This is a genomic window from Mobiluncus curtisii ATCC 43063 (assembly GCF_000196535.1).
Lineage (GTDB): Bacteria > Actinomycetota > Actinomycetes > Actinomycetales > Actinomycetaceae > Mobiluncus > Mobiluncus curtisii.
In genome coordinates this window covers 345,510-460,403 of record NC_014246.1, presented here as the reverse complement: position 1 = coordinate 460,403, position 114,894 = coordinate 345,510, and the positions used below count along the sequence as shown (strand labels likewise).

Here is a 114,894-nt window from a genome sequence, read left to right as displayed (position 1 = left end):
AGCCACGATTACCCTGCAAAACTACGTGCGTCTCTATCCGAAAGGCTCTCGTGCCGGCATGACCGGTACCGCTGAGACTGAGGCTGCTGAATTTAATGACGTTTACAAGATGGGTGTGGTGCCCATCCCCACGCACAAACCCATGATTCGTGAGGACAAAGACGACCTGGTGTATAAAACTGCCGAAGCGAAATTTAACGCGGTCGTCGAGGACATCGAAGAAAACTATCACCGCGGTCAGCCCGTACTGGTCGGTACCACCTCGGTAGAGAAATCTGAATACCTCTCTCACCTGCTGAACCAGCGGAAGATTCCGCACCAGGTCCTCAATGCAAAACAGCACGAACGTGAAGCTGCGGTCGTAGCGATGGCGGGGCGGAAAGGTCAGGTTACGGTCGCGACCAACATGGCTGGGCGCGGTACCGATATTATGCTGGGCGGTAACGCCGAGTTCCTGGCGGTACAAACTTTGAAAGATCGTGGTTTGGATCCGGAAGAAAACTCTGAGGAATACGAAGCTGCTTGGCCCCAGGCTCTGCAAGAAGCTAAAGCCAAGGTGGCTCAGGAACACGACGAAGTCGTGGAACTGGGTGGGCTTTATGTCTTGGGTACGGAACGCCATGAATCACGCCGTATCGACAACCAGCTGCGCGGTCGTGCGGGGCGTCAAGGTGACCCCGGTCGTTCCCGTTTCTATCTGTCGATGGAAGACGAATTGATGCGTTTTGCTAACCAGGGCTGGCTGGGCAACATGATGCGTTCGGGACTGCCCGAAGATATCCCGCTGGAGTTTAAGATGGTTTCCGGCGCGATTCGTTCAGCGCAAACCCAGGTGGAGGGACGCAATGCGGAAATCCGCAAGAACGTTTTGAAGTATGACGATGTGATGACTGAGCAGCGCGAGACCATCTATGGAGAGCGGGGACGAGTGCTGCGCGGGGAGGACCTTTCGGCTACGGTTGACTCCTTTATTGAGGGCACGATTGCCGATGCGGTTGCGCAGGCCACGGACCTTCCCGACGTCAGCGATTGGGATTTGAAGACCCTGTGGGCGGGGCTAAAGAATCTGTATCCAGTGTCACTTTCGGTGGAAGACTTGGAAAACGCCGTGGGCGGTAAATCCGCTCTGACCACTGATTTCATTACGGAACAGTTAGTTGACGATGCTAAGCTGCAATATGAGCTAGCCGCTAAGTCTTTGGCAGAAAATCCCATCGCTCAGGCGCAGTTGGGTGATGAACCCATGAAAGAACTGGAGCGTCGGGTCTTGCTTTCGGTGGTCGACCGGCTCTGGCGCGAGCATCTGTACGAAATGGATTACTTGAAAGAAGGTATCGGTCTGCGGGCGATGGGGCAGCGCAACCCCCTGGTGGAATATAAGACCGAGGGTTACCTCATGTTCAGCGCGATGACGGGACGCATTAAGGAAGAAACCGTCCAGAACGTGTTCGGGTATGTCAAGGCTTTTGTTGACGCCATGCAGCGCGCTGAAACTGCAGCACAGGAAACTGATGAGAACGGCGAAAGTCCCGCGGAGACAACGGAAGAAGCCACGCCGGATAATGATGCGCCTATCTCTAAGAGCGCGGCAAAAAAGAAAGCCCGTAACTTTAAGAAATCCGGGCGCAGAGCCGGTCTGAAATCGGTATCAGCTAATCGCACGGTGATGGGAGATACCGGTCACCAGGCGATGAATACTCAGATTTCATACTCCAGCGATGGCTCTGTGGAAGAAGCCCCGCAGGGTAACCGGGCGCAGCGTCGTGCAGCAAAACGGCGGGGCTGAGCCACTTTAGTTAGCCCAGGCGAATCGCGGCAATCATCCACTGTTCGCCATGATTTTCTAAGGTTAGCGCGGCGGCGCGAGTTCGCTGTCCATCATTGAGCACGATAACCGCCTCGTGAGTCGTGGCAGAGGTCGCCCGGCTGTGAGCACTGAGCACTCTGACCGGTGAAACTCGGCGTGTTTTTCCGGTCAGTCCGGGCTGTGGCTTTTGTTTAGAAACGATAGCGTTGCGTCGCTGTTCGAGGTAACGATACGCCTGCGGTGATGCCCAGCGAGTCATTTGGGATAACGGGCGAGTGCCCTCGATGATTTCCAGGCCGCATCGAGCCATCTGCGCAGCCCAGACGCGCGGAGAATGTTGGACGTCCTCAACTGGAGATCTCCGGACGGATTTTGTGGGGAGCTCGCGAGCCGGAACGGTACCGGGGTGCTCGGTTGCTTCCGCTTGGTGATACGTCGTCAAAATTTGTGCTGTCTGACCTCTTTGGGCGTAAGTCGCCCGGACTAAACTCCGTACGGATGATTTAGCGACCTGACGGCGTTTCCAGGCAGGTCCCAGCACCGGTTGGGGGCGTGGGTTTGTCGCTATCGTGGCGGTGCGCTGCAGGTCATCTGAGGCAGGTCCCTGGCGCTTGACCTCCTGTTGGAATCCCCGTTCAGTTTCCAGCAGCAGATTTACGGTGACGCGGGTGGTGGTCGGCGGGGTGGGGACGTCAGAAGGGCGGGTCCTGGAGAGCCCGATCTGGGGTGTGGCATCGTCGGGAGGAAGAGTCACCGGGGGAGTGGTGTTAGCTTCCGTCATGTTAGGTTCAAGAAGTGCGGTTTTCATAGTTTTTCCTTTTTGTAGTGGTTTCAGTTTGGTTATCGTATATTTGGTGATGTTTGATTCATTATCATAGGGTGCTGTTTGTTAGTTTGTCAATATCTGACGCTTTAGGATAGTTTTGCCGCATTTCTGATACCTTGTAGTACGCTTTGCTGTTGTAGCCAAAGTGGGTGAGCTAGACTGGGGAGCGTGGAGCATGACGAATTTCTGGATGACCTTGCAGCTGATTTTGCGGCGAAACTGCGGGCGCAGCGCCAAGTTGAAGCGACTGAGTTAGCGGCAGCAGACGCTACGGAGGTGACGCTTTCCGGTCGTTTACTAGCTAGTGTGGACGCTGCGGTAGAGATTCAGCTCATCAACGGAGAATCGCTGCGTGGAAAAGTTGCCGAAGCTGCCGCAAGTTGGCTGATTTTACGTTTGTTACGCATGGATATATTCATTTGGCAGCGGGCTATCGAAGTTGTTTCTGGCTTGGGACCTGCGCCGCAATGGCCGACCTTGGTGGAATCAAGAATCCCCGGCACGGTGAAGCTGCGGGAGTTTGCTGCTACCCGCCGCGAAATTCAATTCACTACCCGAAACCAAACTTTGAAGGGATATATCGAACGGGTTGGTGCGGATTTCGTGGATGTTGTCGATCATGGACGCCGTGAGGCTATTGCTCTCGCAGCGTTGCTCTATGTTTCCTGCCCCCGTTGAGGGATGCTGCTGAAAATAAATTTTTAGCCCGCGTGTATAGCCTGAGAACTGGTTAAACGCGCGGGCTACGATGAAAAGGGGGTTACTCCACCAAGGCTGCGCCGGAAGCAATTTTTTCCTCGCTTTGGGCATATTGTCCTTTAATGTATTCCTCCATTGCAGACTCCTCAATGCGCCAGAGACCGCGCCCGCCAATCTGGATTGCTTTGAGTTCCCCGTTATTTATGAGGTTGCGTACTGCGCCCTGAGAAACCTTTAACATGTCAGCAACGTCAGCAATAGTGAAAAAATTATATCCCATGTACTCATGGTATATCAAATACCATAAAACCACGACAAAACTAGTCCTATGCTTCTATATTTTAATGGTATAAAGCCTATGAGGAGATTTCAGGGAGGTCTCGTATGCCCATCGGTTCGGAAATATCAAGTAAATCTCAATACTTGAATCGGCGTACCGTACTGGGGGTAGCCCTGATGATACTAGCTGTAATCCTGGTCATTGTGACAGTGCGTGTGACCAGCCACTTGGAGGGTTACCTGGTGGCAAAAACAACCCTCGTTGCGGGGCATACCGTGCAGTCTGGTGATATTGAGGTTATTTCCGCTAATCCAGGTAGAGCAGCGGGTCAGTACCTGCGCGAAGGCGAGATGCAAGAAGGCAGCGTGGTCGTCCAAACTATTGCCGGAGGACAACTGATTCCCAAAGCATCGCTGAGCCAAACTGAGCCCTTCCGCAAACGGATTGTTCTCAATCTCGCCGCACCCCTGCCAAGCAGCGTAAAGAAGGGTGATTACCTCGAAATCTGGAAACTCCCGGATGAAAAATCTGCCAGCACTTTCGAGTCGGATGCTCCGCTGGAAAATGCTCAAAAATTAGCAGATAAAGCCGTGTTTCTGGCTGAGAAGAAGTCAGAAACAGCTCTCGGTTCGAAAAACCAAATGAATGTGGAAATAAGCGTACCGGAGGAAGATTTGTCACCTATCCTCGCTGCTGTCGGTACGAAAACCCCCTTGATGGCGATACCGGTGGCATCATGAGTTTTATTGGGGTAGCGACCTGCCTGCATCCGGATTTGGAAGCGGACATCATCCGCACCATTGAATCAGATTCTCTGCCCCTGCAAGTCATCCGGCGTTGCCGGGATGCCACGGAGCTGCTATCGATAGCCAAGGCGCATTTGGTACAACTGGTAGCGGTGGATACCGAGATGCTAGAACTGGAAGGAGCCACCGTCCAGGAACTCACCGCTGAAAACGTTGCGGTTATTGCCTTTGCCCCGCTGGAAGACGTGGATCAGTTGAACAGCTGCGGAGGGATTTCAGTTTTAGCTAAAGCGGATCCGCGGGTGGAAGAACTTGAACAGAGCGAGGCGGCACGTCTGCTGAGCCAGATGATGTCTATTCTGATGCCTCCGCCACCTCCCAATCCGCGTGAGGAATTCAGCAACGATAATGCGGAAATGGCAGGCTCAATAGGGCAAATAATCGCTTTTTGGGGTCCGGTGGGGGCGCCCGGAAAGTCTACATTGGCTTTGAATATTGCTTCGCGTTTACGTAACTATGGTCGAGTACTACTGGTCGATGCCGATACCGTGGAGTCATCCCTGGTGCAGATGCTGGGGATAGCCTTGGACACCTCTGGGGTGGTGACTGGATGTCGTTTAGCGGAACAAGGAAAGCTAAAGCCCGAAAGCTTTCCACAGCTGGTGAATCGCGTGGGTTTCGGGGTTGACTTGTTAACCGGGTTGACCAAAGCGGAACGTTGGCGTGAAGTTGGACAGCACGCGTTGTCAGCACTTTTAGAGATGGCTCGGATTAACTATCGCTGGATTCTGGTGGATTTGGCGAGCGGGACCGACGACCAGTCAGATTTGCTGGCAGCAATGGGACCAACCCGTTACGGGGCTACCCTGGGAGCTCTTGACGTTGCTGACCTGGTGGTGGAGGTCGGTCTGGCTGATCCGGTGGGCATTCGCCGGCTGCTGGTTAATCACAATTGGGCTCGTGAACAGGAACTGTGGAACTGCCCTACCTTGGCAGTAGTGAATCGCGGACGGGCCTCCGTAGGCGGAGCAAACTGGCGCAATTCCATAGTTAACGTGGTAGCAGCTTCAGTTCCGAACCTACCGGTGGCAGTGGTGCGGGAAGCTGGAGAAGATTTTGACCGTGCTCTGATAGCTGCTTGTGACGTGATGACAGTAAATCCGCGTGCTGGGGTACTGGAAGACTTAGAAAGGGTGCAAAACGAAATCTTTAAACAACTTGGTTTGCTGCCCCGACGCGGTTCGAGACGAAACAGACCGGGGGAAAACAAACTGTGGAAGTTTAAACGCGGTGAACAGAAAGAATATAAAAAATGAGTAGCGTGCCCCAACAACTGAAAAACATTCGTGCCTACATCGCGCTTAGCCCGGCATGTCTGCAGGGCAAAACTTGGGAAGGCTCGCCGGTCACCGTTGTGGATGAGGCGTGGTGCGTGGCTGCCGGTTTTCCTGCCCCCGGTGAGTTGCGTGGGGAGGATCGGGAAGTGGCGGAGGATGAGGCTTTACACGCCGCGGCGTTGAAATCTTTGGATGCGCAAGTCGACAGTCCCCGTCCCCTCCGGGTAGTAGCCGTGGCGGAGGTCGCCGGTACTGACCTGCAATCCTGCCCCTCGAAATGCGGTGGATCATATATCTTGACTCGACCGGTTCAGTATTCTGAAGTGGTGTCTTATCATGTAGATGAACCGGCGGCTATCGCAGAAGTAGCGAAACTGGTACAACTGCGCGCAGGGCAGGCAGAGGGCGCGACCGAGGCGGGAGAGCCCTCCCCAGAACTGGAGTTTCCAGAATTACTGTGGTTCGATGGTTCCGAGCTTGAGATTCTGCGTGAATTCCTGGGTTTGAGCTAAAACGTATCCAAACCGTTGATTTGGAGGTAGGAGCCAATCTTGCGGGTCCCGCCCGGTTTTAGCTCTGTGGTATTTCCGCTCTGGTAGTTTCGCACTTGCACCTGGAGGGGAATTTCCCCCTGCAGTTCGCTGACATGCGAGATGATTCCCACGCAGCGTCCCCCGTCTTGCTGCAGATGATGCAGCGCGGACATGACCGCCTCTCGAGTGTCGTTGTCCAGAGATCCGAAACCTTCATCAATGAAAATATTTTCCAGGGTGATGCCGCCCCTTTCCCTTTGGACGACCTCGGAGAGAGCCATGGCGATAGCGAGTGAACAATAAAATTTTTCTCCACCGGACAGAGATTTTGGCGGGACTACCTGGTCTTCAGCGCCGTTGTACATCTCAATGCCCAGTCCGTGATATTTCTGGTTGCGATCCGCTTCATACTGGTCGTTGTGTCGGATTTGGTAGTATCCTCCGGAAACGTCAGAAATCAACTGGTTAGCTACGAAAATCACCTGTCCCAGCCGTTTACTCAAGTAGTAAGCGCTTAAAGTAGTTTTCTTTGCATTATCCCCATTGAGCACTTGCGATAAGCGTTCATATCCGGCAATCTCTGAGACTTTTGTGTCCCATTCCTGTTTAGTTTGTGCGTACTTTTCCTGTAGTCTGCACAAATTCTCGTGAGATCTGTCCATAGCTGCTGTTCTTTGGGTGAGGGAGCGATACTCCTGTTCACCGGTAGCGACGGCAGCCCGCAGGCTCTCCAGGTCGGGAATAGTGGCGGCAGCTTTGTCTCGATACGCATCGGTATCCAGTTTCGCGCGCAAATCAGCGACTGCTTTGTGGTGAGAAGTGACTGTTTCTTGGTCAGTCTCAAGTTGTTGGCGAGACTTGGCGTAGGTCTGTGCCTCGGCTACTGACTCGAAACCGTGATCGGTCAAAGATTTGCACAGCGCGGCGTGGGAGATAATCCATTCTTGGCGAATTGCTAGCCAGGAATCATAAAACTTGGAGAGCTGTTTGACCGTGTCCAGACTGAGCTGGTTCGTCTCTAACAAGTCTTTCGGGTCAGAATCTGGATTAAAAGCTGCCAATTCCGCTTGAATTTTGTCAGCAAGCTCCTGAATATCCGCGTGAAGATTTTTAATCTCCGTGCTTAATCCGGCTTCTTGCTGAATGAGAATTTCACGTTCGGTTTGATTGCGTTCTCGTGATTCTTCCAGTGCGGCGATTGTCTCCTCCAACTGGGGTACTTGCTCGCTCGCTGCGGTAGCTGCGGCTAGAGCCTGCGTTGCCACAGCTAGGTCAGCAGCGAGGGACTCTACGTCCCGACCTTGGAGCTGATCCGTAGCTGTCTGCAATTTGGTGTTAATCTCGGTCTTTGTTTCGTTCCCGTGAGTCAGGCGGTCTTGGGCTTTTTTGGCGTCTCTGACAGCTGCTTCATAGTCTTGAAAAGTCGTCTGATTCGTCGTTTCGGCTGCGGGATGCGGGTGATTTCGGGAACCGCAGACCGGACAAGATTCCCCGTCTTTCAAGCGTGCGGCTAAGCGAGATGCCGCAGTACTGGACCATTTTCGTAACACTGATGCGGCGTTTTCTTGTGCCTGGTCGTAATGTGCTTGTAGAGAAGCTACGTTTTCCTGGGCAGCTTTGAGTTCCGTGGTTAACTTTTCAGCCGATTTTGCCCATTCGTGGAGTTCCTGGACGTTTGCGAGTTCTGTCTGCCGGCTGACCAACCCGTCTGCGAGCGATTTCTGTTCTCTCAAACTCTGGCGTTTTTGGTCCAACGTCGCTTTGGTAGTTTTAGCGTTGTCAGCCAGCTGATGCATTTGATTATGCAGAGACTCTAACTTCGATTCTTTGCTGTGGGCAGCGGTGGTCTTCTCACGCTGCAGGCTGAGATTGGCTTTTATGGTTTCTAGTTTCTTTTGGCTGGCGTTAACCTCCGCGCTAATCTCATCACGCAAGTCAGCCAAATGGGGGCTGAAGTCCGCGTCTTCCAGCCAGTTTTGTAAATCTGTGTCCGAAAGTGCGGATACTCGGTCTCTAAATCTGGCTAGATCTGTATCATTGTCTACCAGCTGTGCCAAAGTGTCCAGAATGTTGGCGCGTTGGTGACGAGCCGATTGATAAGGTTCCTGCGCTGCATCATCGGCGTCTATGACGGCGTTAGCGTGCAGAGCTTTCTGGTTGCGTTGATCCAGCTGTTCAATTTCGGTGGTCTTTGCAGTGAGCTGGCTGAGTTTGTCTGCCATCTGTCGCGCCTCCAGGATGACACGCTGCTCAGTTTCCGCTTTCGTAAGTTCCGTCTGTGCCGCAAGGTAATGCTCCTGAGCTTGTTCAGCGGCGTCTTTACTCTGAGCGGTCTCAGAACACAAAATTTTTGTGGCGCTAGCAAAGAGGGGCTGCCCGGCTCGATCCAGGGCGGAAATCGATTGTGCTGCTGCGTCTTTTGCTGCCGCAAATTCTTCCAGAGTGTCGTGCCAGGCGGTTTCGTTTTCGCCCGCAATTTCGATATTAGAGAGATCTGCGTACGCGGTAGTGAGAAGTTCGTCGAGACGCCTGGTGTACTCTGCGGTGGTTTCTTTCCCTTGAGAAGCGCGTTCCTTAGCGGCTTTTTCTAGAGCGATAAAGTTTGACGCCCCGAAAAGATTGGATAAAACCTCATGCCGCTGCCCCGCTCCGGCGGTCAGGAACTGTTGAATCTGACCTTGGGGAAGTATGACCGTCTGGAGAAAATGTGATTTCTCTAAACCGAGGATTTCCACTACCATCTTCGTTACGTCTTTGCCGGTCGCTATAGGCTCGGTAACTTTGGTGAAAACCGAGGTATCTGACACTTTCAGCTGGGCTATGGATGGAACGGGAGTCTTTCGACCTGGCTTCGTAAATGTCACCGTGCGTTGCAGCTCATAAAACTTGTCATGGGCGGAGAACACCAGCACGACCTCGGGGGGGTAGTCCTTATCCCAGTAGTAGGAGAGGATGCGATCCGTCGTGGATTCCCTCTCGCCGGCTACATCCCCATACAGAGCGTAGACAATCCCATCCAGGATGGTGGACTTTCCCGAACCGGTTTTGCCTGTAATTAAGAACAGTCCCGATTCCGCCAGTGTGTCCAGATCCAGGGTGGTGCGCTCATAAAAACTTCCTACCCCTTCGAGAGTAAGTCTGTGGAATTTCATTTCGCGCTCCCCTCAAAAGTGTTTTCAAATAGTTTTCTCAGTAAGGCGAGGTCTTCCTCCGTATCGATGCCGCAGGTACGCAGGAACTCCGTGGCGATTTCTAGCTCGGAAAGCTCCCGGAATTCCGTGCCAGATGACAATGTCTCCGGGAGAGAATCCTGGCGATGGGTGAGGGTCAGCATCCGAGGGAAAACTGCTTTGAGTCGGTTGTAGGCGTTAGGTGGCAAGATGGTTTCGGTCAGGTTAATGCTGCAAAAGGCGTGATGCCAGCGTTGGTAGCGGGGGTCTGCCGGGTTCGTGAGATCCTCGATGCTGCCTTCCAATTGTTTTACTTCATAGGGTAGTTCCAAGGCTAACCGCTGGACCTCGACCTGATGATTCGGGTCAATCTGGACCAAAAGGGTGCCTTTCACGTTGTGCTCACTGACTCGATACGGGAGGGGAGAACCCGCATACCACGCCGCAACGTTGGTGCCTGACAACTGAAATGCCTGATGAATGTGCCCCAGGGCTAGATAGTCAATGCCCCGACCTCCTTTCAGACCACCGGCGAGATCGTCCAGTAGGGAAACCGGAATGGGAGAGAGATTCCCTAACGGTTCCATTTCCCTCACCGGTGACAGGAAGTCATGAGCCATCGCGAGAACCGGGACGTCTGTGTCTCTCCGGTGTAAGTCACGTGCGATACGGCGCAACGCTGCCGCAAAAAGTGCCTCCGGTTTCCCCGGAAACACCGGATCTGGGTCGTCCTCGCTGGGGGGTGGGTCTAACGCGTCATCGAGATGACGAACCCCGTCAGTATCGACCCACGTGGATAGTTCCGTGCGATCCTGGTACGGATACAGGTAGGGGATGGGATAGACCAGTGCGCCGAGTTCACCATCAGGTCGCGGAATTTCGATGGCGGTACCGACCTGGGCAGCTTTCGTCACGATATTGACTTCCGGCAGAGTGAATCCCTTGGCAAAACCGAGCCGGGAAGCTCCATCGTGATTACCCGCGATGAGAATGACTCGAGTCATTCTCCGGGCTTGATTCAGGAAGTCCGATAGCTTGTCCAAATCGGCGTCTCCTGGATTTGGCTTGTCCAATACATCGCCAGAAATCAGCACCGCATCGGGACGGTGGGCTGCAATTTGCGCCAGAATCTGTCCCAGGAAGTCGTCCTGGTAGGGGGCCAGGTCATAGTTCATAAAGTCCCGACCGAGATGCCAATCAGAGGTATGTATAAACTTCATGACTCCAGCTTAAGAGTAACCCCGCAAGCGAAAATTTAAGAGTTGTAAAGACCTCGCCAGTTAGTCTGTTTCTGAGCCAATATACTGTAAAACTTGGGAATGTAAACGTCCGTTGGTGACTACTGCCCCCGGTCCATTCACGCCATCCTCGCCGGTGAGGGACGTGAATTTACCGCCAGCTTCGGTCACGATGGGATAGAGAGCTCCCATATCCCACAGATTCAAGTCTGGTTCCGCCGCGACATCCACGGCACCTTCTGCCAGCAGCATATAAGACCAAAAATCACCGTAGGCTCGAGTCCGCCATACCTGTTGGGAGAGATTCATGAAGCCACGTAAACGATGCGCCTCAGCCCATTCCCCAATGAGAGAGTAGGAAAAAGAAGCCTGGTTTAGGTTAGAAATCCGCGAAACTCGCAGTTGACGCGCGGAGGTGCGTGACCGACCGGTCCACGCTCCACTGCCCGCTGCTGCCCACCATCTAAAACCTAGGGCGGGCGCGCTGACCACTCCCATCACCATTTTGCCGTCTTCCATCAGCCCAATTAGCGTCGCCCACACCGGAACTCCGCGCAGAAAATTCGAGGTGCCGTCAATCGGGTCGATGACCCATTTGCGGGATGCCAACCCCGTGCTGCCTTCTTCCTCACCGACGACGGCGTCCCGACTCCGGGAATGCGACAGATGCTTGCGGATGAGCTTTTCGGCAGCTTGATCCGCATCCGTTACCGGCGTTAAATCCGGTTTATCGCTGACTTTCAAATCAGGAGCCAAGAAACGCTTGGTGGTCAGGGCGTCTACCTGGTCTGCCATAATCAGGGCTAACTGTAAATCATCTTCCCAGCGACTACTCATGTTCTAAACATATCCCGTGTCGCGCTGCGAAACGGTCAACGGCGCGATTTTTCCATTAAGCTGAACTTATGCAAGCAACAGTTTGGTCGGCTCCCCGCGCGCGTGGTCCCGTTTTTGGTGCAGTGCGGTTGCCCGGTTCAAAGTCTTTGAGCGCCAGAGAATTGTTGCTCAGCGCCATCGGTGATGCTGAGGCTAATCTTACGGGAGTTCTGTTTGCTCGAGATACAGACCTGATGGTGCAAGCGCTACGCTCGTTGGGGGCAGTTATTGCGCCGTGGCCTCCAGTCGTGGACCAACCGGTACAAATTAAGCCTTTGCCACAACTGTGGACTGGTGCTCCTGCACAAGATGCTTCGGGCGGCCCCTCGGGTGGGGCTCCCATTACGGTGGATTGCGGTCTGGCTGGAACCGTCATGCGTTTTATTCCCGCCTTGGCGGTGGCATTGGGGCGTGCGGTGCGATTCGTGGCTGATTCCCAAGCTAATGCTCGACCGATGCGCCCCCTTTTGGATGCCCTGGTCCAGTTGGGTGCCCGCATTGAGTATGAGTCCCCGGATGGGGACGTGTTCCCCTATACGATTTATCCTCCAGCGGAACGCCTCGGCGCGGAAGTTACCGTAGATGCCACAGCCTCCTCGCAATTTATTTCGGCGCTGCTGCTGGCGGCACCACTGCTTCCCGACGGTTGTACCATTCGTTCCAAAACTGTGGCATTGCCCTCACTGCCACATATTGAGATGACCATGCAGTGTCTGTCGCAGCACGGGATTACGGTGGAACAAGGTTTATCCGATGATGGTAAGCCCTTTTGGAACGTGGTCTCAGAGCCGGTCTTTGGTCAGGATGTCTTTATTGAGCCAGATTTGTCCAATGCGGGACCATTCTTAGCTCTGGTGGGCATTGCCGGGGGGCGGATTTCTGTTCCGGCTTGGCCGGCGAAAACCATGCAGGCGGGGGCGGCGTGGCTGCAAATTTTGCCCTTAATGGGTCTGCGCGTGGAGTGGAACTGCGGGGTGCTGACGGTTTCCCGACCAGGACCGTTACAACCGCTAGACGCAGATTTGAGTGCCGTAGGGGAGTTGGTTCCCGCCGTGGCAGCCCTGGCAGCTTTTGCGGAGGGAACTTCTCACCTCCGAGGTCTGCATCACCTGCGAGGACATGAAACAGATCGTCTCGAGGCGCTGCGCGCCGAACTCACCGCAATCGGAATTTCTTGTGAAATCACCCCGGAGGACGACCTTGTGATTACCGGGAAACCCGTAACTCCCTCGTGGCGTGATACCCCGACGATTGATGCGGAGCCGCTGTTGCTGCACAGCTATCAGGATCATCGGTTAGCGACTTTTGGTGCGCTCCTCGGATTGTACTATCCGGTACAAATCGATGATATTGGTGCCACCACCAAAACCCTGCCTGATTTCACAACAATGTGGGAACGCCTGTTGGGAGCAGCCTCTTGAGCCGCCGCGACATTGGCACGGATGATCCACGAGTACACGTGCGTCCGGGAAAAGGCAGTCGCCCCCGTACCAAGAAACGTCCCAGCTTTGCACACGCTGTGCCCGGAATGGTTGTGGCAGTTGACCGGGGTCGGTTCACGGTAGCAATTAGCGCCAACTGTATGGTGCAAGCGGTGAAGGCGCGAGCGTTGGGACGCAAGGGTGTCATCGTGGGGGATTGGGTCGGATTGGAGGGGGATACCTCCGGCACTCCCGATACTTTGGCACGTATCGTCACCTTGGAGGAACGTCAAACTGTGCTGCGTCGCAGCTTTGACGAATCTGAGGTCGGGGCGCGCGAAAAACTCATCGTCGCCAACGCCACCCAGATGCTAATTGTGGTTGCCGCCCGTGACCCGGAACCGAAACGTGGCATGATTGACCGCGCCATAGTGTCGGCTTTGGACGCGAAAGTCACCCCACTGCTGGCGGTAACAAAAACAGATTTGGATTCCGTCCCGGCGCTGATTGCAGACTATGAAGCCGTCGGCATTAAAGTGTTTACCCTAAACAGGAACCTTTATGAAGCTACCGCTCCGGTGCCCTCGCCTGTCGAAACTCATCCCTCCCACCTGGCGCCCCGACCTTGTGCCCCACGGTTACAGGAACTTCACCAACAGTTGCAGGGTGAAGTCACTGTCCTGTTGGGACACTCCGGGGTCGGAAAATCTACCTTGGTGAATGCGCTGGTGCCGGGCGCAAATCGGGCGACCGGAGAAGTGAACGAAGTAACTGGCAAGGGGCGGCATACTTCGACCTCGGCGGTTGCTTTACCAATCGGTTCACAAGGGTGGCTCATCGACACTCCCGGAGTGCGTTCCTTTGGCTTGGCGCACGTCGATGCGGCGGGACTGTTGCGCGGATTTACAGAACTTTACGCGATAGCTCAGGACTGTCCGCGAGGCTGTGCACATGCCGCAGATGCCCCAGATTGTCTGTTGGATGAGCACCCGGAACTGGCGCTGCGTTTGGCGTCCTTCCGAAGCCTTTTGAGTGAGGTTCCTTCCGCTTACTGAAAAGGGAAAGTCCGTAAAACACCAAAGTTAACTCGAACTATCGTAAATCTTTGTCAAGGTCTGAAAAATAAGGTGAAATCTCTAGGCTAAAAGTCCTAAATTAGGAGCACCATGGAAAAACATTTCCAATGACCTTGAAAGGGAAAAATATAGTGGCCCAGACACAGTCGTCGAATAATTCACCCTCCGAAGAAGTCATCGCACAGCTTCACGCCCAATACCTTGCCGATAAAAATTCAGTTCCTCTCGAATGGCAATCGTATTTTCAACAGATGGAAAGCTTGGGATTGCTGCCGGGAGCAGCTGCCAGCGCCTGCTCCGAACTCACGCATAGCAACGAAATCACAAAACACAGTAAAGAATCCCGACCTGCCGGACTTGATGCCCAGCACTCCGACCGACCTCCGCTGCCACGTTCGGTGGTACACCCACCGACTTCTCCCTATGCCGCAATGGTGGCAAAGCAGCACTATGATGCGGCAAAGTCCGTCGTTAAGGGGGAGGATCATTCAGAACGGTTGAAGGGCATCTCCGCCGCAATTGTGAAAAATATGGATGCGTCGCTGTCCGTGCCGACAGCGACGTCTTACCGCCAGATTCCGGCGAAAGTGTTGATTGAGAACCGTGCCCAAATTAATGACCACCTGAAGCGGACCCGTGGCGGTAAAGTGTCCTTTACTCACTTGATTGGCTACGCCATCGTGGAAGCTCTGGTGGAAACTCCCGATGTCAATGTGCGTTATCGCCTGGAAGACGGTAAACCTTACGTTGACCATTTCGCTCACGTTGGTTTCGGGCTGGCAATTGACCTGCCCAAAGACGACGGTTCGCGACTGTTGGTCACGCCTGTCGTGCACAACGCCGACACCCTCTCTTTTGAAGAATTCGTCCGCGCTTACGAAGAACTCGTGAAAAAAGCTCGTGACGGCAAACTGGGAATGGAAGATTATTCCGGTTGCACGGTGACACTGACAAATCCGGGGACTCTGGGAACCCTCATGTCATCGCCTCGTTTGGTGCAGGGGCAAGGTTGCATCATCGGGGTGGGAGCGACAAATTATCCGGCAGAATGGGCCGGGGCTTCCGAAGAACAGTTGGCTCAAGCCGGGGTTGGCAAGATTATGCACATGTCCTCCACCTATGATCACCGAGTCATCCAGGGAGCTTTGTCCGGCACTTTCCTGGGAGTAATCGAAAAGAAGCTCAAAGGCGAGGATGGATTCTATGAGCGCGTCTTTGATTCCATGAAAGTTCCTTATGAGCCTTTCAGCTGGGCGCGTAACAACGAGTACACCGGAGAAGGGGAACTGTCCAAAGACACGCGGATTGCACGGTTTATTCACGCTTACCGTTCCCGCGGACACTTGATTGCGGATGTGGATCCCCTGGATTATCGGGTCCGTCGGCACCCAGATTTGAAACTCGATGCCTATGGGCTTTCCATCTGGGATTTGGATCTCTATTTCCCGGTGGGAAGACTGGGTGGCAAGCACAATGTCAGCATGAAGCTGCGCGACATTTTGACCCAAATGCGCGATACCTACACCCGTACCGCGGGCATTGAATATATGCATATCCAGGACCCCGAACAGCGCGCGTGGATGCAACAAGAAATTGAGCAACCTTATGAGCCGCCCAGCAAAGAAGTCCGTCACGCCATCATGAACCGCTTGAATGCGGCGCAGGCTTTTGAGGACTTTTTGCAGACCAAGTATGTGGGTCAAAAGCGCTTCAGCTTGGAAGGCGGTGAATCCCTGATTCCCCTGATGCTGAGAATCATGGACGATGCTGCCCATGATGGCTTGGCAGGGGTGACCATCGGGATGGCACACCGTGGACGGTTGAACATGCTGGTGAATGTGGCCGGCAAAACCAACAACCAGATTTTCGCCGAGTTCGAAGGCAACATGAACCCTGGTTCGGTGCAAGGTTCCGGGGACGTGAAATATCACTTGGGCACCGAGTCTATCTACGAGTCCTATGAAGGCAAGACCACCAGCGTCTATATTGCGGCTAACCCCTCCCACCTAGAGGCTGTAGACCCGGTGGTCCAGGGCATTGTTCGAGCGCAGCAGGATAAAGTCGGTATCGAAGGCGACTACGGTTACCTGCCCGTGCTGATTCACGGTGATGCGGCTTTCATCGGTCAGGGAGTCGTCTATGAGACTCTGAACATGAGTCAGCTTAAGGCTTACACCACTGGCGGGACGGTACACATCATTGTGAATAACCAAATTGGTTTCACGACTTCCCCGACCAATGCCCGTTCCACGAACTATTGCACGGATTTGGCTAAGGGCTTGCAAGTGCCAATTTTCCACGTGAACGCTGATGATCCAGAGATGGTCACGCGGGTGGCTGGTTTGGCTTACCGTTTCCAGCAAAAGTTCCACAAGGATGTCATTATTGACCTGATTTGTTACCGTCGCCGCGGACATAACGAGGGCGATGATCCGTCAATGACTCAGCCGGTGATGTACCACCTGATTGATTCCCATCCGACTACCCGCACGGTTTACATTAACAACCTGATTGGTCGTGGCGATCTCTCAGATGCGGAAGCCCAAGCGGCGGTAGAGGATTACCATCAGAAGCTGGAAAAGATTTTTGAAGAGACTAAGGAAAAGGGCTATACCCCGACGCGTCAGGGTGAACAGGGCGGAAATGACTGGGATTGGAACCTGCCCGCTGCGCAGACGGATCAGTCTGATGACATGATTGCTTGGACCTCAGCCATTCCGCAGTATGTAGTGGAAGCCATCGGGGATGCCCATGTGGATTACCCTGAAGGATTCAACATGCATCCCAAGATTAAAAAGCTCTACGAAAAGCGTCAGCGGATGTCTCGTGAAGGCAACATTGATTGGGGCTTTGGTGAGTTATTGGCGTTCGGGTCGATTCTGATGGAGGGCGCCCCCATCCGCATGTCCGGTGAAGACGCTCGTCGGGCGACTTTCGTGCAGCGTCATGCAGTTGCTCACGATTTCTCCACCGGTGAGGAATGGACCCCACTGGAATTCTTAAGCGACAAACAGGGCAAGTTCATGATTTATGACTCATCCTTGTCCGAGTACGCGCCGATGGGCTTTGAGTACGGCTATTCGGTGGAGCGCCCGGAAGCTCTCACCATCTGGGAAGCACAGTTCGGCGACTTCTCATTCGGCGGTCAAACTATGATTGACGAGTTCATCTGTTCGGCGCAACAGAAATGGCACCAGCACTCCTCGCTGGTGCTGTTGCTGCCCCACGGTTTTGAGGGACAGGGACCAGACCATTCCTCGGCGCGTATCGAACGTTGGTTGAGTCTGGCTGCCCAAGACAATATGTGGATTGTCCAGCCCTCCACTCCGGCTAACCATTTCCATATGTTGCGTGAGCAGGCTTATCGTCGACCGCGGACCCCGCTGGTGGTCTTTACCCCCAAGCAGCTGCTGCGTTTGAAAGCGGCGGTATCTTCGGTGCAAGATTTCACTACCGGTCGGTTCCAACGGGTCATTGTTGACCAGGGAAATCTGGATCCCAATGCGGTGACCCGCGTGCTGATCTGCACTGGTCGGCTGTATTACGACCTGGCAGCCGAACGTGCCAAGACCGGGGATAAAACCACCGCAATCGTGCGTTTGGAACAGTACTACCCGCTGCACGAGGATCTGAAGCCGATTTTGGCACAGTACCCCAACGCTGAACTGGTATGGGTACAGGACGAACCGGAGAATCAGGGCGTCTGGACCTTCCTAAAGATGCACCAGGATGCCTTCATCGGTGACCGTCCCATTCGCGTGGTGTCCCGCCCCGCGATGGCAGCCCCCTCCACCGGCTTGGCGTCTGTGCACAAGAAACAGGCCGCCGACCTGGTGTCGCGTGCTTTTGCCCGCTAAACAGCAATAACAGAGTTCCCCGGAAGAAACGAACGCTTCCGGGGAACCCTGTATTTCGAGCTGGATAAAAACGCTGCGGGTGCGGGAAGCTTTCACTTACCCGCACCCGCCGTTCAAGCTTTAAGCATTGGGGCGTTTGCCGTGATTAGCGGCACTCTTGGACCGCGCCCGACGCTTGCGACCGCGTTTCGACATAACAGCCTCCTTCTGAAGTTTGTAATCAACCTGCCCATTTTCACACATTCCCAGCCTTCCCGCAAACCCGCGGCTGCGGGGGAGCAGTGGAGGTGTCACGTAGCTATCCAATCTTACGAATCTCTATCATGATACGTTCCCGCAGTTCTACTGGGGCCTCGCACCGGCAAGACTGGCGCAGTAAGGTGATGTAACGCTCCACCCACAAGGATTCCTCGTGGCAATCCGGGCAGTGTCGCAGATGATCGTGGAAACGCTGCGCCAAGGGCAAGTCCATCTCGCCGTTCATGATTTCACGCATATTTTGCGTCACGGTTTCACAGTCGCAGTCGCACTCACTGTCACAGCCGCAGCCGGAGGAATCCGGCGTGCGGGAGGGAAAGTTTTCTTTAAAATTCATGACATTTGCACCTCAGCTTCCACACGCTCCCTCAGCATTTTCCGTAGTTTCGCTCGCCCGCGGTGCAGACGAGACATGACCGTCCCGGAGGGAATATCAAGGATTTCCGCGATTTCTTTGTAAGCCAGACCTTCCACGTCGGCCAGGTACACCGCTTCGCGATATTCATCAGGCAAAGCGTCGAGGGCATCGAGAATATCCTGGGTGCCCAAACGGTCCAAGGCCAGAGATTCCGCGGAACGAGATTCACGATTGGAGTCATCTTGAGACAGCTGGTAATCCGTAATCTCAGCCATAGTTTCCGTGCGGGGGCGACGCTGATCCTTGCGATAGGAATTAATGAAAGTGTTGGTCATGATGCGATAGAGCCACGCCAACAGATTCGTTCCCTCTTGAAAAGAATCGAAACTCCGAAAGGCTTTCAAGAAGGTTTCTTGGACCAGGTCCTCGGCGTCATGTGGATTTCGGGTCAGCCGCAGGGCACCGGAATAGAGCTGATTTAAAAACGGCATGACTTCCGTCTCGAAGCGCTGTTCCGTTATGGATCGCGTCTCGTGCGGGGGTGCAGAGTTTATTTTTTCGCTCATCGGTGCCCAGTCTAGCGCGCAGAGCGGAGGGGAGACAGATGGGGGTCGATTTATCGCGCCCCTGGCTCGAGCGGGTCTGGCGAGAGATTTTTCCAAAGTTCGTCCCACGCCTGTTATAACCATAACGGGTGGTTTTTATTCCGCGTCGCCCAATACGTTTCGAAAAGATGCAAACTGTTCTAAAAAATGAGGACAATAGTGTTATGAGGACTTTGCTGCGTTTTATCTCGCGTCCGCTGCTGGCGGCGGTGTTCATTCATGATGGACTCGACGCGTTGCTCAACCCCGACGACCACGTGGAACGTTTTCGAAAGATGGAGCCGACTTTAGAAAAGGTGGGGCTGCCTCCCATTTTGACTTCGGACGCGAAATTGTTGTCGCGCTTGGCTGGGGTTGCTACGGCGGTGACTGCGCTGGGTCTAGCCCTGGGGAAATCTCCCCGGATTTGTGCCCTCATTTTGGCAGTGGTAAACCTTCCCATCAGCGTGGTAAATAATCCAGTTTGGGCAGCGAAATCCACAGCGGAACGCAGGGACTACACGCGCGGCTTGGTCGCTGGCGGTTCGCTGGCGGGAGGCTTGGGAATGGTTCTGGCTGACGGTAACGGACAGCCTTCCCTGAAGGCTCGTCGCGAAATCGCCCGCGCCGCCAAGGCTGGCAAATAAGCACGGTGGTTAAACTGCAAGACACCTCGCGATTTCCTGTGTTTTCCTCCCGTACCTCGGTACACCAGTATCGATTCGATTGTCCCACCTCGGTTTTTGCTGAGGGTGCACCAGGGCGGTGGGTCAGTTGAGTCCTGTTGTGGCTGACTGGTTGTTGGTGGCAGTGGGACTGATTCTGACTTTGGTTACCGCATTTTTTGTTGCCACCGAGTTTGCTTTCCTAGCGGTCGACCCTGCCAGAGTTGCGGGGCGAGCGGCTAACGGAGACAAGCGGGCCGCCCTTGTGAAAAACTCAATCTCTAATCTGTCTACCCAGTTGTCCGGCACTCAGGTAGGCATTACCCTGTCCACAATCATGGTGGGTTACACCACTCAAAAAGCCATCGCAAACCTGGTGACACGCGGATTGGGACACACCGGGATGGCTTTGGCTGCCGCCACGGCGCTGGGGGCAGTAGTCGCCCTCATTCTCACAAACCTGTATTCCATGGTCTTTGGCGAGCTCATCCCCAAGAACCTGGCGCTGGCGGACCCCCTGAAAACTGCGGCTTTCGTGGTGCGTCCCCAGCGGGCGTTCACTTCTGTTTTCAAGCCGCTCATCGTGGTGCTGCGGTCTTCGGCAAACTTCGTGTTGAATCGGATGGGCGTGGAAGTCGTGGAAGAGCTCTCGGGCGCGCATTCAGCTCAGGAGCTCGTGGCAATGGTGCGCCAAAGCGCGGAGGAAGGGGTATTGGATTTATCTACCGCTTCCCTGTTCACCCGTTCGGTGCATATTTCTGGTCTGGCAGCGAAAGATGTGATGACCGACCGCGGTCGGGTGCACTATTTGTCTCAGAATGACTCGGCAGATGACCTCATCGAGAAAGCGCGGGAAACTGGGCACTCTCGTTTCCCCGTGGTCGGACCGAACGGTTTGGACGACATTCTGGGATTCGCCAATCTGCGTCGGGCAGTATCCGTTCCTTTTGAACGCCGCAGTGAAGTCGTGGTCACCTCGTCATCACTAATGTATGAAGTTCCCAGAGTCCCGGAAACGATGGGGCTGGCGGATTTGATGGTGCTGCTGCGCGACGCGGGCAGTCAAACGGCGGTAGTGGTCGATGAATACGGGGGTACTTCCGGCATCGTGACCCTGGAGGACGCGGTTGAAGAAATTGTGGGCGAAGTCGCGGATGAACACGATCAGCACGCTGCCGGGATTAATCATCCGGTGGAAGACGAGTGGTTGGTTCCAGGGCTGATACGTCCCGATGAACTGTTGATTCAAACCAAAGTGGAACTGCCCGATGAAGGTCCCTATGAAACCTTGGGGGGGCTGATTATGACTGAACTGGGACACGTTCCCTCGCAGGGGGAGACAGTCCTGGTCAACGGATACCTTTTACGCGTCGAGCAAATGGACGGTCGACGTATTGACCGGGTCCGTATCACCCGCAATCCGACCCCTGACGAGCAGGTAGATTCTGCGGAGGTGGCTCATGAATGATTGGGTCTCTTTAATCTTTATGGTGTTGCTTCTGGCTATCAATGCTTTCTTTGTGGGTGCAGAATTCGCGTTCACGGCTTCCCGGAAAGCTGAGATTGAGCCCCTGGTGAAACAGGGGAAACGCGGGGCAGCTTCCGCAATGATTGCGGTAGAAAATGTTTCCGAGATGCTGGCGGTTTGTCAGCTGGGAATTACGCTGGCATCTACCGGATTGGGAGTGGTGGCGGAACCGGCTATCGCGCATCTGTTGCTGCCGATAGCGTTGCGTCTGGGGCTGCCACCGGTCAGTGCCCATTCTTTTGCTATCCTTCTGGCTCTGCTGATTGTCTTGTATCTGCATGTGGTTGCCGGGGAGATGATTCCAAAATATACCTCGGTTTCCGCCCATACCCGCCTCATTTTGCTCTATTCCCCCCCGATGGTGGCGATGGAAAGGGCACTGCGTCCGGTTATTAGAGCAATGAACCGATTTGCGAACTCGGTGGTGAGGTTGTTTGGTTTGGAACCGCAACATGAGGTTGGGGTGAGTTTCACGGTCGAGGAAATGTCCTCAATCGTTGAAAAATCCCGCGAGGAAGGGGTTTTGGAGGACGACCTGGGTCTGCTTTCCGGGACGCTGGAATTTTCTGCCGAAGTGGTGTCCGGAGTGATGGTCGGTTTGGAACAATTGGTGATGTTGCCAGCGGATATCACGCCCGTAGAGGCGGAAAAAACCATGGCGCGTTCCGGGTTTTCGCGTATCCCGATTATTGATGAAACCGGAAACATTATCGGATACTTGCACATCAAAGATGTCATTGCGGTAGATAAAGGATTACGTGAGAACCCGTTGGAACCCTGGCGGATTCGCTCGTTAATTACCGTGACGCCGCAGATGGAAGTGGAGGATGCGCTGCGCGTGATGCAAAAGCAAGGCACGCACCTGGCGGGGGTGGTCAATCCGGAGAATCCGGAAACGGTGATTGGAGTGGTCTTTTTAGAGGATATTTTGGAAGAACTGGTGGGTGAAGTCCGGGATTTACTCTGAGCACGTGTAGCTACGGGCGGCACCATTGATACCAAAAATCCAAGATTCTTTCAGGTAATTTTAGGAAAAAGTCATTTCGTGTTAACAAATGTTACTAAAGTGAAAATTGATGAGCGCTTTTGATTGCAAATCGTTATCTAGTTGTTATAAACTTGAGTTCTAGTTGTTATCCAAAGTCGGAAGGTGACCCTTGGAAACCGAAAGGCCTCGCACCCGTCGGGAAGCACGTGAACTGCGTAATCGTACTCAGTCCGCGCGTATCAGTAAAGAAGCACAAATTTTTAACGCCCCGCGCTTGGTATTGCTGGGCGTAGTTTCGGCTATTACCGTGGTAGCTCCGCTATCTGGGATGGTTTCCCCCAATTTGTCCATCGCCTCGCCGAATTTTGAATTCAGCACCAATCAGACTTTGCTCTCCGTCGTAGCGAAAGCTAGTGGCGCTACTGATTATGACTCCGACTTAAACGCGGTCCCCGCCAGCTCGCGTTCTCGAGTGGTGGAAGCCTCCGCACTGGGACAGTGCGCGGCGCAGGGATCGGCGAACGGTGATGCTTCTGCCGCTCCGGAAGAAAAGCTTTTGCTGTGGCCGTTATCGGCGGGAAGCTATACGTTCACTTCCCCCTGGGGAATGCGAGTCAACCCGGTGACCGGGACGAGGTTGTTGCATGAGGGCGTTGACTTGTCGGCACCCACCGGCACGAATATCTATGCGGTAGCTGACGGAATTGTGATGGATGCAGGAATGCAGGGTTCCACTGGTGTAATTACCATCAAGCATGTTCAGGACGGAGAAGTGTACTATTCCCGTTATTTGCATATGTATAGCAATGGTATTTACGTGCACCAGGGCGACGAGGTTAAAGCTGGAGATGTCATCGCCGGGGTAGGTTCGACCGGACGCTCTACTGGACCGCACTTGCACTTTGAAATTCGTAACGCCGACAAGGAATCCGTCGAACCTATGGGCTGGATGAAGCGTCATGGCGCTAGGTTCATCAACCAGATTTGTTCCTAGAAGCACGCTTGATTTTGCGACCCGCAGCTGTCTTCCCCGTTTCACGCCGTCGACCCGTACTCTTGGCTCACCGCGGATCGGCAGTTTCTGCTAGCGCAGCTTTAGGGTGTCCGGTTCCGGAAAATTCACGAGCTGCCTTTGATTGGGCTGTTTCTTGCAGCGCGGTTTCCGGGTTGGAAACTGATATTCACGCCACTACCGACGGGGTTCCCGTTATTAGTCACGACCCGCTGTGGCACGCGGCGGACGGGGAAATCGCTATTGCCGAAGTTTCCTGGGCGGAGCTGTGCCGGCATCAGCTGCCTAACGGCGAGCAGCCTTTCAGCCTGGAAGAATTCCTGGATCGATACCCCAACATTTACTTGAACATTGATGCTAAAACCGACGCGGTCGTGCCCGGTGCACTCCGCGTCTTACAGGGGCGTCAGGATTTGGGGCGTCTCGCTCTAGCGTCCTTTTCTGCCCGGCGTGTTTGGAAAATGGCTCGATACCTGGGACCGGGGTGCGGATATTTGCCGGGAGCGCGGGATATTGCGCGACTTTTAGGGGGAGCCGCGGCTGGCTTGGTCCGACCCGTCCACCCGAAGATTCGCGGTATAGAAATTCCCTGGGAAACAATCTTTTCCTCGGAAGGGGAAAGCGGGGCAGCGCGGCGGCTCGAATCTGACACCCGTCGCGTAGTGTCGGGGTTGGCGGAGAAACGCTATTTAGAACGCCTTTACCGCTTCGGCATAGTCCCGCGTCTCTGCAGAGATTTTCACTGCGCGTTGGCGGTACCCGAAAGCGTTCCGGGGATGAGAATCGTGACCCCGCGGTTCGTGGCAGCAGCGCACGCTCTGGGCTGTCCCGTGTATGTGTGGACCGTGAATGATCTTGCCTCGTATCGACGCCTAGTTTCCCTTGGCGTTGATGGGATTTACACCGATATTGTTAGTACATTAGCCCAAAACGGGCATTGAGGAAGCTTCCTGCCAGCCGGCAAAAATTGTTGCAATATCAAGGGATACTTAATGAATTCTGAAATAAATATCGGAGAAAGCTAAAAATTACCTTGGAGCTGGAGAAAGTTACTGGTAGATTACTGATGTCAGCGGAATTCCAGAGAAAGGTTAGGCAATGGAACAGCAGCGCTCGGCAGTTCGTTTAGCCGCCGTGGTCGCTAAGCAGCGCCAAAGCAGTGATGCTCTGCAAGGTGCCCAGACCGTTGTCGATGAACACACTCAGTGGGTGTTGTCCCATCTTTCTAGTGGTGATCGCGACCTGATTAAATCCGTCACTGGCGAAGTCATTGAACCCGGTGCTGATTCCGCCTCTCTGTTTGCTTTAACCTTGGCTGAATCGCGAATTAATCAGGCTTCTGCCACAACTGCGCATTCCCAAAATCAACAGCTTCTGATGCGTCGTCCGCAACCTCTGAGCCAGCATGATCGCATTGCTACTTTCACCTCCATGCGTGCCATGCTGGGCAATGGCTCGGTGGGGCGAGCCTTGGATACCGAAGCCTAGCTCTCTCGTGTTCCCCGTGTTTCGTGTTGGGGATTTCGTGATTTGAGAGTTTTACGTAGGGTGTAGTCATGACGCATTTCCACGACAATCCAAAAACTTCTCAAAAGTCTCTGGTTGCCTTGATGGGACCGGCTTTCGTGGCCGCCGTCGCCTACGTGGATCCAGGCAACGTAGCCGCCAACATTACTGCCGGAGCACGCTATGGATACACACTGGTGTGGGTGCTGGTACTGGCTAACTTGATGGCCATGCTGGTGCAATATGAGAGTGCGAAATTTGGCATAGTAACCGGTCGGTCTCTCCCGCAGGTCCTCGGTGACCGTTTACGACGACCGGGGCGGATTGCCTTTTGGATTCAAGCTGAAATCGTGGCTGGTGCCACCGATTTGGCGGAAGTCATTGGTGGGGCTATTGCGCTTAACCTGTTGTTCGGGACCCCGTTGCTGGTAGGCGGATTGATAATCGGTGTGGTGTCTTTGGGGATGCTGTTTTTACAAAATACGTCCGGTCAGATTGTGTTTGAGCGGGTCATTATAGCTCTGCTCCTGGTCATTACTCTGGGATTCGTGGGAGGACTGGTGGTGGCTCCCCCCTCCTGGCAGGCTGCCGTAGCGGGACTGCGACCGACATTCCCCAATGCAGAATCAGTATTGGTAGCTGCCTCGATGCTGGGAGCCACGGTGATGCCCCACGCGATTTATCTGCATTCCTCATTGACCAAAGATCGTCACGGCTCAGAGCATCCGGATGATCAGAAGCGCAGGCTCATCCGGGCGACAAAACTGGATGTGTTCTGGGCGCTGCTGGTGGCTGGTTCGGTCAACATTGCCCTGGTGCTGCTGGCTGCCGCTGCATTGCGCGGTCCCGGAACCGGTCAGACAGACACCGACACTATCGAGGGTGCTTATCACGTCATAGCTATCGCCCTCGGCGGTGGGGTAGCAACGGTATTTGCGGTAGGGTTGCTGGCTTCAGGATTAGCTTCTACCTCGGTGGGGGCATATGCCGGGGCGGAAATTATGTCAGGTTTGCTCCACGTTCGCGTTCCATTACTGGCGCGGCGCGTGGTGACTTTGATACCGGGATTAGCTATTTTGGCGCTCGGCTTTAATCCCACTTGGGCACTGGTACTCAGCCAAGCTCTGCTGTCTCTGGGAATTCCTTTCGCATTGCTACCCCTGGTCATCTATACGTCAAAAAAGACCATCATGGGATCCTTTGCTGATCCCAAATGGTTGCTGGCTATTAACATCGTGGTCGCTGCCTTAATCGTCGCCCTGAACCTGGGACTTTTGGTGCTGTTAATGTTGGGTATGGGGGGCTAAAATTTACCTTCTGGAAACAAAGCGGTAAACTGTTGAAACTGATTACAGTATGCCCCGGTAGCTCAGTGGATAGAGTGTTTGCCTCCGGAGCAAAAGGTCATGGGTTCGAATCCCATCCGGGGCGCTGAATCTGGGGTGACGCATGTGCAAAACCGTAGTATCTCGAACTTTCTATCCCCTCATGAATTGCTAATTTTGCTGTGCTAATGGCGAAACGTTAGGCTTGAGGGGTGACTCCAGAAGAATTAACTCAGCGCATAATTGCGCAACTTAGCACTGCGGCGGCGGAAAATAATATCGTTTTGGCAGACGGCGTCTTGGCCGAAAAAATGCGTGTGGAGCGACCCAAGAACCGCGACCACGGAGATTGGGCGACTAATATCGCCTTGCAGCTGGGCAAATCTGTAGGCAAGAACCCCCGAGAACTGGCGGAAATCTTTGCTTCTGCCATTGCCCAGATTGACGGGGTGTCCTCAGCAGAAGTCGCCGGTCCGGGGTTCATCAATATCCGTTTGGAGGCCGGGGCGGCTGGTGCTTTGGTGGCTGACATCCTCGCCTCCGGTAACGATTACGGGCACGGTGAAGGTCTCAAAGGGGTTCATATCAACCTGGAATATGTTTCCGCTAACCCGACTGGACCGCTGCACATTGGCGGCGCGCGCTGGGCAGCAGTAGGGGATTCCTTAGCTCGCTTGTACAAATTCAGCGGGGCAAAAGTCACTCGTGAGTATTACTTTAATGACCACGGCAGCCAGATTGACCGCTTTGCCATTTCCCTGCTGGCAGCGGCTCGCGGTCAGGAAACCCCCGAAGACGGATACGGCGGGCAATACATCGCTGACATTGCTGCCAAGGTTCAAGCTGAAGCTAAAGCAGCGGGGGATCCAGACCCGGCGACCCTTGACGATGAAGCCGCCCAGGAATACTTCCGATCTCACGGCGTTGAGTTGATGTTCGACGAGATTAAAGAATCGCTGCGTGGCTTCCGCACCGAGTTCGATGTGTTCTTTCACGAGAATTCCCTTTATGAGACCGGGGCGGTCACCAAGGCATTGGATTACTTACGCGAACGTGGCGAGGTCATCGAAAAGGACGGCGCAACTTGGCTGCTGACGACCAAACACGGAGATGACAAAGACCGCGTGGTTATCAAGTCCGACGGCAACGCCTCTTATTTCGCCTCCGACGTGGCCTACTATCAGGATAAGCGTCGCCGCGGAGCGGATCGCGCCGTATTCCTGCTCGGCGCCGATCATCATGGCTATGTCGGGCGCATGATGGCAATGTGTGCTGCTTACGGTGATAAGCCCGGCGTGAACATGCAGATTATCATCGGACAGCTGGTGAACCTGTTTAAGGACGGTGAACCGGTGCGTATGAGTAAGCGTGCGGGAGACATCGTGACCCTGGAGGACTTCGTCGAAGCAGTCGGCGTTGATGCGGCTCGTTACGCTTTGGTGCGTTCCTCGATGGACACCCAGTTGGCTATCGACCTTGATGTGCTAGCTTCACATACCAACGAAAATCCGGTTTACTATGTCCAATATGCACATGCCCGCACCTCGAATGTGGCAAAGAACGCTGCTGCACATGGGGTTTCTTGTGCTGATGGCTTCGCGCCAGAGGAACTCCGAGACCCGGCAGACGCGGCACTTATCGGCGTCTTGGCACAATTCCCCTCCGTCGTGGCGACCGCTGCAGCTGAAAATGCCACGCATCTGGTGCCGCGGTACTTGGAAAACCTATCGGGGGCATACCACACTTGGTACGGTAAGCGCCGTGTTACACCCGCTGGTGATGAACCGGTGACTGCCGAACATGCAGCGCTGCTGGCGCTGAACAATGCTGTTGGTCAAGTCCTGCGCAACGGCTTGGATTTGTTGGGTGTGACCGCCCCCGAACGGATGTGAGTGGCACCGTTTTTCTCGACCCAGCTGCGCCACGTCAGGAAGGAACTCACGGTGGATTTGGCGGCTGGTAATCCAGCACGGTTACACCTGGCTCCTCTTGACCTGCACTACCGCAAGTTTTTAGACGACCACCCTGCTGATACAGTGAAGGGGTAAAGGAACGCCGAGAGGGAGATAACGATGGCGCAAAAACAAGACGTCAAAATTGGGTTGCTGGGTGCGGGTACGGTGGGGCTGCAGGTTGCGCGCATCTTGCACGACCAACAGCAGGAACTTGCGGCACGAGCGGGAGCGAACCTCGTGCTCAGCGCAGTGGCAGTGCGGGACACTAGCAAGGTTCGGGAGGGGCTGGACCAGAGTCTGTTGACCACCGATATTGACGCAGTTATCAACTCCGCAGACCTGGTCATCGAACTGATGGGAGGTCTGGAACCAGCGCGTAGTGCCATGTTGAAAGCCTTAGAAGCTGGTAAAACCGTGGTGACCGGCAACAAGGCAGTGCTCGCGCAGTACGGTCCGGAGCTTTATGAGACCGCTGCTCGCACCGACGCGAATTTGTATTTTGAAGCCGCGGTGGCGGGGGCGGTTCCGGTGGTTTATGGGCTGCGGGAATCCCTGACGGGGGATCGCATCAACAAAGTTTTAGGTATCGTCAACGGCACCACCAACTACATCCTTGATCAGATGACAACCCATGGCTGGTCATATGAACAGGCCCTGCATCAGGCTCAAGAGCTTGGCTATGCCGAGGCGGATCCCAGCGCGGACGTGGGCGGTCGTGATGCGGCAGCCAAGTGCGCCATCCTGGCGTCCCTCGCTTTCCACACCCGGGTGAATCTGGAAGATGTCCCCGTGAAAGGGATTACCGAGGTCAGTGCGCAAGACATTAAACAGGCTACAGAATCCGGCTACGCGGTGAAACTGCTGGCTCGCGCCGAAAGGGTCATCGTGGAGGGAGAGGAACAAATCGCCCTCGGGGTGGAGCCGACCCTGGTTCCCCAGAGCCACCCCCTAGCGAGTATCACTGGACCCTACAACGCCATAGTTCTAGAAACCGAGTTTGCCGGTCGGCTCATGTTCTACGGGGCGGGCGCGGGTGGCGCTCCCACTGCCTCCGCGGTATTGTCCGATGTAGTGGCAGGCGCTAATCACTTGGTTTCAGGAGGGCACGCTCCCCGCGAAAGTGTGTACGCGGCCCTACCAATCTGTGAACCGGGACGGGTAGAAACCCGCCGTCAGGTTCGTTTGGAGGTCGCCGACCGAATTGAGATGATGGCAGAGATTGCCAAAATCTATGCTGTGGGCGGAGTCTCCATCGCGTCTTTGACTCAGTCTCCGACCGAGACGGTTCCCACCGAAGCGACGTTAGTCATTTCAACCCACCGGGCACAGAATTCGCAGCATGATGGAATTACTGCCGCTTTGGCGAAATCACCAATAGTGCATAAAATCGCCTCAGAGATGTCCATCGAGTAAGACCAATAATAGCCTCGAGAATTTTCGTGCCTAAGCCGGCACCGTCGAGGGCAAAAACTGTTGAAGTTATCGAAACCACGATTAAGGAGCAACCAAACATGGCACAGATGTGGAGCGGTCTGCTGGAAGAATACCGGAATCGACTTCCCCTGGAACCCAGCGACCCCGTCGTGACTCTGTTTGAGGGCAATACTCCCTTGATTCGGGCGCGCCGGGTGGAACAGCGCATCGGTGCCCTGAGCGATAAAGCTGGTGTAGACACCACTGGTACCGAAGTTTATGTGAAATTTGAGGGCGCCAATCCCACCGGTTCATTCAAAGACCGGGGCATGACCATGGCCATGACAAAGGTGAAAGCAGCTGGTACGCAGATGGTCGCTTGCGCTTCCACCGGCAACACCTCCGCATCGGCGGCGGCTTACTCGGTCGCGGCAGGAGTGGGATGCGCAGTCATTTTGCCTGCTGGAAAGATTGCCCTGGGTAAGCTGGCGCAGGCGGTGATGCACGGAGCCAAGCTGATTGCCGTGGATGGAAACTTTGACGACTGCTTGCGAATCACCAGGGAGCTGACGGAAAAGTACCCGGTGGATTTGGTCAATTCGATAAATCCTTACCGTTTGCAAGGACAAAAAACTGCCGCTTTTGAAATCTGCGATGCCTTTGGTGATGCCCCGGATATTCACTGCCTGCCAGTGGGCAACGCCGGAAATATCAGCGCCTATTGGATGGGATATAACGAGTATTTCGGACGGAAAGTGGCATCCTCAATCGAGGATTCCGCCCAGAAACTGAAACCGCAAACCACCAAGCTGCCGCAAATGTGGGGGATTCAAGCCAACGGAGCCGCGCCTTTCGTGGCGGGACACCCCATTGAGAATCCGGAAACTATCGCCACCGCGATACGAATTGGCAACCCAGCGTCTTGGGACTACGCCACCGCAGCACGCGACGACTCCGGAGGCTTGATTACCGCCGTCAGCGATGCCGCCATCATGCAAGCGCAGTCCATTATTGCCGCGGAAGTCGGCGTGTTTTGTGAGCCTGCCAGCGCTGCCCCGGTAGCGGGTCTGTTGGCATTAGCTGAGCAGGGCAAAGTGCCTGGTGGGGTTCGCATTGTTTGCACTCTTACCGGCAACGGCTTGAAAGATACTGCCACCGCGATGGAAGCTAAAGGTAACATGACTCCGCCCGTAATTGCACCTAGCCTGCAGGCGGCAGTGCGGGAACTCGGTCTGTAATACCACTGTCCTCGCCCGGTCAGTGTCGTGCCCCCGACCCAGCGCAAAACCATCGAACCTAAGGAATTGCCATGAATTTTGTGCGTGACGAAGTAACGGTCAGTGTGCCTGCCTCCTCGGCTAATCTGGGACCGGGATTTGATGCTTTAGGAATTGCCCTCGAACTGCGCGATGAAATTAGGGTGCGAGCCACCACCGGGGCGACCCACGTCACCGTGGAAGGAGAAGGCGCCGGCAAAGTTCCTGAGGATGACACCAATATGGTGGTGCAGGCGCTGCGAGCTGGTCTGGAATCTGTGGGGGCTTCCCAAATCGGGATTGAAATGCATTGCGTGAATCGGGTCCCGCACGGTCGCGGTCTGGGTTCGTCCTCCGCAGCGCTAGTTTCCGGTCTGGCAGCCGCCGGAGCGTTGCTGGAGCCGGGAGCCTTGGACACCGAGGCGATTTTTCAGCTCGCCGTCCAGATGGAAGGTCATCCTGACAATGCTGCTCCAGCTGTCTACGGGGGAGCCGTCGTGGGCTGGATGGAACCCAGTGCGGGTCAGGTCACGCCGCGAGCCTACGCGCAACAATTTGAAGTTTCCCCACAAGTGCGTCTGACCGTGTTGATTCCAGAATTTGAACTAGCGACGTCGCAGGCTCGCGGGCTGCTGCCTGAATCAGTTCCGCATCGAGACGCGGCTTTTAACGCGGGGCGTGCCGCACTGCTGCCGTTAGCCTTGGCACAACACCCCGAATTGCTGTTTTTTGCCACCGAGGATCGGCTGCACCAGGAATATCGACGTGAAGGGATGCCTCAATCCTTAGAGATGGTTGATCGGCTGCGCGCCGCCGGCACTCCTGCCGCCATTAGCGGTGCCGGACCAACGGTAATAGTTTTCGACCATCTGGATCCCGCCACGCGCCAAGACCTCGAACATTTGGGCTGGAAACCGCGAGAATTGCCGGTGGCGCCGCAGGGAATCATCGTTAGATAACCTTCCTGAAACCACTCATCTCGGTACTTCGACCGGGTACCGGCACCCCCGCACTTGTGAACCAGACCCTACCCCGCCAAGAAAGGCATTGACGGGGTAGGGAGGGATTTGGAGATGAACGAAGTTTTAGCGTCTGAGGACGTAACGCACCTGGAATCCGGCTTTCGTGAACGCATCTTCCAGATCGGCGGTATTCACGGTGTTTACGCCCAAAAGTACAAAAGAGCTCTCCATCCCGGTGCGGTACACCGCGATATGGGTAATGTTGGTCTCCAACTCCTCAGTGACCCCAGCCAGGCGGCTCATCACTCCTGGCTGGTCATCAGCCTCAATGACCAGGCGGGTTCCGGGCTCTCGCGCCCCGTTAATGTCGATAAACGCATCGAGGACGTCTGATTCGGTAATCACCCCCACGACCTTGCCCTCATCCAGGACCGGCAGAATCTCAACTTTAGTATCGCGCATGAGGATGGCGGCTTCCTCCAGCATGGCGTCGGGCGCGATGGTGGGAGGATTCTTTCGCATGATTTTATAGATTTTCAGTTTGGACAACAGGTAGGCCACTTCGCCAAAAGACAGGGAAGTCGCGTCAGAGGGAAGAGCTCGGTTGAGGTCTAACTGTGACACTACGCCACACAGCTTGCCGTCACGCAATACCGGCAGTTTTGTGATGCCGTGTGTCTGCATCAGTTCGATAGCGTCCGGTACGGTGGCACCGGAATCAATCGTGAAGGGGTTGGCTGTCATTCTCCATTTTACAAACACGGTTATCCTCCCAGGTAGGCATGTTTAACTTCGTCGCTAGCCAGCAGTTCTGCGGCGTCGCCTTGCAACACAATCTTGCCGGTCTCCATCACGTAGGCGCGCGAGGCAATCTGCAAAGCCATGTTGGCATTTTGCTCTACTAATAAAATCGTAGTTCCCATTTCTTTAATCTTGACGATGATGTCAAAAATTTCTTGGACAAACAGTGGAGCCAAGCCCATCGACGGCTCGTCCAACAGTAGGACGCGCGGTTTTGCCATCAGACCGCGCCCCATGGCGAGCATCTGCTGTTCGCCCCCGCTAAGCGTCCCCGCTAGCTGATTTTTCCGGTCAGCCAAGACCGGGAAACGGTCAAACACCATTTTTAAATCCGCGGCGGTACCGCTCCGGTCTTTGCGCATATAGGCACCCAAATCAAGGTTTTCCATCACGGTCATGGTGGGGAACACCCGGCGACCTTCCGGAACATGTACCAGACCGTGTCGTACCCGCGAGCGTGGGGAGGACTTGGTAATTTCCTCGCCGTCTAGCCAAATCGAGCCTTCTAAAGGGCGTTCCAGACCGGAGGCGGTGCGTAACGTGGTGGTTTTGCCGGCTCCGTTAGCGCCAATCAGGGTGACGATTTCGCCTTCTTCCACGCGCAGGGAAATACCTTTCAGAGCTTGGATGCCACCGAAAGAAACTTTGAGGTCTTTAATCTCAAACATTTTCTACCTCCTGCCCCAGATAGGCTTCGATAACCTTCGGATTGTTACGAACTTCCTGTGGTGTACCCGAAGCGATGACCACGCCGTGATCGAGCACGTAGAGACGCTCGCAGATGGTCATCACCAGTGACATATCGTGCTCAATGAGCAGGATGGTGAGGTGATAGCGCTGGCGCAGTTTTGCAATCAACGCCGTGAGCTGGGCAGTCTCAGCTGGATTCATCCCCGCCGCCGGTTCGTCCAACAACAGCAGTTGTGGGTTAGTCGCCAGGGCACGAGCAATCTCGAGGTGACGCTGTTCCCCGTAGGAGAGGTTTCGAGCATGTTCACCAGCTTTTTCAGCGAGGTTCATCATTTCTAGCAGCTGCAGAGAGTCTTTGTGGACGCGTTGGCGCGACCGTGACCAGGACGGCAAATGTAAAAAGGACGCCAGGAGGGAATATTTTTCGCGCTGTTCCATTGCGAAAACCACGTTGTCCAGCACAGTCAGGTCCTTGAACAAGCGGATGTTTTGGAAGGTACGGGCGATGCCGCAGCGAGAAATCACAAAGGGCTTTTGACCGGCGATAGAGATCTCCCCACCCTTCGGGTCAGGGCGGAAAGTAACCGTGCCCGACGAGGGGGGATAAACTCCGGTCAGCAGGTTGAATACGGTGGTCTTGCCTGCCCCGTTGGGTCCAATCAGTCCAATTAGTTCTCCGGGCTGCAGATACATGTCAACGTCCGTGAGTGCAGCGAGACCGCCGAAGTGTCGCGTCAAACGGTGCACGTCCAAGATGGCATGAGCGCGTTGCGACGATTCTTCCTTCTCTTCCGAATTGGGCTCTAGGTGGGGTGTTTCTTTCTTCGCAGCAGAAGGGGCGGGCAGGGCGTTGCTACGTTTCGGTTCGCCCTTCCCGGTAGGCTTACGCAACAACCGACCAAAAACCTTAAAGTTCAGTTCCTTGGTGCCCAACAGTCCTTGCGGGCGGAACACCATGAGGATGACCAAAACCAAGGCGTAGAGAATCATCCGAATCTCCGGGAAGGGCTGGAGCAGGGTGGAGACTACCGCCAGCAAGATTGCCGCAATTATCGAGCCGGTCAGTGAGCCCAAGCCACCCAAGACCACTATCACCAGGATGTTTATAGACATCATGAAGTTGAACAAATCCGGCTTGACAAAGAAAAAGTTCCCGATGTACAAACCGCCGCCGACAGCTCCAAAGAAGGAACCAACCACGAAAGCCAAGGTCTTAATTCTTGTGGAGTAAACCCCGATGGATTCAGCAGCAATTTCATCCTCGCGGATTGCGATACAGGAGTGCCCGTGACGAGAGTCTAGGAAGTTACGAATCAACACGATAGTTCCGGCAGTGAGGATAAAGAGAATGTTCCAGTCCGTGAACTGCAGCTGAATGAACAGCCCGGCAGCCCCTCCGGAAAACTCCAGATTTAGCAGCAGCACACGAATGATTTCCGCCATACCCAGAGTGGCGATAGCCAAGTAGTCGCCCTTTAGACGCAGTGTTGGCAGACCAATGAGGAAACCGATACTGGCGGCAAAGATTCCGCCGACGAACAATCCCCAGAAGAAACCGCCGTAGGTGGGAATTGCGGTGACAATGAGCCCGGTGGAATAGGCTCCCACCGCCATGAATCCCGCATGTCCCAGGGAGAATTGCCCGGTGAACCCGGTGACCAGGTTCAACGACACCGCCAGGATAATGTTCACGCAGATGGTGACCATAGTGTTAAAGATGTAAGAGTCGATGACTCCCACCGTGATGAGGGCGTAACCCAACCCCCAGAGGACCGCGAGTATGATGGCTTGCGCAATGATACTTTTTATTCCTGGTTTCATGGCTTAGACCTTCTCCTGTACGTTCTTGCCGAGGATGCCGGCGGGTTTAAAGATGAGCACGATGATCAGCACCAGGAACACCGTGGCGTCACGGAATGTGGACAGCCCCAGAGAATTCACGATTGTCTCTAATAAGCCGACCAAGTAGCCGCCAACTAACGCGCCTGGAATCAACCCGATGCCACCTAACACAGCTGCCACAAAGGCTTTCAAGCCCGGCATAATGCCCATTAGCGGGGTGATGGAAGTGTAATACAGCCCCCACAGCACCCCGGCGGCACCAGCCAAAGCGGAACCGAGAGCAAAAGTGAAGGAAATCGTGTTATCGACGCTGATACCCATGAGTTTGGCGGCGTCTTGATCCTGACTGACCGCGCGCATGGCTTTCCCAATGCGAGTTTTCTTAATGATGAACTGCAGGACAACCATCAAAATCACGGAAACCACCACGATGATGATTTGAATCATGGACAGGTTCACCCCACCGAAGTGGTAGCTAGCTCCGAGCCAACCGGTTTGGGCGGGATAGGCGCGCGCCTCGGCTCCGACAAAGTACATGGTTACATACTCAATCAACAGAGACATACCAATGGCGGTAATCAGTACGGCAATCCGGGTCGAGTGGCGCAGCGGCTTGTATGCCAGACGCTCAATCAGCATCCCCAAGATTGCGCAGATAATCATTGCTGCCAGCAGGGATGTGAACGGGTCGAGGTGCAGCAGGACCATTCCCGCGAAACCGGCGTACGCCCCGACCATCAGGACGTCGCCGTGGGCGAAGTTAATGAGCTGAATGATGCCGTAGACCATGGTGTATCCCAATGCGATAAGCGCATAGATACTCCCCAGCGACAGGCCGTTAATCAGCTGTTGCAGTATCAAATCCATGAGGAACGTTCTTTCTTAAGGTCCGCTGGGCGAGAGCCCCAAATCCGGTGAGGAGTCGGGCAAACAGGGCACCTCGCCCGGCGGACATACCCGACTACTTCAGGGCGTAGGCCTCAGCGGAGTCCTGGACACCGTCCTTTAGGGAAACCACAACCGCCGTCTTAATCGGGTCATGGGTCTGGGGATCCATGTCGAAAGAACCGGTCACTCCAGCGAAGCCCTTGGCATGAGCCATCGCTTCGGCAATAGCTGGACCGTTCAGCTCTTTTGCTTCACCAATCGCCTGGGCTACGAAGTAAGCCGTGTCGTAGCCCAAGGCGTTGAATGAGGAAGGTTCCTCGCCGAACTTATCCTGGTAGGTCTTGATAAAGTTCTGGAGCTTAGTGTTGGAAGTATCTAGCGCTGAGTAGTGCGAAGTAAAGAAGACGTTGTTCAATGCCGAGGCGCCTGCCAGTTCCAGTAGGGTAGGGGAATCAAAGCCGTCGCCTCCCAGAATCTTGGCGTTGATACCCAGTTCGCGTGCCTGCTTGATGATGAGTCCGACTTCCTGGTAGTAGCCGGGGATATAGAGCACATCGAAATTCTTGCCCTTGATGTTGGTCAAGGTCGCCTTGAAATCGGTGTCGCCGGCCACGTAGCCTTCTTCGGCGACGACGGAACCACCAGATTTGGTGAAGTTTTCCTGAAAGTTCTTTGCCAGGCCTTTTGCATAGTCTGAAGAGGTGTCCCCCATGATGACTGCGGTCTTGGCGCCTAACTTTTCGGCGGCATATTTTGCCATCACACCGCCCTGATAGGAATCGGAGAAACAGGTGCGGAACGCGAATTCTTGGAGTTTGCCGCCGGTGACGGTCACATCATCCGCGGTGGCAGAACCGGAAATTACCGGAACTTTATTTTGGTTACCGGCGGGGATGACCGCTTTGAAAGAACCGGAGGTTGCCGGACCAATCATGGTCAGGACCTTGTCCTGGCTCATCAGTTTGGTGGCCAAAGTGGTGGCTTCGGCTGGCTCTGACTTGGAATCGTATTTCACGATTTCAATCTTTTTGCCTTTGACGCCGCCCTTGGCGTTGATTTCAGCAAACGCCAGTTCGATGCCGTCCACATTTTGTTTACCGTAGGTGGCGACTGCGCCGGAAAGTTCGTAGTTAACACCGATTTTTATCGTGTCACCAGTAGCGGCGTTGCCCCCTGCCACGGGTCCAGAGCTGGGTGAGGTGCAGGCCGTCATGCCGGTCAAGGTGAGTGCTGAAATTGCAGCAGCCGCAATTATGCGTTTCATCAGAATGCCTTTCTTTGAAAAATGAAATCTTTCGGGTGAGATAGAGAATCCAAATCCGCAAAGCATTGAATGTTAAAATAAAACACAAAGCGGCGGAAACTACATCCCTAGTGCCCCGGAATTGCGTTGCTGCGGTAGCTTCCGATACTCGATAGACCATTGTGTGGTCCGGGTGATGACGGGGTCACGCTGACGAGGTTGATACTCGTTTTGTTGAAACCTTAGCGTGGAGGTATGATTTTATCAACACGGCTCAGCCGCGGGTCCGTAGAAATCTTCCGGACCAACCCCGATTCGTATTCTTGAGTCGGTCTGCTTGCGAACCTTCGTAATTTGGAACGTTGCGCGAGTTTTTACCCATTACCTTTGAGATAAGGATACTTGTGAACGACAATCAACTGGCTGCTATGAAGCTTTCGGAACTGCGCGAACTGGCAAAGTCGCTAGAAATCAAAGGCATTTCGCAGGCTCGGAAACCGCAACTCATTGAAGCGATTATTGAAAAACAGCAATCTGGAGGTTCTGCCGGTACCTCCGCACTTGCAGAGACTGCTGCGCCGGAACAGACTCGTGTCGCTGAACATGACGGCGAGAAAGATGCTGCCATCTCCGCGAGCCAGGCACGTGCGGCGCGTCGTCATCGTCGGGCTTCTGCTCCGGCAGGAGAACCCGCCGTGGATGAAACTTCTGAAAAAGCTGCCACTCTTGACGTAAAGGCTGCGTTGGAACGTGATTTGGGAGCCACTCCCACGCGTCAACGCCGTAACCACGATGATGTCGATTCAGTCACCGAAAACAATCCTCAACTAGAGGCGGTAGCTCAGGGAGCTAGCGTGCGCCGTGAACAAACTCAAGAAGAGCGCAGCGAACACTATGATCGTCGTAATCGCAACGATCGTCGTGGTCGGAACCGTAACCGCAATCGCGGGCGCGATCGGGATGACAACGACAATACCAACAGCAGCGACGAGATTAGCCCTGAAGAATTGCTGCCCATTGCCGGTATCTTGGAAGTGAAAGAGAATCACGCCTTCGTGCGAACCTCCGGGTATCTGCCCGGTCCCAACGATGTTTACGTGACTTTGGGACAGGTGCGCCGGTGGGGGCTGCGTTCTGGCGACGCGATAGTGGGAGCCGTGCGCAAGCCTCGTGAAGGTGAAGAACGTCGCGTCAAGCACAACGCTTTGGTGCACCTGGAGTCCATTAACGGTCAGAGTCTCGAGGAAGCCTCGCAACGAATCGAGTTTTCCAAGCTCACCCCGCTGTATCCCGATGAGCAGTTACGTTTGGAAACGTCTTCGAAGGTGCTGGCTCCGCGGATTATTGACTTGATGGCTCCTATCGGGAAGGGGCAGCGCGGTTTGATTGTGTCCCCGCCAAAAGCTGGCAAGACCATCATCTTGCAACAGATTGCTAACGCGATTTCCATCAACAACCCGGAAGTTCACATCATGGTGGTCCTGGTGGACGAACGTCCGGAGGAAGTTACCGATATGCAACGCACGGTCAAGGGCGAGGTTATTGCCTCGACTTTCGACCGCCCGGCTTCGGAGCACACCACCGTGGCAGAACTCGCCATTGAGCGGGCTAAGCGCCTGGTGGAGTTGGGTGGCGATGTCGTGGTATTGCTGGATTCCATCACCCGTTTGGGGCGTGCTTATAACCTTGCCGCCCCGGCTTCGGGTCGGATTCTCTCCGGCGGTGTGGACGCGTCGGCGCTGTATCCGCCCAAGCGTTTTTTTGGGGCTGCCCGCAATGTTGAAAACGGCGGTTCCTTGACGATTATTGCTACAGCCTTGGTCGAAACCGGCTCCAAGATGGACGAAGTTATCTTTGAGGAATTCAAAGGTACCGGCAATATGGAGCTGCGTTTGTCTCGTGAACTGGCTGAAAAGCGTCTGTATCCGGCAGTGGATGTCAATGCTTCGGGCACTCGTCACGAAGAGGTGCTGTTCACGAAGGAGGAGCTGAGCGTGCTGTGGCGGTTGCGTCGTGTGCTGGCGTCTCTGGAACTGGAACAGGCCGCGGGAGTGGTACTCCAGAAGCTGAAGGATACCCAGAACAATGCCGAGTTTCTGATGGCAGTCGCCAAGACGACTCCCACGGAATAATTCTTTTATTTTTCACAAGGTTCCCCTCTTGCGTTTGTGCGGGAGGGGAACTTTTTTTGGTTGGGTAGTTGATAAAAGCAGCGATAATTGTGCGTACAAATGTTACTACTGTTACTAAAGTGAATCCTGAGATTATTGTAGAATTCAGTGAATTTTGTTTAGAATAGTTAAATCTGATGTAAACTGCCGATGGATGTGGCTAGGGTTAAAGAAGCTGTTAAGGGAGGCAGACTTTGAGTAACGCAGACCATTTTGGACCATGGCGGCGTCGCTTGGCGGTAGTGAGTGTAGCTGCGGCTATGACTCTGGGGATGGGAACAATTCCCCTGGCGGTGGGAGCCCCCAGCGCCAAATCTGACCGTATCGCCCAACTGGAAAGCGCTATCGCCCGCAACCGTGTGAAAGTCGATGCAGCCCAGTTACACTATGCCCAAACGGCAGAGGATTTCGCCGAGGCTACGGATGCGCTGAATGCTGCTACTTCCGAGGCAAGCGAAAGCGCGAAAAAAGCCCAGGCGGCAAAACGAGACGCCGACGCAGCGAAAGCGAAATTGGGTCGTCTTGCCGTGGCGATGTATCGCCAAAACGGCAATGGATTGTCGGATTTTGCAGCGATTACTGAATCAGATGCCTTCCGTAAAGCCGCTTTGAAAGAAGCTGCCACTGACGCTCTAGGCAATCAGGCGGACAGCCAAACTCAGGGATTGATGGCGTTGCAAAATGTCGCCGAGGTCTTGCGTGACAAGGCCGATCGCGCTGCCAAAGCCAAGAAAGATGCCGCTGTTAGCTTGGCTACTACCGAGAAAACTGCCCGTAACCAGGCCCAAGATGCTCTGGATGACCTCAAGAAACTGGAAACCCAACGGGAAAAAATCATCGTGGAGCTCGCGCGGGAACGCGACGTGACGATCGCGGAAGAAAAAGCCCGTCAGGAAAAAGTCGAGCAGGAACGCCAAGCTGCCTTAGCGGTCGCGGCGCAGCGCAAACGTCAAGAACAAGAAGCCTTGGCAGCTCAGCAAGCTGCTGCCCGAGCAGCTCAACAAGCGGCCGAGCAAAAAGCCCGTGAACAGGCAGCGAAAGCGGAAGCTGACCGCCAGGCGCGGCAGCGCGCGGCAGCTCCGGCAGCTCCGGCAACGCAACCTTCAAATCCGGCACCACCACCTGTTGCGGCTCCTCCGCAGCCAGCGCCACCGTCTCCTGCAGCCGCTCCGGCTCCGCGGGTCGTGAGCCCTCCCAGCCGGGCTGCCAGCGGAGGATACGGACCTGCCCTGTTGGAATGGGCCAAAACCAAGACTGGTCTCCCTTACGTTTGGGGTGGAACCGGACCGAATGGTTATGACTGCTCTGGACTGGTCTATGCGGGAATGAGAGAACTGGGTAAAGGCGTGCAACGTTCCGCGGCAGCCCAATACAACGCCTACGCCAATGTGCCCTTCAGCCAGAAACAGCCGGGAGATTTGGTGTTCTGGTCCAATAACGGGACCGGTAGCGGGGTCTACCACGTAGCGATTTACTCTGGTGGCAATACCATCCTGATGGCGCCCAAGCCAGGTAGCTCCGTGGGCACTTTCAACATCTATAATCAAAACAGGATTATGCCTTTCGTGGCGCGCCTCTAATATAGTAGAGTGCGCCCCATGAGTTCTCTGCCCCCATTTGTTAGCCCTGAGGGTGCCGAAACACGCCTGTGGGAGCGCGATGCCGGGGGAGCTTTGGGGGAAATCCAGCTCGCGGTGCGCCGGGTGCTGCAATCACTAGGTTCCCCTGACGATACTCTGCTGTGCCTGGCGCTTTCGGGTGGTCCTGATTCGCTGAGTTTAGCGGCGGCGCTGGTTCGCGTCGCCCTGCATCACCCGCATCCGTGGGACGTGAGTTGCTTCACGGTAGATCACGGCTGGCGACCTGAATCCGCCGCAGAATCACAAGCTGCCGTCCAGTGTGCCCGTGAGCTGGGGTTTTCTTCGGCGATGGTGTTGCGGGGCGAAAGCGGCGGGGGCGCAAACGGACCAGAGGGAGAGGCGCGCCTGTTGCGCTGGGGATTGTTGGCACGCGCCGCCGTCGCCGAGGCCAAAGCCCAGGGGAAGGACCACGCGGTTATTCTCACCGGACATACGCTGGATGACCAGGCAGAAACCGTCTTGTTACGTTTGGCGCGGGGATCTTCGTTACGTTCTATTGCGGCCATGAGAGAATTTGAGACCCTGGATTGCAAAACCGGTCTGCCCTTACGTTTTGCCTGGAGAGAGGCAGATTCCGGTGCTGTTGCCGCGGTGGATTTGAGCCTAGCGCGTCCGTTGCTGGGAATCCGGCGGGAACTCACCCAAGCCGCTTGTGAACAGGCCGGGCTCGTGGCTGTCAACGATCCGAGCAACCGAATGGAAGGTCCCGTGAAAACTGCCGCCGGCCAGCCGTTACCTCGTGCTGCTATCCGCGAGCAGGTCATGCCCGCGCTCGCGGCCGCGCTCGGACAAGACCCCGCTCCCGCACTGGCACGTCTGGCCGGTCAGGCCGCCGCGGACGACACCATACTGGGAATGCTCGCGGGAGAGGTCTTTTGGGAAGTGCTCAGCGATGAGCCCGGCGATTGGGAACCGGGGGACAGTGTGAAACTTGAACTCACAGTCATTGAGGGGTACAAATACCGCGACCTAATCCGCTATTCCGCCCCGGTTCTGCGCCGGGTGGTACGCCGAGCGAGCCTGTTAGCGGGGGCGAGGGCGGATTCCCTCACTGCAGCCCACCTGCGTGGCGTAGTGGACCTGATTCGTGACTGGCATGGACAAGGCCCGCTGACCCTGCCTGGAATTACGGTGACCCGGCGGGGAAACTTCCTGGAATTTAGTGCCAGCCAGAATCGCTCCGACTCAAAACAGCAACCAGAGTGAGCCAAATTCTGACGCATTTAGGCATTGCGGAGGGAAGGTCTAAAATGGACACAGTCCAGTGGAACACTTTTAGAATGGACCTGCGATTTGAGGGAGGCATGTGATGGACGCTGCAGACATGGGCGCAGACATGGAACGGGTCTTATTGACCGAGGAACAAATACAAAACAGGCTCACTCAAATGGCGGCGGTCATTGACAAAGACTACGAGGGTCACGAACTCCTGCTGGTGGGCGTGCTGCGTGGGGCGGTCATGGTGATGGCAGACTTAGCGCGGAAACTGCACTCGCCCATTCAGATGGACTGGATGGCAGTGTCTTCCTATGGCTCCGGGACGAAATCTTCCGGAGTGGTACGGATTTTGAAAGATTTGGACACAGACATCAAAGACCGCCACGTCCTGATTGTCGAGGACATTATTGATTCCGGTCTCACTCTGTCTTGGTTGGAGGCAAACCTGCGCACTCGCGGGTGTGCCTCGTTGAATATCGCGACGTTACTGCGTAAACCCGATGCTGCCAAAGCGGTGGTTAACCCGCGCTACGTCGGCTTCGATATTCCCAATGAATTCGTGGTTGGATACGGTCTGGATTATGCCGAGCACTATCGCAACTTGCCGTTCATCGGGCTGCTAGCGCCTCACGTTTACGAAAAGTAACGTTGCGGATACTTTGGGGAACCGCGTAGTCAGGATTTACGGTAATTCAGATCGCCGTGCTTCGTGTCTGCTCCCGGAGTGGCGCGGGTCGGGGCTGTAGAGCAGTCCAGAGTCTCTCGGTTCAGGGGGATTGGGTATATTTACGCGTATTTCTTTTGTTTTTTAAGAAAGTAAGTTCTCCTTTTGCGCCGATTTCTATCGCGTCTGCGAGTCAAGAACCAGACGCGATAGCAACTTTCAGGTGCTTCCCCTTTGACTGGTATAAAACTGCGGTAATGTAACCATTTTTGAGCTGTTTGGTAGGCTTAAGGGGTAGTACCGGATAACGGAAAAGTGAACATGGACAAGACAAATAAAACTCAAAAGAAAAAACAAATCTCCGGCGGCATCGCGGTCTTTGTAGTCATTGCCATCATTGTGGCTTTCATGGTTTTTTCTGCCCAAGGCGGTCCCAAGCGCATCACCACCGGCGAAGGGCTGACGCTGCTGCGGGGTAACACCGTCGAGAAAGTCGTGATTAACGATGGAACCCAAACCGTCAGTATGGAGTTGACCAAGTCCTACCAACGTCCGCGGGTTTACCTGCCGAAAGACGGTCCTTTCGGGTTGAAACCGAATGCTGACGCGGGCAAAAAAGTCTCTTTTTCTTATGTTCGCCCCCAAGCAGAAACTGTTGCGAACGCGGTCGCTGACGCGAAACCAAAGAAGGGCTTCGATTCTATCTATCCGGTGTCCTCCTGGTGGGAGTCCATGCTCACTTTGATGGTGCCGATGATTATCCTCTTTGTGGTATTTTTCTGGTTTGTTTCGCGCATGGGCGGGGGGATGGGTCCTCTCGGAATGGGTCGAGCCAAGCCTCGAACGTTCAACAAAGAAGACAAAACGAAAGTGACTTTTGCCGATGTGGCGGGGGTCAATGAAGCTGTAGAGGAATTGCAAGAAATCAAAGAGTTCCTGGCGGAGCCGGAAAAGTTTCACAAGCTCGGGGCGAAAATTCCCAAGGGAGTGCTGCTCTATGGTCCTCCCGGTACCGGTAAAACCCTGTTGGCGCGAGCTGTTGCGGGCGAAGCCGGGGTGCCGTTCTTTTCTATGAGCGGTTCAGAATTCGTCGAGATGTTTGTGGGGATGGGTGCCTCGCGAGTGCGAGATTTGTTCGAGCAAGCACGGGCAGCAGCTCCAGCCATCATTTTTGTAGACGAAATCGATGCGGTAGGGCGTCACCGCGGTACCGGTTTGGGCGGGGGTCACGATGAACGTGAACAGACCTTGAACCAACTGCTGGTAGAGATGGACGGATTTGATGAACGCACCAATGTCATCATGATTGCCGCCACAAACCGCGCTGACGTGCTCGATCCGGCGTTGCTGCGACCCGGTCGTTTTGACCGTCAAGTGGCAGTTGAAGCGCCAGATCTAAAGGGTCGCGAAGCGATTTTGGCGGTTCACGCCAAGAACAAGCCCTTGGACCCCGAGACGGACATGAAATCACTGGCTAAACGTTCCCCCGGTTTTACCGGCGCGGATTTGGCCAACGTGTTGAACGAAGCGGCTTTACTGGCGGCACGTCACAGTCGGGAAACCATCACAGCTCAGGATCTTGATGAAGCGGTAGACCGGGTCATTGCCGGACCTCAGAAGCATTCTCGAATCATGAACGACCACGACAAACTGGTCACTGCTTATCACGAGGGTGGTCACGCCTTGTGCGCCGCGGCCTCCAATTATTCCGACCCCGTGACGAAAGTGACGATTCTGCCGCGCGGACACGCCTTGGGCTACACCATGGTCATGCCCACCGAGGATCGCTATTCCGAGACCCGTAATCAGCTGTTGGACCAACTGGTTTACGCTATGGGCGGGCGAGTCGTGGAGGAAATCGTGTTCCAAGATCCCTCTACCGGGGCGTCTAACGACATTGAAAATGCCACCGCTATCGCCCGCAAGATGGTGACCCGCTGGGGCTTGTCGGCTGGTCTGGGAGCGGTTCGTTACGGCAGCTCTCACGACGAACCTTTTGTGGGCATGGATTACGGTAAAGCGCAAGAGTATTCCGATTCCACTGCCCATGCTATCGACGCGGAAGTACAGGATTTGATGGAAGCTGCCACGCGAGAAGCCTGGTCCATCATTACTGAAAACCGTGACATTTTGGATACGCTGGCACGCCGGTTGCTGGAGGAAGAAACTCTGGACGAAAAAGCCCTGGACGTCATCTTTAAAGATGTTAAGAAGGCACCGCGTCGTAAAGTCTGGCAGTCTTACGAAGGATTGACTGCTAATGACCGGGGACCCATTGAAATTCCAGAAGCTGTGAGGATTCGTAACGCCAAAGCCAACGACGAGTCCGGAGAAGGCTTCGCTTTGGACGGTGCCGACCGTCCCCTGGCGGATTCCGGTATCGGGGGGACCGTGCCTTTTGAGCAGGGAGAAGTGAACACTGCAGATAGCCCGACAGCCTCGGAACCAAACACCACGACCCCGGCTGATTTGGGTCTGCCGGTTCCTCCCGTGAGGAATGAACAAGAAGTGCGTATTCTTGATGACACCGACCCGCTGCCCTCGGTCGAAAAGAGTGGGGAACCTTTGCCGACATCACCCAGTGAGGAAGAAAAACAATGAACGCGAGCTACAACCCTGATGGGGTGACCCAGGCTGTACGGGATTTGTTGGTAGCAGTAGGAGAGGACCCCGACCGGGAGGGTTTACGCGACACGCCGGAGCGGATGGCTCGCTCTTTTGCGGAGATGCTGCAGGGATACCGAGAGGATCCTAAAAAGCATTTAGAGCGAATGTTCCCGGTGGAGCATAATGACCTGGTCTTGGTCAAAGACATACCCTTTAACTCCATGTGTGAACATCACCTGTTGCCGTTCGTTGGTCTGGCGCATGTGGGTTATATTCCGCAGGGGAAACGAGTTACTGGGTTGTCCAAGTTGGCACGGCTGGTAGACGGTTACGCCCATCGGTTGCAGGTGCAAGAACGTCTGACTCAACAGATTGCCGATGCGTTATGGGATGTGCTGCAGCCGCAGGGAGTCATTGTGGTGCTGCAGGCTGAACACATGTGCATGACAATTCGCGGAGTGAAAAAGCCGGGAGCGCGCACCACGACATCCGCGGTTCGCGGGGTGATGGAACAATCCAGCACGACGCGGGCTGAGGCGATGAGTCTGATTTTGTCCGCAGACTAGCGCACTGTGGATTATTGGTTCGGGATTTCCCGAAGCTGTTTTAAATTACAAAACTAAGGAGTAATCGGTGATGACCGTTCCCATGGATACACATCCTGAGCCATCGGTATCGTCTCTGCCAGACTATCTGTGCCCGCCACGCACGTTGGTAATGGGGATTTTGAACGTAACCCCGAATTCCTTTTCTGATGGGGGAAAATGGTTTGATTCAAGCCAGGCAGTAGCGCATGGTTTGGAAATGGTGGCACAGGGAGCTGACCTGATTGATGTGGGGGGTGAATCCACCGCGCCCGGTCGCAAACCGGTGGAGGTTGAAGAAGAAATCGCCCGTGTCCTGCCGGTGATTTCGAAACTGTCAGAAGCGGGGGTGACTGTTTCCGTGGATACTCTGCATGCGGAAACTGCCCAGGCGGCCGCGGCGGCGGGAGCCAGCATCATTAACGATGTTTCGGGTGGCATCGTGGATGACACCATGTTTGCCACCATTGCCACGTTGCAGTCACGTTACCCGCAGCTGAGCTACATTTGCCAGCATTGGCGGGGCAGTCCTGAGGTAGCTAACCAGTTGGCAGTTTATGACAATGTTGCTGCGGAAACCTGGCGCGAGGTGGAGTCGCGCCTGGAGCTAATGCGCCACAGCGATATTGATATGCGGCGAGTCATCATTGATCCCGGTCTGGGGTTTTCCAAAGTTGGCGAACAGGATTGGGAAGTCCTGGCTAACCTCGAGGTGTTTTTACATCGGGGCTACCCGGTGCTTCTCGGACCATCGCGGAAACGATATTTGGCTGACTTGGAAACAGTCGCGAGTGACCGGCATGCCCGTGACGATGCCACCGCGGCAGTTTCTATGTTTTGTGCGCTGCACAAGGTTTGGGCAGTGCGGGTACACAACGTTGCCCCGGTGGCAGTAGCTGTCCAGGCGGCAGCTCGCCTGGACGCCCACCGCCATTCTTGTTGAGAGGCAGTTTTGAAAATGACTTTGCATAATGCTTCCAATTCGGATTTTCCCCAGGAAATCCGTGGACGTCAGGTTGACGTGCTTGACTCATTAGACGGGCTCGATTCCATTACCTTGCGCGGAATTTTCGCGCGGGGTATCCATGGAGTTTTGGAATCTGAGCATCACGCTCCGCAGGATTTTTCAGTCGACCTCACCTTGTGGTTTGATTCCCGTAGGGCTGCCAGCTCGGATGACGTCGCCGACACCGTTGACTACTCGGTCGTGGCAGAAAAGATTGTCGCGGTCATTGAGGGGAAAAGTGCCGCTCTGATTGAACGTCTGGCTACGCACATCGCCTTGTCTGTATTGGAGGACTCGCGCATTGCAGCAGTCCAAGTCACCTTGCATAAGCCACACGCGTGTCTCAACGTGCAATTTGAAGATGTGGCGATACGTATTTTGCGGACTCGGTCAGATTTTGAAGCACACCAGGCTGATTTTCCGGTCAATCTGACCCAGCGTCCGGATCAGATTCGCCCCGCAGTTTTAGCTTTGGGTGCGAACTTGGGCAATCCGCTGGCAACCCTGCGAGAGGTCGTGGCAGCCTTGCAGTCTGCCCCAGAGTTTGAGCGCGTGGAAGTCTCACCCCTGGCACGGACTCGTCCGGTGTTGCAACCCGGTGCTGCCCCGCAACCGGATTATTACAACGCAGTGGTGCGAGTATGGTCGCGGTTGTCTGCCGTAGAGCTGTTAAAGCTAGCGCATCATCTTGAGGATAGCCACGGGAGAGAACGCCCTTATCATTGGGCAGCACGCACTTTGGATGTTGACGTGATTGACGTGGAAGGGGTCGTTTCGGCAGATTCTCGTTTGGTCTTGCCCCACCCGCGAGCCGCCACGCGGGCGTTTGTCCTGGTGCCTTGGTCGCAGCTGGACCCGCAGGCAACTTTGGAAGGTCGCACTGTCGCCAAACTCGCAGCGTGGGCACAAGACGTCGACGGTATCGTGAACTTGTGGGCAGACTGGCTGGAAACCAATCTAGATACGGAATCGGCAAAACCGGCGTCAAACCTTTCTGCTGCTGGTTCTTCGGGTACTCCCGAAGTTTCTCCGCGGAGCGATTCTCCGGTCAGGGACCGTGACAGTTTCGGTCTGCCGTCTTGGCAAGCCGCCTTGCCCCAGACTGAAGCCCGGCCTCGCGTGGTCGACAATGACACTGAAATCGACATTATCCGTCAACAATCAGTCGCTCCTGCCGCGAGTTCTCTTTCCTCCGCATCGCCCGCGGTTCCGGTACCGGAGTGGAAACGGGTCAGGAGACGGCGGCACTGATGAGTCACACGAGACCCGTCGTCCTGGTGCTCCTGACAGTGGTGGTGGGAGCTCTAAGCGCCACGTTGCTGAACTTCCTGTACAACCAAGGCGCCTCGCTGCCGCGTGATGGGGTGGAGTTTGGCTTAGTGGTCCTGATTATTTCTCTCTTGAGCGCGTGGTTGGCAGCGCAGGTGCAGCGCCTCAAGAAGCGCCAGTCGACATGGATGAGTGCGGTGGGGGCTGCTCGGGTGGCGGCGTTGTCTCTCGCTCTGTCGCACACTGGTGCCATATTCTTGGGCTATTTTGGGGCGCAGACTCTTTTCATACTGGTAAACCTGGGAAATGATGCCTTAGCGGATATGTTATGGAAAAAGATAGTGGCGGTCATTGGTGCGGTACTGATGACCATCACGGGGCTGGTAGTAGAAAAAATCTGCACCATTGACCCGAAGGATCCGAAATCTCAGTCCTCGCCTGGGGCAACTCCGGAAGCTGCTTGAGATTCCGGGGCAGAGGTTTCTCGAACCGGCGCTGGGAATCAGTTCGTTTGTGCGTCGTCAATCAGATAGCCCGCTGCAAACAGCAAGGAGATGGGGATAGCTTGGCGAGTATGAGCCAATTTCACCCCGGACAGACGGCGGCGCTCACCCCGGCGGAACAACCAGAATTCAAACCAAATACTGCATCCCAGCAAGACCGTCCCGAAAGCTCCCAGAAGCATCAGTACGCGCCAATCCAGATTTTTCGGATCAAATTTCACATTGTCGCTGGTCATTTCCCAGGCCTCTTGATCGGGGCTCTCCGATGCGATGTCGTCTCGTACCGCGGTGACAGTATCCCGTGCTACCAAAGCGGTCAAAGCCGTTAGGGCGGGAATAATGCCTAATCGTACCCATGCTCGTGGTTTCTTCTCCGTGAAAAAATCAGGGGAGGCATACCAGGCAAAAGTCAGCAGGGAGCCGATACCGGTGATGGCGAGTTGGTGGGGGGTAACAATCTTGTGGCGGGTACCCCTGACGGAGGACTCGTGCCTTGTTGACGCGCTCATGAAAACTCCTTTGTTTTGACAAAATTCTAACAACTAACGGCGTGGACTTTCGGGTTTTGCGTCTCTAAGCCGTAACTTAGGAGCATGACTGGCACCGGGACAGATGAGAATCGCACAGCGCGACAACCGCGCACAACGGTGTCCCGAAACGGCAGAAACTCAGGAACTGTCCCAACACGTCAGACACCAGCGCAGGCCGCCGCTAAAAAAGCAAAAAAACGCGGGACATCGCGTCCTCCGAAGTACACTAAAGCCCAAATTCAGCGCAATCGTTTGATTGCCCTGGCGATTGTCATTCTGGCAATAGTGGGAATGGTGGTTGCGATTCGTGAAGTCGCTGCCGCATTTACCCGGTGGCAAGCGACGCAGGCCGCAGAGGCTAAGGCTTATCAAATGCGGATGGAAGAACGCACTTTTCCCGCGCCACAACCCTGCGCGGACAAATCCTTGGGAATCACCCTGACCCATCCCAGCGCGGTGCTTACCGTCGGAGCTGGAGATCAAGCCGAAATGGTCGTGCACAATACCGGTAAAACTGCCTGTACCGTGGTGATCGACCCCACTAAAGTGGGGATGCAGATTATTTCTGGCAACCAAATCGTCTTTAATTCGACCAGTTGCCAGCCTGCCGATGCCCCCCGCAAGCAACTGTTACTGGATCGCGGCATGACCTGGAAACAGACCCTGAAATGGGACGGTAAGATGCAAAATGCAGATTGCTCGCCCGCTAGCGACGCGGCAGCTGCCGGTACATACCGCCTCAATGCGGTGTGGAACGGAGCCGTTACCGGGACAGAAACGGTCTTTGCCATCCAAGATCCACCCCCTGCTCCCAGCTCAGCGCCGGAAAGCGCGCCGGAAACCAGTCACGAAAACACCACGAAAACAGTAGGATGAGATTATGAACGATGCGCAGAGATTCCGGGAAGTAATCACCATGCTGGCTCCTGGTACCGAGCTGCGCGACGGTCTGGATCGAGTCATCCGGGCACATGCTGGCGCCCTGGTAGTTCTGGGCTATGAAGACCACATCAAGCGAATCTGTTCAGACGGTTTTGAGTTCGATATTGATTTCTCGGCTACCCGGCTGCGGGAACTGTGCAAAATGGACGGTGCTGTCATCATCGATCCGAACAAATGGCGGATTCGTCGGGCTAACGTCCAACTGCTCCCTGACCCCTCCATCCCCACCACAGAATCCGGAATGCGCCACCGCACCGCGCATCGTGTCGCGGTGCAGAGCGGCAACCCGGTCATTGCTGTATCGCATTCTCTGCGGGCAATTTCGCTATATCTGGGCAATAAGCGCTATGTGCTGGAAGACCCGGAGACCCTGCTGACCCGCGCCTCTCTGGCGATTGATACCTTGGAAAAGTACCGGATTCGATTGAACGAAGTTTCAGACTCGCTGACCACCATGGAAATCGACGACATGGTCACCGCCCGTGACGTGGCACTGGTGGTGCAGCGTCAAGAAATGGTACGCCGAGTCGGGCATGAAGTCTCCGATATGCTCATTCAGCTAGGTGAGCACGGTCGTTTGCTGAAAATGCAGCAAGCTGAACTGATGCGTGGCTTTGCAGTGAACCGTTCCCTATTGATTCGTGACTACATGCCCGATGAATACTCAGAGGAAAAGATTGTCAATCGTCTGGGCGAACTGGATGATGCAGAATTGTTGGATTTGAGCCTGGTCGCCCGCATCATCGGAGTGAACGGGATGGGTTCAGAGATCTTAGAGATTCCTTTGAGTGCCCGCGGTTTGCGGATGCTGGCGCGGATTCCACGTCTCCCTGCTCATATTGTCGAGGCGATCACTCGCCGCTGGGGGACTTTGTCCGAGCTGCTGGAGGTTTCCACCGAGGAGCTGATGGAAATCGAAGGCGTGGGACCGGGGCGTGCCCAAATCATCCATGACAGTCTGGAACAGGTCGTCGAGAACTCTGCTCTGGAGCGTATCTCGTCACACAGTTAGGGGTTTAGCGGGGTTGCCACATAAGTGTGGAGCTTAGGCTTCCGGTTGGACTGACGGGGTAGTTTGATTGTGTGACGGTGTCCCGGCGGAGTCTGCAGGGTGACGGCGCATTCGCAGCACGATTAGCGTTGTCGCGACCAAGCAAACGATGGCGGTTAAGAAAGACCCCTCCATTCCGACACTGCCGCCGGTAATCCACTCGGGACCGACAAAAGTGCCTTGCAACAGACCACGTTGTTCCCCGGTGCCTGATACGACTGATCCCCAAAAAGACCCCTGCACCGCGTTCCATCCAAAGTGCAGTCCGATGGGGAACCATAAGCGTCGTTTCCACAGGTAGGCGGCCCCCAGTAGCGGTCCACCACTGAGCGCTAAGGCAACTACGCCCATTCCCGTCATGCCGGGATTCATCAGGTGGAGTCCACCGAACACCACGGTGGACATGACCAGCGCCCACACCGGTCCCCACGCCCGATCAAACAGGCGCACCATCACCCCGCGGAACAGCAGTTCCTCCCACACGCAGGACACTAGACCCATAGCTATGCCCAGTCCCACGCCGGGTTCGACACTGACCTTTACCAACTGCCAGTGCCCGCTGACCCACAGCAGCAGCATCGGGAGACTCACCAGCCCTGCCCCTACGGCGATTCCCGCTAGGGTTTCGGGCAGGGCAAACTTGGCAGCCAGCTCTGACACGGGACGTTTCGCTAGTTGACCAACCAAAAAACGATAGACAGCAATCTCTGCAACACACAGAATCAGACCGCAAATCCCCAGGGCTACGGGGGTGTCAAAGACTTCCCGAGGAGAGCTGCCGGCGTGTGTACCAGCGCGGTAGATATGCAGTGTTAAACCCGTGACCAGCAAGTAGACCCCAATCAGAGCCAGGGGCAATAAAGTTGCCTGCATCCATACGCCTTTTTCTCCGGTGAGGCGTTCCGTGGCGGCGCTTGCAGCCAGAAGGGGACTCTTCGCGCCGGGTTCTAAAGGTTCGGGAAGTTCGGGTTTTGGCTGGTTGTCGCTCATGGGTTCATTTTAGTGCAGCCAGATTTTGCCCGCGTGTTGACTGGTTTTGTTGCAGTCAAGCTGTTTTGGTAAGATTTCTCTTTGGTGTCTGTTTTTAGCCACCCAGAGTCGTGCGAAGAAACTCGTGCGAACAGCGGGCTCGCTCCGTTCGAGCTCCGGACGCAACCTGAAATGCCGTTCTTGAATCAAGGACCCAAAGGAAGGCGGACCGGCCCCCGGACGGTACAGCTATGTCCGCGGGGCGGCTATAAAGCCTTAGATTCCAAACATATTCAAGAAACGGAGTTACTGTGCCTACTATTGAACAACTTGTCCACCAAGGACGTACCAGCAAGCGCACGAAGTCCAAGACCCCGGCCTTGGCAGGCTCTCCGCAGCGTCGTGGTGTGTGCACTCGTGTGTACACCACCACCCCGAAGAAGCCGAATTCGGCTCTGCGTAAGGTCGCACGTGTGCGTCTTTCTTCCGGCATCGAGGTCAGCGCCTACATTCCCGGCGTTGGTCACAACCTTCAGGAACACTCCATCGTGCTGGTGCGCGGTGGTCGTGTGAAGGACCTCCCCGGTGTGCGCTACCACATCGTGCGTGGCGCTCTCGACACTCAGGGTGTGCGCGACCGCAAACAGGGTCGCTCCAAGTACGGTGCGAAGAAGGAGAAGAAGTAAGAATGCCTCGTAAAGGACCGGCGCCTAAGCGCCCACTCATTGCTGACCCGGTGTACAACTCTCCGCTGGTCACTCAGCTCGTCAATCGCGTCCTGCTGGACGGGAAAAAGTCTGTGGCTCAGAACATCGTCTACGGTGCGCTGCAAGGCGTGGCTCACAAGACCGAGCAGGACCCCATCGTGGTGCTTAAGCGCGCGATGGAAAACATCCGTCCGCATCTGGAGGTCCGTTCCCGTCGTGTCGGTGGGGCGACGTACCAGGTTCCGGTGGAAGTTAAAGCTTCTCGTGCGACCACTCTGGCGCTGCGTTGGTTGGTGGATTTCTCCCGTCAGCGTCGCGAAAAGACCATGACTGAACGTCTCATGAACGAAATCTTGGATGCCTCCAACGGCTTGGGTGCCGCGGTGAAGCGCCGTGAGGACGTTCACAAGATGGCTGAAGCTAACCGCGCCTTTGCCCACTACCGCTGGTAGTCGCCGGGCAGTCGCTAACCGTAAGTTCCGGTTGCAAGTCAGCACCGAGGGACTTTTGGAATTACAAGAAACAACAAACACTAACGAAGGGACATGCCCGTGGCACTTGACGTGCTAACTGACCTTAAGAAGGTCCGCAACATTGGCATCATGGCACACATTGATGCCGGTAAGACGACCACGACGGAACGCATCCTGTTCTACACCGGAATTAACTACAAAATCGGTGAAACTCACGATGGCGCTTCGACTATGGACTGGATGGAACAGGAACAAGAGCGCGGTATCACCATTACCTCCGCGGCTACCACCTGTTTCTGGAACAAACATCAAATCAACATCATCGACACTCCCGGACACGTGGACTTCACCGTTGAGGTGGAACGTTCCCTGCGTGTTCTGGACGGCGCGGTAGCAGTGTTCGACGGTAAGGAAGGCGTGGAGCCGCAGTCCGAAACCGTGTGGCGCCAAGCTGACAAGTACAACGTGCCGCGTATCTGCTTCATCAACAAGATGGACAAGCTGGGCGCTGACTTTGATTTCTCGGTTCAGACCATCATTGACCGCTTGGGCGCTCGCCCGGTCGTGATGACTTTCCCGATGGGTGCCGAATCCGACTTTGTCGGTGTAGTCGACGTTTTGCGTCAGCAAGCCGTGTACTTCCCCGAGAAAGACGCTGATGGCAACGATACCAAGGGCGCCATTGTCGAATACAAAGACATTCCCGCAGAATACCAGGAAAAGGCCGCAAAGTATCTCGAAACCGCTACCGAAGAGGCTGCTGAAGCCAGCGATGAGCTGATGGAAACCTACCTTGAGAACGGTGAGCTGAGCGTTGACCAAATCAAGCAGGGAATCCGGGCGCGTACCATCCGTTCCGAAATTTACCCGGTCTACGGTGGCTCCGCTTTCAAGAACAAGGGCGTGCAGCCTTGCTTGGACGGGGTTATCGACTATCTGCCCTGCCCGTTGGACGTCGAGGAGGTTCGTGGTTTCCGTCCCGGTCACGAAGAGGACGGCGAAACCGAATCCCGCAAGCCTGACGAGAATGAGCCTTTTGCCGCCCTGGCTTTCAAGGTGGCGGTGCACCCGTTCTATGGCAAACTGACCTACGTGCGTGTTTACTCTGGTAAAGCCGAACAGGGCACCCAGATTTACAACTCCACTAAGGGCAAGAAAGAGCGTGTGGGCAAGCTGTTCCAGATGCACTCCAACCACGAGAATCCGGTGGAAGTTGCACACGCTGGTCACATCTACGCCTTTATCGGTCTGAAGGAAACCACCACCGGTGACACCCTGTGTGCCATTGATAAGCCGATTGTGCTGGAATCCATGACCTTCCCCGACCCCGTGATTCACGTGGCAGTGGAGCCGAAGTCAAAGGCTGACCAGGAAAAGATGGGTACTGCTATCCAGAAACTGGCAGAAGAAGATCCGACCTTCACCGTGCGTTTGGACGAGGAAACCGGTCAGACCGTTATTGGCGGTATGGGTGAGTTGCACTTGGACATCATCGTGGACCGGATGAAGCGCGAGTTTAAAGTCGAAGCTAACGTGGGCAAGCCCATGGTGGCTTACCGCGAGACCATCAAGAAGAAGGTCGAGAAGGTCGAATACACCCACAAGAAACAGACCGGTGGTTCCGGTCAGTTCGCTAAGGTGCTGGTGACATTCGAGCCGCTGAGCGAAGAAGAACGTGCCGAAGGCAAGACTTATGCCTTTGAAGACAAGGTCACCGGGGGTCGTGTTCCACGCGAATACATTCCTTCCGTTGACGCAGGCATCCAGGAAGCTATGGAATCCGGCGTGCTGGCTGGATACCCGATGGTGGACGTGAAGGCAACGCTGGAAGACGGCGCTTACCACGAAGTTGACTCGTCGGAAATGGCTTTCAAGATTGCCGGCAACATGGTGTTCAAGGAAGGCGCCAAGAAGGCGAACCCCGTCATCTTGGAACCCATCATGGATGTGGAAGTTCGCACCCCCGAGGAATACATGGGCGACGTCATCGGCGACCTGAATTCCCGCCGCGGCAACATTGCTTCCATGAACGACGGCCAGGGCGTGAAGGTTATTCGCGCCAAGGTGCCGCTGTCAGAAATGTTTGGTTACATCGGTGACCTGCGTTCCAAGACGCAGGGACGCGCGGTGTTCACCATGCAGTTCGATTCCTACGCCGAGGTTCCGCGTTCGGTTTCCGAAGAAATCATCGCCAATAACCGCGGTGCATAAGGGTTATTTTCCCTTTTCAGAGTGTTCCCGGAACGTTCGCCGGGTACGTCTCGACAAGAGCCGGGGACACTCTTGGGAAAACTCACAATATCCGCAAGAAGAAGAAATCAAGAAAAACTCAGGTAGGAAAATCCGTAAGATAGTGGTAATCTGACATCTGCTTATTTATTACGGAGCAAAACTACCTAAATCCAGGAGGAAAGAAAGAAGTGGCACAAGGCACTTATACTCATGACAAGCCGCACGTTAACGTCGGCACCATTGGTCACGTTGACCACGGCAAGACTACTCTGACTGCAGCTATCACCAAGGTGTTGGCTGATAAGTATCCGGATTTGCCCGCAAACAAGTTCACCCCCTTCGATCAGGTGGATAACGCTCCCGAGGAACGTCAGCGCGGCATCACCATCAACGTTTCTCACGTTGAATACGAAACCCCCAACCGTCACTACGCTCACGTGGACGCCCCCGGTCACGCCGACTACATCAAGAACATGATTACCGGCGCGGCGCAGATGGACGGCGCTATCCTCGTGGTGGCTGCTACTGACGGTCCGATGGCTCAGACCAAGGAACACATCCTGTTGGCTAAGCAGGTTGGCGTGCCCTCCATCCTGGTCGCTCTGAACAAGTGCGATTCTTCCGATGTGGACGAAGACATGCTCGAAATCGTCGAGGACGAAATCCGCGATGACCTGGAGAAGCAGGGCTTCGATCGTGACTGCCCGATTATCCACGTTTCCGCTCTGAAGGCCCTGGAAGGCGACCCCGAGTGGACCAAGAAGATTGAAGAGCTCATGGAAGCGGTCGATACCTACATTCCTGAGCCTGTTCGTGACCTCGACAAGCCGTTCTTGATGCCTATCGAAGACGTCTTCACCATTACTGGTCGCGGTACCGTAGTGACCGGTCGTGTGGAACGCGGCAAGCTACCGTTGAACGCCGAAGTGGAAATCGTAGGTATTCGTCCTACGCAAAAGACCACCGTTACCGGTATCGAAATGTTCCACAAGTCCATGGACGAAGCCTACGCCGGCGAGAACTGTGGTCTGTTGCTGCGTGGCACCAAGCGTGAGGACGTTGAGCGCGGTCAGGTTGTCTGCATTCCTGGCTCCGTGACCCCGCACACCAAGTTCGAGGGCAAGGTCTACATCTTGAAGAAGGACGAAGGTGGACGTCACAAGTCGTTCTACGACGGCTACCGCCCGCAGTTCTTCTTCCGCACCACCGACGTGACCGGTGTTATTCACCTGCCCGAAGGCACCGAAATGGTTATGCCTGGCGACACCACCGAAATTAGCGTTGAGCTGATTCAGCCTATCGCTATGGAGGAAGGTCTCGGCTTCGCTATTCGTGAAGGCGGTCGTACCGTTGGTTCCGGTAAGGTGACCAAGATTATTGCGTAATTACCTACGGTAGATTACACAGCGATGGGCAGGAAACGTAGTTTCCTGCCCATCCTGCTATTAACTTAAAGAATCCGTCAAAGCCCATAATAGCTTCCCACCTTAGCTATAATTGGTGGAGCTGTTTTTTGTAACTTTCCATCGACAGGCAGAGAGGGGTCGCGGTGCGTTCTGGTGTCTTGGACGACAGATTCTTTGCTACCTTGGCAGAATTTTTGTCCTGGATGCACGGCCCCCGCAAAGACGTGGTCGATGTGGAATCGGGACGACTGCTGACTAGGGTAGCTACGGCTTCTCCCGAAGATGCCCAAGAATCGCTGATGACAGTGCAGGCTGCCCAGGTGGTCTGGACGGAGATGGGGTCCTTTGGACGTGCCAAGGTCTTAGCTCGCTTTTCCCAGTTAGTGTGGAAGTTTCAAAATGAAATGGTCGCCCTGTCGCAAATGCTCAGCGGCAAATCATTGATTGACTCCCATGAGGAATTTCTAGATGTTTTGTCCACTGCGCGAAATATTAAATATAGCAGCCGCCGTTTAGGTAAACGGCGAGCTGGTAGGGGAGTGCTGCCAGGTTCGCGGTGGCGGGTCTACCAGCGGCCCTTGGGCACCGTGGGAATTTTTACGTCACCAGAGTGGCCGCTTTCTTCAGTTAACGATGTCCTCCAGGCGATTGCGGCAGGCAATGCTGTAGTCAATTTTGTGACTCCCCAAGCCGCTTTGGGTGCCGTATTGATGCACGCCATGCTGGTGGATGCAGGGATGCCTTATGGCTTGTGGAAAATCATTCCGGATACGACTTCCAAAGCAGGTCGTTCGGTAATTCCCGGTTTGGATATGGTGTCAGTTTTAGGCTCAGAAAAACTGGGACGCAGGATTTCACGAGTTTGTCAGGAATACAAGGTTCCTTTCAAAGGTTTCCTCCAAGTGCACAATGTCGGGGTGATTAGCGAAGACTGTCGTTTTGATCATGCGGTTCGGGCAATGGCACGTGCCGGTTTCCAATTCGCAGGGCAGTCCGTGAACGGAGCCGAAATCATCTGGGTACAGGAGTCTATTTTTGATTACTTTAAACTAGCTTTGAAAGATTTTGTGTCTGACCAGGTCACCATTGGTTCTCTGGATTCCGCTGACACTACTATGGGACCGATGTTGACCCCTCAGCGGATACAGAGAATGCAAGAGCTGGTGGACGATGCGGTCCAGCGAGGAGCCGAGCTGGTGCTCGGGGGCTATGCTGTCCCGGAATTGGGACCGTCTTTCTTTGAACCGACCATCCTCTCCAGAGTGCCACAAGATGCCGCGCTTTTTGAGAGCGAAGTGCACGGACCGATCATCTATCTGCAACCTTTCCAGGATCTCGCGGAAGTATCACGTTACTTAGGGACTTCACGACACAGTTACTGTACCTATCTGTTTACCGAATCCGAGTCTACGATGCGTGATTTTGTCCACGCGGTTGACGGCGCGGCGGTAGTCATTAACGATTCCTACATGAGTCTGTACTCGACATGGAACGCTCCGATTCAAGGTATCAAGAACACCGGTTCTGGAATCCGTCATGGGGCGGAGTCAATTTTGCAGTATTCCCGCGTGCAATCCGTGACCAGACAAGAAGGTCATCCCTGGATCTCAAACGACCTACAGCCCGGTAACAGGATGGAACGATGGAGCTTTTTCTCCAGTCGCGCCGCGGTGATTGCTTCGATTCTGTTCACCGACACAGCGATTGCCTATGCCTGGCGCAATATGTGGCACCACATTAAGAATCGAATTCACGGTCCAGTTTAGAACCGCTTTTGTCTCATCGTGCCCCGCATAGCAACGATTTGGGGACTAGCTCGACAAACGAGGCAGTAGACTACAACAGAAAGGAGGAGACATGGAATACCCCAAGGGCATTAATGACAAGTTCGTACAAGCCCTGCTGGATGCTGGGCGTAGTGAGAGTGGCGCTGAGACCCCGGTTTACAACGTCCAGACGTGGGAACCATTTGGAACTATCCATTGCTCCACCTTTTCCGAAGGGGAACAATCTGTACTCCGGGCTCATGCCGTGAGTGATCAGTGGTCACAAGAGGGGTTTTACGCGCGTTCGCGTATCCTATATCGTTTTTTGAAACAGGTGGTGCGTCATTACGGACCAATTATCGGTCTCAATCAGCTGTTGAGTGGCAAATCCTGGCTGGATGCCTCCGCGGAATATTTCTACATGATTACCCAGGTGCGAGGCATTAAACGAAATCTCAAGTATCTGTGGAAACCGCGTCGAGGTGCGGGTACTGTCCCCCGGTCCACCTACCGGGTTTGGTACAGGCCGGTAGGAGTAGTGGGGATGTTCACTTCTGCAGACAATCCAACCTCGATGGTCTGCGACATCCTGAATCCTCTCATGGCAGGTAACGCGGTTGTCAACTTTGTGACCCCCCAGGCAGCTCTGGGATCTCTGCTGATGAAAGCAATGTTGGTGGATGCCGGTATGCCCGAAGACGCGTGGCGTGTCGTGGTCTCGGATTCTTCACAGTTTGGGATGAAGTTCATCCCGGCTCTGGACTACGTTGCAGCTATCGGATCGAACCGGATGTGTCAACAGATTTCGATGGAGTGTGCGCGCCATTCGGTCCCTGTATCGTGCTTTGGCGGGATTAAGAATATTGCGTTGGTGATGGATGACGCGAAACTGTGGGATGCGGCGAAAGCCTGTGCCCGTTCGGCTTTCCTCAATGCCGGACAATCTATAAATTCTGTCGAGATTATTTTCGTACATGAATCAGTGCGAGAACCCTTCGAACAGATGATGCTCCAATACACCCAGGAACAGATTCGAGTGGGTCGATTCACGGACCGACACGCCACTATGGGCTCCCTGATGTATCCCAGTCGGGTTAAGAAATGCGAGAAAGTGGTGAAACTTGCTCTCGATAACGGTGCTCGGGTGCTGATGGGGTCTCACCCGCGTCCGGAGATTAGCCCGACTTTCTTTGAACCGACCATACTGTCGAATTTGCCTTACGATTTGGACCTCTTAGAGACGGAAGTGTACGGTCCCTTGGTGGCGCTGTTGCCATTTGAGGGCATCACAAGTGTGGTTCGTTTGGTGACGGGGTCCCGGGTGATTGACTCTGCCTCTGTCTTTACCCGTGATATCGATTTCGTGCGGAACCTGATTAACAATGCTGAGTTTGCCACGGTTAGCGTCAATGACACGTATTTCTCGATGGATATGTCGTGGAGGGCACCGATTCAGGGTAAAGGCGAAAGTGGGCAGGGGATACGTCACGGTCTGGAAGCGATTTTGCAGTACACCCAGGTTTTTTCAGCTACGCGTTTAAAGAGCATCTCTTGGGTGCCCAAGGATTGGCGTTCTGGAAACTGGACTGAACGCCTGACTTTCTGGTTTATGGGTTTCTATTCTTGGCTGTCGCGTAACGTGACTGACACAGTGGTCGCAGACGGAATCAGGGCTATCCTCCGGTGGATTCGTGATCGGTTTGTCGGTCCGGTGTAATTTTCCGTATTTAGACCAGGTGCTGTCCATCGCATCTCCGTTCGCTATATGAGACAAGTTGTTTTCAAAACATGAATGGCGTTATGGTGAGTTTCAATATTCACCCAAACGAAGGATTTTCCTGATGCGTAGAATAATTGTCTCAATATTTGTCGGTGTAGCCGCGTTGGCGCTGGCGAGTTGTTCGTCTTCAGACGGTGCCAAGGGAGGTGCTGCCGGTAGTGATGGCGGATACAAGGTCGCCATAGCCCAGTACGCCAGTTTCCCGCCCTTGGACGAGGCAGTAGCCGGGTTTAAGGACGCGGTGCAACAGGCGGGACTGGATGTTTCCTATGACGTTTCTAACGCGCAAGGGGATCAGACCAACGTAAACTCCATTGCTTCCAAGTATGCCTCCGGCGATTACGATTTGGTGTTCGCTATTGCCACGCCTATGGCTCAGTCCATTGCTCAGAACGTGGTCGATGTTCCGGTGCTGTTTACCGCGGTGACAGACCCGGTGACAGCGGAGCTGGTCAAGTCTAACGAAGCGCCGGGTTACAACGTGACCGGCACTACGGATATGAATCCGGTGGCTCAACAGATTGACTTGGTCAAACAGGTGATTCCGGATGCTCACAAGATTGGCGTTATCTATTCCTCAGGAGAGGTAAACTCCCAAGTGCAAGTCAAAATGGCGAAAGCTGAAGCCAAGAAACAAGGGCTGGAAGTAGTGGAAAAAACCATCACCAACACTGCTGAAGTCCAACAGGCTGCGCAAACCCTCACCGGGGTAGACGCCATTTATATTCCTACCGATAATACTGTGATAGCTGCTTTGGATTCCGTGCTGCAAGTGGCAGAGGAAAAAGGCATTCTCACGGTGACGGGGGATACCAGCTCAGTTGAAAACGGGGCAGCTTTGACCCTGGGTCTGGATTACCGGGAACTGGGTCACCAGACCGGGGAAATGGCAGTAAAAATTCTGAAAGGTGAGGTCCAGCCGAAAACTATGCCGGTAGAGTCTCAAAAGAAACCACAGCTGGTGGTGAACCCCGAGGCTGCCAAAAAACAGGGACACCCTCTTTCTGACGAACTGTTGGCTAAAGCCGATAAAACTATCAAGTAACCAATATCTATAGACAAAAGCCCATCCAGCTAGAAAGCGGGGTGGGCTTTTGCGGCGTTGAAAGACGCGGTATTTTGGGGCGCTATTTTGGCTGGAGTGTCAGCCTCGTGTTTAATGAGTGGATAAGCGACCCCGAAAACGTAACCGGGGAACCTTTTGAATACATGTAAGGATTTGAGAAAACATGATTGGTGCGGTGGAACTCGGCCTGATTTATGGGCTGATGGCCTTGGGGGTGTACCTCACATTTAGAATCCTCGATTTCGCCGATTTGACGATTGACTCGAGTTTTACCACCGGAGCGGCTGCCTGTGCGGTAGTCATTCTGGGCGGGGGTAGCCCCTGGCTGGGAACTTTGGCAGGATTCGCGGTGGGACTCATCGCTGGGTTTATTACCGGTTTGCTGAACACGGCGGGGAAAATTCATCCGCTCCTGGCAGGGATTTTGACCCAGATTGGTTTGTATTCAGTGAACCTGCGTATTATGGGCAAATCCAACCTGCCGTTCCGACGTGAAGAATCACTGTTTACACCACTGCGCGAGGCGAATCTGGTGGGGACGTGGGTCAGCGTGGCGATTTTGCTGGCGGTCTTGCTGGTAGCCTGCGGGATAGTCGTGTGGTTCCTGTCCACCAATCTGGGGTTGGCTTTGCGTGCCACCGGCGATAACGAAGAAATGGCGCGTGCCCAAGGGGTGAACACAGATTTGGCTAAACTGGTCGGCTTGGCGCTGTCCAACGGCTTGGTGGCACTGTCCGGTTCCCTCATCGCCCAATATCAAGGCTTTGCGGATATTTCTATGGGTATCGGACTGATTATTGCCGGTCTAGCGTCAGTTATCATCGGCACCGCGCTCATCCCCACCGGACGTATTTGGATGGCAGTGTTGGCAGTGGTGGGCGGTTCGGTAGTGTATCGCGTCATTATTCAAGCTGCCTTGATGATTCCGGGATTCAACCCCAACGATATGAAACTGTTGAGCGCAGTCATCGTGGTGGTGTTCCTCATTGCCCCGCGGTGGAAGGGGTTTCTCTCATGGCAAAAGAACCATCCCATTGCGGAGTTCTCCGGGGTGCAGCCCTGGGATACAGCGGATGCAGAGGAACTTGACTCCGGCGATACCCGCCCGGCGGATAAACATGTTACCAAACGGACGCGACGGAAAGGACTGTGAGCCATGCTAGAACTTTCACATATTTCCAAGGCGTTTTTCCGTCACACTGTTAACGAAAAAATTGCCCTGCGTGACATCTCCCTGCAGTTGGATGAAGGCGACTTCGTGACCATCATCGGTTCTAACGGGGCGGGCAAATCGACCTTGCTGAACATCGTCTCGGGGCGCTACCGTCCGGACTTGGGACAGATACATATTGACGGCAACGATGTGACGCGCAAACCTGACTACAAAGTGGCGCGTTACGTGGGTCGCGTGTTCCAGGACCCGATGGCGGGAACCTGCCCGCACCTGACTATTGAAGAGAACTTGGCAATTGCCTGGGCACGCACGCATGGGCACGGGCTGGGACTGGGAGTAACTCCGGCACGCAAAGCACAGTTCCGCGAAGAGCTCAAGGTGCTGGAACAAGGGTTGGAAAATCGCCTAACAGCCCGCGTAGGCTTGCTCTCTGGCGGGCAGCGTCAAGCACTGTCCTTGGTGATGGCAGTGTTCACTCAACCGAAGATTTTGCTGCTCGATGAACACACGGCGGCTTTAGATCCGGCGCGTGCCGAGCTGATTACCCGCTTGACCCAGGAGCTGGTGGCGCGCCACGGGCTGACCACCCTGATGGTGACCCACAATATGGAACAAGCTCTGCACCTGGGCAACCGCCTCATCATGATGCACGAGGGCGAAATCATTATGGAACTGAGCGGGAAAGACAAGGAAAACGCGACTGTGGACGACCTACTGTCCCAGTTCGCCAAGTTCAAAGGCGCGGCGCTATCTGACCGGACCATGCTGTCCTAAACGGGAAATCGTATCATCGGCATTGCATCTCACTGTAGATGATAGAGTGAGACCTCCCGATGCTTCTGGATAATCAAGCGATATGTCAAAAGATACGTTGGGTCAACGATGGTATTTTGTGCTCACCTAGTGTCACTAAGAAGGTTCACCAAATGTGGTACGAACATGGTACGTATTGGACTGGAATAGCGTAGAGGTTCCGACAGTATCTGCTTGAAAGGGGTAGAGAATGTTCAAGAAAATTGTATTCGTAACTGTATTTAGTATCTGTATGCTACAGGCTGGGAACGTTGCAGTTGCCTACGACGGTGAGGGGGCAAATAAAAATACTGTAGATGTTGAAATGCTAAGTAATGAACTGCGTTTAGCTATTGTAGAAAATCGTCCAGTAAGTTCTATGTCAAAGCAAGAACAACTGGAATTAGCTGAATTGCTTCCTGCGGACGGGAGTGCTATAAGTTTTCAATCGGATGTGTATGGACAATTGCGTTCGGCTAAGGGAATATGTACGGCTTCAACTCAAAACATACACCTACGCACATCTATGCAAAAGAATTACATTGGAAACAAGCCAGAAACGCATTGCGATAATGTTGCAAAGTATATTCAAATGGACACTGTTATATTTCGTAAAGAATGGTATGGATGGGGGAACCCAACAGCCTATAGCAGTTACAGACTTAATGTGAAGGATTTTACTAATAAAGGAATCGCTCGGAAGTGTGTTGATCAGACTAAACACGATTGGAGGGCAATCAATAGTCATTATATCGTTGATAAATTTGGATGTAAGCATACGTTGTATAGCTCTACAACGGCGGAAGGTCTTAAGTGCAGCTGAACAGACAATCTTGCGAAACGAAGTCTGACGCGACATTCCTGACGCTTTCTCTGCTGGGGGTGCTGTTTTCAGAAATCGAAATGGAGGGGTATCTATCGGACGACGATTTTTATCAACGTTTCGCCGAGGCAGATAGTTCTTTACTTGAGGATATTTCTCGTTCGTTGACCAAGGTAGAAACGATCTCTGATGATCGAGGTATTATATTCCTCCAAAATTTTCTTGATTTATACCCCTGGGGGCGATGGAAAAAGATTTATAAACTTCCTCTGTCGCCTCAACCATTTTCAGCTCTCAATAGGGAAATATTTTCTCGGCTAGGCAAGCGCGTGCAACGCTTACTTACCGGGGAGCATGAGCAGCCAGAAATTGCCTTCTATGTGGAAGCTGTTGATGATAACGGTTTTGACACCGCAGATGCCTACTGGTGGAGTTTTGACGCAAAGCCTCCGTATCGAGTAACTCTGCCAGGGAAGTACGACGTAAATTCGCAACTCTGGCTGCCTATACTGACTGATGAATTCCAAATTATCTCTCCGGGATGGCACGCAGTAAATACGGTACGCGATAAAAGTAACCCTATTAAACTATTGGAAATTAATTCCTATAATGATTGGGTTTCGTTGTGCAACCGCTTTCCTTTAGTAAAATCAGCACCGTACCCCTTGAATGATATTAATGGTGCGCCCCAGAAATGGGTTACTGCTGACTTAGATTCGGCGCGTAATACGTATGATGCTATCAAATTGTCGATTAGAGGTTACTTTGACGCTGCCTACCGATTACAAGACCAAATCGATGGAATTCCTTGCTTACTGATGGGCTGGAATCCAGGTGCCACGATTTGGCTGCATCCGTCAGTTTCTGGGCTTCGAGAATTTGCCACGGGAGAGCCAATAAGTGTAAGCTAGTTCCTCGGCGCATCTTGAGGCGGGTTCACGCCTCCCAGTGCGCACTTGCCTGGCAAAAGTCAGGTGAAATGGAAATCCAACGGTGCGAGATTTCAGCGTTGTTGCGTTTAGAAATGCGACACACCCGAAAGCGTGTACCGGTGAAGAACCAGTTAGAGAGAGGTTAGCCCATGGCGGGACAAAAAATCCGCATTCGGCTGAAGTCTTATGACCATGAGGTCATTGACTCCTCGGCAAAGAAAATTGTCGAGACGGTAACCAGTGCTGGCGCTACCGTAGTCGGACCTGTGCCCCTGCCGACCGAAAAGAACGTTTACGTTGTGATTCGGTCGCCGCACAAATACAAAGACAGCCGGGAGCAATTTGAAGTTCGCACCCACAAGCGTCTGATTGACATTATTGACCCCACGCCTTCCGCAGTTGATTCGCTGATGCGTCTCGAACTGCCGGCAGACGTGAATATCGAGATTAAGCTGTAAGGAGGACCACGATGACTGACACCATGGCCTCTGTAAAGGCATTGCTGGGGCGCAAGCTCGGCATGACCCAGGTCTGGGATGAAGACGGCAAGTTGATTCCCGTGACCGTGGTTCAGGTCGAAAAGAACGTCGTCACCCAGATTCGTACCAATGAAACCGACGGCTACGACGCTGTCCAGCTGGGCTTCGGCAAGATGGACGAACGCAAGGTCACCAAGCCGATGGCGGGTCACTTCGCCAAGGCCGGTGTGGAACCGCGTCGCCACCTCGCAGAAATCCGCACCGGTGACGCTAGCTCCTACGAGCTTGGTCAGGAACTCGGCGCGGAAGTATTCGAAGCGGGAACGCTGGTGGATGTTTCGGGAAACACCAAGGGCAAAGGCTTTGCCGGCGTGATGAAGCGTCACGGTTTCCAGGGCGTATCTGCTTCTCACGGTGCGCACCGTAACCACCGCAAGCCCGGCTCTATCGGTGCTTGTGCCACCCCCGGTCGCGTGTTCAAAGGTCTGAACATGGCTGGTCGCATGGGCGGTAACCGTCGCACCATCATGAACTTGAAGGTTCAGGCTGTGGACGCGGAAAAGGGCTTGGTCGTTTTGACCGGCGCGATTCCCGGCCCTAAAGGCGGCATCGTCATGATCCGCTCTGCTGTGAAGGGAGCCTAACAATGACTGAAAACCGCAGCGTAGACATTTTTGATGGTGTCGGCAAGAAAACCGGCACTGTCGAGCTGCCCGGAGAGGTTTTCGACCTCGACTTTAACAACCCCTTGGTACACCAGGTCGTAAACGCCCAGTTGGCGGCGGCTCGTCAGGGGACTCACGCCACCAAGACTCGTGGTGACGTTTCCGGCGGCGGCAAGAAGCCGTGGCGTCAAAAGGGCACCGGTCGGGCGCGTCAGGGCTCGATTCGCGCCCCGCAATTTACCGGTGGCGGCACCGTCCACGGTCCGCAGCCCCGTGACTACTCTCAGAACACCCCGAAAAAGATGAAAGCCGCCGCTTTGCGTCAGGCTTTATCCGATCGGGCTCGTGCTGGGCGTATCCACGTGCTGAGCGATTTCGGCGTCAAGGAAACCCCGTCCACCAAGGCTGCGAAGGCAGCTTTGCAGGGGGTAGTCGATAGTCGTCGCGCCCTGATTGTGTTGACCCCGGAAGTTGATGACGTCGTGGCATTGAGCGTGAACAACCTCAGCGAGCACCACGCACTGTTCGTCGGTGAGCTGAACACTTACGACGTGTTGGCTAACGACGACGTGGTGTTCTCGGCTACGGCGTTGGACTCCTTCCTCGGGAAAGGAGAAAACAAGTGAGCCTGGAAAAGACTAAGAACCCGCACGACGTGATTATTAAACCCGTCGTCAGCGAAAAAGCCTACAACTTGATTGACCACGGTCAGTACACCTTCGTGGTGGCTCCCAACGCAAACAAGGTTGAAATCAAGCTGGCTATCGAAGAAATCTTTAAGGTAAAGGTTGCTTCTGTCAACACCCAGAACCGTGAGGGCAAGCGCGTGCGCACCCGTACTGGCTGGGGCAAGCGTAACGACACCAAGCGCGCCATCGTCACCCTCAAAGAGGGCTCGATTGACGTCTTTGGGATGCAGGCCTAAGGGGGATAACTCATGGGAATTCGTAAGTACAAGCCAACTACTCCGGGGCGTCGCGGTTCTTCCGTGTCAGATTTCGCGGAAATCACGCGCGATCATCCGGAAAAGTCCCTGGTTCGTCCGCTGCACAAGACCGGTGGGCGCAACAATAAAGGTCGGGTTACCTCGCGTCGTCGCGGTGGCGGTCACAAGCGCCAGTACCGTCTGATTGACTTCCGTCGTCACGACAAGGACGGCATTCCCGCCAAGGTGGCTCATATTGAATACGATCCGAACCGTTCGGCTCGCATCGCTCTGTTGCACTATGCCGATGGTGAGAAGCGCTACATCTTGGCTCCGTCCAAGTTGAAGCAGGGTGATTCTATCGAACAGGGACCCACCGCGGATATCAAGCCTGGCAACAATCTGCCGCTTAAGAACATCCCGCTGGGTACCACGATTCATGCGGTAGAGATGCGTCCGGGCGGCGGCGCCAAGATTGCCCGTTCCGCCGGCGTTTCTGTTCAGCTGGTCGCTAAAGAGGGTCGTTTTGCGCAGTTGCGGATGCCGTCTGGTGAAATCCGCAACGTGGATGCCCGTTGCCGCGCCACTATTGGTGAAGTCGGCAACTCCGATCATTCCAACATCGACTTGGGCAAGGCTGGTCGCTCCCGTTGGCTGGGACGCCGTCCGAAGGTCCGCGGTGTGGTAATGAACCCGGTTGATCACCCGCATGGTGGTGGCGAAGGTCGCACTTCCGGTGGTCGTCACCCGGTGAGCCCCTGGGGTAAGCCTGAGGGTCGTACTCGTAGCAAGAAGAAGGCGTCGAATCAGTACATTGTCCGTCGCCGTAAGACTGGCAAGAATCGCTGATAGGGGAGTTTGTTTATGCCACGCAGTTTGAAGAAAGGCCCCTTTGTTGATGCACACCTTCAAAAGAAGGTGGACGCACAAAACGAGGCCAACACGAAGAACGTTATTAAGACTTGGTCGCGTCGTTCGATGATTACCCCAGATTTCCTGGGTCACACCATCGCGGTGCACGACGGTCGCAAGCACGTGCCGGTGTTCATCACTGAGTCCATGGTCGGTCACAAGTTGGGCGAATTCGCTCCGACTCGTACTTTCCGTGGTCATGACAAGGATGACAAGAAAGGTCGCCGCTAAAGCGGGGGAGGGATAGAACATGAAAGCAATTGCTCATACCCGCTATGTGCGCGTGACTCCGCAAAAGGCTCGTCGCATCATGAATGAAGTGCGCGGAATGGAAGCCAACAAGGCACTTGACCTGCTGAAGTTTGCTCCGCAAAAACCTGCCTTGCCGATTCGCAAGACCTTGGTTTCTGCCTTGGCTAATGCCGAACAAGCAGCCCGCAACGCTGGTACGTCTTTTAACTCTGATGAGATGTACGTCGTCGAGGCCTATGTAAACGACGGTCCCACGATGAAGCGTTTTCGGGCACGGGCGCAGGGTCGCGGGGCGCGTATCTTGAAGCGTACTTCTCACCTCACCATCGTGGTGGGAGATGCCGAAGACAAGAAGGAACTTGCTGCTCCTTACTTGCCGTCCCAGCGTCGCCCACAAGCCGACCGGATTTCAGCGTCCGCCGCAAAGAAGGCTGCCGCGGAAGCTGTCACGAAAAAGGCAGCCAAGCCGGTAGAGACGCCGGAAGAATCGACGCCTAAGACCGATAGCGCTGCCAAGAAGGCTCCTGCTAAGAAGTCTGCCGCGACGAAGTCCACGACCAAGTCGAGCACGTCGAAGTCTGCCACGTCCAAGGCGGCGACTACCAAGTCTGCCAAAGCCAAGTCGAGCAGCAGCAAGTCCACGGCTACCAAGAGCGCAACGGCGAAAAAGCCCGCTGCAAAAAGCACTGAGAAGGGAGCGGAGTAAATAATGGGTCAGAAAGTACATCCCACTGGTTTCCGTCTGGGCGTAACCGCGGAACACCGTTCCCGTTGGTTTGCCGACTCTACCAAGTCCGGTCAGCGTTACCGTGACTTCGTGAAAGAAGACGTCGAGATTCGTCGTCTCATGCAAGATAAGCTGGAACGCGCTGGTATTTCCAAGGTCGAAATCGAACGGACTCGCGATCGTGTGTCTGTCGATTTGTACACAGCTCGTCCCGGTATCGTTATCGGACGCCGTGGCGCAGAAGCGGATCGCTTGCGCGCTCAGCTGGAAAAGCTGACGGGCAAGCAGGTGCAGTTGAACATCCGCGAGGTGAAGAACCCTGATTTGGATGCGCAGCTGGTCGCACAGTCTATTGCGGAACAGCTCAGCGCTCGTGTCTCTTTCCGTCGCGCTATGCGTAAAGGAATGCAGTCCGCGCAGCGCGGCGGTGCTAAGGGTATCCGTGTGCAGTGCTCCGGTCGTTTGGGCGGTGCTGAAATGTCCCGCTCCGAGTTCTACCGGGAAGGTCGCGTCCCCCTGCACACCCTGCGTGCCAACATCGATTACGGCTTCTACGAAGCCCGCACCACTTTTGGGCGTATCGGCGTAAAGGTCTGGATCTACAAGGGCGACATGACCGAAACGGAATGGAACCGGATGCAGGCTGAACAGGCTGGTCGCACCGGTCGTCGCAATGACCGTCACGCCGGAAATCGCCGTCCGCGTGCCGATCGTCCTGCTGACAACGCGCCCAGCGAAAACGTAAATGAAACCCCCGAAGCCGCGACTGTCGCCGCCGGGGCAACCACAGAAACGGAGGCATAAGCAATGCTGATTCCTCGTCGTACTAAGTGGCGTCGCCAGCACCGTCCGGGTCGCCGTGGCTACGCTAAGGGTGGCACCGAGATTGCTTTTGGCGATTTTGGTATCCAAGCCCTGGAAAGTGCCTATCTGACTAACCGTCAGATTGAAGCGGCTCGTATTGCCGTGACTCGTCACGTCAAGCGTGGTGGCAAGATTTGGATTAATATTTTCCCGGATCGTCCGCTGACCAAGAAACCTGCCGAAACTCGTATGGGTTCAGGTAAAGGTTCCCCAGAATGGTGGGTGGCTCCGGTGAAGCCCGGTCGAGTACTGTTCGAAATCGCCGGTGTCAGTGAGGAACTGGCCCGCGAAGCACTGTCTCGCGCCCAGCACAAACTGCCCATCAAGACCCGTTTTGTATCCCGAGAGGGTGGTGAATGAACATGATAGGTTCCAAAGGACTGGCTCCTAACGATTTGGATGCCATGGACAACGAGCAGCTCGCGATGAAGCTGAAGGACGCGAAGCAGGAGCTTTTCAACTTGCGCTTTGCCCAAGCTACCGGTCAGCTCGAAGACCACGGTCGCATCAAAGCGGTTCGCCGTGATGTCGCCCGCATCTACACCATTTACCGCGAGCGGGAACTCGGCATTCGTACCGAGCCCAGCGTTAAGGAGTAATCAATGGCAGACGAAACTATGACCACCGAAACGACCGAACGCAATCACCGTAAGGTGCGCCGCGGCTACGTGGTGTCCGATCGCATGGAAAAGACCATCGTGGTTCAGCTCGAAGACCGCGTGAAGCACCCGCTTTACGGCAAGGTCATGCGTAAGACCAAGAAGGTTACGGTTCATGATGAGCAGAATCTCGCCGGTATTGGCGACTTGGTCGTCATCATGGAAACGCGCCCGCTGTCCAAGACTAAGCATTGGCGCCTCGTGGAGATTGCCGAAAAGGCTAAGTAATTCTCCACAACTCAAACTCGGTTGAGGTCTTTAATGAGACCTTTCAATCTGGATAAAGGACGCGGCCCGGATACATTATGTGTCTGGGCTGCGTCCTTATTTACGCCGCAGTGGTCTGCCTAGGAGTTGAGATTGTGATGCAAGTCATCGTCTCGCAGGTCTCGTCCGCTTAGAATAAAGACGTGATAGCATTACCGTCTTTAACTGATTTGAAAAATTCGCGCAGCCTGAAATGGAGCGCCCATCCTGGAGCCTTAGGGATGTGGGTCGCGGAAATGGACTTTGGGATTGCCCCAGGAGTTCGAGCAACTTTGCAGTCTGCCCTAGATGACACGGTTACCGGTTATACTCCGGTAGGTCTTTCTCAGCAGGTTGGTCAGGCATTGCGCGAGTTCTATGCGGATGAGTTTGGCTGGACTATTCAGCCCGATGCGGTCGGCGTGGCAGCCGATGTTTTGTCAGTGCTGCAAGCCGTGGTGAGCATCCTTCCTCCCCAGGCTCCGGTAGTCGTGCCTACCCCGGCATACATGCCATTTTTGACTTTGCCCCAGGATCAGGGTCACGAAGTCATCCAAGTTGCGTCTCTCTATGATGCGGCTACAGGTAAATACCAGCTGAATTTGGAGGGTATATCGCAGGCTTTCGCTACGGCGGAAAGCGGCGGGCTGCTGGTCCTGTGCAATCCGTGGAATCCCGTGGGGAAATGTGTCAACGCTGACGAAATGTCCGGGTTATGCACTATCTTGGAACAAAATCCCCACGTTTTAGTGTTCTCAGATGAGATTCATTCTCCGCTGGTCTTGGACGGGAAGCTTCATCCTTTTGCCAATTATTCCGATTTGGCAGCCTCCCGAACTGTGACTGCATCCGCCGCCTCAAAAGGGTGGAACATCCCTGGTTTGCACTGCGCACAATGGATCATTCCTGATGAATCGCTGCGGAAACGTTTACGTACCCCACTGCAGGTCTTTGCCTCGGGCGCGACCCCGTGGGGAATGCTGGCTACGATTAGCGCTTTCCGTGACTGTCGCAATTGGCTGGGGGAAGTCAAGGCTCAGATTGTTGAGAATCGGGAACTTGTCCGCAACTGGCTGACCAATCACGGCGAGCACTTCCGGGTGTTTCTCCCGGAGGCAACTTATCTGTCCTGGTGGGAAACCGATGGAATTCTCGGAGATTGTCCCGCCCGGACTCTGCAGGAGCGCGGTCTAATTGTTAACGACGGTGCGGATTTGGGTACGGGCTTTGAAAAAGCTTTCCGTTTGAACCTGGCGACTACCCCCGAAGTGCTGCACGCTGCTTTGAACCTTATCGGAGCGCGTGGTTAGACCAGGCGGAGCCAGTTCAGGTGAGTTCATTGTCACGATACGATACTGGCTGCATTAATATCGCGGAGGAAGGCTTTAAAAACTCTTGGTGGACCTCACCCGCGGGTAAGGTCCACCAAGAGGATTAGTTATGAAATTGGGCAGTTTTAGATTGCACTGAAGAGGGGCATTAGTCCCGCGCTCATATCGCTCATATCGTTCGTATCGTTAGCCATTTGCATGAACGCCATCCCTCCTACGATTATCATGGACATTGAGATAGCAAAGCTAACGATTCCTATAATTGTGAGCACCATCGCGACAAGTGTCCACACTTTTAGTCTAGAGGTTGGCTCCATATTCTGTTCTAACATCTCTTTTTTCGCCTTGCTGCCCAGATACCAAGCGATAGGCGAAGTAACCCAAAAGAATATGCCGATAATAGCCAGTACCATTACGGTCTGTTCCTGGGGATGCTCATAAGGGCGGGCGAATTGACCGGGCATGGGCTGTCCCGTTGGCTGCCCCAGAGGTTGTCCAGGCATTGGTTGCTGCCCCATCGGCTGACTGGGTTGAAAACCGGGAACCTGACTGGGATTGCCTGGTGGGGACTGATAAGGATTGGACATACTTCCTCCTACAAAATAAGTAAAAACACCAGGTCAAATTTATCAGGAACGGTTCGCATAGCGCTACCGTTTAGGGGATGGCTTTGTACGTCTAGTGCATTCCTTATACAGGAGAATTTTAAAAAGGTGCACGACCACTGAATTTGTTTTTCACATGGATACCCAATATTTTCTTGCCTTCTATCGGTCCTTGTTGACTGTTGGCATATTCATTCAACCTATTGAAATTGGCTTGGCAGCGCCAGAAATTGCCCCTTACACAAGAGACTCCAATCGCTTTATTTGTTATGTTAGGCTAACCTAAGTAAGCTAGCGGATTTAAGGTGCGTGCGACAACAGAGATGAGGGAGATGTATGCCTAACGGTGAGATTCTCAAATTGGGACGTGCAGGATGGATTCCTATGTGTGCCGCGTCTCTTTTCGGGTTACTTCACTCAGCAGTGACTCTTAGCCTTGCCTGGGTTATGTCAAGAATTTTTGCCACCCTTTATTCTGGTGAGTATTCACATCTGGTCGTGTTGCTGGGTGTTCTTGCAGTACTGCTACTGGTGCGCCCTGCGATTGCGCTGGGCAAGGAACTTCTTGTAAGTTTGATTGGCAAGACCGTCAAAATAGATGTCAGGCTCAAGCTGCTCCAACACTTGAATAACATTGGACCTTTTGGCTTATCATCCAAGCGCACTGGAGAAGCTGAAGCATTAGTCACGGACGGTGTTGAACTTCTCGAAGATTACTATGGCAGGTATATTCCCCAAATCGCTGTCACTGTGGTGACAGCGATTACAGTGCTCATTTTGCTGTTTCAGCTGGATTCACTTGTGGCATTCATCGGTGCAATTGTGGTAGTCCTGACACCGACTCTTCCAAAAGCGTGGAACAAGGTGCTTACCCGCCGGGGATACCGGCATTGGGAACAATATTCCCAGATGAATGCGGAAGTAGTTGATGCCATGCAGGGCATGACGACGCTGCAACTTTTTAACGGGGTCGAAGAACGGCGTGAAAAAATCGTTTTCACCAGTCAGAAGCTTTTGTCAACAACTCTTTCGCAGATGCGTATCTCGCTGCTTGAGTCAGCGCTGTCGTCTTGGGTTGTGTATGGCGGTCCGGTGATGGTTCTCGCGCTCGGTGTCCACCAAGCAGCACAAGGAAACATAGCTGTAGACTCTCTGTTCTGGTGCATGTTCTTAGGCGTAGAACTATTCCGTCCTTTCCAAGATCTCAGCGTCAATTGGCATGCCGGCTACCACGGCTATTCAACTGCTCAGAAGGCGCTTAGCTTACTAAAGGCTCCGACTCCTGATGACTCCAGTCTGCCCCAAGAGCACCGACCGCGCACTACAGAAATCCAATTTAATGACGTTTCCTATCGGTACTCTTCAGCGCTACAAGACGCAGTCAGCGACATTAACTTGGAAATACCGGAAGGCGAAACCCTCGGACTAGTAGGGCAATCTGGTTGTGGAAAATCCACAATGCTTGGTATGTTGCTACGCTTTGGCGATCCCAGCAGGGGGAACATTCGCATAGGAGGAGTTGATCTACGAGCACTTTCACGTGACGATAGGTGCTCTTTGATTACGCTTGTGCCACAAGAGCCTGTAATTTTTGATGGCACCATCGCAGACAATTTACGTGCCTGCGCGCCGAATGCCTCGGATGAGCTTCTTAAATCCTTGTGTCTGTCGCTAGGTTTGGAAGATATCGCCCCAATAGACACTTTGCTGGACTTCAGAGTGGATGAGCGTGGTAGCGGTGTTTCTGGTGGCCAGCGCCAAAGGGTGGCAATTGCTCGTGCTTTGCTTAGAGAAACGCCTATTTTGTTGCTGGATGAAGCAACCTCGGCTCTCGATGCAGAGACAGAACGATTGACTTGGCGTGCCATTGATAATCATCGCAATAAATTAGCCTCTAAAGGTCGCTCGTTGACGATTATCTCGTCTGCTCATCGTTTGGAATCAGTTCGCGCTGCAGACAGAATCGTAGTTCTTTCTGCGGGAAAAATTGTGGAAATCGGTAATCATGACAGTCTCATGCACCAAGGAGGCACTTACGCAATGTTGGTTGCTACGTCCGAAGAATTGGTGCAATCATGAAACAAATTTTGTATAGAGACGCATTCGGACCAATTCTTCGACTGCTGCCAGGGCTATCACGTTACAAAAAACATGAAGCGCTTATTTTTGTTATGTTATTAATTCATCGCATTTGCGTTACGGCAATCAACGTTATGAGTGCTGCATTAGTGTCGCGCATTCTAATACTTAGAGAAGTCGATCAGCTGGCTTGCTGGATGTTGATTTCATTGGGGTTGCTGGTTCTCTCCGTGGGACTGAGTTGGTGGCTCGATATGTGGTTTGCTCATGTCTATAGCTACAAAATCATCGCAGATCTTCGCGTCGATTTGTTTGATGCAATCAACCGTATTAGTCCCGCAGGGCTACGTCACAGAAAAACTGGCGACGTTGCCGCCGCGGCTATGTCAGATGTAGAAATTACCGAGTGGTTCTATGCCCACACTGTGATTGATTTTCTGGCTACACATGTGGCTAATTTAATCTTTACCATTGCAATGATTATTCTCGTGGGACCGTCAGGTCTTATCTTGCTGGTTGTTACTACTTTGATTTTGCTGGTTCCGATTCTCACTTTAACATTGCAGACCAAGCAAGGAGACAACATTCGGCGTAGTCTTGCAAATCAAAAAGGGCGCTGCTTGGAGATGATTCAAGGTTCTCGCGAAATCATGAGTCTCGGTCTGGCTAATCTCCAGTTAGATGCTATTCGTGACTCTACTTTGGAAGTCCAACGTCATAAGCGCAGTTACTTGATTCGGTCTGGTATAGAAATCGCGGTATCCCAGCTAATGATTTCTGCTGCCACTATTGGTGCCTTGGCATGGCTGCTGGGGTTGATGCATTCTGGGAAAGTTAACCTCGCCTCTATCCCTCCAGCCATGATGTTGCTAAGTGCGTCGTGTATTGCTGCTCTCAGCATCTCTTCGATGCTCCGCAAACTCGGCGAAGTTTCTGGGGCAACCAGCCGATATTTTGAGCTAATTGATAAACCTCGACAGGTCCATGATCATGGGAATACGGCAGAATTTACTGACGGCTTGCTGAGTTTGGAATTTAGAGATGTATGCTTTCAATACGATCAAGCTAAGGTAATAAATGATTTCAGCTTGCTCATTCCCGCAGGCTCGTCAGTGGCGCTGGTAGGGCGCACGGGTGCCGGAAAATCTACATTAGCTGCGTTGGTCGTTCGGTTATATGAACCACAATCCGGAGAAATTTATATTGACGGCAAGAGAATAGATTCAATTCCTCTGAAGCAGCTGAGACAGCTGGTAACGCTTGTTCCGCAGCATCCCTACATTTTCAGAGGTACTATTCGCGACAATTTGCTCATGGCTAAACCCAGCGCTTCTGAGGATGAACTATGGCAATCGCTTAAAATTGCCCAAATTATGGACACTATACGGAATCTGCCCAAACAATTAGACACTGTAATTGGAGAACGAGGCGCAACGCTTTCAGGGGGTCAGCGTCAACGCCTCAGTCTAGCTCAGGCGTTCCTGCGTAACTCGTCTATTGTTATTTTTGATGAATCTGTATCCAATCTTGATCCGAAACTCGAGCAAGAACTAATTGAGGCAAGCAGATTTATCTATGAAGGGCGCACCACGATAACCATAGCCCATCGTCTTTCCACGATTAAATCAGCTGACTGCGTGGCTTTTCTCCATGAAGGTAAGTTAGCTGCTTTTGGTCCCCATAGTGAATTAATTCAGCATTGTGAACCATATCGAGAGTTTGTAGCGCCTACTTCTGCGTAGGTTCACGAATAGCAGATATTGATTGGGCATTTTTGTCACCTGTTTATTAAGGGAAGTAACACCACCCCATGAAGGAACTGTAACTGTATATTTCGGGCGGAGCTGCAGATGGCAAGTGGATTCGGGCAATTGTTCAAGTAGGTGTCGGCATGGTAGTCTACACCCTAAGGGTAGGCTAACCTAACAGAAAGTTAAGTCATTGAATAGGCGTGCGAGAATTTGGACTGCGACTCTGGGAGCTCTGACTATTGTTTCTGTCGTTCTTGCCATAGGGGTAGGTCCGGCTTCTGTTAGCCCCGCGGCTACTCTCGACGTTATATTGTGTAAGCTCTCGGGAAACTGTGCGGGTGTTCCTCAACGCGACATGGTTATTGTCTGGGATATACGAGCACCACGGGTAGTTCTGGCTGGCTTGGTGGGGATGGGGCTCTCGATTTCTGGAGCTGTAATCCAATCAGTGGTTAGAAATATCCTGGCTGATCCGTACTTGCTCGGAATTGCCTCTGGGGCATCAACCGGGGCTGCAACTGTAATGGTGTTTGGGGCAGTTGGAATATTCGGGTTAACTCTGGGAGCCTTTGCTGGGGCGCTCATTTCAATTTGCGCTGTCTTTCTGTTAACTACCGTAGGTGGCGTTCTGACCGCGGAGAGGGTTGTGTTCGCTGGCATAGCCGTAGGTCTATTCATGAGTGCGCTAACAAATTTAGTGGTATTTTTCTACGGTTCGCAGGCTTCAGCTCACGCGGTAATGTTCTGGATGCTAGGTTCATTGGCCTTAGCGAGTTGGAATCAGTTACCTATACCTGCTGTCATCACGTTGCTTACTATTGCTATATGCGTTTCGCAAGGTCCACGTCTTGATGCAATTTCACTGAGCGATGATACAGCCAGAGCATTGGGATTCAATCCACAAACCTTGCGATACGTAACGATAACGGTGATAGCGGGATGCGTTGCATCTTTGGTAGCAATCTCTGGAGCTATTGGATTCGTAGGGTTAGTCGTTCCGCATATCGCGCGGCATCTTGTCGGTGCTACTAGTCGCAGTGTAGTTCCCACCGCAGGAACCCTGGGGGCGCTTCTTCTTATATGGGCTGACGCCGTAGGCCGGGTCGTATTTGCACCTCGAGAATTACCGATAGGCGTAATTACAGCATTGGCAGGTACGCCATTACTCATGCTTTTAATCAGGAAACAGTACAAATTCTCATAGACATACAGAAAGGAAAACAATGAGATATAAAACACTAGGAGCACTGGTTGGTGCTATTACGCTGCTCGCTTCGCTAAGTGCCTGTGGAGATGCAAGCAAATCTGAGTCTTCAGCATCAGGGGAAAATAATCAGAGTACCAATTCTGTTTCTTACCCCTTAGAGGTTGATTCATGTGGCAGGAAAGTAACTATTGAAAAAGAGCCCACGAAAGTAATGTCCATCGGGGTAGCTTCTGGAATATTTGCTGCGAAAGTTGCCAAGAAAGGTCAATTCGTCCTGCGGTCAGGAGAGCTGGGCGAAAAAAATCCGTTAGCAGACGAGTACGGCGCTGAACTGTGGGATGAAGCTAGCCCTTCAACAGAGGGTATTATCGAAAAGGGTGTTGATTTAGTTATCGGTGACTTGTACGGTAAAGCCGATCCCGATAAGCTTGCTGCGGCGGGAATTCAGATGTACATACCGAGCGTATTATGTCAGCACGCCAAAGAAGAAAATCCGGATTTGGTTAAAGGTGATGTTTCACCAGTAAAGCTAACGGATGTTGAAAACGATATTCAGGAACTTGGTAAAATATTAAATAACCCTGATGCGTCAGGAAAAGCAGTTCATGAATTCGACAGCAAGTATAAAGAAGCTAAAAATACCATCAAAGATAGCGGTAAGTCAGCCGCATTCTTGTTCTATTTCTCTGAGCAGTACCCGGTTATGTCTGTAGGCGAAGGTGGTATTGAGGGCGCGATTATGAGGGAATTAGGTTTAAAGAACATTTTCTCTGACCATAAAGAAGCCTACTTGGAAGAAGTTAGTTGGGAGGCTGTTCTGCAGGCTAATCCCGACGTGATAATTATAAAGTACGGCAGAACAGGCTCAACTTTTGAACAGGACAAAGCACGACTTCTCAAAGAGCCAGGGGCTGATACCTTAACTGCAGTCAAGAATGACAATATTATCGGCATTGCGAATCGTGAAACTTGGCCCTCGCCTGAAATCGCTACAGGAATGCTTGAACTAGCCAAGAATATTAATAAAATCAAGTGAACACCTACGATTGCAGGAATATAACCTTCTCGTACCAAGGGACCGTTAGCGGTAAACCGCTGCTTGACGATTTATCGCTAACGGTCCCTACGGGGATTACGCTTGGAATTATCGGACCAAACGGTTCAGGTAAATCGACTCTCATAAAGTGTTTGTATAAGTCGATTATCCCACAGAAAGGTACTATAAATTTTAACGGTACGGATTTAAATCAAATCAGTACCAGACAACTATCGAAGCTCCTTTCAGTGGTGGTACAGTCGGAGACGGCAGCTCTTCCTCTAACCGTTAGAGAATATGTTGAATTAGGGAGAGCTACGTACCACAATGCGTTTGAGGGCTATTCATCTCAAGATGCTGAAATCACCAATTCAAGCATGGAAATGCTGGGTCTTTGCGAATTGGCAGATGTTCCAATAACTAGAGTTTCTGGAGGAGAACATCAACGTGCCAAGTTAGCGAGAGCGCTCTGTCAATCTACCTCGGTTATGCTACTTGATGAGCCGACCAATCATCTGGACATATATTTCCAGCATCAAATTCTAAAAATCGTCAAGAAGCGCAATCTTTCAGCAATAGTAGTTCTGCACGATTTAAACCTAGCTGCGATTTATTGTGAATTAATTGCAGTATTGAATAAAGGCAAAATTGTTGCCCTGGGCAAACCAGAAGATGTACTCATTCCGGAAATCCTTGAAGACGTGTACCGTGTAAAGGTGCAGCGCATAGATACCAAACACGGGGTACAGCTTCTGTTATTACCAATGAACTAATATGCTGTATGAAACTGTTTATGAACTAAAAATCGGATTTCTGTTTAGCGAGTAGTTTTGGTGTTGACTAGGTCTTGCAGGTGTAGTCTCCGAAAGGCGGGCATCGTCTTCGGAGCTACCGACTGCGCCTGTCGTGATTCAACACGCTTGGGTGACTTGTCCGGTCTCTACGTCGTACATAAACCCGCCGACTTCGGCAAACCCTTTAATCAGGGCGTGATTGCGTAGCGTCTCTACGTCATCGCGCAAATGTTGAGCTTGGTTTGGGTCAGCCCCGAACACCAAATCCCCAACGGGTTGACCTGCATGTGCGACTACATCTCGTTGAAATCCTGCCTCGTCAATGGAAGCCATGGTGCAACGGGTATGCTCTAGCACCATAATTCGATCCACATTAAGTTTATGGACTGCGGCGATGGCTCCCGCCAAGGTATTGGGGCTCAAAAATCCGCCGGGAGTGCGCAGAACTTTGGCTTGACCGACGTTGAGCCCGAAAATCTCAAGAGGATCAAGTCGGGAATCCATACAAGTCACAATCAGTAGTCCATGCGCGGGAGCTCCGGGAAGCCCACGGTAGGGAAAATTCTTCGCGAATAGAGCATTAGCTTGCAGCAAATCATCAAACACATTTTTAGCTTAGCGTTTTTGCCGTGAGGTGGATGTCAGTTCGGCTGTAGTTTGCTACTCCAGTCGATAAATACTAGACTTGGAGGGTTGCTTTTGGCTGAGACCTCTCACAAATGTGTCTGTGTCAGCCAGGGGTTTCAATTCCGCCTGTTCGAGGTGGGATTTTTGTGCCCTCGCAACGCAAGATAGGTTCGGCAAGGCTCTATTGAGAACCGGCCAGACGAAGGAGAAAAGATGATTCAGCAGGAGTCGCGACTGAAGGTCGCCGACAACACGGGGGCTAAGGAAATCCTTTGCATTCGTGTAATGGGCGGCTCGAAGCGACGCTACGCCGGCATCGGCGACACCATTGTCGCGACCGTCAAGGATGCTATCCCTGGCGGTAACGTGAAAAAGGGTGAAGTCGTCAAGGCTGTCGTAGTCCGCACTAAAAAGGAAACCCGCCGCAAGGACGGTTCCTACATTCGTTTCGACGAGAACGCCGCTGTCATCCTCAAGAACGATGAGGAGCCGCGCGGCACCCGTATCTTCGGGCCCGTCGGGCGTGAACTTCGTGAAAAGAAGTTCATGCGCATTATTTCACTCGCCCCGGAGGTGATCTGATGGCAGCAAAGTTGAAGGTTGGCGACGAAGTCGTGGTCATTACTGGTCGCGACAAAGGAAAGCACGGCCGGATTCTGCAAATTGACCGGAAACGTGAACGTGTAGTGGTCGAGGGCGTCATGATGATGAAGCACCACAACAAGGCGGGACGGACTCAGCAGGGTCCGACTGGTGGCATCGAGACAAAAGAAGCCTCCATTCACATTTCCAATGTGATGTACTACGAACCCGCGGCTGCCAAAGCCAAGCTCGGCAACACGACCAAGAAGATTGCGGGTACCCGTGTGGGTATGCGTGAAGAGGTCGTAGAGCGCGACGGTAAAGAAAAGACCGTCCGCATTCGCGTGTCCAAAGCTACCGGGAAGGATCTGTAATGGCAGAGGAAAATTACACCCCGCGGCTGAAGACCAAGTACCGCGAAGAAATTAAGGGTCAGCTGCTCAAGGAATTCCAGCACCAGAACGTTAACCAGGTTGGCGGCTTGGAAAAGATTGTCGTGAACATGGGTGTGGGTGCTGCTGCGCACGACCACAAGCTCATGGAAGGCGCTATCTCTGACCTGTCAATCATTACCGGTCAGAAGCCCGTGGTTGACAAGGCTCGCAAGTCTATCGCTCAGTTCAAGTTGCGTGAAGGTTCCCCGATTGGGGCACACGTTACACTGCGCGGTGACCGCATGTGGGAGTTCCTCGATCGTTTGCTTTCCACGGCTTTGCCGCGTATCCGCGACTTCCGTGGTTTGAGCTCCAAGCAGTTCGACGGTCACGGAAACTACACTTTCGGCTTGACCGAGCAATCTGTGTTCCATGAGATTGACCAGGACTCCATCGACCATGTACGGGGGATGGACATCACGGTCGTAACCACCGCTGCTACTGATGACGAAGGCCGAGCACTGCTGAAGTACCTCGGTTTCCCGTTCAAGGAGGATTAAGAATGGCAAAGACCGCTTTGAAGAACAAGGCAGCGCGCAAACCCAAGTTTGCGGTGCGTGCCTACACTCGGTGCCAGCGCTGTGGTCGCCCACATTCGGTGTATCGCAAGTTTGGCTTGTGCCGTATCTGCCTGCGTGAGATGGCCCATAATGGCGAGCTCCCCGGCGTTAAGAAGTCTTCCTGGTAAACACATTAAGGGGCAGGTCGATTACGAAACCGCCTCAGAAAGGGCCCAAGCCCAATGACAATGACTGATCCTATAGCAGACATGTTGACACGTCTGCGCAACGCCAGCTCGGCGTACCACGAGTCGGTATCTATGCCGTACTCGAAGATGAAGGCCGCTATCGCGAACATTCTTCAGACTGAGGGTTACATCAAAGACTACGAGGTCGAGGAAGCGCGAGTCGGCAAAACTTTGACGCTCAACTTAAAGTATGGCGCCAAACGTGAACGCGCGATTTCCGGAGTGAAACGCGTCTCTAAGCCCGGTTTGCGGGTGTATGCAAAATCCACCAAACTGCCGAAGGTCCTGGGCGGTCTGGGCGTAGCGATTATTTCGTCCTCGTCCGGTATGCTCACTGACCGCGAGGCAGCCGACAAGGGTGTAGGCGGAGAAGTTATCGCCTACATCTGGTAAAAGGAGGCTGACATGTCGCGTATCGGTAAGATTCCGGTGGAGATTCCCGCCGGTGTGGAAGTAAATATCAATGGACAAGACGTTTCCGTCAAGGGTCCCAAGGGTACCTTGGCTCTGTCCGTGGCGAATCCGATTTCCGTGCAGGTTGACGGTTCGACCGTGGTCGTGACCCGTCCTAATGACGAACGTGAGTCTCGTTCACTGCACGGCTTGACCCGTACCCTCATTGCCAACATGGTAGAGGGTGTCACCAAGGGATACGCCAAGGTTCTGGAGATTCAGGGCACTGGTTACCGTGTCAATCAAAAGGGCGCTGGACTGGAGTTCCAACTCGGATTTTCGCACCCCGTCAATGTGGAACCCCCGGAGGGCATCACGTTCAAGGTCGAAGGTAACCGGGTTACCGTCGAGGGTATCTCGAAGGAACTGGTCGGCGAAGTCGCCTCGAATCTGCGCAAGATTCGTCCCCCGGAGCCTTACAAGGGCAAGGGCGTACGCTATCTTGGTGAAAATGTTCGCCGCAAGGTCGGAAAGGCAGGTAAGTAATCATGGCTTATTCTGTAAAGGGTAAAGGCAAGAGGCTGTCGCGTATGCGTCGCCACCAGCGGGTTCGTAAAAATATGTTCGGATCTGCGGAAAAGCCGCGTTTGGTCGTAACCCGTTCTAACCGACACATGGTCGCTCAGCTTGTCAATGACTACGAGCACAAGACTATCGTGAGCGCTTCTACGATGGAAGATGCCTTGCGTAGTGCTCAGGACAACAAGGTCGCCAAGGCGACCGAGGTCGGCAAGTTGATTGCACAGCGCGCCAAAGCCGCTGGGATTACTCAGTGTGTGTTTGACCGCGGTGGAAATATGTATCACGGTCGCGTTGCGGCTGTGGCTGAAGGTGCCCGCGAGGGCGGACTGAGTCTGTAAGGGAAGTTGAGAAAATGGCTGAACAAGAACAGCAGATTACAGGCGAGACCGCAGACTCTGCGGACCAGACCACGAACCTTGGCGCTAACGACGCCCAGGACCGTGGCGGTCGCCGCGAGCGCCGCGGAAATCGCCGTGAACGCGATGACCGCCGTGACAATCGTCGTGGCGGCAACGCTGATGACAAATACATCGAACGTGTGGTAACCATCAACCGCGTGTCCAAAGTGGTAAAGGGCGGTCGTAACATGTCCTTCTGCGCTCTGGTCGTGGTTGGCGACGGTGAAGGTACCGTCGGTGTTGGTTACGGTAAGGCAAAGGAAGTTCCGGCAGCGATTGCTAAGGGCGTGGAAGAGGCGAAGAAGTCCATGTTCCATGTTCCGATGATTCGCCACACTATCGTGCACGAAGTCCTCGGTGAGGACGCTGCGGGCGTAGTGTTGCTGAAGCCGGCTTCTCCCGGTACCGGTGTAATCGCTGGTGGTCCGGTGCGTGCGGTTATGGAATGCGCCGGAATTCGTGACGTTTTGTCTAAGTCTCTGGGCTCTGACAATGCGTTGAACATCGTGCGCGGTGCCGTGGCTGCCTTGAAGCAACTCGAGCAGCCCGAGGCTGTCGCGGCTCGTCGTGGTTTGCCGCTGGAGCGTGTTGCCCCTGCCGGTATGCTGCGGGCTCGCGCCGAAGGCGAAGCTCAAGTGCGCGCCGAAGCGGTTAAAGCCGAGGCTGAATTGGCTGCCGAAGGAGTGAGTGCGTAATGGCTAAGAACCTGAAAATCACTCAGGTGAAGTCCACGATTGGTTCCTCGCGAGATCAGCGGGCGACTGTGGCAACCCTGGGATTAAAGAAAATTCGTCAGTCTGTGGTGCGACCCGATAATCCTGCCGTGCGCGGTCAGATTCAAAAGGTGCGCCACCTAGTAAGTGTGGAGGAGGTCGACTGATGAGCGAGAGCGAAAAAGAAGAGACCGCAGCGGAAAAGTCTGCAGCAAAGAAAGCTCCGGCCGCTGCTAAAAAGGCAGCTGCTAGCGATAACGTTCAGGTGACTTACCTGCACCATTTGCGTCCCGCGCCGGGCTCTAATAAAGCCAAGACTCGCGTCGGTCGCGGTGAAGGCTCTAAAGGTAAGACTTCGGGTCGCGGCACCAAAGGTACCAAGGCACGTTACCAAGTGCCTCTGGGCTTTGAAGGTGGTCAGATGCCGATGCATATGCGCTTGCCTAAGCTGCGCGGCTTTAAGAACCCCTTCCATGTCGAGTATCAGGTAGTGAACCTGGATCGCCTGTCTGAAGTGTTCCCTGAGGGGGGCGCTCTGACAGTTGACGACCTGGTTGACAAGGGTCTGGTCCGCAAGAATTGCCTGGTTAAAGTGCTGGGAACCGGTGAAGCGACAGCCAAGTTTGACTTGACTGTAGATGCCTGGTCCAGTTCCGCTAAGGCAAAGGTCGAGGCACAAGGCGGGTCTTTGACCGCACGCGTTCGCTAAGGATTACGGCGGGGTACAACATCGTACCCCGCCGTTTCCACCATTTCTCTTGAACCGGTATCATGTTTAGCTAGGAAGTGAGCTGCGCTCACGGACTTGCCGAAATTCTTTGGAGGACATTTGTTTACCGCTTTTATTCAGGCTTTCAAAACGCCTGATCTTCGTAACAAGCTGTTGTTCACCTTCTTTATCATGGCTCTGTTCCGCTGGGGTTCGTTTATTCCCCTGCCGGGTGTTGACTACGCCACGTTAAAGTCGGTCATCTCTGATGTTCAGAACAATGGGTCGCTGCTCGACTTGGTGAACATGTTCTCCGGTGGCGCTTTGTTGCAGCTGTCCGTTTTTGCCTTGGGTATCATGCCTTACATTACGGCGTCGATTATCATCCAGCTGTTGCGCGTAGTCATTCCTCGTTTTGAGGATTTGCACAAGGAAGGTCAGACCGGTCAAGCAAAGCTGACCCAGTACACGCGGTACTTGACTATCGCTCTGGGCGTCCTGCAGTCGACTTCCATCATCACCGCTGCTCGCACCGGCACGCTGTTTGGGCGAGCTTCAAATCAAAAGATTATCCCCTCGGATTCCGCCTGGATTTTCATCCTCCAAATTTTAGTGATGACGGCGGCTACCGGCTTGATTATGTGGATGGGTGAGCTGATTACCGAAAAAGGTGTCGGCAATGGTATGTCGATTCTGATTTTCACCTCTATCATCGCTAACTTGCCGCGAAAGCTGTTCGCCATCGCTGGTGGTAATGGCGGTATTCAAAAGTTCTTGGCAATCGTTACTCTGATTCTGTTGGTGACGCTGGCTGTGGTTTATGTGGAACAGGCAATGCGTCGCATCCCGGTACAGTATGCCAAGCGCATGGTGGGGCGCCGGATGTACGGCGGCACCACCACCTACATTCCGCTGAAGATTAACATGTCTGGCGTTATCCCGGTCATCTTTGCGTCCTCGATTCTGTCCCTGCCAATGATGCTGGCACAGTTCGGTGACCAAAATGCCAAATGGATTCAGTGGATTAGCATGAACTTCCGTTCCAGCTCCTGGTTCTACCTGGTTATTTATGGCTTGCTGACGTTTGCGTTCGCGTTCTTTTATACTTCGATTACTTTCAACCCCGAGGAAGTCGCGGACAACATGAAGAAGTACGGCGGTTTCGTACCAGGTCTGCGCGCAGGTCGTCCTACGGCTGATTACCTGCACTATGTGATGACTCGTATCACTACGGCAGGTGCAGTCTACTTGACTATTGTGGCTCTGGTCCCGCAGATTGCGATGGTTGCCATGAACGTGCCACAATTGCCCTTCGGTGGTACTACAATTCTGATTATTGTCGGCGTTGGTCTACAAACGGTGAAAGACATTAACGCCCAACTTCATCAGCATCACTACGAAGGATTCATGGCATGACGACAAATTTGGTGATTATGGGCCCTCCCGGCGCGGGTAAAGGGACCCACGCCAAAGAGATTGCGACACATTTTCATATCCCCTGGATTTCTACCGGCGATATTTTCCGTAAGCATAAGGCGGAAAAGACCGAGCTGGGCAAACTTATTGAGTCTTATATTGACAAAGGTGAGTTTGTCCCCGATTCGGTTACAGACCGGATTGTCTGTGAGCGTATCAGCCAGTCTGATGCTACAGCCGGATTTCTGCTCGATGGCTATCCTCGTTCCATTCCCCAGGCGAAAGTCCTCAAGGCTGTCCTGGCTGAAGCTAATGAGCGGGTAGATGCGGCGATTTATCTGGATGTTAGCGCTGCCGAGGTAAAACAACGTTTGCTGAAGCGTGCTGAAATTGAGGGTCGTACTGATGACACACCCGAGGTCATCGACCACCGTCTCGAGGTGTTTTTCGAAGCTACACAGCCCCTGCTGGACTTTTATGAGCAGGAAGGCGTGCTGCGCAAGGTCGATGGGGAAGGCACCATTGCTGAGATTGCCCAACGCTTGCTCACCGTGATGGAAGAAATCGAAAGGAACTAGCTCGGTGTCAGTCCAAGACCGGCGCATTGAGATTAAGTCCACTAATCAAATCCTCAAAATGCGTCGCGCCGGAATGGTGGTAGTCGCGATTCACCAGGCTCTGCGCGAGGCTTGTGAGCCAGGTATCACTACCGGGGAGCTGGATCAGATTAGCGCTGCCGTCATCAAGCGCATGGGCGCGAAGTCGAACTTTTTGGGTTACGGTGGCTTTCCCGCTACCGTGTGTATCTCGATTAACGAAGAGGTAGTTCACGGGATCCCGGGGAATCGGGTGCTGCAATTTGGCGACTTGGTGAGTTTTGACTGCGGTGCCTACATCACAGATGACGCTTCGCGCCAATGGCACGGAGATGCTGCCTTTTCGATGATTTGTGGCGGTGAAACGCATGCTCGCCCCGATGATTTGCAGCTGCTTTCCACGACCGAACGTGCGTTGTGGTCAGCCATAGCCGCCTTGGCGAACGCGAAATATCTGGGTGAGATTGGCGATGCCGTTGAGAAAGTTGTGGCAGAAGATACGCTCCGTTACGGCTGGGAGCCAGGCATTGTGGAGGAGTACGTGGGACACGGTATCGGCACCGCCATGCACCAGGCTCCCGATGTGTTGAACTATTCCACACGCTCTCGGGGACCAAAGATTAAACCCGGTATGGTGTTGGCTATCGAGCCTATGTTGACCCGAGGAGGTTCTGTCACCAAGGAACTGTCCGATGGCTGGACGGCGGTCACCGTCGACGGGTCTAGGGCTGCTCACTTTGAACATACGGTGGCAGTTTTACCCGGTGGGGTGTGGGTTTTGACGGCTCCAGATGGAGGACGAGCCGGACTGGCTCCCTTTGGGCTTTCTCCGCGAGCGATAGCACCTCGAGGTTGAAGTTTTCCCAAGTTTTGCTAGGTAAGCCTCTAATTCCCGTGATTTTGAGCGAAAATCCGCTTTTATTGGTAAGTTTTGTCGTTAGATTTAGGTTTCACTGGGGGTGCCTAATATAGAATAATTAGAGCTGTGCCGTCCGGCACCGTGAATGGCAAGGAGAATACAACGTGGCTGAAAGCAGCAACCCCGCAATCCCCTCTCGTTTCAACATGGGAGTTCAGAGGTTTTCCCGGTTTGTGCCCGAAGATGATGGGTATCGTCCCCCGACGTTGACGGCTCAAGGTCGTGAGGACGTGGAGCGCTTGCGGGCGAAAGTACGCAAACATAATCCCGGCTACATCTATACGAACGGGGTTTCTTTGCCGTCCCAGCTGCCTAGCGTGCCGGAATTGTTGGACGAACTCGCCAGCCACGTGCGTTCTGCCCGCAGCGACCATGGAATTCCAAATACGCCCTTGCCCGAGGTTGAAACCTCCGAACTTGCCAAGGCAGGTTTTGACTGGAAGGCTATCGCGGATTGCGCTATCGAGGCTCTCGAAACGGGTTCACGCCGACCGCTGCCACTGGCTAACGATCCGTCCGCAGCAGAGATTCCCGGTCTGAATATCATTGCGGCAGCGCGGGCAGCGTCCCCTGCAACTCCAGCTTCGCAGCCACCTGCTGAGCCCGAATCGGAGACTTTACCCACAGAAACTTCTGCCAGCGAATCTGACCAGCAGTCTAGCGAGGCACCCGAACCGGAATCATCCACAACTCCGACAGATACTCCAGCAGACGTGACCGAACCTTCGATTCCCGAAGACGAGACACCGGTAGCGCCTGCCCAGCAGACAACGGTGGCTGAGACCCCGATGCCAGAAGAATCCGTACCTTCGCCCGAAGAATCGGTGGCTGGCGTGGAACCTGCCCCGGAAACGGCTCAGCCTACGCTTGACCACGAGTCGCCCGTTACCGAGGTCCCGGTCGTCGAACAGGCTGCACCCAGCTCTGTTCCAGAGCCTGCAGAAGTTGCCGTCAGCGACGCTGAAGCGGTTGAGGTAACTGAGGAATCGCCTGCACAGAACCCCGATGTACAGAGTCCCGAGGATGCTGTGGAACATCCGTCCGCGGAACTTACCGAGGAACAGCCTGTTGAGGTGGCGCCCGAGGAGCTTCCCGTTGCAGAAACAGAAACTGAAATCGCGGACGAGACTCTCTCCGCAGAGCTTTCTGCCGCAGAAGACCTGGTCAGTGAACGTGTCTACGACGATAACGTGCTCGAAGCGGAAGGAAATGACGATGAACGCTTCGTAGGTGACGTGGAAGGTGAGATGGCACATTGGGTCGTCAATCCTGAAGAACCTGAAGAAGTCTCGATGGCAGCGGAGGAACCAGCCACAACGACAGATGAAACCGTGACTGCTGATGAAGTTGTGGCGACAGAAGAGCTATCCGCAACCGACCTTGTGACCAATTCTGAGCAAACCGCAGCGTCCCCAGATTCGCAAGTTGCTGAGGAACTACCTCCCGCCGCACTGCTGGAGGAAACGGAAATTAATGAGCCACTGTTGGAGACAGAACTGACTCAGCAGGATGCCGTCTCCACCGCGCCTGTGGCGGAAGAGGAACTTGAGGTTGCCGAAGAACCTCCCGCTGCAGAGGCAGAACAGCCTGCTGCCGCGGAAACTGATTCCACCGTGGAGCCCTCCGAGGAACTCTCTGCGGAACTTCCCGAGGGACTTCCAGAAGAACTTTCCGAGATGGCGGCTCCAATCACCGAGACGGAAGATGCCTTCGTAGAGACTGACGTTGACTTGGGGGATTTAGATTTTGGTGATTTGGATGATTTAGCCTCCGAGATTGAGCCGGTTGACACGCAGACTATGCCAGAATCCGGTCATCCCGAACAGGTTGAGGAATCTGTTGCTGATGGGCCGGCGGATACCGCTGAATCAGAGGAAGAACTCCCAACTGAACAGCTTGAAGATACCGAAGCCTCCGCAGAAACGGCTTTGCCTGGCAGCGAGGCCATTGGGATGGAGGAGCCTGCGGCAGACTTTGCCTCAGATCCAGAGTTGGTAGACCAGGATGAAATTGACCTGGGGGATTTTGCTGATACAGACTCCGAAGTTCCGACAGAGCTGCCCGTTGCTTCCTCAGATGAGCTGACTGAGAGCGATGTCGCTGAGGGATATGCAGAAACTGCGGTTGACGCTGCGGACCAGCCTTACTGGGGGGAAAACGCCGAGGAAATGCTGACCCAAGTCGATCAAACCGAGCCGGTTTATTCCGAAGAACAGGTACCTTTCGATATTCCTCAGGTGCAGGGCGACATTCCCGAAGCGATGCAAGAGGGATACCCCGAATGGGACCCGACCGCTGACGCTGAAGAAATGCCCGGAGCCGATGAAGAATTGTTTGCGGCAAAGTACGAAGCGGGAGAATACGAGACACAGCCCGTCAAACAAGGGTTCTTTTCGAGACTTTTTTCCAAGAAGTCAAAGAACGCCGGTTGAAGGACCATACGCAGAAGCTAATAACAGGTAAAATACCAGTACGCTCAGGGAGGTGAGCCCAGTATATGACCGTGCAGTCTAACCGCATTGTTTCGCTGCTAAACAAGCAGTCGCAGCACCCTCTGCGCAATGCAATTATTTTCATGATTGGCTGGGTCATCCTCATCTTGGTGGGCGTGGTCTTTATCGTGACCACAGTGATTCCGCGGACTCAAGGTTATGTCGCCACCGTGGTTCCCGACGACTCTATGAGTCCGACGTTATCCCGGTCAGATTTGCTGCTGTTCCAAAAGATACGCCAGGAGGGCGCGCAAAAGCTCAACCCCAATGACATCATCGCTTACCAGCCCACCGAAGCGGTGAAATATAAGATTGCGCGAATCAGCGAAGTCATGGGGACCGGTAAAGACATGCAGTTTGGGGTGAAGTTTGATAATCCTCAGGCGGAATCTAGTGATGGAACTGTGACACTGGATATGGTGCGGGGGACGTTGCGTTACAAGGTGCCATTCTGCGGTACCGTAACCCCGTTGCTTCCACCTCCGGCGGTTTCATACATGCTGATTTTTGTCGCCCAGTTGCTGCTGATTTATGCCGGATGGCAAATCGGTACGTCTATGATTAATGCCCGCGACCCGCAGCGTCAGGCACGCGCAGCGCGACTGCGGACTGCCGCCCTAGCCGGGAACTTGGAGACCACACGCCAGCGGTTGCGCCGACAAGGTCTTAAGTAGCCTGCCCCAGAGGCGTCCACGGTTTCTCCGCGCGCGGCAATGTCCTGCCGTTACGGAGAGACTTTCAAATTTGGTGTTCTTTGAATAAAAGGTTTAGAATCAACTTTTGGACTGTCTGATGGCAGGAATACCTGTCTGAGGATAGAGTCTGATGATCCAAAAGACATTTTGCGGAGGATTGGTTAGCCCTATGGGGAAAAAAGACGGAGTCATCGAGGTTGAAGGTACGGTAGTTGAGGCCTTGCCCAACGCGATGTTCCGGGTGCAACTGGCCAACGAACACGTGGTTTTGGCGCATATTTCAGGAAAAATGCGCCAGCATTACATCCGTATCCTGCCTGAGGATCGCGTGGTAGTCGAGTTGAGTCCTTACGACCTCACTCGAGGCCGTATCGTGTATCGCTACAAGTAAAATGGCCTAACTCGGAGGAAAAAATGAAGGTTAACCCCAGCGTTAAGCCCATCTGTGATAAGTGCAAGGTAATTCGCCGGCACGGTCGCGTGATGGTGATTTGCGAAAACCCGCGTCACAAGCAGCGTCAGGGCTAAGTCCCGACGCGTTGCTCTCGACGCATGACCCGATTTGGGTCAAGCACCCGCCAGCGGCTGGTCGTGTACCTGTTGTTTCAGGTGTAACGAGCGCCGTAACCCTCGGTATCAGGGGCCGAGGCTACGCTACTGAAAGCGTGGAAGGTCGGGTGACGGCCTCTGACAAGAATACAGGAGAAATACATGGCACGCCTGGTAGGTGTGGATTTGCCGCGCGAGAAGCGCATGGAAATCGCTTTAACATATATTTACGGGATTGGACGTACCCGTGCGACGGAAACCTTGGCAGCGACCGGTGTGAGTCCGGATACGCGAGTCAAGGATCTTACCGAAGACGAATTGATTGCCCTGCGCGATTTCATTCAGGCCAACTACAAGGTCGAGGGTGATTTGCGTCGTGAAGTTGCTGCCGACATTCGCCGCAAGATTGAAATCAACTGCTATCAAGGGCGTCGTCACCGCGCGGGCTTGCCGGTTCACGGTCAGCGCACCAAGACTAATGCGCGTTCTCGCAAGGGACCCAAGCGCACCGTTGCTGGTAAGAAGAAAGCGAAGTAAGGGGGATAAATCATGGCAGGTAAGTCTCAAGCCACTAAGTCGCGCCGTAAGGAACGTCGGAACGTTACCGAGGGCAACGCTTATATCAAGTCCACGTTCAACAACACCATCGTGTCTATTACAGATCCGTCCGGTGCCGTTCTCGCTTGGTCGTCTTCCGGTCAGGTCGGTTTCAAGGGTTCGCGTAAGTCGACGCCGTTCGCAGCCCAGCTGGCTGCCGAAGCCGCGGCTCGTCGCGCGCAGGAATTCGGTCTGAAGAAGGTGGACGTGTTTGTTAAGGGTCCGGGTTCCGGTCGCGAAACTGCGATTCGTACCCTGACTGCTACCGGTCTGGAAGTTGGTTCCATCCAGGATGTAACTCCGCAGGCTCACAACGGCTGCCGCCCTCCGAAGCGTCGCCGCGTCTGATTGCGCTTGTGTCCGACCCGGTTGAGCCGTTGGCGGTCCTCACCAGGAACGTACGACGGCTGACCGGGATTCGGCAAATAAACTTTCAACCCAAAATACTCAAATCCCCTCGCCAAGGATTTGGAGCCTGAACCGGTGTGGTGGCGGATGCCGGAAAGGAAATCAACAGTGCTTATTCAAGCGCAACCGAAGCTGACTGAAGAAGTTATTAATGACCAGCGCTCTCGTTTCACGATTGAGCCCTTGGAACCAGGTTTCGGGTACACTCTGGGTAATTCCCTGCGTCGCACCCTGCTGTCCTCGATTCCTGGCTCGGCAGTGACCTCCATCAAGATTGAGGGAGCTCTGCATGAATTCACGACCCTGCCGGGCGTGAAAGAGGACGTGACCCAGATTGTTTTGAACATCAAGGAAATCGTCTTGTCTTCGGATAACGATGAGCCCGTGGTGATGTACCTGCGCAAGACTGGGGAAGGCGAGGTCACCGTGGGTGACATTATGCCTCCCGCGGGCGTGGTGATTCACAACCCGGAGCATCACATTGCCACTTTGAACAAAGACGGCAAGTTGGAAATCGAGCTGACAGTGGAACGCGGTCGCGGATACGTCTCTGCGTCTCAGAACAAAGACCCAGAAGCGGAGATTTCTCGCATTCCAGTGGACTCTATCTATTCCCCGGTGCTGAAAGTTTCCTACCGAGTGGAGGCCACTCGTGTGGAACAGCGTACCGACTTCGATCGTTTGGTTGTTGACGTGGAAACCAAGAAAGCCATCCTGCCACGTGACGCGATGGCTTCCGCGGGTAAGACCCTCGTAGAGCTGTTCGGGCTGGCTCGTGACTTGAACCACGATGCCGAAGGTATCGAATTGGGACCGTCCGGTAACGACGCAGCTCTCGCTGAAGATTTGGCTATGTCGGTGGAGGACCTGGATTTGACCTCCCGCGCGTTGAACTGCCTGACTCGTGAAGGCATCAATACCGTAGGGGACCTGGTGGCTCGTTCTCAGGCAGACTTGCTGGATATTCGCAACTTTGGTCAAAAATCCATTGACGAGATCAAGGAAAAACTGGCTGGAATGGGAATGTCTTTGAAAGACACCCCGATGCCTGCTGTCGAAGGCGCAGACATTCCCCAGTTCAGTGATGAAAACTAACTTTTGAGACACGATATAAGGAGAATTAAGAATCATGCCTAAGCCCACGAAAGGCCCCCGTTTGGGTGGCAGCCCGTCTCATGAGCGGATTATGCTCGCGAACCTGGCTTGCGCCCTGTTTGAGAATGAATCTGTAACCACCACCGAAGCACGCGCTAAGCGCCTGCAGCCGCTGGCTGAGAAGCTCATCACCAAGGCTCGCCGCGGTGATTTGCACGCTCGTCGCCAGGTGCTGGCCAAGCTGCGTAACAAGGCTGTAGTCGCCAAGTTGTTCGAGGAAATCGCTCCCGCCATCGATAAAGAGCGCGAAGGTGGCTGCACTCGCATCGTAAAGATGGGATATCGCAAGGGCGACAATGCACCTCTGGCGGAAATCTCTCTGGTGCTTGAAGGCGTCGAAAAGAAGAAGAAGGCTAAGCCGGCTGCGCCGAAGAAGGACGCTGCCAAGCCGGAGGTAACTGAGGCGGAATCCGATACGAAGGAAGCCGCTGCGGACGCGCCCGCAGCTCCTGCCGAGGAACCGGCAGAAGCCAAGACTGAGGAAACTCCGGAAGAAAAGGCTGAGTAAGCCAACTCAAATTTCTGGGAGGGTCGGGTTCATTTGAACCCGACCCTCCGGTTTTTTGAGCGCTGCACCATAAATTCGCCACTGCACCAGCAGGACGGATATTATTTCCAGCAGCCCGAGTATGGATGCGGTGCGTCCGCAGGAAACCGTCACCCGGTCAGTGCAGAGGGGCTCAGGAGGGGAATAATGCGCATACGCCTGGATATTCGCTATGACGGGACGCCGTTTCACGGGTGGGCCGCCCAACCCGGATTACCTACGGTGCAAGGCGCTTTGGAGTCTGCTTTGACAGTGATTTACCGTCAAACAGTTGAGCTTACGGTGGCGGGACGTACCGATGCTGGGGTTCACGCTAGCGGACAAGTTGCTCATTTCACCGTGCCCGAGGTGGGGGACCGCATCGTTTCCCCCGACACTTTAGCGCCTCGGCTGGGGGCGGTATTACGAGCGGTGCTGAGTGGGAATCTGGCTAGCCCGCTCCCTGATTCACCTGCCGCCTACCCTCCGAACGCCATAGATGCCCTGGTGGTCACCGCAGCCACGGTGGTACCCGAGACCTTCGACGCGAGGTTTTCCGCTCTGGCGCGCCATTATGTGTACCGTATCGTGGATGATTTGGCAGCGCGTAACCCGTTATCCCGTAACTGCTGTTGGTGGTATCCCACCCAGTTGGACGCAGCTGCCATGAACACAAGCGCCGCGGTGCTGTTGGGGGAACACGACTTCGCTGCCTTTTGTAAACCCCGCGAGGGCGCCACCACAATTCGAACCCTGCAACAGCTAGAAACCCTGCGCACGGCACCGGGAATGATGGAGATCCGGGTGCGTGCCGATGCCTTTTGCCACTCTATGGTGCGTTCCTTGGTCGGTGCGCTGACTGAAGTGGGGCGCGCTAAACGTGACACAGCCTGGCTGGCAGACGCGCTTGCCGCCAAGGCACGTATCCCAGAGATTCCCGTTGCCCCTGCCTTGGGACTGACACTGACTCAGGTTGACTATCCACAAACCGAGACGGAACTGCTGACTCGCCAACAAACCACGAGAGCCCGGCGAGACTGCGGGTGCCCAGAACGCCGTTGAACAGCCCTTTCCCCAGCGCAGGATATAACGGTTGCTACTGGTTCACTCCGCTGCTGTAGCGCTATGCTGCTGGCTCATTTCAGCCTGCTTGATTGCCAGAGCATTCGTATTTTCTGAACCCCGAAACACCACAAACTTCCACCAGGCGAACTCACCAACAAAGTTCAGCAACAAACTTATGCCCTTCAACAGCCAGTCTGCCCAACCCAAATCAGAGAGAACCTGTCCACCCCAGGACGTTAGGGGGATAAAGAACACATAGAACAAGGCGACCTTGAGCATTGCGATTGGAACGTTATTTGCTGACTTGAACGTGAAGTGGCGGTTTACCGTGAAGTTATAGATTACCGACAGAGCGATAGAAACCGATTGAGACATCCAGAACGGGAACCATCCCGTCAGAGAGTGAATCCACGCCATCAAGGCAAAGCTGGCGACCTCAACGCCGGCGGCGGTGATGGACAGCAAGGTAAACTTGATAGCTTGAATCAGGGCGGCTTTGCCCTTGGAAGCCTGGCCGACAACTACCGCGTCGGGGTTGGGCGAGTCAAGAGCCGGGGCTGAATCGTCAGCACGAGAGGGGTTGGATTCCGAAGGTGTAGCGGGGGAATTACCGGGCTGTTCGGGTTGCGGCTCCGGCGAGGTGGGAGAATCCGTCTGTGTCATGGTGGTAACCCTTCGTTATTGCGGTCGGTTGTGATTGTTGAGCAGATTGAAGGCTTTGCGGTTAGCTCGGTACAAACCTTTGAATACTTCGTATTGCCGGTCATAGACAGCGCGATTTTCCCGGTTAGGCACGTACCGGTGCTGAACTTTCACGAGTCTCTGAGTGGCATGAACCAGGTTGTCGACTTCTTTTGCCCCTACCAGGGCGACCAGGGCAGCACCGACCGACCCCACGTTTTGCGGGTCCTGTACCGTCTCTACCGCTCGCCCCAGCACATCAGCCAGAATTTGGGAAGTGACCGGCGAGAGGGCTCCGCCACCGACGAAACGGACCGTGTCGGAGGTGTGAATTTTTTTACCTTCAGTTTCTAAAAACCAGCGCAGATGGAAACACACGCCTTCGATGACGGAACGCAGCATTTCGGTCTTGCCGGTCTCCAGGGAGATGTTGAAAAACATGGCACGGGCATTCGCGTCCTCAAATGGGCAGCGGTTTCCGTGTAGCCACGGGGCGAAAATCACCCCACCGCTGCCCGCGGGGGACCTCTCGATGACCTCCGAGAGGTACTCGTAAAGGGAGGTGTATTTTGTCTCCATGTCCGCAGCTTGATCCCTATGAGACAGATAGACATTTATCTCATCTTCTGCCAAATGCTTGCGGACCCATTCGAAGCATTTTCCAGCCGTTTCCAATTCGGCGAAATAGTTGTACTTGCCAGGATCGGCACCATCGACGGTGGCAATCATGGAGTTGACATCCACCACGCGCTTAGCGGTGACGGTAGAAACCCATCCCGAGGTTCCCCAGTAAATATGGGTGTCACTGACCGCGCAAGCTCCAGCACCTACCCCAATGAGTGACGCATCCCCACCGCCAGCATAAACCGTAGCAGTTTGCGGCAGCCCGAGCTCTTGTGCAACTTCCGGAAGTAACGTCCCGACCGCGGTCGCAGACGTGACGATAGGCGCCAAATGTCGCGGATTCACCCCGAAAGATTGAGCTAACCGTGATGCCCACGCGGGACGGCTGGCGCGCACGTCTAAGAGTAACGTGGCAAACGCCGAGTCTACGGACATGACGAAACGCCCCGTCAGACGGGCAATGAGGTATTCCTTGACGTCAAGCCACTTGTGGACTTTGGCATAAATCTCCGGTTCGTTGTCACGTACCCACAGGTACTTCCACATTGGGTCCTTGACGGAAGCGGAAACCGCGGAGGTCCGGTACAGGCTGGTCAATAACTTTTTCGCGTTCATTCCCGCAATTTTCACGCCGGTTTCCAGCCCGCGGCGCTTTTGCTCGGCAGCGCGCTGGTCCATGTAGCTCATTGCCGGACGCAGGTGGTGCCCCGATTCATCTACCAGGACCAAAGCCTGCATCTGGGAGCAAAAACTGATAGCTTGCACTGCTGACATTTCTCGCGGATTTTCCCGCGTGAGCTCACGAGTGGTCTCTACGATGGCGTCCCACCACTGGTCCGGGTCTTGCTCCGCGCCTCCATTAGGGAAAATTGTCAGGTCATAGGTGCCCAACCGAGAATTCACCAGATTTAGCTCTGACCCCGCACGATACAGACAAGTCTTTACTCCTGACGTTCCGACATCGTAAGCAAGTATTAACATACTAAATTCTTTCGTTCAAGAGTTGTAAGATTGGGGGCAATGATTTCGGCTCGGTGAGGAGAAAATCAAATGCGGATCAACCAACCCAGCACTCGCGCCATTAACAAGCAACTGGATGACCTTATCAAAAAACCAATTTACTCCATTAGTGCCGGAGCTTTGCGCGATTACGAGCGTGATTACTTTGAAGCCAAGTGCTCAGGTTCGAAATCTATGATTGAAGCCGCCAAGGACCGCATTCCCGGTGGCGTACAGCACAATCTGGCGTTTAACCATCCTTTCCCCCTGGTCATCACGAAAGCTAGTGGACACGAACTGACGGACATCGACGGCAACGTGTACTTCGATTTTCTACAGGCAGGCGGTCCGACCGTGCTGGGCTCTAACCCTCCCGAAGTCCGTGAGGAAGTCATTAAACTTTTGCACGATGGGGGACCGTCTACCGGGCTGTTCCACGAATACGAATACAAGCTGGCAGACCTCATTGCCTCGCGCGTGCCGACAGTAGATATGTTCCGAATGCTGGGTTCGGGCACGGAGGCATGCATGGCAGCAATCCGGGTCGCCCGCCTCGCGACTAAAAAGAAGCACGTCCTCAAGATGGGCGGAGCCTATCATGGCTGGTCTGACCAGCTGGGCTACGGCATCCGGATTCCCGGATCCAAGTTCACCCAAGCCCACGGGGTGCCTTGGACCATGTTCCGTTACGTAGACGAATTCATGCCTGGCGATTTGGGTGACCTGGAACGCAAACTGCGCCTGAAGAAGCTCCACGGCGGTACGGCCGCGGTCATGATTGAACCTATCGGACCGGAGTCGGGAACGTGGCCAATTGATCAGGCTTTCCTGAAAGGGGTGGAACGGCTGTGCCGTCGTTACGGGGCGCTGCTGATTTTTGACGAGGTTGTTACTGCTTTCCGGATTTCTGACCGCGGGGCTTCGGGTCTGTTTGGGATTGACTCTGATTTGACGGTATTTGGCAAGGTCATCGCCGGAGGGTATCCCGGCGCCGGCGGTTTAGGGGGCAAAAAGGAATACATGAAGTACCTCGCGGCGGGAATCCAGACCGGAGACAAGGTTAAGAAGGCATTGATTGGGGGCACGATGGCAGCGACCCCGATTAGCTGCGTGGCGGGATACCACACGATTAAGCGCATCGTTGAGACCAATACTTGTGAATACGCCGGAGAGATGGGCAACCGCTTGACTGATGGTCTGCAAGCCCTGGTTAAGAAATACAATCTGCCGTTCGTATGCTGGAACGAAGGCAGCGTATGCCACTTAGAGACGGTTGGAACCATGCATTTCTCCATTGATTGGAGCAAACCGTGGACCATCCCGCACGTGTTGAGTGAAACCTCGAAACGTAAGAAAGAAATGGAATACATGGGAGCGGCTTATACTGCTGAAGGACTGATTACTTTGGCAGGTTCGCGCCTATACACTTCCGCGGCTTATACCCCGGAGCTAATTGACGAGGCGCTAAACCGTTTCGAGCGGGTGTTTCAAAAGGTTGAGATGAAGCCGGTAACTAAGAAATAGCCAGTCGCAGACCGTCGCAGTGGCGAGGAAAGGACTATAAAAATGACCGGGAATGCTGGGCGAGACGATGAAACCGGAAATGCGATCATAGACACCGCACGTGTCTTGTTGCGGGAAGGGCTAGTGGCTCGGACTTGGGGAAATTTGTCTCAACGAAGCGGTCATGACCGGTATCTGATTACGCCATCAGGGCGAGATTACGAGACAATGACTCCGGATCACCTGGTAGAGGTGGATTTTGAGGGCAAATGGTCCGGGGAGTTGAAACCGAGCGGTGAACGCGGGCTACACACGGAAATCTATCGGGAACTGCCCCAGGTGCAGTTCATCATCCACACCCACCAGCCTTATGCCTCGGCTCTGAGCGTGGGTGGCGCGCCGGTAGAAATCCCAACTGAGCTGGCAGAACGCATCGGTTCAGAGACTTTGCCGATTGCGGATTACGGGTTGCCCTCCACGGGGAAACTGCATAAGTCCGTGTTGACCACGCTACGTGACACCGCTGCCAGGGCTATCTTGATGCAGGGGCATGGGGCGGTGTTGTTCGGTCGGGACGCGGATGAATTGGTGGATTTGGCGCAGGCTGTGGAATCCGCCTGCCAGATTCAGTTTGAGCTCATGACCGGGTGGAGCAGGGCGGGCGAGACCGTGCGAGTGCGTCGATTTGAACGTGACGGTATTGGATTGCCGCCTCAGGTTATTCATATTTTTATGCGCCGCGATGACGCCGGGGCAGTGGTCGCCACGGACGATCCGCTGTTCTTGAAGTTCCGCGAGACCGGATTGAAGGCATACCTGGACGATTTCAGTCAGCTGGTGGGCTTGAAAGTCGGCAAAACATTTGGCAAGAACATGATTTACGGGCGCAAGGCGACGTATTTCCTGGGCGCGGACCTTGACGAGGCGGAGGCAGTGTTCTCGGTCGCGCAGAAGAATGCGTTGGCAGCTTTGGTGGCAGAGACAACGGGCGCAAAGCCCATCCGCATGATGGATGGGACGATTATGCGCGGGGTTTATAAGCTGAAGTACTCCAAGCTCAAGGATAAGTAACGCTTGCCCTGCAACAGACCCCGCCGGTCAGCACCAGCTGATTCAGCGGGGTCTTTTTCTTTCAAAAGTCCCCTCTGGTCGCGTAACCAGGCGGGGATTGTAGCCGAGGGAACCTATTGAAACCACTCCAACATTCATGCCAACAATTTATTTACCCGCTCGCATTGATATGAGGCACCACGGAGCGTTTGTCCCCACACTTGAGCCTACACAGTACGCTTCACTCCCGCTTTTTCCCAAAAACATAGCGAACCGAAGATAATTACGTTCCGACCGGCGCCCAGCACCATTTCCAAAAAGTGTCAAAAGTGGCGAGAAAGCCATGAATTCTATCAGTAACCCCTTTCTTTAATGCTGTTAGTAAGGGCTAAAGAGCAGTGTCCTTAGTGGGCTTTTTGTCATCTGACCTGCAAAGTCTTACCTTACGATTCGGAGGGAGGTATGGGGGCAGAGCAGTTGAAAAGCTCCATTACCACAAGATACAATATACGTCGTTTACCTGGGACGAATTGTCTGACAGGTTGTAAAAACCAAGAATCAGTAAAGTAAAGGCAAAAGGAGTGCTGTTGTCGATGTCGCAAATACCTACTGCAACTGAGAATAAAGCAGAGAAACCGCCAGCCTGGGAAGGATTTGTTCCCGGCAACTGGTGCGAGGAAATCGACGTTCGCGATTTTATCCAGAATAATTACACACCCTATGAAGGAGATGACTCCTTCTTGGCTGAGCCTACGGAAAAAATTAAACGTCTGTGGAACCACCTGGATCAAAACTACTTGTCAGTGGAACGTAAACAGCGTGTTTACGATGTTGACTTAGATACTCCCGCCGATGTCGACGCCTTTGGTCCGGGCTACATCAGTGACGACGATGACGTAATCGTCGGCTTACAGACCGATGTTCCGCTGAAACGAGCCATGATGCCAAACGGTGGCTGGCGCATGGTGGAAACTGCCATCAAAGAAGCCGGTAAAGAAGCGAATCCTGAAATCAAGCGTATTTTTACCCACTATCGAAAGACCCACAATGACGCGGTTTTCGATATTTACACCCCCAGGATTCGGGCGGCGCGTTCCAGCCACATTATTACCGGACTCCCCGATGCGTACGGACGCGGACGCATCATCGGAGACTATCGCCGGGTTGCCTTGTACGGTGTGGATAAACTCATCGAAGAAAAACTCAAAGCCAAAGACAGAGTAGTCAATGAACCCTTCTCTGAGCACTGGGCACGTTACCGTGAAGAACACGCTGAACAAATCAAAGCCCTTGACAAGCTTAAGACCATGGCACAGTCATATGGATTCGACATTTCCGGTCCGGCTAAAACCGCCAAAGAAGCCGTCCAATGGACTTATTTCGGCTATCTCGCCTCCGTCAAATCACAAGACGGGGCAGCTATGTCTATCGGACGCCTCTCCGGGTTTTTTGACATCTATTTTGAACGAGATTTCAAAAAAGGCATCCTCACCGAACCAGAAGCCCAGGAAATCATCGATGCCCTGGTAATGAAACTACGCATTGTACGTTTCCTGCGCACCAAAGCCTATGACGAAATTTTCTCCGGCGATCCCTACTGGGCAACTTGGTCAGATGCCGGTTTCGGGGAGGACGGTCGTACCCTGGTCACCAAGACCTCCTTCCGGTTGCTTCAAACCCTGGTCAACCTGGGACCAGCGCCGGAACCGAACATCACGGTCTTCTGGAACGAAAACCTGCCGGAAGGGTACAAGAAATTCTGCGCTAAAATTTCCATCGAAACTTCCTCTATTCAATACGAGGCAGACAAGCAAATTCGTGACCACTGGGGAGACGATGCTGCCATCGCGTGCTGTGTATCTCCCATGCGTATTGGCAAACAGATGCAATTTTTCGGAGCGCGCGTGAATGCGGCCAAGGCATTGCTTTATGCCATTAACGGAGGTCGCGACGAAATGACCGGTAAGCTAGTGGCTCCCGGATATGAAAGTATCTCGGGCGATGAAGCGCTTGACTTTGACGATGTCTGGGTCAAATACGAGGCAATGCTTGATTGGGTAATCGAAACCTATGTAGAAGCATTGAACATTATCCACTACTGCCACGACCGTTACGCTTATGAGGCTATCGAAATGGCTTTGCATGATTCTGACATTGTGCGCACCATGGGTTGTGGGATTGCGGGACTGTCCATCGTTGCCGACTCACTCGCAGCCATTAAGTATGCTAAAGTTTATCCGGTTCGGGATGAGACTGGTCTAATCGTTGATTACCGCACCGAAGGGGATTTCCCAACTTATGGCAACGATGATGACCGTGCTGACGATATTGCCGCTACCGTGGTTCACACCATTATGAGCAAGATTAAAGCCATTCCCATGTACCGCGGAGCGATTGCCACTCAATCGGTATTAACCATCACTTCCAATGTGGTTTACGGCAAGTTCACCGGTTCCTTCCCCTCAGGTCACATGAAAGGGACTCCATTTGCCCCTGGCGCTAACCCAGAAAATGGTGTCGACACTCACGGAATGCTGGCATCCATGCTTTCTGTGGGCAAACTGGACTACGACGACGCCCTGGACGGTATCTCGCTGACCAACACGATTGTTCCCTCTTCATTGGGACGTAACCTTGACGAACAAGTCACCAGCCTGGTCGGCATTATGGATGCCGGCTTTGTCCGCAAAGGCTAATCTTTAACTCTAAAACTGATAACTAATAACTGAAGGGAAAAGAATTATGGCAGTTAAAACTTTCGATGAGCGACTCAAAGACATGAAAGCAAATCGTTGCGCCAGCGGAGGTGTGAAAGGTCTGTACCACGCGAATATTAACGTGCTAAACCGGGACACCTTGGAAGACGCCATGGAACACCCGGAAAAATACCCCCAATTGACCGTGCGAGTTTCCGGGTATGCCGTGAATTTCGTGCGTTTGACGCATGAACAGCAGCTAGACATTATTTCTCGTACGTTCCACAACAAGAAATAGTCTGGCAGCAGTGAACCTCACTTTAGAACGGGTTCGGGTCGATACCATCTTTGGAACCGAAGGTTCCACCGGGGAGTATCGACCCGAACCCTCTGAAATCGAAGTTCCACGGGTTCGTGGTAAGGGGCTGGACGGTATTGCTACCGCCCCGGAGATGGATCGGAGCACACATTCAAAGCTGGTTAACGCCGGAGAACTAGGCTCGGTGCATTCTTGGGAATTGGTAACCGCAGTGGACGGTCCGGGCACTAGGCTGACAATTTTTCTGGCCGGCTGTCCTCTGCGCTGTGTGTACTGCCACAATCCTGATACTTGGCAAATGCGCGAAGGCACTCCGATTTTAGCCAAAGACCTGTTGGACAAGATTGTTCGATACAAGGCGGTTTATAAAGCTACTGGCGGCGGGGTCACCTTTTCCGGAGGGGAACCAATGATGCAGCCACGATTTCTAAAAAAACTGCTGCGCGATACCAAAGCCGAGGGCATTCACACCAATATTGATACTTCTGGATCTTTAGGATTCAGCTTTAGCGACCAAGAACTTGAACTGTTGGATTTAGTGATGCTGGACGTAAAATCCGGCAATCCCGACACCTATCAAAAAGTCACCGGCAGACCTCTGCAACCCACTATTGACTTTGGGAATCGTTTGGCTCAAGCGGGGATTCCCGCCTGGATTCGTTTCGTAGCGGTTCCGGGCTGGACCGATGACGCGGACAACGTGAAACGCGTGGCTGATATTGTGGCTAACTGGAGTAACGTGGAACGGCTGGAAGTGCTGCCGTTCCACCAAATGGGTCGGGACAAGTGGGAAGAACTGAATCTAGACTACAAACTAGAGACGGTCCAACCTCCCGACGAAAAATCCATCGAACAGATACGGTCGATTTTTCGTGCCCGGGGAATAACCGTCTATTAGAGTGTCCACCGCTAGATTGGAAAATCGGGATTCTAATCCCAGCTAAGTTAACACAAGTAGGGGAGCATTGCCCGCTCCCATGACGTTTATCCCCGGTTTTTTGAACCCAAACTTGAGCCTAAGCAGGCTAGAAGCTAGGCAGACTGGGCAGTTGATGAACTGAATTGACGCTTTACTATGTCGTTCGGCGAGTGGGCGTGTCATACGAACAATTTATTTTCGCGCTCAAAATACGTGAATTACGCCGTGATTTTGACCCAGGCGCGCGGAATCGTTAAGATTAAACGGTTGTATGCCCTTGAGTTGGTGACTATTCCCACTCATACCGCTGTCATCCCAGGGCACACGCAAACTTTCATCATCACAAAAGTGATGAGACCGACGATTAAGAATTGAAGGCTAAAGAAGTGCGTACTTATTCACCCAAGGCTGGTGACGTTGACGCGAAGTGGCATGTAGTTGATGCCGACGGCATCGTACTGGGACGTCTGGCTTCCCAGGTGGCTACCTTGCTGCGCGGCAAGCATAAGCCGACCTTCGCTCCCAACTTTGATAACGGAGACTATGTCATCGTTATCAACGCGGAAAAGGTCGTGTTGACCGGCAACAAATGGACTGAAAAGACTGCCTACCACCACTCGGGTTTTCCCGGTGGCTTGAAGGCAACCTCTTACCAGGAACTGCGGGACAAGCAACCCGAAAAAATTATCGAAAAGGCAGTTAAGGGAATGATGCCCCGTAACCGTCTCTCGAAACAGCAATTGACGAAGCTGAAGGTTTACGCCGGACCGGAACATCCGCACGCCGGCCAGAACCCGGAAGTTTTTGAACTCACGCAAATCGCGCAATAAACGCGGTTCGCAAAACCTCAAGGAGTATCGTGGCGAAGACCACTGCAGAAATCGAAGAGCTGGAGGAAGTCCCCAGCGAATACACCACCGAGACTCCGACGGCTCAGGATGAACCGGGTCGTGGGAATTCTCGCATCGACAAGGGCACGGGGTTAGGGCGTCGCAAAGAAGCCGTAGCCCGTGTGCGTTTGGTTCCGGGTAACGGCAATTGGACTATCAACGGTCGCAGCCTGGAAGATTACTTCCCGAACAAGTTGCACCAGCAATTGGTGATGGCACCTTTCGTGCTGTTGGACTTGCAGGGTCGTTTCGACGTCAAGGCTCGTATTGATGGCGGCGGCATTTCCGGTCAAGCTGGTGCGCTGCGCCTCGGCGTGTCCCGCGCTCTGAACGAAATCGATCGTGACGCCAACCGTCCCGCGCTTAAGAAAGCCGGTTTCCTGACCCGCGACGCTCGCGCCGTGGAGCGCAAGAAGGCTGGTCTTAAGAAGGCTCGCAAGGCACCACAGTACTCGAAGCGCTAAAAACAATCGAGACTTATGCTGGTGGGGTTCTCCGGTGAGGACCCCACCAGTTTTTTGCCCGCGGCATTTCCTAACTTCCCACAAAAGGTTGATAATCCGCTAATTTTAGGACTTTGAGTTATTTCCTATTTGCTAACCGTGGAATAATGGTGAGGTTAGAACACGAGAAAGGCAAAACTATGTCGCAAAGACTTTTCGGTACTGACGGGGTTCGCGGGCTGGCCAATGAAGACATCACCGCGGAACTGGCTCTGAACTTAGGGGTAGCAGCGGCTCGCCTGGTGGTAGAAGAAAAGATTATGGCCACCGGTCAGATGCCCATCGTGAAAGACTTGTTGAAAGAGCAACGTGAGTCGGCTATGGCGGAATCCCGCACGGGGATTAAACGACCCCGCCTGATTCCGGAAGAACCTGCCAAGCCACGCGCGATTATCGGTCGCGATACGCGAGTCTCGGGACAATTCTTGGATCATGCCCTGGCGGCGGGACTGTCCAGCGCCGGGATGGATGTCACTCGGGTCGGCGTCATCCCCACTCCGGGCGTGGCATATCTCACGGAATCGCAGGACATTGAACTTGGTGTGGTCATCAGCGCGTCGCACAACCCGATGCAAGACAACGGTATCAAGTTCTTTGCCCGTGGCGGCTATAAACTCCCTGACGAGATGGAGGACCGAGTCCAAGCCATGCTGGGACAGAATTGGGAACGACCCCTCGGATCCGGGGTCGGCGATGTGGTAGCTAACGGCAAAGCTGCTGACGATGCCTACGTCAATCACCTGGTCGATACGGTTCCGGTATCTTTGCATGGGTTGAAAATCGTGGTGGATTGCGCCAACGGGGCAGCTTCGGAGATCGGTCCGCGGGCGCTGCGAGAAGCCGGTGCGGACGTCATCGTGATTAACGCCTCTCCTGACGGGCGCAACATCAACCTGAATTGCGGTTCAACTCATCCCAAGCAGCTGCAATCCATGGTGGTAGCCGCTGGGGCGGACTTCGGGGTGGCGTTCGATGGGGACGCTGACCGTTGCCTAGCAGTGGATGGTGTCGGCAACCTGGTTGATGGTGATCAAATCATGGGGATGTTGGCTTTGGATTTGCACCGGTCAGGAATGCTGACTCATGACACTCTGGTGCTGACCGTGATGAGTAATCTCGGGCTGCGTTTAGCGATGCAACAGGTGGGAATTAAGACCCCCACTACCGCGGTAGGGGATCGTTACGTGCTGGAAGAAATGCGCGCTCACGGCTATATTTTGGGTGGCGAACAGTCCGGTCATGTGATCAATGCCCGCTACGCTACGACCGGTGATGGTATTCTCACCGCTCTGCAAATCGCAGCAACGGTGGCTACTCACCAAGCTCCGCTGACCGAGCTTGTGTCGCCCATCCAAAAGCTGCCCCAAACCCTGATTAATGTTCCCGGAGTGGACAAGACTCGTGTGAATGACCCACGGTTGGCTGAGGACATCGCACAGTCAGAAGCCCGCCTCGGGGATACCGGTCGGGTTCTGTTGCGTTCATCCGGTACAGAGCCCCTGGTGCGGGTGATGGTAGAAGCCGCGACTCAGGAACAGGCTGACGCAGAGGCCCAAACACTCGCCAACCGGGTGCAGGAACTATTAGCGCTGTAATTTGCGCCGCGAAAGCGAGGAAATGTGTGTGGAATTGTCGGTGCCGTCGGAAGTGAGAGCACCAAGGTAGCTGAGGAAACGGTCCTGGAAGGGCTGTCTCGTCTGGAATATCGTGGCTATGATTCAGCCGGAATCGCGGTGGTCGACGCAACCAGCGCGAGCCCCGAAATTACGGTCGAAAAGGAAGTCGGTAAGCTCTCTGAACTGCGTAAGACTTTAGAGAAGCGTCCTTTGCCCAACGCGACCACCGCGATCGGGCATACCCGCTGGGCGACCCACGGGGGCGTTACTCGTGAAAACGCTCACCCCCACCTGTCTTATGACGGAAAATTGGCGTTGATACACAACGGCATTATCGAGAACGCGGAACCTTACCGCGCTCACCTGGAGACCCTGGGCATCAAATGCGTCAGCGAAACTGACACCGAGGTGGTCGCTCACCTGCTGGAACGTGCCTACCTGGCCGAACCGGGCGGGAACGCTGAAAATGCTGGGGAACAGCCGATTGCTCCCGGTACTATCCCGCTGTGCAATCTCGACCCCAACCTGGGTTGTGCGGCAGCAGCAACTCGGTTAGCGCGGGCAATGCTAAAGGTCACCAGGGATTTGGAAGGTTCGTTTACCCTGTTGGTAGAACATGCGGATGCGCCGGGGGTCATTGTGGCAGCACGTCGGTCCTCTCCGCTGGTGCTCGGGTTGTCACAAGGGATGAACTTCCTCGGTTCTGATGTGTTGGCTTTCGCTGCCCGTACGAAACAAGCCTTGGAAATTGGTCAGGATGAAGTCGTGGTCGTGGCTCCCGCCGGAGTACTGGTCATGGACCAGCAGGGGAGTGAGATTCTGCACACCCAAGGTCTGGACGTTATCGCTCAGGATCCCGCCCAGCGCAAACGGGCTTATGAAGTCGATTTCGCGACCGACCGCGTCACCAAAGAAGGCTTCGATACCTTTATGGAAAAGGAAATCCGGGAACAGCCACGGGCGGTGGGCGACACCGTCGCGGGACGCCTGGATGCTGCCGAGGCACTGACCTTGGATGAGCTGCGGATTGAATCCGAAGTGTTTCGTTCCATCACCTCGGTGATTATTGTGGCGTGCGGCACCGCCTCCTATGCCGGTCAGGTGGCGCGCTACGCTATCGAGCACTGGTGTCGGATTCCGTGCGAGGTGGAGCTGGCACACGAGTTTCGCTATCGGGACCCGGTGGTGAGCCGGCGCACCCTGGTGGTGGCGATTTCTCAGTCCGGGGAAACCATGGACACGATTATGGCAATTCGTCATGCCCGCGAACAGGGGGCACGAGTCTTGGCAATTGTGAACACGCCTGGCTCTACGATTTCTCGCGAAGCCGATGCGGTATTGCTGACTCATGCCGGACCCGAAATCGCAGTGGCCTCTACCAAGGCGTTTACCGCCCAGATTGCGGCATGTTACCTGTTAGGTCTGTACCTGGCTCAGGTACGCGGCAACAAGTATGCTGATGAAATCGAAGATTACCTGGAAAAGCTCGGTCAGATGCCGGCACGGATGCAGACCGTTTTGGATCGTTACGCCAGCTCGCTGGACTTGGGCGCGAACCTTGACGACATTAAGTCAGTCATCTTCCTGGGGCGTCACGTCGGATTCCCCGTGGCGCTGGAAGGGGCACTCAAACTGAAAGAGATTGCCTATCTGCACGCTGAAGGTTTCGCGGCAGGGGAACTGAAGCACGGTCCTATTGCCCTGGTAGAGTCTGGGCAGCCGGTCGTCATTATTGTTCCTACCCCGCGGCGACCCGAGTTACATCGTAAAGTTGTGTCCAATATCGAAGAAGTCCGAGCACGCGGGGCCGTGACCTTGGTTGTGGCAGAGGACGGGGACGATTCCGTCAACGAGTTTGCGGACGTAGTGTGGCGGGTGCCACCCACGCCCACGTTGATGCGTCCCCTGGTCGATGTGATTCCGTTGCAGCTGTTAGCTTTGCGGATGGCGGCGCATCTGGGATATGACGTGGATCAGCCGCGTAACCTGGCTAAATCAGTCACGGTGGAATAGGGGCGCGCGGGTAACATGCTGACCCCAGCGCTTCCGAACGTGACTCTCATCCCGGTCCTGCTGCTCACCGCGGGCGGGAACGGTGGTTGGATGCCGATTTCGCAAACTATCACGGAATGGATTCACAGCTTTGCCGGTTCCCCACTGGCTTTGTTGTTTCTATCGGGTCTGTGCTTTACGGACGCTTTCTTCCCGCCGGTGCCCGCCGAATCAATCGTCATCGGATTAACTTCGTGGTATTTCGCTGCCCCCGGCAATGTGGTTCCCCTGCCCGGCATATTTTTCTGTGCCGTCATCGGAGCGACCTTGGGTGATTCTTTCGCTTTCTTCCTGGGCACTCGCATCCACGTGCAGCGCATCAAATCGTGGCGAGAGGGGAAGGGCGAACGGGCTTTCGCGCGAACCACGAAACTTTTGCACAAGCGCGGTACGTCCTTCATATTTGCGGCACGTTTCGTCCCCGGTGGGCGAGTAGCGGTCAACATGTGTGCCGGGGCGACTGGTTTTCCCTACAGTCGATTCTTGCGCACCGACCTGGCTGCCGTAATCTGCTGGGTGGCGTACGGAATGTGCATAGGTTTTACGTCCGGGAGCATCCTGGGGCCGGTCAATCCGTTGTTAGCGACGGTGGTGGGGATGACCGGAGGAGTAATCCTCAGTCTGCTGCTGGATCGTTTAGTCGACTGGCTGCAACGACGGTTTCAGTGGGGGCATCTGGACTCGACACCAGAATCGGGTGATAGCACTCCGGCTGAATGAATGGATTGACGGGGTCGGTTGAGGGCAGGTCCTAAATCTTGCGCAGGTGCAGACGGTGTACGCGGTGGTCGGTATCTTTCTCCAGGATGAGGGTGGCACGAGAACGGGTCGGAGCCACGTTTTCCTGCAGATTTTTCAGGTTGACTTCCCGCCAAATCTGGCGAGCATGAGAGTCTGCCTGCGCGTCGGTCCAGGTGGCAATCTCTCGGAAGAAAGAGTCGGGTTGTTTGAAAGCAGTGGCGCGCAACTGGTGGAAACGCGACAGATACCACTGTTCAATATCTGCGGGGCGTGCGTGCAGATAGATAGAAAAATCAAAGAAATCCGATACTGTTAGGGAATTATTACCCCCGTCGGCAATCAGAGGCGGGGCCAACACATTCAACCCCTCCAGGATGAGGACATCCGGGGCGCAAACCAGCTGGGACTTACCCGGCACAATATCGTAAGTGACGTGCGAATATACCGGGGCTGCCACTTCTGGTGCCCCGGATTTCACTGCTGCCAGAAAACGCAACAGACCACGCCGGTCATAAGATTCAGGAAAGCCTTTGCGGTTCATAATCCCGCGTGCTACCAGCTCCGCATTGGGGTACAAAAAACCGTCCGTAGTGACCAAATCGACCCGTGGAGTGCCCGGCCAGCGGCTCATCAACTCGCGCAACAGCCGTGCCAGAGAGGACTTTCCCACCGCCACCGAACCTGCCACTCCAATCACAAAGGGAGTGTGCTGGACCGCGGATTCACCTAAAAAATCAGCGCGTCGGGAACGAATCTTGATAGTTCCGGCGGCATAAATCTGTAGCAGGGCGGTCAAAGGGCGATAAATCGCGTCAACCTCAGCCAAATCGATAGGGTCGCCCAAAGCGCGCAAACGCTCCACATCAGCCTGCGCCAAGGGTAGAGGGGTCTGATCCGAGAGAGCCGACCACTGTTCCCTTGTGAACATAACAAAAGGTGAGGCGGTTTCCTCCAGCCCCGAGGGTGCCTGATGTGGACGAGCTGCCATAATCTCGCGCATCGCCGAACCGTATTGATAATCGCGCAGCCTTTCTTGAGTGCCGCGCGGATCCGTCAGGAAATCCTCCATCAACTCGGTGGTGGGAGCGCCGAAATTATCCCTCATGACTTTTTGACCACCGACCCCAAGCACAGGCTGCCGTCCTTGTCACGGAAGAAATAGGCGGAAGGTTCTTCCAACTGCGAGTGTGCTGCGCGGATATACATGGGGTAGGTGTTTTTCACCGTGTAAAGGTGGATGGACTCGGAACGTAGCTCCTGCAAAGTCTTAAACGTGTCATCGTCGAGGAGTCCCCGTTCGGTGTAATGCAGTTTTTGGGCAGCCTCCGGGGTGTATTTCGTGATACCCGGTGGAGGGCTCCACTTTTCGCACAAGGTCGGATAGTTTTCCTCCGCGTCCGCACCGTTGAACGGGTAGCTAGAACGCGCCATAATCCTCGCTATCAGGTAAGACACGTCCTCGGGAGTGACCGAATCCATCTTGCCGTCATAAATCGCCGTCGGGCAGGAATATCGATCCGCTAACTCGCTCCAGCTGGCGCGCACCTCCACGTTAGAGTCGCTCCAAGACACCCCGTCATCGGTAGCTTTCGGAGTCTGCGACAAGGCGTGCAACAGGACCTTTTGAGCGGGCGGAGTCGTGTAGCGGTCGGTAAACACTTCCGGGGTAATCAGCCAACAGCTGCGCTGCATAGCGCCAAAATTTCCGGTCTGTAAGTCCTTAAAGAAAGCCTGCATTCCGGTGAACTGGACCGGGTCGCCCGACTCAATGGATTCTTTCTTCAAGCTGGTTTCCGCAGAACGAGTGGGAGTCGGCATCCGCCGTGCAGTCTGGCTGGGGCTGGGGCGCGTCGAAACCTCGGAAACATTGCTGAAAGATTCAGGGTACGTGAGGTCTTGCAGACCTTCGAGGTTGAGTGACGCCGGGGGTGGCTCGGGAGTATCTTCGGGAGCCGACTTCGTGGGAGTCATCTTAAGAGTGGAGTTGGTGCGGAAGTTAGAGCCGGTGACTTCCACCAAAAGCGGGGACGATAGTTTTGTGGTGGACCGAGAGTGACTCGATTCAGAGGGGGTCTGATTCGGCATGGCGGCGATTTGCGGTGCAACTATGAATAGCGTCACCAGCACCAGTAAAATGCCTGCTGCAGCCAGCAGGAACAACCCTGCCACCAGGCGCTTTGGAGTGGAAAGAAGCCACAGTTGCAGGCTGTCTTTTTTTGACATGGCTACCTTTCGTGAACACAGTGACCCCGCTGCATAGTCATCGGGATTTCCTAGCTTTAAGATTACCCAGTTTTCCTGTCGGTTGAAAACCGCAAGCGCCTCTAAGTTTCTGACTCGGTGCCGATTTTCGTCTAGGCTGAAATCGTGATTTGGGGATATGCGCCGGATTTGATTGCACAAATGGAAAAACCTCTGGTTGCGCAAGCTGACCGTGAGCAGGGCGCGGATGCGCTGATGCGGCGAGCTGCCTACGCGCTGGCCCACCATACGCACCGGACCCTGTCTGGAGACTACGCGGACGTCACCGTAACGCCGGCTCCGCGCGGACGGAGACGTGTCCTGGTTTTGGTCGGGGCAGGCAATAACGGCGGCGATGGCTTGTATGGAGCAGCATATCTGCGACGGCGCGGGTATCCGGTGGTGGTCTTGCCGACCTCGAACCATATTCACGAACGTGGTGCGGCCGCGGCTCGGCAAGCTGGGGTAGAGTTTTGGCCCCGTGTGTTACCCGAGACGGTTGCGGCGACTCTAGACCTGGTACAGGCATGGAAACCGGTTGCCATAATCGACGCGATTATCGGTATCGGAGCTCTGCCACCGCTGCGCGAGCCGGCGTTATCCCTGGTCCGGGGCATAAGGGAGTGGCGCAGCCGATTGCCGGACGGGGCAGGACCTCTGGTGGTGGCGTGCGATCATCCCTCCGGTCTGGATCTGTACCAGGGCGCTGAGTCGGGGGCAGAACCGGGATTGCTGCCAGCCGATCTGACCGTGACGATGGGGGCGGCGAAAACCGGGATGCTGGTCGGTCCCGGTGCGCTTACGGTAGGTAGCCTGCAAATTCAAGGTATTGGGCTGCCCGAGCCGGCGATGCAGCCCAGCGTTGGTTTGGTAGAACGCGCTGACGTTCGCGATTTGTGGCCTTGGCCGGATTTTGCTGATCACAAGTATTCCCGCGGAGTTTTGGGTGTAATGGCAGGGTCATCGCGCTATCCTGGAGCGGGTGTCTTGGTCACCAGTGCCGCCTTGAATGCGGGGGAGTCTTTCTTGCGTTACCTGGGCGAACCTGCGGTGCAACCAGTGGTGTTACAGGCATGTCCAGAAGTCGTACTGGGAGAAGGTCGGTGCCAAGCCCGCATTATTGGTCCCGGTTTGGTGGCAGGTTCACCGCAGCATCGCGAACAAATGCTTGACGCTTGGCGCCGTCGTAATCCCGGAGAATTGGTGATTCTCGATGCCGGCGCGCTGGGACTTATCGGAACAGAAATCCAACCGGATGCGGACTGCCTGTTGACCCCCCACGCTGGGGAAGCGGCTGCCCTGGCTGCCCAGCTTGGTCGGGAAACTACCCGAGAGACTATCGAGAGCAATCCTTATGCCTGGGCATCGCACCTCGCCGCGGACACGCACGCCACCGTCCTTTTGAAAGGACCCACCACCACTATCGCCAATCCGGGGGGAACGGTCTATTCCTTGACTCACGGCACCCGAGATTTGGCGACGGCTGGTTCGGGGGATGTCCTGGCAGGAATTTTGGGTTATGTTTTCGCCGCGGCAACTGCCCGTGCCGAAGCTCGCGGAGAAAGTTTGGATGTGGGAAAAATGGCGGCAGTGGGAGCCTGGCTACATACCGAAGCGGGTCGTTTAGCTGCCCCCACCCCTCGCGCTACCGCAATCGTGAAGGCAATTCCCCAGGCTTTAGCGGGGCTATAAACTATCTCGGTGTAGCTAAACGTGACAAACTAAGAAGTGCGAAAACAATTTTTGTAAAGGAAGATTATGACCAACGTGGATGTTTCCCAGTGGCCGGTGCGCGCCGTGGTAAATCTGAGTGCATACCAGGAAAATCTTGCCCAAATGCGGCGTTTTGCCCCGCACAGTCAACAAATGGCAATCGTCAAAGCTAATGCTTACGGACACGGTATTGAGCGGATGGCTCTGGCTGCGCTCGGTGCCGGCACGGAATGGTTGGGCGTGGCTAAGGCTAGTGAGGCTTTTCGGCTGCGCAAATACCTCGATAAGCACGGGGTGCCGCGTGACCATCTGGTCGACACTCCCACTTCCGCGATGATGCGTTCGCGCCTATATCAAACCGCAGCGATGGGTCTGCCTTCAGCTACCCGCCCCCGCATTCTGACCTGGTTGTATGTCCCGCATACGGATTTGCTACCGGTGGTGAAATCAGAAATCGACATCTCTGTTTCCACTTTGGATCAGCTCGACCAGGTGTCGCGAGCGTGTGATGCGGCAGGAAAACGTGCGCGGTTACACCTGAAAGTCGATACCGGACTGTGTCGCGCGGGAGCCACGGATGAAGATTTCCCGGTGCTGTGCAAGTTGGCGCGGGCACGAGAACGCGCCGGGCTCGTTGAAGTTAGTGCGGTCTGGTCGCATTTGGCGCGCGCGGATGAAGACACCGCTGCCGCTGAGGCTTTCACCAAGTCGCAATTGAAGGCTTTTGATGAGGCTTGGGAGGTCGCCCAAGAGGCGGGTTTGCGCC

The 114,894-nt window shown here is 54.3% G+C and carries 114 protein-coding genes and 1 tRNA gene (2 of these 115 running past the window's edge); 94 read left to right on the top strand and 21 right to left on the bottom strand.

The window, feature by feature from the left end:
• A protein-coding gene (secA, locus tag HMPREF0573_RS01965; protein WP_041797880.1) for a preprotein translocase subunit SecA crosses the window boundary here: on the top strand, positions 1-1,786 show its 3' portion. The gene continues 1,061 nt to the left of window position 1, outside the view; 1,786 of the gene's 2,847 nt are visible here — the last part of the coding sequence; the start codon falls outside the window, past its left edge; the stop codon is at positions 1,784-1,786.
• A gap of 10 nt (positions 1,787-1,796) precedes the next feature.
• Here the strand turns inward: secA and HMPREF0573_RS01960 are convergent, their stop codons facing one another.
• Positions 1,797-2,615 carry an Rv3235 family protein gene (locus tag HMPREF0573_RS01960; RefSeq protein WP_004008408.1) on the bottom strand — a complete coding sequence of 273 codons (819 nt, stop codon included), beginning with the start codon at positions 2,613-2,615 and terminating at the stop codon, positions 1,797-1,799.
• 186 nt (positions 2,616-2,801) lie between these two features.
• On the opposite strand from HMPREF0573_RS01960, the gene HMPREF0573_RS01955 reads away from it, so the two are divergent.
• Positions 2,802-3,311 (top strand): hypothetical protein, encoded by a 510-nt coding sequence (locus HMPREF0573_RS01955; protein WP_004008407.1) that lies wholly within the window; start codon positions 2,802-2,804, stop codon positions 3,309-3,311.
• A gap of 82 nt (positions 3,312-3,393) precedes the next feature.
• Here HMPREF0573_RS01955 and HMPREF0573_RS01950 read toward each other — a convergent pair whose 3' ends face one another.
• Positions 3,394-3,612, bottom strand: coding sequence for a helix-turn-helix domain-containing protein (locus HMPREF0573_RS01950; protein WP_004008406.1), 219 nt, complete (start codon positions 3,610-3,612; stop codon positions 3,394-3,396).
• Positions 3,613-3,716: 104 nt separating this feature from the next.
• Here HMPREF0573_RS01950 and HMPREF0573_RS01945 point away from each other — a divergent pair, with 104 nt between their 5' ends.
• The 3 genes from HMPREF0573_RS01945 to HMPREF0573_RS01935 are packed head-to-tail and all read left to right on the top strand — an operon-like array spanning position 3,717 to position 6,207.
• Positions 3,717-4,352: an SAF domain-containing protein gene (locus HMPREF0573_RS01945; protein WP_013188745.1), complete on the top strand. Its 636-nt coding sequence runs from the start codon at positions 3,717-3,719 to the stop codon at positions 4,350-4,352.
• Positions 4,349-5,674 carry a CpaE/TadZ family protein gene (locus HMPREF0573_RS01940; protein ID WP_013188744.1) on the top strand — a complete coding sequence of 442 codons (1,326 nt, stop codon included), beginning with the start codon at positions 4,349-4,351 and terminating at the stop codon, positions 5,672-5,674. Before HMPREF0573_RS01945 ends, HMPREF0573_RS01940 begins: the two co-directional genes overlap by 4 nt.
• On the top strand, positions 5,671-6,207 hold the full coding sequence (locus HMPREF0573_RS01935) for a DUF6912 family protein (RefSeq protein ID WP_004008403.1): 537 nt from the start codon (positions 5,671-5,673) through the stop codon (positions 6,205-6,207). The genes HMPREF0573_RS01940 and HMPREF0573_RS01935 overlap by 4 nt, the downstream gene beginning before the upstream one ends.
• Here the strand turns inward: HMPREF0573_RS01935 and HMPREF0573_RS01930 are convergent.
• From HMPREF0573_RS01930 to HMPREF0573_RS01920, 3 genes are read right to left on the bottom strand one after another with little or no spacing between them, the layout of a single operon-like run.
• Complete coding sequence (locus HMPREF0573_RS01930; protein WP_013188743.1) at positions 6,204-9,380, bottom strand: AAA family ATPase; 3,177 nt, start codon at positions 9,378-9,380, stop codon at positions 6,204-6,206. The genes HMPREF0573_RS01935 and HMPREF0573_RS01930 overlap by 4 nt on opposite strands.
• Positions 9,377-10,618 carry an exonuclease SbcCD subunit D gene (locus HMPREF0573_RS01925; RefSeq protein ID WP_004008401.1) on the bottom strand — a complete coding sequence of 414 codons (1,242 nt, stop codon included), beginning with the start codon at positions 10,616-10,618 and terminating at the stop codon, positions 9,377-9,379. Before HMPREF0573_RS01925 ends, HMPREF0573_RS01930 begins: the two co-directional genes overlap by 4 nt.
• Before the next feature lie 60 nt (positions 10,619-10,678).
• Positions 10,679-11,473 (bottom strand): inositol monophosphatase family protein, encoded by a 795-nt coding sequence (locus HMPREF0573_RS01920; RefSeq protein WP_004008400.1) that lies wholly within the window; start codon positions 11,471-11,473, stop codon positions 10,679-10,681.
• A gap of 68 nt (positions 11,474-11,541) precedes the next feature.
• Between HMPREF0573_RS01920 and aroA the strand changes: the two genes are divergently transcribed.
• The 3 genes from aroA to HMPREF0573_RS01905 all read left to right on the top strand — a co-directional run bounded on the left by aroA (position 11,542) and on the right by HMPREF0573_RS01905 (position 17,866).
• On the top strand, positions 11,542-12,933 hold the full coding sequence (aroA, locus tag HMPREF0573_RS01915) for a 3-phosphoshikimate 1-carboxyvinyltransferase (protein WP_013188742.1): 1,392 nt from the start codon (positions 11,542-11,544) through the stop codon (positions 12,931-12,933).
• On the top strand, positions 12,930-13,988 hold the full coding sequence (gene rsgA / locus HMPREF0573_RS01910; protein WP_041797879.1) for a ribosome small subunit-dependent GTPase A: 1,059 nt from the start codon (positions 12,930-12,932) through the stop codon (positions 13,986-13,988). The genes aroA and rsgA overlap by 4 nt, the downstream gene beginning before the upstream one ends.
• 128 nt (positions 13,989-14,116) lie before the next feature.
• The gene (locus HMPREF0573_RS01905) at positions 14,117-17,866 is read left to right on the top strand and encodes a multifunctional oxoglutarate decarboxylase/oxoglutarate dehydrogenase thiamine pyrophosphate-binding subunit/dihydrolipoyllysine-residue succinyltransferase subunit (RefSeq protein ID WP_013188740.1); all 3,750 of its coding nucleotides are present in this window, start codon (positions 14,117-14,119) and stop codon (positions 17,864-17,866) included.
• Positions 17,867-17,986: 120 nt separating this feature from the next.
• On the opposite strand, the gene HMPREF0573_RS10075 is transcribed toward HMPREF0573_RS01905, so the two are convergent.
• From HMPREF0573_RS10075 to HMPREF0573_RS01895, 3 genes are all read right to left on the bottom strand, one after another.
• The gene (locus HMPREF0573_RS10075) at positions 17,987-18,061 is read right to left on the bottom strand and encodes a 50S ribosomal protein bL37 (protein WP_370446369.1); all 75 of its coding nucleotides are present in this window, start codon (positions 18,059-18,061) and stop codon (positions 17,987-17,989) included.
• A 103-nt stretch (positions 18,062-18,164) separates the two neighbouring features.
• Positions 18,165-18,461, bottom strand: a complete 297-nt coding sequence (locus tag HMPREF0573_RS01900) for a zf-HC2 domain-containing protein (RefSeq protein ID WP_004008395.1) — start codon at positions 18,459-18,461, stop codon at positions 18,165-18,167.
• Positions 18,458-19,048: a sigma-70 family RNA polymerase sigma factor gene (locus tag HMPREF0573_RS01895; protein ID WP_004008394.1), complete on the bottom strand. Its 591-nt coding sequence runs from the start codon at positions 19,046-19,048 to the stop codon at positions 18,458-18,460. Before HMPREF0573_RS01895 ends, HMPREF0573_RS01900 begins: the two co-directional genes overlap by 4 nt.
• Positions 19,049-19,215: 167 nt before the next feature.
• Between HMPREF0573_RS01895 and HMPREF0573_RS01890 the strand changes: the two genes are divergently transcribed.
• The 13 genes from HMPREF0573_RS01890 to thrB all read left to right on the top strand — a co-directional run bounded on the left by HMPREF0573_RS01890 (position 19,216) and on the right by thrB (position 31,673).
• On the top strand, positions 19,216-19,713 hold the full coding sequence (locus HMPREF0573_RS01890; RefSeq protein ID WP_013188738.1) for a DoxX family protein: 498 nt from the start codon (positions 19,216-19,218) through the stop codon (positions 19,711-19,713).
• A gap of 118 nt (positions 19,714-19,831) precedes the next feature.
• Positions 19,832-21,199, top strand: a complete 1,368-nt coding sequence (locus HMPREF0573_RS01885) for a hemolysin family protein (protein ID WP_013188737.1) — start codon at positions 19,832-19,834, stop codon at positions 21,197-21,199.
• Positions 21,192-22,226 carry a hemolysin family protein gene (locus HMPREF0573_RS01880; RefSeq protein WP_013188736.1) on the top strand — a complete coding sequence of 345 codons (1,035 nt, stop codon included), beginning with the start codon at positions 21,192-21,194 and terminating at the stop codon, positions 22,224-22,226. The genes HMPREF0573_RS01885 and HMPREF0573_RS01880 overlap by 8 nt, the downstream gene beginning before the upstream one ends.
• A 190-nt stretch (positions 22,227-22,416) precedes the next feature.
• Positions 22,417-23,241, top strand: a complete 825-nt coding sequence (locus HMPREF0573_RS01875) for a M23 family metallopeptidase (RefSeq protein ID WP_004008390.1) — start codon at positions 22,417-22,419, stop codon at positions 23,239-23,241.
• Positions 23,232-24,200, top strand: a complete 969-nt coding sequence (locus tag HMPREF0573_RS01870; RefSeq protein ID WP_036324083.1) for a glycerophosphodiester phosphodiesterase family protein — start codon at positions 23,232-23,234, stop codon at positions 24,198-24,200. The genes HMPREF0573_RS01875 and HMPREF0573_RS01870 overlap by 10 nt, the downstream gene beginning before the upstream one ends.
• A gap of 157 nt (positions 24,201-24,357) precedes the next feature.
• Positions 24,358-24,747 carry a hypothetical protein gene (locus HMPREF0573_RS01865; protein WP_004008388.1) on the top strand — a complete coding sequence of 130 codons (390 nt, stop codon included), beginning with the start codon at positions 24,358-24,360 and terminating at the stop codon, positions 24,745-24,747.
• 68 nt (positions 24,748-24,815) lie between these two features.
• A complete protein-coding gene (locus HMPREF0573_RS01860) occupies positions 24,816-26,072 on the top strand; it encodes an Nramp family divalent metal transporter (protein WP_004008387.1) in 1,257 nt (418 codons plus the stop codon).
• A gap of 51 nt (positions 26,073-26,123) precedes the next feature.
• Positions 26,124-26,196, top strand: a tRNA-Arg gene (locus HMPREF0573_RS01855).
• Between the two features lie 106 nt (positions 26,197-26,302).
• Entirely contained in the window at positions 26,303-27,982 is a 1,680-nt protein-coding gene (gene argS, locus HMPREF0573_RS01850; protein ID WP_004008386.1) for an arginine--tRNA ligase, read from the top strand.
• Positions 27,983-28,138: a hypothetical protein gene (locus HMPREF0573_RS09765; protein WP_013188733.1), complete on the top strand. Its 156-nt coding sequence runs from the start codon at positions 27,983-27,985 to the stop codon at positions 28,136-28,138.
• 24 nt (positions 28,139-28,162) lie between these two features.
• On the top strand, positions 28,163-29,458 hold the full coding sequence (locus HMPREF0573_RS01845) for a homoserine dehydrogenase (RefSeq protein ID WP_013188732.1): 1,296 nt from the start codon (positions 28,163-28,165) through the stop codon (positions 29,456-29,458).
• 98 nt (positions 29,459-29,556) lie between these two features.
• Entirely contained in the window at positions 29,557-30,696 is a 1,140-nt protein-coding gene (gene thrC / locus HMPREF0573_RS01840) for a threonine synthase (RefSeq protein ID WP_041797878.1), read from the top strand.
• 71 nt (positions 30,697-30,767) lie between these two features.
• The gene (thrB, locus tag HMPREF0573_RS01835; RefSeq protein WP_004010296.1) at positions 30,768-31,673 is read left to right on the top strand and encodes a homoserine kinase; all 906 of its coding nucleotides are present in this window, start codon (positions 30,768-30,770) and stop codon (positions 31,671-31,673) included.
• 126 nt (positions 31,674-31,799) lie between these two features.
• Here thrB and HMPREF0573_RS01830 read toward each other — a convergent pair whose 3' ends face one another.
• From HMPREF0573_RS01830 to HMPREF0573_RS01810, 5 genes are all read right to left on the bottom strand, one after another.
• Positions 31,800-32,420 (bottom strand): CBS and ACT domain-containing protein, encoded by a 621-nt coding sequence (locus tag HMPREF0573_RS01830; RefSeq protein ID WP_013188730.1) that lies wholly within the window; start codon positions 32,418-32,420, stop codon positions 31,800-31,802.
• Positions 32,421-32,440: 20 nt separating this feature from the next.
• On the bottom strand, positions 32,441-33,145 hold the full coding sequence (locus tag HMPREF0573_RS01825) for an ABC transporter ATP-binding protein (protein WP_004008380.1): 705 nt from the start codon (positions 33,143-33,145) through the stop codon (positions 32,441-32,443).
• Complete coding sequence (locus HMPREF0573_RS01820; protein WP_013188729.1) at positions 33,138-34,988, bottom strand: branched-chain amino acid ABC transporter ATP-binding protein/permease; 1,851 nt, start codon at positions 34,986-34,988, stop codon at positions 33,138-33,140. Before HMPREF0573_RS01820 ends, HMPREF0573_RS01825 begins: the two co-directional genes overlap by 8 nt.
• Positions 34,989-34,991: 3 nt before the next feature.
• Positions 34,992-35,876, bottom strand: a complete 885-nt coding sequence (locus HMPREF0573_RS01815; RefSeq protein WP_013188728.1) for a branched-chain amino acid ABC transporter permease — start codon at positions 35,874-35,876, stop codon at positions 34,992-34,994.
• Positions 35,877-35,970: 94 nt separating this feature from the next.
• Positions 35,971-37,161 carry an ABC transporter substrate-binding protein gene (locus tag HMPREF0573_RS01810; protein ID WP_041797875.1) on the bottom strand — a complete coding sequence of 397 codons (1,191 nt, stop codon included), beginning with the start codon at positions 37,159-37,161 and terminating at the stop codon, positions 35,971-35,973.
• Between the two features lie 341 nt (positions 37,162-37,502).
• Between HMPREF0573_RS01810 and rho the strand changes: the two genes are divergently transcribed.
• The 9 genes from rho to HMPREF0573_RS01765 all read left to right on the top strand — a co-directional run bounded on the left by rho (position 37,503) and on the right by HMPREF0573_RS01765 (position 48,763).
• Complete coding sequence (gene rho, locus HMPREF0573_RS01805) at positions 37,503-39,272, top strand: transcription termination factor Rho (protein ID WP_013188726.1); 1,770 nt, start codon at positions 37,503-37,505, stop codon at positions 39,270-39,272.
• 233 nt (positions 39,273-39,505) lie between these two features.
• Positions 39,506-40,891, top strand: a complete 1,386-nt coding sequence (locus HMPREF0573_RS01800) for a C40 family peptidase (RefSeq protein ID WP_236589526.1) — start codon at positions 39,506-39,508, stop codon at positions 40,889-40,891.
• A gap of 18 nt (positions 40,892-40,909) precedes the next feature.
• Positions 40,910-42,157: a tRNA lysidine(34) synthetase TilS gene (gene tilS / locus HMPREF0573_RS01795; RefSeq protein WP_013188724.1), complete on the top strand. Its 1,248-nt coding sequence runs from the start codon at positions 40,910-40,912 to the stop codon at positions 42,155-42,157.
• Between the two features lie 103 nt (positions 42,158-42,260).
• On the top strand, positions 42,261-42,815 hold the full coding sequence (hpt, locus tag HMPREF0573_RS01790) for a hypoxanthine phosphoribosyltransferase (protein WP_013188723.1): 555 nt from the start codon (positions 42,261-42,263) through the stop codon (positions 42,813-42,815).
• Between the two features lie 339 nt (positions 42,816-43,154).
• Positions 43,155-45,434 (top strand): ATP-dependent zinc metalloprotease FtsH, encoded by a 2,280-nt coding sequence (gene ftsH / locus HMPREF0573_RS01785; protein WP_004008372.1) that lies wholly within the window; start codon positions 43,155-43,157, stop codon positions 45,432-45,434.
• Positions 45,431-46,006 carry a GTP cyclohydrolase I FolE gene (gene folE, locus HMPREF0573_RS01780; protein ID WP_004008371.1) on the top strand — a complete coding sequence of 192 codons (576 nt, stop codon included), beginning with the start codon at positions 45,431-45,433 and terminating at the stop codon, positions 46,004-46,006. The genes ftsH and folE overlap by 4 nt, the downstream gene beginning before the upstream one ends.
• Positions 46,007-46,076: 70 nt before the next feature.
• Entirely contained in the window at positions 46,077-46,967 is an 891-nt protein-coding gene (folP, locus tag HMPREF0573_RS01775; RefSeq protein WP_004008370.1) for a dihydropteroate synthase, read from the top strand.
• A gap of 15 nt (positions 46,968-46,982) precedes the next feature.
• Positions 46,983-48,281 carry a 2-amino-4-hydroxy-6-hydroxymethyldihydropteridine diphosphokinase gene (gene folK / locus HMPREF0573_RS01770; protein ID WP_013188721.1) on the top strand — a complete coding sequence of 433 codons (1,299 nt, stop codon included), beginning with the start codon at positions 46,983-46,985 and terminating at the stop codon, positions 48,279-48,281.
• Complete coding sequence (locus HMPREF0573_RS01765; RefSeq protein ID WP_004008368.1) at positions 48,281-48,763, top strand: DUF3180 domain-containing protein; 483 nt, start codon at positions 48,281-48,283, stop codon at positions 48,761-48,763. The genes folK and HMPREF0573_RS01765 overlap by 1 nt, the downstream gene beginning before the upstream one ends.
• Positions 48,764-48,801: 38 nt before the next feature.
• On the opposite strand, the gene HMPREF0573_RS01760 is transcribed toward HMPREF0573_RS01765, so the two are convergent.
• Positions 48,802-49,311, bottom strand: a complete 510-nt coding sequence (locus HMPREF0573_RS01760; protein ID WP_004010064.1) for a hypothetical protein — start codon at positions 49,309-49,311, stop codon at positions 48,802-48,804.
• Positions 49,312-49,395: 84 nt separating this feature from the next.
• Here HMPREF0573_RS01760 and HMPREF0573_RS01755 point away from each other — a divergent pair, with 84 nt between their 5' ends.
• The gene (locus HMPREF0573_RS01755) at positions 49,396-50,208 is read left to right on the top strand and encodes a hypothetical protein (RefSeq protein ID WP_236589528.1); all 813 of its coding nucleotides are present in this window, start codon (positions 49,396-49,398) and stop codon (positions 50,206-50,208) included.
• A gap of 4 nt (positions 50,209-50,212) precedes the next feature.
• Positions 50,213-51,286: a DNA integrity scanning diadenylate cyclase DisA gene (gene disA / locus HMPREF0573_RS01750; protein ID WP_004008365.1), complete on the top strand. Its 1,074-nt coding sequence runs from the start codon at positions 50,213-50,215 to the stop codon at positions 51,284-51,286.
• Between the two features lie 33 nt (positions 51,287-51,319).
• Here disA and HMPREF0573_RS01745 read toward each other — a convergent pair whose 3' ends face one another.
• Positions 51,320-52,315, bottom strand: a complete 996-nt coding sequence (locus tag HMPREF0573_RS01745; protein WP_004008364.1) for a CPBP family intramembrane glutamic endopeptidase — start codon at positions 52,313-52,315, stop codon at positions 51,320-51,322.
• A 290-nt stretch (positions 52,316-52,605) separates the two neighbouring features.
• Between HMPREF0573_RS01745 and rpsL the strand changes: the two genes are divergently transcribed.
• The 23 genes from rpsL (at position 52,606) to HMPREF0573_RS01630 (ending at position 72,484) form a co-directional block, all read left to right on the top strand.
• On the top strand, positions 52,606-52,980 hold the full coding sequence (gene rpsL / locus HMPREF0573_RS01740; RefSeq protein ID WP_004008363.1) for a 30S ribosomal protein S12: 375 nt from the start codon (positions 52,606-52,608) through the stop codon (positions 52,978-52,980).
• Between the two features lie 2 nt (positions 52,981-52,982).
• Positions 52,983-53,453 carry a 30S ribosomal protein S7 gene (rpsG, locus tag HMPREF0573_RS01735; RefSeq protein ID WP_004008362.1) on the top strand — a complete coding sequence of 157 codons (471 nt, stop codon included), beginning with the start codon at positions 52,983-52,985 and terminating at the stop codon, positions 53,451-53,453.
• Positions 53,454-53,552: 99 nt separating this feature from the next.
• Positions 53,553-55,685, top strand: a complete 2,133-nt coding sequence (fusA, locus tag HMPREF0573_RS01730; protein ID WP_036324454.1) for an elongation factor G — start codon at positions 53,553-53,555, stop codon at positions 55,683-55,685.
• Between the two features lie 209 nt (positions 55,686-55,894).
• Positions 55,895-57,091, top strand: coding sequence for an elongation factor Tu (tuf, locus tag HMPREF0573_RS01725; protein WP_004008360.1), 1,197 nt, complete (start codon positions 55,895-55,897; stop codon positions 57,089-57,091).
• A gap of 179 nt (positions 57,092-57,270) precedes the next feature.
• Positions 57,271-58,878, top strand: coding sequence for an aldehyde dehydrogenase family protein (locus HMPREF0573_RS01720; RefSeq protein ID WP_041798122.1), 1,608 nt, complete (start codon positions 57,271-57,273; stop codon positions 58,876-58,878).
• 91 nt (positions 58,879-58,969) lie between these two features.
• Positions 58,970-60,595 carry an aldehyde dehydrogenase family protein gene (locus HMPREF0573_RS01715; RefSeq protein ID WP_013188718.1) on the top strand — a complete coding sequence of 542 codons (1,626 nt, stop codon included), beginning with the start codon at positions 58,970-58,972 and terminating at the stop codon, positions 60,593-60,595.
• Positions 60,596-60,719: 124 nt separating this feature from the next.
• The gene (locus HMPREF0573_RS01710) at positions 60,720-61,703 is read left to right on the top strand and encodes an ABC transporter substrate-binding protein (RefSeq protein WP_013188717.1); all 984 of its coding nucleotides are present in this window, start codon (positions 60,720-60,722) and stop codon (positions 61,701-61,703) included.
• 184 nt (positions 61,704-61,887) lie between these two features.
• Entirely contained in the window at positions 61,888-62,877 is a 990-nt protein-coding gene (locus tag HMPREF0573_RS01705) for an ABC transporter permease (protein ID WP_004008355.1), read from the top strand.
• 3 nt (positions 62,878-62,880) lie between these two features.
• Positions 62,881-63,672, top strand: a complete 792-nt coding sequence (locus tag HMPREF0573_RS01700; RefSeq protein WP_004010311.1) for an ABC transporter ATP-binding protein — start codon at positions 62,881-62,883, stop codon at positions 63,670-63,672.
• A gap of 229 nt (positions 63,673-63,901) precedes the next feature.
• Positions 63,902-64,513, top strand: coding sequence for a hypothetical protein (locus HMPREF0573_RS01695; RefSeq protein WP_013188716.1), 612 nt, complete (start codon positions 63,902-63,904; stop codon positions 64,511-64,513).
• Positions 64,504-65,424 carry a hypothetical protein gene (locus HMPREF0573_RS01690; RefSeq protein WP_004008352.1) on the top strand — a complete coding sequence of 307 codons (921 nt, stop codon included), beginning with the start codon at positions 64,504-64,506 and terminating at the stop codon, positions 65,422-65,424. Before HMPREF0573_RS01695 ends, HMPREF0573_RS01690 begins: the two co-directional genes overlap by 10 nt.
• A 170-nt stretch (positions 65,425-65,594) precedes the next feature.
• Positions 65,595-65,903 carry a 30S ribosomal protein S10 gene (rpsJ, locus tag HMPREF0573_RS01685; RefSeq protein WP_004008351.1) on the top strand — a complete coding sequence of 103 codons (309 nt, stop codon included), beginning with the start codon at positions 65,595-65,597 and terminating at the stop codon, positions 65,901-65,903.
• Between the two features lie 11 nt (positions 65,904-65,914).
• Positions 65,915-66,568 (top strand): 50S ribosomal protein L3, encoded by a 654-nt coding sequence (rplC, locus tag HMPREF0573_RS01680; RefSeq protein WP_004008350.1) that lies wholly within the window; start codon positions 65,915-65,917, stop codon positions 66,566-66,568.
• A 2-nt stretch (positions 66,569-66,570) separates the two neighbouring features.
• A complete protein-coding gene (gene rplD, locus HMPREF0573_RS01675; RefSeq protein ID WP_004010312.1) occupies positions 66,571-67,215 on the top strand; it encodes a 50S ribosomal protein L4 in 645 nt (214 codons plus the stop codon).
• A complete protein-coding gene (rplW, locus tag HMPREF0573_RS01670; RefSeq protein ID WP_004008348.1) occupies positions 67,212-67,514 on the top strand; it encodes a 50S ribosomal protein L23 in 303 nt (100 codons plus the stop codon). The genes rplD and rplW overlap by 4 nt, the downstream gene beginning before the upstream one ends.
• 12 nt (positions 67,515-67,526) lie before the next feature.
• Positions 67,527-68,363, top strand: coding sequence for a 50S ribosomal protein L2 (rplB, locus tag HMPREF0573_RS01665; RefSeq protein ID WP_004008347.1), 837 nt, complete (start codon positions 67,527-67,529; stop codon positions 68,361-68,363).
• Positions 68,364-68,378: 15 nt separating this feature from the next.
• Entirely contained in the window at positions 68,379-68,657 is a 279-nt protein-coding gene (gene rpsS, locus HMPREF0573_RS01660; RefSeq protein WP_004008346.1) for a 30S ribosomal protein S19, read from the top strand.
• A 19-nt stretch (positions 68,658-68,676) separates the two neighbouring features.
• Positions 68,677-69,384 carry a 50S ribosomal protein L22 gene (gene rplV, locus HMPREF0573_RS01655; protein ID WP_013188715.1) on the top strand — a complete coding sequence of 236 codons (708 nt, stop codon included), beginning with the start codon at positions 68,677-68,679 and terminating at the stop codon, positions 69,382-69,384.
• Positions 69,385-69,387: 3 nt separating this feature from the next.
• Entirely contained in the window at positions 69,388-70,209 is an 822-nt protein-coding gene (rpsC, locus tag HMPREF0573_RS01650; RefSeq protein WP_004008344.1) for a 30S ribosomal protein S3, read from the top strand.
• A gap of 3 nt (positions 70,210-70,212) precedes the next feature.
• Positions 70,213-70,629, top strand: coding sequence for a 50S ribosomal protein L16 (gene rplP, locus HMPREF0573_RS01645; RefSeq protein WP_004008343.1), 417 nt, complete (start codon positions 70,213-70,215; stop codon positions 70,627-70,629).
• Positions 70,626-70,868 carry a 50S ribosomal protein L29 gene (gene rpmC, locus HMPREF0573_RS01640; protein ID WP_004008342.1) on the top strand — a complete coding sequence of 81 codons (243 nt, stop codon included), beginning with the start codon at positions 70,626-70,628 and terminating at the stop codon, positions 70,866-70,868. Before rplP ends, rpmC begins: the two co-directional genes overlap by 4 nt.
• Positions 70,869-70,871: 3 nt before the next feature.
• The gene (rpsQ, locus tag HMPREF0573_RS01635) at positions 70,872-71,156 is read left to right on the top strand and encodes a 30S ribosomal protein S17 (protein ID WP_004008341.1); all 285 of its coding nucleotides are present in this window, start codon (positions 70,872-70,874) and stop codon (positions 71,154-71,156) included.
• A gap of 182 nt (positions 71,157-71,338) precedes the next feature.
• Positions 71,339-72,484 (top strand): MalY/PatB family protein, encoded by a 1,146-nt coding sequence (locus HMPREF0573_RS01630; RefSeq protein ID WP_236589531.1) that lies wholly within the window; start codon positions 71,339-71,341, stop codon positions 72,482-72,484.
• 146 nt (positions 72,485-72,630) lie between these two features.
• Here the strand turns inward: HMPREF0573_RS01630 and HMPREF0573_RS01625 are convergent, their stop codons facing one another.
• Positions 72,631-73,092, bottom strand: coding sequence for a hypothetical protein (locus tag HMPREF0573_RS01625; RefSeq protein WP_236589533.1), 462 nt, complete (start codon positions 73,090-73,092; stop codon positions 72,631-72,633).
• Positions 73,093-73,446: 354 nt separating this feature from the next.
• Here HMPREF0573_RS01625 and HMPREF0573_RS01620 point away from each other — a divergent pair, with 354 nt between their 5' ends.
• The 5 genes from HMPREF0573_RS01620 (at position 73,447) to HMPREF0573_RS01600 (ending at position 79,956) form a co-directional block, all read left to right on the top strand.
• Positions 73,447-75,189, top strand: coding sequence for an ABC transporter ATP-binding protein/permease (locus HMPREF0573_RS01620; RefSeq protein ID WP_013188712.1), 1,743 nt, complete (start codon positions 73,447-73,449; stop codon positions 75,187-75,189).
• Entirely contained in the window at positions 75,186-76,931 is a 1,746-nt protein-coding gene (locus tag HMPREF0573_RS01615) for an ABC transporter ATP-binding protein (RefSeq protein WP_036324988.1), read from the top strand. The genes HMPREF0573_RS01620 and HMPREF0573_RS01615 overlap by 4 nt, the downstream gene beginning before the upstream one ends.
• 199 nt (positions 76,932-77,130) lie before the next feature.
• The gene (locus tag HMPREF0573_RS01610; protein ID WP_004010039.1) at positions 77,131-78,144 is read left to right on the top strand and encodes a FecCD family ABC transporter permease; all 1,014 of its coding nucleotides are present in this window, start codon (positions 77,131-77,133) and stop codon (positions 78,142-78,144) included.
• A 19-nt stretch (positions 78,145-78,163) separates the two neighbouring features.
• Positions 78,164-79,183: an ABC transporter substrate-binding protein gene (locus tag HMPREF0573_RS01605; protein WP_236589535.1), complete on the top strand. Its 1,020-nt coding sequence runs from the start codon at positions 78,164-78,166 to the stop codon at positions 79,181-79,183.
• A complete protein-coding gene (locus HMPREF0573_RS01600) occupies positions 79,180-79,956 on the top strand; it encodes an ABC transporter ATP-binding protein (RefSeq protein WP_004010037.1) in 777 nt (258 codons plus the stop codon). Before HMPREF0573_RS01605 ends, HMPREF0573_RS01600 begins: the two co-directional genes overlap by 4 nt.
• Positions 79,957-80,094: 138 nt before the next feature.
• Here HMPREF0573_RS01600 and HMPREF0573_RS01595 read toward each other — a convergent pair whose 3' ends face one another.
• Positions 80,095-80,583: a beta-class carbonic anhydrase gene (locus HMPREF0573_RS01595; protein WP_004008333.1), complete on the bottom strand. Its 489-nt coding sequence runs from the start codon at positions 80,581-80,583 to the stop codon at positions 80,095-80,097.
• Positions 80,584-80,817: 234 nt separating this feature from the next.
• Here HMPREF0573_RS01595 and rplN point away from each other — a divergent pair, with 234 nt between their 5' ends.
• From rplN to truA, 22 genes are all read left to right on the top strand, one after another.
• Entirely contained in the window at positions 80,818-81,186 is a 369-nt protein-coding gene (gene rplN, locus HMPREF0573_RS01590) for a 50S ribosomal protein L14 (protein WP_004008332.1), read from the top strand.
• Positions 81,186-81,560, top strand: a complete 375-nt coding sequence (gene rplX, locus HMPREF0573_RS01585) for a 50S ribosomal protein L24 (protein ID WP_004008331.1) — start codon at positions 81,186-81,188, stop codon at positions 81,558-81,560. The genes rplN and rplX overlap by 1 nt, the downstream gene beginning before the upstream one ends.
• The gene (gene rplE / locus HMPREF0573_RS01580; RefSeq protein WP_004008330.1) at positions 81,560-82,120 is read left to right on the top strand and encodes a 50S ribosomal protein L5; all 561 of its coding nucleotides are present in this window, start codon (positions 81,560-81,562) and stop codon (positions 82,118-82,120) included. The genes rplX and rplE overlap by 1 nt, the downstream gene beginning before the upstream one ends.
• A gap of 2 nt (positions 82,121-82,122) precedes the next feature.
• Positions 82,123-82,308 (top strand): type Z 30S ribosomal protein S14, encoded by a 186-nt coding sequence (locus HMPREF0573_RS01575; RefSeq protein WP_004008329.1) that lies wholly within the window; start codon positions 82,123-82,125, stop codon positions 82,306-82,308.
• 54 nt (positions 82,309-82,362) lie between these two features.
• Positions 82,363-82,761 carry a 30S ribosomal protein S8 gene (rpsH, locus tag HMPREF0573_RS01570; protein WP_004008328.1) on the top strand — a complete coding sequence of 133 codons (399 nt, stop codon included), beginning with the start codon at positions 82,363-82,365 and terminating at the stop codon, positions 82,759-82,761.
• Positions 82,762-82,773: 12 nt separating this feature from the next.
• Complete coding sequence (gene rplF / locus HMPREF0573_RS01565) at positions 82,774-83,307, top strand: 50S ribosomal protein L6 (RefSeq protein WP_004008327.1); 534 nt, start codon at positions 82,774-82,776, stop codon at positions 83,305-83,307.
• A gap of 2 nt (positions 83,308-83,309) precedes the next feature.
• Positions 83,310-83,681 (top strand): 50S ribosomal protein L18, encoded by a 372-nt coding sequence (gene rplR / locus HMPREF0573_RS01560; protein WP_004010322.1) that lies wholly within the window; start codon positions 83,310-83,312, stop codon positions 83,679-83,681.
• A gap of 14 nt (positions 83,682-83,695) precedes the next feature.
• A complete protein-coding gene (rpsE, locus tag HMPREF0573_RS01555; RefSeq protein WP_004008325.1) occupies positions 83,696-84,436 on the top strand; it encodes a 30S ribosomal protein S5 in 741 nt (246 codons plus the stop codon).
• Positions 84,436-84,621, top strand: a complete 186-nt coding sequence (gene rpmD, locus HMPREF0573_RS01550; protein ID WP_004008324.1) for a 50S ribosomal protein L30 — start codon at positions 84,436-84,438, stop codon at positions 84,619-84,621. Before rpsE ends, rpmD begins: the two co-directional genes overlap by 1 nt.
• Positions 84,621-85,163, top strand: a complete 543-nt coding sequence (gene rplO / locus HMPREF0573_RS01545) for a 50S ribosomal protein L15 (RefSeq protein WP_004008323.1) — start codon at positions 84,621-84,623, stop codon at positions 85,161-85,163. Before rpmD ends, rplO begins: the two co-directional genes overlap by 1 nt.
• Before the next feature lie 120 nt (positions 85,164-85,283).
• Entirely contained in the window at positions 85,284-86,579 is a 1,296-nt protein-coding gene (gene secY, locus HMPREF0573_RS01540) for a preprotein translocase subunit SecY (protein ID WP_004008322.1), read from the top strand.
• Positions 86,576-87,157, top strand: a complete 582-nt coding sequence (locus tag HMPREF0573_RS01535) for an adenylate kinase (RefSeq protein ID WP_004010324.1) — start codon at positions 86,576-86,578, stop codon at positions 87,155-87,157. Before secY ends, HMPREF0573_RS01535 begins: the two co-directional genes overlap by 4 nt.
• A gap of 4 nt (positions 87,158-87,161) precedes the next feature.
• Positions 87,162-88,031 carry a type I methionyl aminopeptidase gene (gene map, locus HMPREF0573_RS01530; protein WP_004008320.1) on the top strand — a complete coding sequence of 290 codons (870 nt, stop codon included), beginning with the start codon at positions 87,162-87,164 and terminating at the stop codon, positions 88,029-88,031.
• Positions 88,032-88,198: 167 nt separating this feature from the next.
• Complete coding sequence (locus HMPREF0573_RS09805) at positions 88,199-90,526, top strand: hypothetical protein (protein WP_236589537.1); 2,328 nt, start codon at positions 88,199-88,201, stop codon at positions 90,524-90,526.
• 65 nt (positions 90,527-90,591) lie between these two features.
• Positions 90,592-91,260 carry a S26 family signal peptidase gene (locus tag HMPREF0573_RS01520; protein ID WP_013188708.1) on the top strand — a complete coding sequence of 223 codons (669 nt, stop codon included), beginning with the start codon at positions 90,592-90,594 and terminating at the stop codon, positions 91,258-91,260.
• A 190-nt stretch (positions 91,261-91,450) separates the two neighbouring features.
• Positions 91,451-91,672, top strand: a complete 222-nt coding sequence (gene infA, locus HMPREF0573_RS01515; RefSeq protein ID WP_036324108.1) for a translation initiation factor IF-1 — start codon at positions 91,451-91,453, stop codon at positions 91,670-91,672.
• A gap of 23 nt (positions 91,673-91,695) precedes the next feature.
• On the top strand, positions 91,696-91,809 hold the full coding sequence (gene rpmJ / locus HMPREF0573_RS01510; RefSeq protein WP_004008316.1) for a 50S ribosomal protein L36: 114 nt from the start codon (positions 91,696-91,698) through the stop codon (positions 91,807-91,809).
• Between the two features lie 183 nt (positions 91,810-91,992).
• Positions 91,993-92,367, top strand: a complete 375-nt coding sequence (gene rpsM / locus HMPREF0573_RS01505) for a 30S ribosomal protein S13 (RefSeq protein WP_004008315.1) — start codon at positions 91,993-91,995, stop codon at positions 92,365-92,367.
• Positions 92,368-92,379: 12 nt separating this feature from the next.
• Positions 92,380-92,775, top strand: coding sequence for a 30S ribosomal protein S11 (gene rpsK, locus HMPREF0573_RS01500; RefSeq protein WP_004008314.1), 396 nt, complete (start codon positions 92,380-92,382; stop codon positions 92,773-92,775).
• A gap of 168 nt (positions 92,776-92,943) precedes the next feature.
• Positions 92,944-93,930, top strand: coding sequence for a DNA-directed RNA polymerase subunit alpha (locus HMPREF0573_RS01495; RefSeq protein ID WP_036324112.1), 987 nt, complete (start codon positions 92,944-92,946; stop codon positions 93,928-93,930).
• Positions 93,931-93,964: 34 nt separating this feature from the next.
• A complete protein-coding gene (gene rplQ, locus HMPREF0573_RS01490) occupies positions 93,965-94,498 on the top strand; it encodes a 50S ribosomal protein L17 (protein ID WP_004008311.1) in 534 nt (177 codons plus the stop codon).
• A gap of 186 nt (positions 94,499-94,684) precedes the next feature.
• Positions 94,685-95,578, top strand: a complete 894-nt coding sequence (gene truA, locus HMPREF0573_RS01485; protein ID WP_004008309.1) for a tRNA pseudouridine(38-40) synthase TruA — start codon at positions 94,685-94,687, stop codon at positions 95,576-95,578.
• A gap of 42 nt (positions 95,579-95,620) precedes the next feature.
• Here the strand turns inward: truA and HMPREF0573_RS01480 are convergent, their stop codons facing one another.
• On the bottom strand, positions 95,621-96,244 hold the full coding sequence (locus HMPREF0573_RS01480; protein WP_004010328.1) for a GtrA family protein: 624 nt from the start codon (positions 96,242-96,244) through the stop codon (positions 95,621-95,623).
• 15 nt (positions 96,245-96,259) lie between these two features.
• Positions 96,260-97,867, bottom strand: coding sequence for a xylulokinase (locus HMPREF0573_RS01475; RefSeq protein ID WP_004010329.1), 1,608 nt, complete (start codon positions 97,865-97,867; stop codon positions 96,260-96,262).
• Positions 97,868-97,936: 69 nt separating this feature from the next.
• On the opposite strand from HMPREF0573_RS01475, the gene HMPREF0573_RS01470 reads away from it, so the two are divergent.
• The 10 genes from HMPREF0573_RS01470 (at position 97,937) to HMPREF0573_RS01420 (ending at position 110,153) form a co-directional block, all read left to right on the top strand.
• Positions 97,937-99,409 (top strand): aspartate aminotransferase family protein, encoded by a 1,473-nt coding sequence (locus HMPREF0573_RS01470; RefSeq protein WP_004008306.1) that lies wholly within the window; start codon positions 97,937-97,939, stop codon positions 99,407-99,409.
• 42 nt (positions 99,410-99,451) lie between these two features.
• Positions 99,452-100,459: a class II aldolase/adducin family protein gene (locus HMPREF0573_RS01465; RefSeq protein WP_004008305.1), complete on the top strand. Its 1,008-nt coding sequence runs from the start codon at positions 99,452-99,454 to the stop codon at positions 100,457-100,459.
• Between the two features lie 572 nt (positions 100,460-101,031).
• Positions 101,032-103,134 carry a pyruvate formate lyase family protein gene (locus HMPREF0573_RS01460; protein ID WP_013188706.1) on the top strand — a complete coding sequence of 701 codons (2,103 nt, stop codon included), beginning with the start codon at positions 101,032-101,034 and terminating at the stop codon, positions 103,132-103,134.
• A 46-nt stretch (positions 103,135-103,180) separates the two neighbouring features.
• Positions 103,181-103,432 (top strand): autonomous glycyl radical cofactor GrcA2, encoded by a 252-nt coding sequence (gene grcA2 / locus HMPREF0573_RS01455; protein ID WP_004008302.1) that lies wholly within the window; start codon positions 103,181-103,183, stop codon positions 103,430-103,432.
• A 10-nt stretch (positions 103,433-103,442) separates the two neighbouring features.
• Positions 103,443-104,351, top strand: a complete 909-nt coding sequence (pflA, locus tag HMPREF0573_RS01450; protein ID WP_004008301.1) for a pyruvate formate-lyase-activating protein — start codon at positions 103,443-103,445, stop codon at positions 104,349-104,351.
• 407 nt (positions 104,352-104,758) lie between these two features.
• Positions 104,759-105,202 carry a 50S ribosomal protein L13 gene (rplM, locus tag HMPREF0573_RS01440; RefSeq protein ID WP_036324458.1) on the top strand — a complete coding sequence of 148 codons (444 nt, stop codon included), beginning with the start codon at positions 104,759-104,761 and terminating at the stop codon, positions 105,200-105,202.
• Between the two features lie 29 nt (positions 105,203-105,231).
• Positions 105,232-105,726 carry a 30S ribosomal protein S9 gene (gene rpsI, locus HMPREF0573_RS01435; protein WP_004008298.1) on the top strand — a complete coding sequence of 165 codons (495 nt, stop codon included), beginning with the start codon at positions 105,232-105,234 and terminating at the stop codon, positions 105,724-105,726.
• A 146-nt stretch (positions 105,727-105,872) separates the two neighbouring features.
• Positions 105,873-107,360, top strand: a complete 1,488-nt coding sequence (gene glmM / locus HMPREF0573_RS01430) for a phosphoglucosamine mutase (protein WP_004010333.1) — start codon at positions 105,873-105,875, stop codon at positions 107,358-107,360.
• A 24-nt stretch (positions 107,361-107,384) separates the two neighbouring features.
• Positions 107,385-109,394, top strand: a complete 2,010-nt coding sequence (gene glmS / locus HMPREF0573_RS01425; RefSeq protein WP_004008296.1) for a glutamine--fructose-6-phosphate transaminase (isomerizing) — start codon at positions 107,385-107,387, stop codon at positions 109,392-109,394.
• A 15-nt stretch (positions 109,395-109,409) separates the two neighbouring features.
• Entirely contained in the window at positions 109,410-110,153 is a 744-nt protein-coding gene (locus tag HMPREF0573_RS01420) for a DedA family protein (RefSeq protein ID WP_004008295.1), read from the top strand.
• Positions 110,154-110,184: 31 nt separating this feature from the next.
• Here HMPREF0573_RS01420 and coaA read toward each other — a convergent pair whose 3' ends face one another.
• Together coaA and HMPREF0573_RS01410 are read right to left on the bottom strand one after the other, a co-directional pair.
• Positions 110,185-111,279, bottom strand: a complete 1,095-nt coding sequence (gene coaA / locus HMPREF0573_RS01415; RefSeq protein WP_004008294.1) for a type I pantothenate kinase — start codon at positions 111,277-111,279, stop codon at positions 110,185-110,187.
• On the bottom strand, positions 111,276-112,397 hold the full coding sequence (locus HMPREF0573_RS01410) for a hypothetical protein (RefSeq protein WP_013188704.1): 1,122 nt from the start codon (positions 112,395-112,397) through the stop codon (positions 111,276-111,278). The genes coaA and HMPREF0573_RS01410 overlap by 4 nt, the downstream gene beginning before the upstream one ends.
• A 180-nt stretch (positions 112,398-112,577) precedes the next feature.
• Between HMPREF0573_RS01410 and HMPREF0573_RS01405 the strand changes: the two genes are divergently transcribed.
• Entirely contained in the window at positions 112,578-114,107 is a 1,530-nt protein-coding gene (locus tag HMPREF0573_RS01405) for a bifunctional ADP-dependent NAD(P)H-hydrate dehydratase/NAD(P)H-hydrate epimerase (RefSeq protein WP_013188703.1), read from the top strand.
• A 66-nt stretch (positions 114,108-114,173) separates the two neighbouring features.
• Positions 114,174-114,894 carry the 5' portion of an alanine racemase gene (gene alr / locus HMPREF0573_RS01400; RefSeq protein WP_013188702.1) on the top strand. It continues 608 nt past the right edge of the window, so only the first 721 of its 1,329 coding nucleotides appear in the window; its start codon is at positions 114,174-114,176; its stop codon lies beyond the right edge, outside the window.

Coding starts and splice junctions, on each gene's coding strand:
- grcA2 (WP_004008302.1), top strand. CDS start 103,181: ATGGCAGTTAAAACTTTCGATGAGCGACTCAAAGACATGAAAGCAAAT.
- HMPREF0573_RS01465 (WP_004008305.1), top strand. CDS start 99,452: ATGACCGGGAATGCTGGGCGAGACGATGAAACCGGAAATGCGATCATA.
- rplD (WP_004010312.1), top strand. CDS start 66,571: ATGACTGAAAACCGCAGCGTAGACATTTTTGATGGTGTCGGCAAGAAA.
- rpsH (WP_004008328.1), top strand. CDS start 82,363: ATGACAATGACTGATCCTATAGCAGACATGTTGACACGTCTGCGCAAC.
- rpsE (WP_004008325.1), top strand. CDS start 83,696: ATGGCTGAACAAGAACAGCAGATTACAGGCGAGACCGCAGACTCTGCG.
- rpsC (WP_004008344.1), top strand. CDS start 69,388: ATGGGTCAGAAAGTACATCCCACTGGTTTCCGTCTGGGCGTAACCGCG.
- tilS (WP_013188724.1), top strand. CDS start 40,910: ATGAGTTCTCTGCCCCCATTTGTTAGCCCTGAGGGTGCCGAAACACGC.
- rplO (WP_004008323.1), top strand. CDS start 84,621: ATGAGCGAGAGCGAAAAAGAAGAGACCGCAGCGGAAAAGTCTGCAGCA.
- HMPREF0573_RS01940 (WP_013188744.1), top strand. CDS start 4,349: ATGAGTTTTATTGGGGTAGCGACCTGCCTGCATCCGGATTTGGAAGCG.
- HMPREF0573_RS01695 (WP_013188716.1), top strand. CDS start 63,902: ATGTTCAAGAAAATTGTATTCGTAACTGTATTTAGTATCTGTATGCTA.
- rplF (WP_004008327.1), top strand. CDS start 82,774: ATGTCGCGTATCGGTAAGATTCCGGTGGAGATTCCCGCCGGTGTGGAA.
- rplR (WP_004010322.1), top strand. CDS start 83,310: ATGGCTTATTCTGTAAAGGGTAAAGGCAAGAGGCTGTCGCGTATGCGT.
- thrB (WP_004010296.1), top strand. CDS start 30,768: ATGAATTTTGTGCGTGACGAAGTAACGGTCAGTGTGCCTGCCTCCTCG.
- rplN (WP_004008332.1), top strand. CDS start 80,818: ATGATTCAGCAGGAGTCGCGACTGAAGGTCGCCGACAACACGGGGGCT.
- HMPREF0573_RS01945 (WP_013188745.1), top strand. CDS start 3,717: ATGCCCATCGGTTCGGAAATATCAAGTAAATCTCAATACTTGAATCGG.
- HMPREF0573_RS01615 (WP_036324988.1), top strand. CDS start 75,186: ATGAAACAAATTTTGTATAGAGACGCATTCGGACCAATTCTTCGACTG.
- HMPREF0573_RS01410 (WP_013188704.1), bottom strand. CDS start 112,397: ATGTCAAAAAAAGACAGCCTGCAACTGTGGCTTCTTTCCACTCCAAAG.
- HMPREF0573_RS01605 (WP_236589535.1), top strand. CDS start 78,164: ATGAGATATAAAACACTAGGAGCACTGGTTGGTGCTATTACGCTGCTC.
- HMPREF0573_RS01535 (WP_004010324.1), top strand. CDS start 86,576: ATGACGACAAATTTGGTGATTATGGGCCCTCCCGGCGCGGGTAAAGGG.
- rpsG (WP_004008362.1), top strand. CDS start 52,983: ATGCCTCGTAAAGGACCGGCGCCTAAGCGCCCACTCATTGCTGACCCG.
- rpmJ (WP_004008316.1), top strand. CDS start 91,696: ATGAAGGTTAACCCCAGCGTTAAGCCCATCTGTGATAAGTGCAAGGTA.
- HMPREF0573_RS01905 (WP_013188740.1), top strand. CDS start 14,117: ATGACCTTGAAAGGGAAAAATATAGTGGCCCAGACACAGTCGTCGAAT.
- HMPREF0573_RS01760 (WP_004010064.1), bottom strand. CDS start 49,311: ATGAGCGCGTCAACAAGGCACGAGTCCTCCGTCAGGGGTACCCGCCAC.
- HMPREF0573_RS01520 (WP_013188708.1), top strand. CDS start 90,592: ATGACCGTGCAGTCTAACCGCATTGTTTCGCTGCTAAACAAGCAGTCG.
- HMPREF0573_RS01765 (WP_004008368.1), top strand. CDS start 48,281: ATGAGTCACACGAGACCCGTCGTCCTGGTGCTCCTGACAGTGGTGGTG.
- rpsQ (WP_004008341.1), top strand. CDS start 70,872: ATGGCAGACGAAACTATGACCACCGAAACGACCGAACGCAATCACCGT.
- HMPREF0573_RS01815 (WP_013188728.1), bottom strand. CDS start 35,876: ATGGATTTGATACTGCAACAGCTGATTAACGGCCTGTCGCTGGGGAGT.
- ftsH (WP_004008372.1), top strand. CDS start 43,155: ATGGACAAGACAAATAAAACTCAAAAGAAAAAACAAATCTCCGGCGGC.
- HMPREF0573_RS01420 (WP_004008295.1), top strand. CDS start 109,410: ATGCTGACCCCAGCGCTTCCGAACGTGACTCTCATCCCGGTCCTGCTG.
- HMPREF0573_RS01895 (WP_004008394.1), bottom strand. CDS start 19,048: ATGAGCGAAAAAATAAACTCTGCACCCCCGCACGAGACGCGATCCATA.
- HMPREF0573_RS01920 (WP_004008400.1), bottom strand. CDS start 11,473: ATGAGTAGTCGCTGGGAAGATGATTTACAGTTAGCCCTGATTATGGCA.
- HMPREF0573_RS01925 (WP_004008401.1), bottom strand. CDS start 10,618: ATGAAGTTTATACATACCTCTGATTGGCATCTCGGTCGGGACTTTATG.
- HMPREF0573_RS01860 (WP_004008387.1), top strand. CDS start 24,816: ATGACGCATTTCCACGACAATCCAAAAACTTCTCAAAAGTCTCTGGTT.
- HMPREF0573_RS01575 (WP_004008329.1), top strand. CDS start 82,123: ATGGCAAAGACCGCTTTGAAGAACAAGGCAGCGCGCAAACCCAAGTTT.
- aroA (WP_013188742.1), top strand. CDS start 11,542: ATGCAAGCAACAGTTTGGTCGGCTCCCCGCGCGCGTGGTCCCGTTTTT.
- rplB (WP_004008347.1), top strand. CDS start 67,527: ATGGGAATTCGTAAGTACAAGCCAACTACTCCGGGGCGTCGCGGTTCT.
- rpsM (WP_004008315.1), top strand. CDS start 91,993: ATGGCACGCCTGGTAGGTGTGGATTTGCCGCGCGAGAAGCGCATGGAA.
- coaA (WP_004008294.1), bottom strand. CDS start 111,279: ATGAGGGATAATTTCGGCGCTCCCACCACCGAGTTGATGGAGGATTTC.
- folE (WP_004008371.1), top strand. CDS start 45,431: ATGAACGCGAGCTACAACCCTGATGGGGTGACCCAGGCTGTACGGGAT.
- rplP (WP_004008343.1), top strand. CDS start 70,213: ATGCTGATTCCTCGTCGTACTAAGTGGCGTCGCCAGCACCGTCCGGGT.
- HMPREF0573_RS01935 (WP_004008403.1), top strand. CDS start 5,671: ATGAGTAGCGTGCCCCAACAACTGAAAAACATTCGTGCCTACATCGCG.
- HMPREF0573_RS01950 (WP_004008406.1), bottom strand. CDS start 3,612: ATGGGATATAATTTTTTCACTATTGCTGACGTTGCTGACATGTTAAAG.
- HMPREF0573_RS01930 (WP_013188743.1), bottom strand. CDS start 9,380: ATGAAATTCCACAGACTTACTCTCGAAGGGGTAGGAAGTTTTTATGAG.
- HMPREF0573_RS01470 (WP_004008306.1), top strand. CDS start 97,937: ATGCGGATCAACCAACCCAGCACTCGCGCCATTAACAAGCAACTGGAT.
- folK (WP_013188721.1), top strand. CDS start 46,983: ATGACTTTGCATAATGCTTCCAATTCGGATTTTCCCCAGGAAATCCGT.
- HMPREF0573_RS01865 (WP_004008388.1), top strand. CDS start 24,358: ATGGAACAGCAGCGCTCGGCAGTTCGTTTAGCCGCCGTGGTCGCTAAG.
- disA (WP_004008365.1), top strand. CDS start 50,213: ATGAACGATGCGCAGAGATTCCGGGAAGTAATCACCATGCTGGCTCCT.
- rpsJ (WP_004008351.1), top strand. CDS start 65,595: ATGGCGGGACAAAAAATCCGCATTCGGCTGAAGTCTTATGACCATGAG.
- rplC (WP_004008350.1), top strand. CDS start 65,915: ATGACTGACACCATGGCCTCTGTAAAGGCATTGCTGGGGCGCAAGCTC.
- HMPREF0573_RS01700 (WP_004010311.1), top strand. CDS start 62,881: ATGCTAGAACTTTCACATATTTCCAAGGCGTTTTTCCGTCACACTGTT.
- HMPREF0573_RS01825 (WP_004008380.1), bottom strand. CDS start 33,145: ATGTTTGAGATTAAAGACCTCAAAGTTTCTTTCGGTGGCATCCAAGCT.
- HMPREF0573_RS01755 (WP_236589528.1), top strand. CDS start 49,396: ATGACTGGCACCGGGACAGATGAGAATCGCACAGCGCGACAACCGCGC.
- rpsK (WP_004008314.1), top strand. CDS start 92,380: ATGGCAGGTAAGTCTCAAGCCACTAAGTCGCGCCGTAAGGAACGTCGG.
- HMPREF0573_RS01960 (WP_004008408.1), bottom strand. CDS start 2,615: ATGAAAACCGCACTTCTTGAACCTAACATGACGGAAGCTAACACCACT.
- HMPREF0573_RS01880 (WP_013188736.1), top strand. CDS start 21,192: ATGAATGATTGGGTCTCTTTAATCTTTATGGTGTTGCTTCTGGCTATC.
- HMPREF0573_RS01715 (WP_013188718.1), top strand. CDS start 58,970: ATGGAATACCCCAAGGGCATTAATGACAAGTTCGTACAAGCCCTGCTG.
- infA (WP_036324108.1), top strand. CDS start 91,451: ATGGGGAAAAAAGACGGAGTCATCGAGGTTGAAGGTACGGTAGTTGAG.
- HMPREF0573_RS01845 (WP_013188732.1), top strand. CDS start 28,163: ATGGCGCAAAAACAAGACGTCAAAATTGGGTTGCTGGGTGCGGGTACG.
- HMPREF0573_RS01705 (WP_004008355.1), top strand. CDS start 61,888: ATGATTGGTGCGGTGGAACTCGGCCTGATTTATGGGCTGATGGCCTTG.
- thrC (WP_041797878.1), top strand. CDS start 29,557: ATGGCACAGATGTGGAGCGGTCTGCTGGAAGAATACCGGAATCGACTT.
- HMPREF0573_RS01810 (WP_041797875.1), bottom strand. CDS start 37,161: ATGAAACGCATAATTGCGGCTGCTGCAATTTCAGCACTCACCTTGACC.
- rplE (WP_004008330.1), top strand. CDS start 81,560: ATGGCAGAGGAAAATTACACCCCGCGGCTGAAGACCAAGTACCGCGAA.
- hpt (WP_013188723.1), top strand. CDS start 42,261: ATGGACGCTGCAGACATGGGCGCAGACATGGAACGGGTCTTATTGACC.
- HMPREF0573_RS01820 (WP_013188729.1), bottom strand. CDS start 34,988: ATGAAACCAGGAATAAAAAGTATCATTGCGCAAGCCATCATACTCGCG.
- HMPREF0573_RS01625 (WP_236589533.1), bottom strand. CDS start 73,092: ATGTCCAATCCTTATCAGTCCCCACCAGGCAATCCCAGTCAGGTTCCC.
- HMPREF0573_RS01900 (WP_004008395.1), bottom strand. CDS start 18,461: ATGAATTTTAAAGAAAACTTTCCCTCCCGCACGCCGGATTCCTCCGGC.
- HMPREF0573_RS01460 (WP_013188706.1), top strand. CDS start 101,032: ATGTCGCAAATACCTACTGCAACTGAGAATAAAGCAGAGAAACCGCCA.
- HMPREF0573_RS01480 (WP_004010328.1), bottom strand. CDS start 96,244: ATGACACAGACGGATTCTCCCACCTCGCCGGAGCCGCAACCCGAACAG.
- rplQ (WP_004008311.1), top strand. CDS start 93,965: ATGCCTAAGCCCACGAAAGGCCCCCGTTTGGGTGGCAGCCCGTCTCAT.
- rpsS (WP_004008346.1), top strand. CDS start 68,379: ATGCCACGCAGTTTGAAGAAAGGCCCCTTTGTTGATGCACACCTTCAA.
- rplV (WP_013188715.1), top strand. CDS start 68,677: ATGAAAGCAATTGCTCATACCCGCTATGTGCGCGTGACTCCGCAAAAG.
- HMPREF0573_RS01890 (WP_013188738.1), top strand. CDS start 19,216: ATGCAAACTGTTCTAAAAAATGAGGACAATAGTGTTATGAGGACTTTG.
- HMPREF0573_RS01475 (WP_004010329.1), bottom strand. CDS start 97,867: ATGTTAATACTTGCTTACGATGTCGGAACGTCAGGAGTAAAGACTTGT.
- rpmC (WP_004008342.1), top strand. CDS start 70,626: ATGAACATGATAGGTTCCAAAGGACTGGCTCCTAACGATTTGGATGCC.
- folP (WP_004008370.1), top strand. CDS start 46,077: ATGACCGTTCCCATGGATACACATCCTGAGCCATCGGTATCGTCTCTG.
- rpmD (WP_004008324.1), top strand. CDS start 84,436: ATGGCTAAGAACCTGAAAATCACTCAGGTGAAGTCCACGATTGGTTCC.
- HMPREF0573_RS01830 (WP_013188730.1), bottom strand. CDS start 32,420: ATGACAGCCAACCCCTTCACGATTGATTCCGGTGCCACCGTACCGGAC.
- glmM (WP_004010333.1), top strand. CDS start 105,873: ATGGTGAGGTTAGAACACGAGAAAGGCAAAACTATGTCGCAAAGACTT.
- rplX (WP_004008331.1), top strand. CDS start 81,186: ATGGCAGCAAAGTTGAAGGTTGGCGACGAAGTCGTGGTCATTACTGGT.
- HMPREF0573_RS01620 (WP_013188712.1), top strand. CDS start 73,447: ATGCCTAACGGTGAGATTCTCAAATTGGGACGTGCAGGATGGATTCCT.
- HMPREF0573_RS01710 (WP_013188717.1), top strand. CDS start 60,720: ATGCGTAGAATAATTGTCTCAATATTTGTCGGTGTAGCCGCGTTGGCG.
- HMPREF0573_RS01745 (WP_004008364.1), bottom strand. CDS start 52,315: ATGAGCGACAACCAGCCAAAACCCGAACTTCCCGAACCTTTAGAACCC.
- truA (WP_004008309.1), top strand. CDS start 94,685: ATGCGCATACGCCTGGATATTCGCTATGACGGGACGCCGTTTCACGGG.
- HMPREF0573_RS01405 (WP_013188703.1), top strand. CDS start 112,578: ATGGAAAAACCTCTGGTTGCGCAAGCTGACCGTGAGCAGGGCGCGGAT.